General features: G+C 65.8%; 117 protein-coding genes (1 of these 117 cut by a window edge). 55 read left to right on the top strand and 62 right to left on the bottom strand.

What is annotated here, in order from left to right; all coding sequences use genetic code 11:
- On the bottom strand, positions 1-2,117 hold the 5' portion of the coding sequence (locus ACMZPQ_RS01965) for a prolyl oligopeptidase family serine peptidase (RefSeq protein ID WP_197582072.1). 346 nt of this gene lie to the left of the window's left edge; the window shows 2,117 of its 2,463 coding nt (coding positions 1-2,117); its start codon is at positions 2,115-2,117; its stop codon lies beyond the left edge, outside the window.
- Positions 2,118-2,286: 169 nt separating this feature from the next.
- A complete protein-coding gene (locus ACMZPQ_RS01960) occupies positions 2,287-2,616 on the bottom strand; it encodes a hypothetical protein (RefSeq protein ID WP_008264504.1) in 330 nt (109 codons plus the stop codon).
- A 458-nt stretch (positions 2,617-3,074) separates the two neighbouring features.
- Between ACMZPQ_RS01960 and ACMZPQ_RS01955 the strand changes: the two genes are divergently transcribed.
- Both ACMZPQ_RS01955 and ACMZPQ_RS01950 read left to right on the top strand, forming a co-directional pair.
- A complete protein-coding gene (locus ACMZPQ_RS01955; protein ID WP_197582074.1) occupies positions 3,075-3,851 on the top strand; it encodes a HipA family kinase in 777 nt (258 codons plus the stop codon).
- The gene (locus ACMZPQ_RS01950; RefSeq protein ID WP_197582076.1) at positions 3,829-4,221 is read left to right on the top strand and encodes a DUF3037 domain-containing protein; all 393 of its coding nucleotides are present in this window, start codon (positions 3,829-3,831) and stop codon (positions 4,219-4,221) included. The genes ACMZPQ_RS01955 and ACMZPQ_RS01950 overlap by 23 nt, the downstream gene beginning before the upstream one ends.
- A 16-nt stretch (positions 4,222-4,237) precedes the next feature.
- Here ACMZPQ_RS01950 and ACMZPQ_RS01945 read toward each other — a convergent pair whose 3' ends face one another.
- The 3 genes from ACMZPQ_RS01945 to ACMZPQ_RS01935 form a co-directional block, all read right to left on the bottom strand.
- Positions 4,238-5,668: a serine hydrolase domain-containing protein gene (locus tag ACMZPQ_RS01945; protein WP_197582078.1), complete on the bottom strand. Its 1,431-nt coding sequence runs from the start codon at positions 5,666-5,668 to the stop codon at positions 4,238-4,240.
- A gap of 64 nt (positions 5,669-5,732) precedes the next feature.
- Positions 5,733-6,218: a DUF4952 domain-containing protein gene (locus ACMZPQ_RS01940; RefSeq protein WP_197582079.1), complete on the bottom strand. Its 486-nt coding sequence runs from the start codon at positions 6,216-6,218 to the stop codon at positions 5,733-5,735.
- A gap of 51 nt (positions 6,219-6,269) precedes the next feature.
- The gene (locus ACMZPQ_RS01935) at positions 6,270-7,175 is read right to left on the bottom strand and encodes a LysR family transcriptional regulator (protein ID WP_197582081.1); all 906 of its coding nucleotides are present in this window, start codon (positions 7,173-7,175) and stop codon (positions 6,270-6,272) included.
- Positions 7,176-7,294: 119 nt separating this feature from the next.
- On the opposite strand from ACMZPQ_RS01935, the gene ACMZPQ_RS01930 reads away from it, so the two are divergent.
- A complete protein-coding gene (locus ACMZPQ_RS01930; RefSeq protein ID WP_197582083.1) occupies positions 7,295-8,284 on the top strand; it encodes a zinc-binding dehydrogenase in 990 nt (329 codons plus the stop codon).
- A 37-nt stretch (positions 8,285-8,321) separates the two neighbouring features.
- On the opposite strand, the gene ACMZPQ_RS01925 is transcribed toward ACMZPQ_RS01930, so the two are convergent.
- From ACMZPQ_RS01925 to ligA, 7 genes are all read right to left on the bottom strand, one after another.
- Entirely contained in the window at positions 8,322-10,859 is a 2,538-nt protein-coding gene (locus ACMZPQ_RS01925) for a membrane-bound PQQ-dependent dehydrogenase, glucose/quinate/shikimate family (RefSeq protein ID WP_197582085.1), read from the bottom strand.
- 246 nt (positions 10,860-11,105) lie between these two features.
- Positions 11,106-13,820, bottom strand: a complete 2,715-nt coding sequence (gyrA, locus tag ACMZPQ_RS01920; RefSeq protein WP_197583874.1) for a DNA gyrase subunit A — start codon at positions 13,818-13,820, stop codon at positions 11,106-11,108.
- Positions 13,821-14,022: 202 nt separating this feature from the next.
- Entirely contained in the window at positions 14,023-15,087 is a 1,065-nt protein-coding gene (gene mtnA, locus ACMZPQ_RS01915) for an S-methyl-5-thioribose-1-phosphate isomerase (protein ID WP_197583873.1), read from the bottom strand.
- 47 nt (positions 15,088-15,134) lie between these two features.
- Positions 15,135-15,863, bottom strand: coding sequence for a DUF3011 domain-containing protein (locus ACMZPQ_RS01910; RefSeq protein ID WP_197583872.1), 729 nt, complete (start codon positions 15,861-15,863; stop codon positions 15,135-15,137).
- Between the two features lie 138 nt (positions 15,864-16,001).
- The gene (gene epmA / locus ACMZPQ_RS01905; protein ID WP_197583871.1) at positions 16,002-16,958 is read right to left on the bottom strand and encodes an EF-P lysine aminoacylase EpmA; all 957 of its coding nucleotides are present in this window, start codon (positions 16,956-16,958) and stop codon (positions 16,002-16,004) included.
- The gene (locus ACMZPQ_RS01900) at positions 16,955-17,440 is read right to left on the bottom strand and encodes a GNAT family N-acetyltransferase (protein ID WP_106551333.1); all 486 of its coding nucleotides are present in this window, start codon (positions 17,438-17,440) and stop codon (positions 16,955-16,957) included. The genes epmA and ACMZPQ_RS01900 overlap by 4 nt, the downstream gene beginning before the upstream one ends.
- A 50-nt stretch (positions 17,441-17,490) precedes the next feature.
- Complete coding sequence (gene ligA, locus ACMZPQ_RS01895; protein WP_197583875.1) at positions 17,491-19,962, bottom strand: NAD-dependent DNA ligase LigA; 2,472 nt, start codon at positions 19,960-19,962, stop codon at positions 17,491-17,493.
- Positions 19,963-20,156: 194 nt separating this feature from the next.
- Between ligA and ACMZPQ_RS01890 the strand changes: the two genes are divergently transcribed.
- Positions 20,157-21,287 (top strand): pyridoxal phosphate-dependent aminotransferase, encoded by a 1,131-nt coding sequence (locus ACMZPQ_RS01890; RefSeq protein ID WP_197583150.1) that lies wholly within the window; start codon positions 20,157-20,159, stop codon positions 21,285-21,287.
- A gap of 51 nt (positions 21,288-21,338) precedes the next feature.
- Here the strand turns inward: ACMZPQ_RS01890 and zipA are convergent, their stop codons facing one another.
- The 7 genes from zipA to ACMZPQ_RS01855 all read right to left on the bottom strand — a co-directional run bounded on the left by zipA (position 21,339) and on the right by ACMZPQ_RS01855 (position 27,830).
- On the bottom strand, positions 21,339-22,073 hold the full coding sequence (gene zipA / locus ACMZPQ_RS01885; RefSeq protein WP_197583149.1) for a cell division protein ZipA: 735 nt from the start codon (positions 22,071-22,073) through the stop codon (positions 21,339-21,341).
- Between the two features lie 46 nt (positions 22,074-22,119).
- The gene (gene smc, locus ACMZPQ_RS01880) at positions 22,120-25,623 is read right to left on the bottom strand and encodes a chromosome segregation protein SMC (protein ID WP_197583147.1); all 3,504 of its coding nucleotides are present in this window, start codon (positions 25,621-25,623) and stop codon (positions 22,120-22,122) included.
- Between the two features lie 259 nt (positions 25,624-25,882).
- Positions 25,883-26,335 carry a 50S ribosomal protein L9 gene (gene rplI, locus ACMZPQ_RS01875; RefSeq protein ID WP_100442377.1) on the bottom strand — a complete coding sequence of 151 codons (453 nt, stop codon included), beginning with the start codon at positions 26,333-26,335 and terminating at the stop codon, positions 25,883-25,885.
- A gap of 104 nt (positions 26,336-26,439) precedes the next feature.
- The gene (gene rpsR / locus ACMZPQ_RS01870) at positions 26,440-26,670 is read right to left on the bottom strand and encodes a 30S ribosomal protein S18 (protein ID WP_002804494.1); all 231 of its coding nucleotides are present in this window, start codon (positions 26,668-26,670) and stop codon (positions 26,440-26,442) included.
- Positions 26,671-26,681: 11 nt separating this feature from the next.
- Complete coding sequence (rpsF, locus tag ACMZPQ_RS01865; protein ID WP_006376493.1) at positions 26,682-27,119, bottom strand: 30S ribosomal protein S6; 438 nt, start codon at positions 27,117-27,119, stop codon at positions 26,682-26,684.
- Between the two features lie 168 nt (positions 27,120-27,287).
- Complete coding sequence (locus ACMZPQ_RS01860) at positions 27,288-27,416, bottom strand: hypothetical protein (protein ID WP_414486249.1); 129 nt, start codon at positions 27,414-27,416, stop codon at positions 27,288-27,290.
- Between the two features lie 15 nt (positions 27,417-27,431).
- Positions 27,432-27,830 (bottom strand): CbrC family protein, encoded by a 399-nt coding sequence (locus ACMZPQ_RS01855; RefSeq protein WP_414486248.1) that lies wholly within the window; start codon positions 27,828-27,830, stop codon positions 27,432-27,434.
- 31 nt (positions 27,831-27,861) lie between these two features.
- Here ACMZPQ_RS01855 and ACMZPQ_RS01850 point away from each other — a divergent pair, with 31 nt between their 5' ends.
- The gene (locus ACMZPQ_RS01850) at positions 27,862-28,095 is read left to right on the top strand and encodes a hypothetical protein (protein WP_197583144.1); all 234 of its coding nucleotides are present in this window, start codon (positions 27,862-27,864) and stop codon (positions 28,093-28,095) included.
- Between the two features lie 36 nt (positions 28,096-28,131).
- On the opposite strand, the gene ACMZPQ_RS01845 is transcribed toward ACMZPQ_RS01850, so the two are convergent.
- Positions 28,132-28,470, bottom strand: coding sequence for a HesB/IscA family protein (locus tag ACMZPQ_RS01845; RefSeq protein WP_006452998.1), 339 nt, complete (start codon positions 28,468-28,470; stop codon positions 28,132-28,134).
- A gap of 128 nt (positions 28,471-28,598) precedes the next feature.
- Between ACMZPQ_RS01845 and asnS the strand changes: the two genes are divergently transcribed.
- From asnS to ACMZPQ_RS01790, 11 genes are all read left to right on the top strand, one after another.
- Positions 28,599-29,993 (top strand): asparagine--tRNA ligase, encoded by a 1,395-nt coding sequence (asnS, locus tag ACMZPQ_RS01840; protein ID WP_108750010.1) that lies wholly within the window; start codon positions 28,599-28,601, stop codon positions 29,991-29,993.
- Positions 29,994-30,022: 29 nt separating this feature from the next.
- Positions 30,023-30,322 carry a hypothetical protein gene (locus ACMZPQ_RS01835; protein ID WP_005417403.1) on the top strand — a complete coding sequence of 100 codons (300 nt, stop codon included), beginning with the start codon at positions 30,023-30,025 and terminating at the stop codon, positions 30,320-30,322.
- Between the two features lie 5 nt (positions 30,323-30,327).
- The gene (locus ACMZPQ_RS01830) at positions 30,328-30,642 is read left to right on the top strand and encodes a hypothetical protein (RefSeq protein WP_197583143.1); all 315 of its coding nucleotides are present in this window, start codon (positions 30,328-30,330) and stop codon (positions 30,640-30,642) included.
- Positions 30,643-30,649: 7 nt separating this feature from the next.
- Entirely contained in the window at positions 30,650-31,288 is a 639-nt protein-coding gene (locus tag ACMZPQ_RS01825; protein ID WP_197583142.1) for an FMN-binding negative transcriptional regulator, read from the top strand.
- A 72-nt stretch (positions 31,289-31,360) separates the two neighbouring features.
- Entirely contained in the window at positions 31,361-32,023 is a 663-nt protein-coding gene (gene can, locus ACMZPQ_RS01820; protein ID WP_006453004.1) for a carbonate dehydratase, read from the top strand.
- A gap of 19 nt (positions 32,024-32,042) precedes the next feature.
- On the top strand, positions 32,043-32,564 hold the full coding sequence (locus ACMZPQ_RS01815; protein ID WP_197583140.1) for a 3-hydroxyanthranilate 3,4-dioxygenase: 522 nt from the start codon (positions 32,043-32,045) through the stop codon (positions 32,562-32,564).
- A 125-nt stretch (positions 32,565-32,689) separates the two neighbouring features.
- On the top strand, positions 32,690-33,964 hold the full coding sequence (kynU, locus tag ACMZPQ_RS01810) for a kynureninase (protein WP_197583139.1): 1,275 nt from the start codon (positions 32,690-32,692) through the stop codon (positions 33,962-33,964).
- A 32-nt stretch (positions 33,965-33,996) separates the two neighbouring features.
- Positions 33,997-35,364, top strand: coding sequence for an FAD-dependent monooxygenase (locus ACMZPQ_RS01805; RefSeq protein WP_197583138.1), 1,368 nt, complete (start codon positions 33,997-33,999; stop codon positions 35,362-35,364).
- Entirely contained in the window at positions 35,364-36,803 is a 1,440-nt protein-coding gene (gene sbcB, locus ACMZPQ_RS01800; protein ID WP_197583137.1) for an exodeoxyribonuclease I, read from the top strand. Before ACMZPQ_RS01805 ends, sbcB begins: the two co-directional genes overlap by 1 nt.
- Positions 36,800-37,486, top strand: coding sequence for a DUF2461 domain-containing protein (locus ACMZPQ_RS01795; RefSeq protein WP_008265662.1), 687 nt, complete (start codon positions 36,800-36,802; stop codon positions 37,484-37,486). The genes sbcB and ACMZPQ_RS01795 overlap by 4 nt, the downstream gene beginning before the upstream one ends.
- A gap of 54 nt (positions 37,487-37,540) precedes the next feature.
- Entirely contained in the window at positions 37,541-38,092 is a 552-nt protein-coding gene (locus ACMZPQ_RS01790; protein WP_197583136.1) for a DUF2939 domain-containing protein, read from the top strand.
- A 292-nt stretch (positions 38,093-38,384) separates the two neighbouring features.
- On the opposite strand, the gene ACMZPQ_RS01785 is transcribed toward ACMZPQ_RS01790, so the two are convergent.
- The 3 genes from ACMZPQ_RS01785 to ACMZPQ_RS01775 all read right to left on the bottom strand — a co-directional run bounded on the left by ACMZPQ_RS01785 (position 38,385) and on the right by ACMZPQ_RS01775 (position 45,318).
- Positions 38,385-39,329, bottom strand: coding sequence for a 5'-nucleotidase (locus ACMZPQ_RS01785; RefSeq protein ID WP_005410242.1), 945 nt, complete (start codon positions 39,327-39,329; stop codon positions 38,385-38,387).
- Positions 39,330-39,377: 48 nt separating this feature from the next.
- Entirely contained in the window at positions 39,378-40,151 is a 774-nt protein-coding gene (locus ACMZPQ_RS01780; RefSeq protein WP_197582208.1) for an NAD kinase, read from the bottom strand.
- 190 nt (positions 40,152-40,341) lie between these two features.
- On the bottom strand, positions 40,342-45,318 hold the full coding sequence (locus ACMZPQ_RS01775; RefSeq protein ID WP_197582207.1) for an NAD-glutamate dehydrogenase: 4,977 nt from the start codon (positions 45,316-45,318) through the stop codon (positions 40,342-40,344).
- 250 nt (positions 45,319-45,568) lie between these two features.
- On the opposite strand from ACMZPQ_RS01775, the gene ACMZPQ_RS01770 reads away from it, so the two are divergent.
- The 3 genes from ACMZPQ_RS01770 to ACMZPQ_RS01760 are packed head-to-tail and all read left to right on the top strand — an operon-like array spanning position 45,569 to position 50,682.
- The gene (locus tag ACMZPQ_RS01770; RefSeq protein WP_197582213.1) at positions 45,569-46,225 is read left to right on the top strand and encodes a TetR/AcrR family transcriptional regulator C-terminal domain-containing protein; all 657 of its coding nucleotides are present in this window, start codon (positions 45,569-45,571) and stop codon (positions 46,223-46,225) included.
- Positions 46,225-47,493, top strand: coding sequence for an efflux RND transporter periplasmic adaptor subunit (locus tag ACMZPQ_RS01765; RefSeq protein WP_197582206.1), 1,269 nt, complete (start codon positions 46,225-46,227; stop codon positions 47,491-47,493). Before ACMZPQ_RS01770 ends, ACMZPQ_RS01765 begins: the two co-directional genes overlap by 1 nt.
- 15 nt (positions 47,494-47,508) lie before the next feature.
- Positions 47,509-50,682: a multidrug efflux RND transporter permease subunit gene (locus ACMZPQ_RS01760; RefSeq protein ID WP_197582205.1), complete on the top strand. Its 3,174-nt coding sequence runs from the start codon at positions 47,509-47,511 to the stop codon at positions 50,680-50,682.
- 171 nt (positions 50,683-50,853) lie between these two features.
- Here ACMZPQ_RS01760 and ACMZPQ_RS01755 read toward each other — a convergent pair whose 3' ends face one another.
- Positions 50,854-51,141 (bottom strand): hypothetical protein, encoded by a 288-nt coding sequence (locus tag ACMZPQ_RS01755; RefSeq protein ID WP_197582211.1) that lies wholly within the window; start codon positions 51,139-51,141, stop codon positions 50,854-50,856.
- A 265-nt stretch (positions 51,142-51,406) separates the two neighbouring features.
- Between ACMZPQ_RS01755 and ACMZPQ_RS01750 the strand changes: the two genes are divergently transcribed.
- Positions 51,407-52,318, top strand: coding sequence for a hypothetical protein (locus ACMZPQ_RS01750; RefSeq protein WP_414485998.1), 912 nt, complete (start codon positions 51,407-51,409; stop codon positions 52,316-52,318).
- A gap of 92 nt (positions 52,319-52,410) precedes the next feature.
- On the opposite strand, the gene ACMZPQ_RS01745 is transcribed toward ACMZPQ_RS01750, so the two are convergent.
- Positions 52,411-53,559, bottom strand: a complete 1,149-nt coding sequence (locus tag ACMZPQ_RS01745; protein WP_197582204.1) for an acyl-CoA dehydrogenase family protein — start codon at positions 53,557-53,559, stop codon at positions 52,411-52,413.
- Between the two features lie 153 nt (positions 53,560-53,712).
- On the opposite strand from ACMZPQ_RS01745, the gene ACMZPQ_RS01740 reads away from it, so the two are divergent.
- The 4 genes from ACMZPQ_RS01740 (at position 53,713) to ACMZPQ_RS01725 (ending at position 59,710) form a co-directional block, all read left to right on the top strand.
- Positions 53,713-54,642 carry an ArsR/SmtB family transcription factor gene (locus ACMZPQ_RS01740; protein WP_197582203.1) on the top strand — a complete coding sequence of 310 codons (930 nt, stop codon included), beginning with the start codon at positions 53,713-53,715 and terminating at the stop codon, positions 54,640-54,642.
- Positions 54,643-54,661: 19 nt separating this feature from the next.
- Positions 54,662-55,756 carry a homocysteine S-methyltransferase family protein gene (locus tag ACMZPQ_RS01735; RefSeq protein ID WP_197582202.1) on the top strand — a complete coding sequence of 365 codons (1,095 nt, stop codon included), beginning with the start codon at positions 54,662-54,664 and terminating at the stop codon, positions 55,754-55,756.
- On the top strand, positions 55,753-58,437 hold the full coding sequence (gene metH, locus ACMZPQ_RS01730; RefSeq protein ID WP_197582201.1) for a methionine synthase: 2,685 nt from the start codon (positions 55,753-55,755) through the stop codon (positions 58,435-58,437). The genes ACMZPQ_RS01735 and metH overlap by 4 nt, the downstream gene beginning before the upstream one ends.
- Positions 58,438-58,522: 85 nt before the next feature.
- Positions 58,523-59,710, top strand: coding sequence for an MFS transporter (locus ACMZPQ_RS01725; RefSeq protein ID WP_197582200.1), 1,188 nt, complete (start codon positions 58,523-58,525; stop codon positions 59,708-59,710).
- A gap of 48 nt (positions 59,711-59,758) precedes the next feature.
- On the opposite strand, the gene ACMZPQ_RS01720 is transcribed toward ACMZPQ_RS01725, so the two are convergent.
- The 5 genes from ACMZPQ_RS01720 to ACMZPQ_RS01700 all read right to left on the bottom strand — a co-directional run bounded on the left by ACMZPQ_RS01720 (position 59,759) and on the right by ACMZPQ_RS01700 (position 63,713).
- Complete coding sequence (locus ACMZPQ_RS01720; protein ID WP_197582199.1) at positions 59,759-60,436, bottom strand: DUF2058 family protein; 678 nt, start codon at positions 60,434-60,436, stop codon at positions 59,759-59,761.
- A 10-nt stretch (positions 60,437-60,446) separates the two neighbouring features.
- Entirely contained in the window at positions 60,447-60,686 is a 240-nt protein-coding gene (locus ACMZPQ_RS01715; protein ID WP_197582198.1) for a SlyX family protein, read from the bottom strand.
- A complete protein-coding gene (locus tag ACMZPQ_RS01710) occupies positions 60,679-62,028 on the bottom strand; it encodes a UDP-glucose dehydrogenase family protein (protein WP_197582197.1) in 1,350 nt (449 codons plus the stop codon). The genes ACMZPQ_RS01715 and ACMZPQ_RS01710 overlap by 8 nt, the downstream gene beginning before the upstream one ends.
- Positions 62,029-62,051: 23 nt before the next feature.
- A complete protein-coding gene (locus ACMZPQ_RS01705) occupies positions 62,052-63,029 on the bottom strand; it encodes an FKBP-type peptidyl-prolyl cis-trans isomerase N-terminal domain-containing protein (RefSeq protein ID WP_197582196.1) in 978 nt (325 codons plus the stop codon).
- A 96-nt stretch (positions 63,030-63,125) separates the two neighbouring features.
- Entirely contained in the window at positions 63,126-63,713 is a 588-nt protein-coding gene (locus tag ACMZPQ_RS01700; protein WP_312646545.1) for a glutathione peroxidase, read from the bottom strand.
- Positions 63,714-64,079: 366 nt separating this feature from the next.
- Between ACMZPQ_RS01700 and ACMZPQ_RS01695 the strand changes: the two genes are divergently transcribed.
- The 7 genes from ACMZPQ_RS01695 (at position 64,080) to ACMZPQ_RS01665 (ending at position 68,660) form a co-directional block, all read left to right on the top strand.
- Entirely contained in the window at positions 64,080-64,316 is a 237-nt protein-coding gene (locus tag ACMZPQ_RS01695; RefSeq protein WP_197582195.1) for a hypothetical protein, read from the top strand.
- A gap of 2 nt (positions 64,317-64,318) precedes the next feature.
- Positions 64,319-64,678 carry a GntR family transcriptional regulator gene (locus ACMZPQ_RS01690; protein ID WP_005410261.1) on the top strand — a complete coding sequence of 120 codons (360 nt, stop codon included), beginning with the start codon at positions 64,319-64,321 and terminating at the stop codon, positions 64,676-64,678.
- Positions 64,678-65,553: an ABC transporter ATP-binding protein gene (locus tag ACMZPQ_RS01685; RefSeq protein ID WP_197582194.1), complete on the top strand. Its 876-nt coding sequence runs from the start codon at positions 64,678-64,680 to the stop codon at positions 65,551-65,553. Before ACMZPQ_RS01690 ends, ACMZPQ_RS01685 begins: the two co-directional genes overlap by 1 nt.
- Complete coding sequence (locus ACMZPQ_RS01680) at positions 65,550-66,578, top strand: ABC-2 transporter permease (RefSeq protein ID WP_197582193.1); 1,029 nt, start codon at positions 65,550-65,552, stop codon at positions 66,576-66,578. The genes ACMZPQ_RS01685 and ACMZPQ_RS01680 overlap by 4 nt, the downstream gene beginning before the upstream one ends.
- Before the next feature lie 25 nt (positions 66,579-66,603).
- Positions 66,604-67,491 carry a DUF4097 family beta strand repeat-containing protein gene (locus ACMZPQ_RS01675; RefSeq protein ID WP_197582192.1) on the top strand — a complete coding sequence of 296 codons (888 nt, stop codon included), beginning with the start codon at positions 66,604-66,606 and terminating at the stop codon, positions 67,489-67,491.
- A 30-nt stretch (positions 67,492-67,521) separates the two neighbouring features.
- Entirely contained in the window at positions 67,522-68,133 is a 612-nt protein-coding gene (locus tag ACMZPQ_RS01670) for a DUF2884 family protein (RefSeq protein WP_197582191.1), read from the top strand.
- Positions 68,134-68,234: 101 nt separating this feature from the next.
- Complete coding sequence (locus ACMZPQ_RS01665; RefSeq protein ID WP_197582190.1) at positions 68,235-68,660, top strand: hypothetical protein; 426 nt, start codon at positions 68,235-68,237, stop codon at positions 68,658-68,660.
- 71 nt (positions 68,661-68,731) lie between these two features.
- Here ACMZPQ_RS01665 and ACMZPQ_RS01660 read toward each other — a convergent pair whose 3' ends face one another.
- Positions 68,732-70,171, bottom strand: a complete 1,440-nt coding sequence (locus ACMZPQ_RS01660) for a class II fumarate hydratase (RefSeq protein WP_197582189.1) — start codon at positions 70,169-70,171, stop codon at positions 68,732-68,734.
- Positions 70,172-70,464: 293 nt separating this feature from the next.
- On the opposite strand from ACMZPQ_RS01660, the gene purB reads away from it, so the two are divergent.
- Positions 70,465-71,832, top strand: coding sequence for an adenylosuccinate lyase (gene purB / locus ACMZPQ_RS01655; RefSeq protein WP_197582188.1), 1,368 nt, complete (start codon positions 70,465-70,467; stop codon positions 71,830-71,832).
- Positions 71,833-72,132: 300 nt separating this feature from the next.
- Here purB and ACMZPQ_RS01650 read toward each other — a convergent pair whose 3' ends face one another.
- From ACMZPQ_RS01650 to ACMZPQ_RS01500, 31 genes are all read right to left on the bottom strand, one after another.
- Complete coding sequence (locus ACMZPQ_RS01650; protein WP_099470411.1) at positions 72,133-72,894, bottom strand: DNA adenine methylase; 762 nt, start codon at positions 72,892-72,894, stop codon at positions 72,133-72,135.
- A 146-nt stretch (positions 72,895-73,040) separates the two neighbouring features.
- Positions 73,041-73,787 carry a hypothetical protein gene (locus ACMZPQ_RS01645; RefSeq protein ID WP_024957634.1) on the bottom strand — a complete coding sequence of 249 codons (747 nt, stop codon included), beginning with the start codon at positions 73,785-73,787 and terminating at the stop codon, positions 73,041-73,043.
- Positions 73,788-73,792: 5 nt separating this feature from the next.
- The gene (locus ACMZPQ_RS01640; RefSeq protein WP_329752432.1) at positions 73,793-76,057 is read right to left on the bottom strand and encodes a hypothetical protein; all 2,265 of its coding nucleotides are present in this window, start codon (positions 76,055-76,057) and stop codon (positions 73,793-73,795) included.
- A complete protein-coding gene (locus ACMZPQ_RS01635) occupies positions 76,050-76,277 on the bottom strand; it encodes a hypothetical protein (protein ID WP_024957632.1) in 228 nt (75 codons plus the stop codon). Before ACMZPQ_RS01635 ends, ACMZPQ_RS01640 begins: the two co-directional genes overlap by 8 nt.
- The gene (locus ACMZPQ_RS01630; protein ID WP_024957631.1) at positions 76,277-76,507 is read right to left on the bottom strand and encodes a hypothetical protein; all 231 of its coding nucleotides are present in this window, start codon (positions 76,505-76,507) and stop codon (positions 76,277-76,279) included. The genes ACMZPQ_RS01635 and ACMZPQ_RS01630 overlap by 1 nt, the downstream gene beginning before the upstream one ends.
- 10 nt (positions 76,508-76,517) lie before the next feature.
- Positions 76,518-77,300: a phage BR0599 family protein gene (locus ACMZPQ_RS01625; protein ID WP_141097899.1), complete on the bottom strand. Its 783-nt coding sequence runs from the start codon at positions 77,298-77,300 to the stop codon at positions 76,518-76,520.
- Complete coding sequence (locus ACMZPQ_RS01620; RefSeq protein WP_024957629.1) at positions 77,297-78,997, bottom strand: hypothetical protein; 1,701 nt, start codon at positions 78,995-78,997, stop codon at positions 77,297-77,299. Before ACMZPQ_RS01620 ends, ACMZPQ_RS01625 begins: the two co-directional genes overlap by 4 nt.
- Positions 78,997-79,971, bottom strand: coding sequence for a hypothetical protein (locus ACMZPQ_RS01615; protein WP_414485997.1), 975 nt, complete (start codon positions 79,969-79,971; stop codon positions 78,997-78,999). Before ACMZPQ_RS01615 ends, ACMZPQ_RS01620 begins: the two co-directional genes overlap by 1 nt.
- Positions 79,972-79,978: 7 nt before the next feature.
- The gene (locus ACMZPQ_RS01610; RefSeq protein WP_329752436.1) at positions 79,979-80,953 is read right to left on the bottom strand and encodes a hypothetical protein; all 975 of its coding nucleotides are present in this window, start codon (positions 80,951-80,953) and stop codon (positions 79,979-79,981) included.
- A 2-nt stretch (positions 80,954-80,955) separates the two neighbouring features.
- On the bottom strand, positions 80,956-84,477 hold the full coding sequence (locus ACMZPQ_RS01605) for a phage tail length tape measure family protein (protein ID WP_024957626.1): 3,522 nt from the start codon (positions 84,475-84,477) through the stop codon (positions 80,956-80,958).
- Positions 84,478-84,479: 2 nt separating this feature from the next.
- Positions 84,480-84,620 carry a hypothetical protein gene (locus ACMZPQ_RS01600; protein ID WP_153857040.1) on the bottom strand — a complete coding sequence of 47 codons (141 nt, stop codon included), beginning with the start codon at positions 84,618-84,620 and terminating at the stop codon, positions 84,480-84,482.
- A gap of 41 nt (positions 84,621-84,661) precedes the next feature.
- On the bottom strand, positions 84,662-85,171 hold the full coding sequence (locus tag ACMZPQ_RS01595) for a DUF6631 family protein (RefSeq protein ID WP_024957625.1): 510 nt from the start codon (positions 85,169-85,171) through the stop codon (positions 84,662-84,664).
- Positions 85,171-85,926, bottom strand: coding sequence for a phage tail tube protein (locus ACMZPQ_RS01590; RefSeq protein WP_024957624.1), 756 nt, complete (start codon positions 85,924-85,926; stop codon positions 85,171-85,173). The genes ACMZPQ_RS01595 and ACMZPQ_RS01590 overlap by 1 nt, the downstream gene beginning before the upstream one ends.
- A gap of 3 nt (positions 85,927-85,929) precedes the next feature.
- Positions 85,930-86,151 (bottom strand): hypothetical protein, encoded by a 222-nt coding sequence (locus ACMZPQ_RS01585; RefSeq protein WP_024957623.1) that lies wholly within the window; start codon positions 86,149-86,151, stop codon positions 85,930-85,932.
- On the bottom strand, positions 86,148-86,624 hold the full coding sequence (locus tag ACMZPQ_RS01580) for a phage tail terminator protein (protein ID WP_024957622.1): 477 nt from the start codon (positions 86,622-86,624) through the stop codon (positions 86,148-86,150). Before ACMZPQ_RS01580 ends, ACMZPQ_RS01585 begins: the two co-directional genes overlap by 4 nt.
- On the bottom strand, positions 86,621-87,154 hold the full coding sequence (locus ACMZPQ_RS01575; protein ID WP_024957621.1) for a gp436 family protein: 534 nt from the start codon (positions 87,152-87,154) through the stop codon (positions 86,621-86,623). Before ACMZPQ_RS01575 ends, ACMZPQ_RS01580 begins: the two co-directional genes overlap by 4 nt.
- Before the next feature lie 9 nt (positions 87,155-87,163).
- Entirely contained in the window at positions 87,164-87,658 is a 495-nt protein-coding gene (locus ACMZPQ_RS01570) for a hypothetical protein (RefSeq protein WP_024957620.1), read from the bottom strand.
- A gap of 161 nt (positions 87,659-87,819) precedes the next feature.
- On the bottom strand, positions 87,820-88,764 hold the full coding sequence (locus ACMZPQ_RS01565; protein WP_024957619.1) for a major capsid protein: 945 nt from the start codon (positions 88,762-88,764) through the stop codon (positions 87,820-87,822).
- A 25-nt stretch (positions 88,765-88,789) separates the two neighbouring features.
- Entirely contained in the window at positions 88,790-89,131 is a 342-nt protein-coding gene (locus ACMZPQ_RS01560; protein WP_024957618.1) for a capsid cement protein, read from the bottom strand.
- Between the two features lie 22 nt (positions 89,132-89,153).
- Positions 89,154-90,359 carry a hypothetical protein gene (locus ACMZPQ_RS01555; RefSeq protein WP_024957617.1) on the bottom strand — a complete coding sequence of 402 codons (1,206 nt, stop codon included), beginning with the start codon at positions 90,357-90,359 and terminating at the stop codon, positions 89,154-89,156.
- Positions 90,360-90,655: 296 nt separating this feature from the next.
- Entirely contained in the window at positions 90,656-91,225 is a 570-nt protein-coding gene (locus ACMZPQ_RS01550; RefSeq protein WP_024957616.1) for a phage virion morphogenesis protein, read from the bottom strand.
- Positions 91,225-92,502: a phage head morphogenesis protein gene (locus tag ACMZPQ_RS01545; RefSeq protein WP_099470413.1), complete on the bottom strand. Its 1,278-nt coding sequence runs from the start codon at positions 92,500-92,502 to the stop codon at positions 91,225-91,227. The genes ACMZPQ_RS01550 and ACMZPQ_RS01545 overlap by 1 nt, the downstream gene beginning before the upstream one ends.
- A 3-nt stretch (positions 92,503-92,505) precedes the next feature.
- Positions 92,506-94,032: a DUF935 domain-containing protein gene (locus ACMZPQ_RS01540; RefSeq protein ID WP_024957614.1), complete on the bottom strand. Its 1,527-nt coding sequence runs from the start codon at positions 94,030-94,032 to the stop codon at positions 92,506-92,508.
- Positions 94,029-95,765 carry a hypothetical protein gene (locus tag ACMZPQ_RS01535; RefSeq protein WP_024957613.1) on the bottom strand — a complete coding sequence of 579 codons (1,737 nt, stop codon included), beginning with the start codon at positions 95,763-95,765 and terminating at the stop codon, positions 94,029-94,031. The genes ACMZPQ_RS01540 and ACMZPQ_RS01535 overlap by 4 nt, the downstream gene beginning before the upstream one ends.
- Positions 95,766-96,314, bottom strand: a complete 549-nt coding sequence (locus ACMZPQ_RS01530; RefSeq protein ID WP_050426959.1) for a DUF3486 family protein — start codon at positions 96,312-96,314, stop codon at positions 95,766-95,768.
- A gap of 13 nt (positions 96,315-96,327) precedes the next feature.
- Positions 96,328-96,651, bottom strand: a complete 324-nt coding sequence (locus tag ACMZPQ_RS01525) for a hypothetical protein (protein ID WP_024957611.1) — start codon at positions 96,649-96,651, stop codon at positions 96,328-96,330.
- A complete protein-coding gene (locus tag ACMZPQ_RS01520; protein WP_024957610.1) occupies positions 96,648-96,965 on the bottom strand; it encodes a hypothetical protein in 318 nt (105 codons plus the stop codon). The genes ACMZPQ_RS01525 and ACMZPQ_RS01520 overlap by 4 nt, the downstream gene beginning before the upstream one ends.
- Positions 96,962-97,468, bottom strand: coding sequence for a lysis system i-spanin subunit Rz (locus ACMZPQ_RS01515; protein WP_024957609.1), 507 nt, complete (start codon positions 97,466-97,468; stop codon positions 96,962-96,964). The genes ACMZPQ_RS01520 and ACMZPQ_RS01515 overlap by 4 nt, the downstream gene beginning before the upstream one ends.
- Entirely contained in the window at positions 97,468-97,986 is a 519-nt protein-coding gene (locus ACMZPQ_RS01510; RefSeq protein ID WP_024957608.1) for a lysozyme, read from the bottom strand. Before ACMZPQ_RS01510 ends, ACMZPQ_RS01515 begins: the two co-directional genes overlap by 1 nt.
- A gap of 218 nt (positions 97,987-98,204) precedes the next feature.
- Positions 98,205-98,624: a hypothetical protein gene (locus tag ACMZPQ_RS01505; RefSeq protein WP_024957607.1), complete on the bottom strand. Its 420-nt coding sequence runs from the start codon at positions 98,622-98,624 to the stop codon at positions 98,205-98,207.
- A gap of 78 nt (positions 98,625-98,702) precedes the next feature.
- Positions 98,703-99,074, bottom strand: a complete 372-nt coding sequence (locus tag ACMZPQ_RS01500; RefSeq protein WP_024957606.1) for a helix-turn-helix domain-containing protein — start codon at positions 99,072-99,074, stop codon at positions 98,703-98,705.
- A gap of 113 nt (positions 99,075-99,187) precedes the next feature.
- Here ACMZPQ_RS01500 and ACMZPQ_RS01495 point away from each other — a divergent pair, with 113 nt between their 5' ends.
- From ACMZPQ_RS01495 to ACMZPQ_RS01385, 23 genes are read left to right on the top strand one after another with little or no spacing between them, the layout of a single operon-like run.
- Entirely contained in the window at positions 99,188-99,397 is a 210-nt protein-coding gene (locus ACMZPQ_RS01495) for a hypothetical protein (RefSeq protein ID WP_024957605.1), read from the top strand.
- Positions 99,394-99,627 carry a hypothetical protein gene (locus tag ACMZPQ_RS01490; protein ID WP_024957604.1) on the top strand — a complete coding sequence of 78 codons (234 nt, stop codon included), beginning with the start codon at positions 99,394-99,396 and terminating at the stop codon, positions 99,625-99,627. Before ACMZPQ_RS01495 ends, ACMZPQ_RS01490 begins: the two co-directional genes overlap by 4 nt.
- Positions 99,624-99,917, top strand: a complete 294-nt coding sequence (locus tag ACMZPQ_RS01485) for a helix-turn-helix domain-containing protein (RefSeq protein ID WP_008267142.1) — start codon at positions 99,624-99,626, stop codon at positions 99,915-99,917. The genes ACMZPQ_RS01490 and ACMZPQ_RS01485 overlap by 4 nt, the downstream gene beginning before the upstream one ends.
- 14 nt (positions 99,918-99,931) lie before the next feature.
- Positions 99,932-100,849, top strand: coding sequence for a hypothetical protein (locus tag ACMZPQ_RS01480; RefSeq protein WP_051924748.1), 918 nt, complete (start codon positions 99,932-99,934; stop codon positions 100,847-100,849).
- A 1-nt stretch (position 100,850) separates the two neighbouring features.
- Positions 100,851-102,653, top strand: a complete 1,803-nt coding sequence (locus ACMZPQ_RS01475) for a DDE-type integrase/transposase/recombinase (RefSeq protein ID WP_158230266.1) — start codon at positions 100,851-100,853, stop codon at positions 102,651-102,653.
- Positions 102,650-103,825, top strand: a complete 1,176-nt coding sequence (locus tag ACMZPQ_RS01470; protein WP_024957601.1) for an ExeA family protein — start codon at positions 102,650-102,652, stop codon at positions 103,823-103,825. The genes ACMZPQ_RS01475 and ACMZPQ_RS01470 overlap by 4 nt, the downstream gene beginning before the upstream one ends.
- Position 103,826: 1 nt before the next feature.
- A complete protein-coding gene (locus tag ACMZPQ_RS01465) occupies positions 103,827-104,225 on the top strand; it encodes a hypothetical protein (protein WP_024957600.1) in 399 nt (132 codons plus the stop codon).
- A gap of 1 nt (position 104,226) precedes the next feature.
- A complete protein-coding gene (locus ACMZPQ_RS01460; protein WP_024957599.1) occupies positions 104,227-104,463 on the top strand; it encodes a hypothetical protein in 237 nt (78 codons plus the stop codon).
- Entirely contained in the window at positions 104,456-104,695 is a 240-nt protein-coding gene (locus tag ACMZPQ_RS01455; protein WP_024957598.1) for a hypothetical protein, read from the top strand. The genes ACMZPQ_RS01460 and ACMZPQ_RS01455 overlap by 8 nt, the downstream gene beginning before the upstream one ends.
- On the top strand, positions 104,695-105,003 hold the full coding sequence (locus ACMZPQ_RS01450) for a hypothetical protein (RefSeq protein ID WP_024957597.1): 309 nt from the start codon (positions 104,695-104,697) through the stop codon (positions 105,001-105,003). The genes ACMZPQ_RS01455 and ACMZPQ_RS01450 overlap by 1 nt, the downstream gene beginning before the upstream one ends.
- Before the next feature lie 55 nt (positions 105,004-105,058).
- Positions 105,059-105,394: a hypothetical protein gene (locus ACMZPQ_RS01445; RefSeq protein WP_197622420.1), complete on the top strand. Its 336-nt coding sequence runs from the start codon at positions 105,059-105,061 to the stop codon at positions 105,392-105,394.
- On the top strand, positions 105,384-105,659 hold the full coding sequence (locus ACMZPQ_RS01440) for a Kil protein family (protein WP_024957595.1): 276 nt from the start codon (positions 105,384-105,386) through the stop codon (positions 105,657-105,659). Before ACMZPQ_RS01445 ends, ACMZPQ_RS01440 begins: the two co-directional genes overlap by 11 nt.
- Entirely contained in the window at positions 105,652-105,879 is a 228-nt protein-coding gene (locus tag ACMZPQ_RS01435; protein WP_024957594.1) for a hypothetical protein, read from the top strand. Before ACMZPQ_RS01440 ends, ACMZPQ_RS01435 begins: the two co-directional genes overlap by 8 nt.
- The gene (locus ACMZPQ_RS01430; protein WP_329752452.1) at positions 105,876-106,355 is read left to right on the top strand and encodes a hypothetical protein; all 480 of its coding nucleotides are present in this window, start codon (positions 105,876-105,878) and stop codon (positions 106,353-106,355) included. Before ACMZPQ_RS01435 ends, ACMZPQ_RS01430 begins: the two co-directional genes overlap by 4 nt.
- Positions 106,355-106,609 carry a hypothetical protein gene (locus ACMZPQ_RS01425; protein ID WP_024957592.1) on the top strand — a complete coding sequence of 85 codons (255 nt, stop codon included), beginning with the start codon at positions 106,355-106,357 and terminating at the stop codon, positions 106,607-106,609. The genes ACMZPQ_RS01430 and ACMZPQ_RS01425 overlap by 1 nt, the downstream gene beginning before the upstream one ends.
- Complete coding sequence (locus tag ACMZPQ_RS01420) at positions 106,606-107,217, top strand: DUF3164 family protein (protein ID WP_024957591.1); 612 nt, start codon at positions 106,606-106,608, stop codon at positions 107,215-107,217. The genes ACMZPQ_RS01425 and ACMZPQ_RS01420 overlap by 4 nt, the downstream gene beginning before the upstream one ends.
- 1 nt (position 107,218) lies before the next feature.
- Positions 107,219-107,911: a hypothetical protein gene (locus ACMZPQ_RS01415; RefSeq protein WP_024957590.1), complete on the top strand. Its 693-nt coding sequence runs from the start codon at positions 107,219-107,221 to the stop codon at positions 107,909-107,911.
- The gene (locus ACMZPQ_RS01410; protein WP_024957589.1) at positions 107,898-108,803 is read left to right on the top strand and encodes a recombination-associated protein RdgC; all 906 of its coding nucleotides are present in this window, start codon (positions 107,898-107,900) and stop codon (positions 108,801-108,803) included. Before ACMZPQ_RS01415 ends, ACMZPQ_RS01410 begins: the two co-directional genes overlap by 14 nt.
- Before the next feature lie 8 nt (positions 108,804-108,811).
- Positions 108,812-109,180, top strand: coding sequence for a DUF2528 family protein (locus tag ACMZPQ_RS01405; protein ID WP_024957588.1), 369 nt, complete (start codon positions 108,812-108,814; stop codon positions 109,178-109,180).
- Positions 109,173-109,379 carry a hypothetical protein gene (locus ACMZPQ_RS01400; RefSeq protein WP_099470417.1) on the top strand — a complete coding sequence of 69 codons (207 nt, stop codon included), beginning with the start codon at positions 109,173-109,175 and terminating at the stop codon, positions 109,377-109,379. Before ACMZPQ_RS01405 ends, ACMZPQ_RS01400 begins: the two co-directional genes overlap by 8 nt.
- Positions 109,379-109,555 carry a hypothetical protein gene (locus tag ACMZPQ_RS01395; protein WP_154699832.1) on the top strand — a complete coding sequence of 59 codons (177 nt, stop codon included), beginning with the start codon at positions 109,379-109,381 and terminating at the stop codon, positions 109,553-109,555. Before ACMZPQ_RS01400 ends, ACMZPQ_RS01395 begins: the two co-directional genes overlap by 1 nt.
- A complete protein-coding gene (locus ACMZPQ_RS01390) occupies positions 109,552-110,016 on the top strand; it encodes a regulatory protein GemA (RefSeq protein WP_024957586.1) in 465 nt (154 codons plus the stop codon). Before ACMZPQ_RS01395 ends, ACMZPQ_RS01390 begins: the two co-directional genes overlap by 4 nt.
- Positions 110,013-110,369 (top strand): Mor transcription activator family protein, encoded by a 357-nt coding sequence (locus ACMZPQ_RS01385; RefSeq protein ID WP_152907779.1) that lies wholly within the window; start codon positions 110,013-110,015, stop codon positions 110,367-110,369. The genes ACMZPQ_RS01390 and ACMZPQ_RS01385 overlap by 4 nt, the downstream gene beginning before the upstream one ends.
- Positions 110,370-110,851: the final 482 nt, after the last annotated feature.

The raw sequence follows: 110,851 nt of genomic DNA, 5'->3' as shown, positions 1-110,851 counted from the left end.
ACGCCGGCCTTGAACAGGTTGGTGTGGGCAATCAGGTTGGCGGTCATCAGGCCACCATGGCTGTGACCGGTCACGCCGATGCGGTTACGGTCGACCACACCCATGTCCACCGCCTTGTCCACCGCCGCCTTGGCGTCGGCTTCCAGCTGCTCCAGGTAGGTGTCATAGGCGTTCTTCGGGTCGCCCACGATCGGGAACGAGGCGTTGTCGATGATCGCGTAGCCGGCCAGCAGCATCAGGCGATACGGCTGCAGGCGGGTGAAGGTCTGCTGCGAACCAGACACCTGACCGGCCTGCGCGGCGTTGGCGAAGTCGGCCGGGTAGGCGTACAGGATCGCCGGCACGCGCTGTCCTTCCTTGTAACCGGGCGGCGTGTACAGGGTGAACGACAGGTCCACGCCATCGGCACGCTTGTAGGTCACCAGCTGCTTCTTGATCTGGCGCACTTCCGGGGTCGGGTCGACCAGTTGGGTCAGCGCGGTGGCGCTGGAGGCGAACTGCGCCTCGCCGGCCTTCGCATCGGCCACCGCCTCACCCTGCTGGCGGATGAAGGCATTCGGTGGATCGATCACCGACTGGTGCCAGGTCAGGTAGCGGCCGGGCGTGTTGCTGAAACCGAGGAACTGCTCGTAGGCATCGGCGCTGCTGCGGAACAGGCGCTCGCTCTTCAGGGTGTCCAGGTCCAGGCGGTCGAGGAACGGACGATCACCCTGCGGCGAGGCGCCACGGCCGCTGAGGAATACATGGTTGCCCTCCTGGCGCACGACCTGCGCGCCGTTCGGCAGGCGGGTGTAGACCAGGGTGCCCGGGTTGCCGTACAGCTCATCGCTGGACATGTCCCACAGCAGGCGCCCTTCCTTCTTCGACTGGTCCACATCGACGATGCGGGTCTGCATCCAGTGGCGGTTCTCGTCGTTCTCGTACTGGAAGGCCACGGCCGGATCAGCGGTCCACGCGTAGCCTTCGAAACGCTGCGCGGTGCGGGTGACTTCGGTCGGCTTGCCGTTGAACGGGGCCTTCAGCATCAGCACGCGATCACGATGCGGCACGCTCACCTTCCAGTCGCCCTTGTCCAGCGCTTCGGCATAGACGAGGGTGGCCGGGTCGGTGGCACGCCAGTCGAAACCGCGTGGGCCTTCCGGCACGCCGTGAACCGGCACACGGTCGGCCAGCGGCAGGCTGGCGATCGGGGTGGTCTTGCCGCTGGTGATGTCCAGCACCGCCACGTCGTTGGCGAAGCGCTGGTAGGTCACCGCGTGCGAATACGGGGCCTTGATCGACTCGGTCAGCACATGCACGCCATCGGGCGCGGCGCCGACATCGTTGAACAGCGCCGGCTGCCCGACCGGGCGCACGCTGCCGGCGGCGGTGTCGACCACGGCCAGCTGCGAGGCGCCGTAGTAGGCGAACAGCTTCTCGTCATGCACGCTGGTCAGCGTGTCGCGTGCTTCGTAGGTGCTGCTTTCGCCGCTGCTGCCCAGCGACTCCTGCGCATCCGGGCCGGTCGGCACGCCACCGTCGGACGGTGCCGGGCCCTGGTTGGCAGGCACCAGCTTCACCAGCAGCTTCTGGCTGCCGCCCAGCCACTGCACGGTGTTGCCGAAGATCGGGTTCAACTGCACGTTCGGGATCTGCTTCACCTGCCCGGTTGCGGCGTCGCCCACCCACAGCTGCACGCTGGTATCGACCGCATTCTGGAAGGCGAAGTGGCTGCCATCGGCCGACCACAGCGCGCCGGTGGCGCAGCCCTGCGGCAGGTTGACCTTGGTTTCCTTGCCGCTGCCGATCTCGACCAGGGTGAAGTCGGCCACGCAGGTCGGGATGCCGTAGCCGCCGGGGGTGTCATGGCGGCTGCGGTTCTTCGGCTCCAGGCGCACGCCGGCCAGCTTCAGATAGGGCTGGGCCATGCGGCTGATCGACGGATAGGTCTGCGCGGTGGTCAGCAACAGGCGCTGTCCACCCGGTGCCACGTTGGGCGCCGGCGGCGGCGGTGCCTTCAGCACCTTGAGCAGGTGTTCCGGCGGCTTCGCGTAATCGGCAAGCGCCGGGCCAGCGGCCAACAGGCCGACGGTGGCAACGGCAATGGCCGCCGCCAGAGAGGTTCGACGGATGAGCATCCTTATCCCCTGGGGTGTGAATGGGAGCCCGAGTATGGGCAAGAGCCCGAATCTAGCACCGCAGGAGGCAGGGGGAATGGGCCGGAAGGACTAGTGGCCGGATGGCGCAAAGTGGGACGCGCCCGGAGATGCCGGCAGCGCGCCGGCATCTACCAGGCGTGGCCTGTCATCACTGCTGGGCGTGCAGGTCCCAGGCGGTCAGGTAATCGGGGTCGACCACGATCATGCCGCTGTTCCGCATCCGGTACTCACCGGGCTCGGCCCGCTGGTACTGGTCGAGCATCGGTGGCAGGTAGCGCTCATGGCCATCATCTTCATCGGCCAGCACCACGCCTTCGTCGGCACTGATGCGCAGCACGGTGCCCGCGTACTGCTCCAGCCCCTGCACCTGGCCGTCGCCGCCATAGCGGGTGACACCGACCAGCACGACCTTGCCGATCATTTCCTCGGCCTTGGCATCGTCCAGGGGCGGCAGCATGGGATTGAATTCGTCGCTCATCGGTGCACCTCCAAAGCCTGTGGGGACATCGTGGACTCGGCGGCCGCCCACGTTGCCACTGCCGACGGCAACGCAGGGATTCATCGCGGGGCGCAACTCACTGGATCGCAGGGCCCACCGTGCAACGCCGGGGGCGCGATATGTAAACGGTGTCTGCAACTGCGGGGGCGGCCATCCGTGCCGATGGCGTGACCGTGTCAGGCCAAGGTCAACACCACGCGTTGCGTTGCATGCAGGGTGAAGCGTGACAGCTGCGCTGTAGCGGCATGACGGCCTCCTGTTGAAGGTCACACGCGGGCGTGTTGCTCCGTTGCAACGAATGCTGCCACTGCGCGCGGAAGGACGAAGTGAAGATTGCCGCCGGCCCGCACGAGGCGATGCGCGCGGTGCCCGTTCATCAAGCTGGCGCCCCGTTCCGCTGCGGGGCGTCTCCCGCAGCGCCACGCTAGAATGCACGCATGCGCACCGTCCATGCCCTCCGCTACATCACCCCGCTACGGGAAGGTGGCTCCCTGCCCGCCGTGGTTGAGACCGACGACGACGGCATGGCCGTGCTGAAATTCCGTGGTGCCGGCCAGGGACCGAAGGCGCTGATCGCCGAGCTGATCGCTGGCGAGATGGCGCGCACGCTGGGGCTGCCGATTCCGGAGATCCTGTTCGTCGAACTGGACCGCGAATTCGCCCGCACCGAGCCGGACCCGGAAATCCAGGAACTGATCCGGGCCAGCGAGGGCCTGAACCTGGGCCTGGACTACCTGCCCGGCGCGATCAACTACGATCCGGCGGCAATGCCGGTGGATGCCGACCTGGCCTCGCGCATTGTCTGGTTCGATGCGTTCACCAGCAATGTCGATCGCACCACGCGCAATCCCAACCTGATGGTGTGGCATCGCAAGCTGTACCTGATCGACCACGGTGCGGCGATGTACTTCCATCACGATTGGGCCAACGCCGGCGATGCCTGCGAGAAACCGTTCGTGCTGATCCGCGACCACGTGCTGCTGTCGTTCGCCAGCCGCATCGCCGAAGTGGATGCTGAGCTGGGGGCGCGCCTGACCGATGCCGAGATCGAGCGCATCGTCGGCCTGGTGCCGGACAGCTGGCTGGTGGACGAGCCGGCGTTCAACAGCCCGCAGGCCTATCGCCAGGGCTACATCGACTATCTCAAGCACCGCCTGAAGGTGCGTGCGGTGTTCGTGCAGGAGGCCATCCGTGCCCACGCTGCACACGTATGACTATGCGGTCATCCGCGTGGTACCGCGGGTGGAACGCGAAGAGTTCATCAACGTCGGAGTGATCGTCTCCTGCCCCGGCGCACGTCATCTGGAAGCGGCCATCGAGATCGATCCGGCACGCCTGCACGCGTTCGCGCCGGCACTGGACCAGGATGCGCTGCAGCCGTGGCTGGATGCGATCGTGGCGATCTGCCGCGGCGACGCCACGGCCGGGCCGATCGCGCAGCTTCCCGCACGCGCACGGTTCCACTTCCTCACCGCCAAGCGCAGCTCGATCGTACAGATGTCGAGCACGCATGTGGGCCGCACCGCCGATCCGGCGGGTGTGGTCGAGCACCTGATGACGAAGATGGTGCGCGTGCCGGAATGACCGGCACGCGTCGCGATCAAAGTGGCACGCGACGCGCGATATAGTTGACCACATTGCCGATCGCATCCGGATCGACATTGGCCAGGCCGACGATCACATAGCCCTGCGCGGGCATCACCACGATGGCACTGTTCGACCCAGGCGCACCGCCTTCGTGGCCGTACTGGTGCTCCCTGCCCTCGCCCTGCACCACGAAGCCAAAGCCATACCAGCGCTTGTGGTTCTGCGCCGTGGTGGCCTGCTGCAGCAGTGCCGGCGAGACCAGTCTCCCGCCGCGCAGCGCCTCGGCGAATTTCAGCATGTCGGTGGCTGTGCTGTAGCCACCGCCAGCGGACATGCCGCGCCAGGGCAGCGACTTCGTTTCACGTACCCATTGCCCATCCTTCTTCGTATAGGCGACGGCACGCTGCTGCACCTTCACTGTTTCCGGTTCGAAGCCGGTGCCGGTCATGCCAGACGGACGCAGGATGTGGTCTTCCACATAGGCGTAGTACGACTGCCCGGACACGGCTTCGATGAGGCGTCCAAGCACGATGAAGCCGTAGTTGGAGTAGCTGTCCTGGCTACCGGGCGTGAACTGCGGTGCATCCTTGGCGAAGCGCTGCACGTAGTCATCCAGCGTCTTCAGCGAGGCCGAATACTGATCGAAATCATCGCCGAAAAAATCGCCGAGGCCGCTGGTGTGGGTCAACAACTGGCGGACGGTCACCTCAGTGGCGACGGCCTTGTTCGGGTAGTCGGGCAGGTGCTTGCCGATCGTATCGTCCAGCCCCAGCTTGCCGGCCTGCACCAGCTGCAGGATGGCCACCGAGGTGAACATCTTGTTGGACGACGCCAGCCGGAAGCGCGTATCCGCCCGCACCGGAATACCGCTTTCGCGATCCGCCTGGCCACCCCGCCAATCCAGCAGCACCTCGCCGTTGCGCGCCACCAGCAGCGCTCCCGACAGCGCGTCCTGTGCACGCAGCGCGTCCAGCTTCGTCCTGGCGTCAGCCATCAGGGCCGGCAACGCAATACGCTCCGGCTTGTATTTTTCCGGTACTTCGGTGCCTTCGATCTGGAACAGCTTCAGGTGTGCTGGATGGTCCGGGTCCATCTCTGCCGTCACCCACATCGCACGCTCGTTCAGCTGGCCCATCACCAGCAGCTTCGCGTGACCAGGCGTGTCCTCGCGCGTTTCCAACACGCGCAGCGGGCCGGTACTTTCGCGGAACTCGAGATAGTCCTTGGGAGCGCTGCCTTCCTTCTTCGCATACTTGTCGGCGAAAGCCTGCAACGCATCGAGGCTGCCTGCATTGAAGGCCGCAAGCCAGTCATCGATGGCGTCCTGCGCATGCGGACGTGCAGGCTCGGAAACGGTTGCGCCAACCGCGGGAAAAGCCAGTACAGCCGTCAGAAACGGACAAGCCAGCGCAGCGCACAGCAGCAGACGTCCAACCGCCTTCATCGCAGTTCCTTTGCAGGGATCCCTGCACGCATCCTAGAGCAAGCATCCGCCTGCCGCATCCACTCTACGGGCTCTGTCGCGCCACCTCCACGGTGACGTTGAATGCTTCAATGCGGCGCCACTCGCTGCGCTGATGCGGCAGCGATTCCACGCCCATCCCGATCTGGTACCTCACCGTGTCCGGACCTTCGCGCCAGCTGTAGGGCCCGCCATTGCTCCAGCCACAGCAGGTGTAACGCAGCATCGGCATTCCGAATGTCGCGTGCAGATACGCTTCGACCTGCTCGGCGCGTGCGCCGGCGACGCGGTAGTGGGCTTGCATGGGCTTGATGTAAGACGCGTCGTCCTGGCTGCAGCCCACGTATTCCAGCCCTGCGGGCTTCCGCCCCATTGCCTGCAGGAAATCCTGGCAGGGGGTATCCGGTCGCGCCAGTCCATCGGCACGTCCCTGCTGCTCCCACTCGGCCAGCGCCTGTGCAGGCGCGTCGCCGCCGGGCAATCCCGCCAGCAGCAGGAAGCCAACGGTCAGCTCGTGCAGCAGGAGAGACATCACAGGGCGATCCTTCGCAGGTGGTTGCAGAAATGCTAACCGATGGCCGCGCTACCGCCGCGCCATGCTCTGCTCGCTGAACCGCGCCACGCAGAAATCCACGAAGCTGCGCAGCTTGGGCGTGACCTGGCGATCGCGCGGGTACAGCAGATGGATCCAGGTCGACACCGGCTCGAACGTCGGCAGCACTTCCACCAGATCACCCCGCGCGAGCGCCGCCGAGAGCATTTCGTAGGGCTGCAGGATCAGCCCCAATCCACCGACGGCCGCAGTCAGCAGCGGCTCGGCCTGATTGACCATGAAGCGGCTGGACACCGGCACGGTCAGCACGCTGCCGTCGGCATCGCGGAAACTCCATCGCGTGCGGATGATCGAATGCGCGAAGCCTAGGCACTCGTGCCGGCTCAGGTCACTCGGGTGGGTAATCGGCGGTCGCGACGCCAGGTAGGCCGGCGATGCGCACAGCACCAGCGGATACGGCCCCAACCGCCGCGCCACCAGTCCGCTGTCGGCCAGGTCACCGGTGCGGAACACCAGGTCGTAGCCGTCTTCGACGATGTTGACCAGGCTGTTGGACAGATTCAGTTCGACCTGCACGTCCGGATATGCCTGCATGTAGACCACTACCGCCGGGCCCAGCGCATGCACGCCGAAGGTGACCGGTGCGCTGATGCGCAGGCGCCCCATCGGCCGTCCGCGTGCCACCTCGGCCAGCTGCTCGGCGCCCTCCACCTCTTCCAGGATCACCCGCGCCCGCGCCAGGAAGGCCTGGCCGAAGTCGGTCAGACTCTGCTTGCGCGTGGTGCGGTTGAGCAGGCGCACGCCCAGGTGCTGCTCCAGCGCCTGGATGTGCTTGCCAACCAGCTGCGGCGACAGGTCCAACACGTCGGCAGCGGCGGCGAAGGAGCCGACTTCGGCCACCTTGGCGAAGGTGCGGAGGGGAGCAATCAGGTCCATTGCAAACGTATTTTTTCCAATGAAACGCCAGATTACCCATTATTCTTGATGCAGACCACGTGCATAGTGGCCGCCACGTCCCCGCCGGCCCGAGCGCCGGTCCCTCCTTGGAGCCCCCCATGAGTCAGGTTGTCCGCATCCACGAATATGGCAATGCCGATGTACTGCGCATCGACGACATCGACGTTCCCGCCCCCGCCGCCGACGAAATCCAGGTCCGGGTCAAGGCCATCGGCCTGAATCGCGCCGAGGTGATGTTCCGCAATGGCGCTTACCTGCAGGAAGCGCAGTTCCCCAGTCGCCTCGGTTACGAAGCGGCCGGTGTGGTCGAAGCCATCGGCAGTGCCGTGGCCGGATTCACCGCAGGCGATGCGGTCAGCGTGGTGCCCCCCCTGGATATCGCGCGCTGGGGCACCTATGGCGAGCTGGCCAACGTGCCGGCGCGACTGGTGGTCAAACACCCGGCGTCGCTGGGCTTCGAGCAGGCCGCGGCGGTGTGGATGCAGTACGTCACCGCCTGGGGCGCGCTGCTGGAACAAGCGAAGCTGGGGGCCGGCGAGTTCGTCATCATCACCGCCGCCAGCAGCAGCGTCGGCCTCGCCGCCATCCAGATCGCCAATGCCGTAGGTGCCACGCCCATCGCGGTAACGCGTGGCCCGGGCAAGCGCCAGGCCCTGCTCGACGCCGGCGCCGCCCATGTCATCGCCACGCAGGACCAGGATCTGGCTGCTGAAGTGGCACGCATCACCGACGGCGCCGGCGCCCGCGTAGTGTTCGATCCGATCGGCGGCCCACAGTTCGTGCCGCTGGCCGAGGCCATGGCGCGCGGCGGCATCCTGCTGGAGTACGGCGCGCTGAGCAGCGAACCCACGCCGTTCCCGTTGTTCAACGTGCTGGGCAAGTCGCTGACGCTGAAGGGCTACCTGTACTCGGAAATCGTGTCTGACGATGCCGCGTTGGCCCGTGCCAAAGCCTTCATCGTCGACGGCCTGGACAAGGGCACGCTGGCGCCGATGATCGCCAAGGTGTTCCCGTTCACGCAGATCCAGGACGCACACCGTTACCTGGAATCGAACGAGCAGATCGGCAAGGTGGTGGTGACGGTGTAATCGGACGTGATGCAATGGGGGCGGCCGATGGCCGCCTCTATTTCTGCCCCGCCGGCAACGCGTACGCCATCACGTAATCGCCCTTCGGCGTCTCCATGAAATGGTGGCCGCCGGCCATGATCACCACGTACTGGCGCCCGCCTTGCTCGTACACCATCGGGTTGGCCTGTCCACCCGCCGGCAGTTTGGTGTGCCACAGCTCCTTGCCGGTCTTCAGATCGATGGCACGCAACAGATCATCGGTGGCCGCCGCAATGAAGATCAGGCCGCTGGCGGTGATGACCGAACCGCCGTTGTTCGGCGTACCGATTTCGATCGGCAGGCCGGAGCGGATGCCGAAGGGCCCATTGCCGCGTGCACTGCCGAACGGGCGATCCCACAGCAGTTTGCCGGTGCGCAGGTCGATGGCGCGGATGCCGCCGTAGGGCGGTTGCTTGCACAGCAGGCCGGTGAACGGCAGCCGCCAGCCGGCATTGACCTGAATGCCATACGGCGTGCCGACCTGTGGATCGCCGGCACCTTCGCCAGCGCCCCGGTCGGCCCGGATCTTCTCGCGCGGCAGCCAGCCCAGCCGGTCGGCTTCGGCACGCGGCACCAGCCGGTTGTAGTTGGGCATGTCGTTGTAGTTGGCCACGATCACCCCACGCCGCGTGTCGATGGCTACGCTGCCCCAGTCCGAACCGCCGTTGTAACCGGGGTACTCAATGGAGTGGCGGTCACTGCTCGGCGGTGTGTAGAAGCCTTCGTAATAGGCCTTTCGGAACTGGATGCGGCAGACCAATTGGTCGATCGGGGTCAGCCCCCACATGTCGCGCTCGGTCAAGACATGCTCGCGGCGCAGCGTGTGGTACAGCGAAAACAACTGGGTGGGTGAACGCTGCTCGGGTTCGACGCCACCGACCGGCACCTTGCGCTCTTCGGCCGCACTCAGCAGCTGGCCATTGCGGCGGTCAAGGATGTACAGGTCGCCCTGCTTGGTCGGCAGCAGCAGCGCCGGCACCTTGCCGGCCGCCGTCGGGTAATCAATCAGGCTGGCCTGCGAACCCAGGTCGTAGTCCCACACATCCTTGCGTACCGCCTGGAAATGCCAGGCCGGCTTGCCGGTGGCCACATCGATGGCCACCAGCGAGGTCGCGTAGCGGTTCTGGTTTTCCGTGCGCGAGCCACTCCAGTAGTCGCCGGCCGAATTGCCCAGCGGCAGGTAGACCAGGCCCAGCGCTTCATCGCCGGTGGCGGTGGTCCACATGTCCGGCGTGCCGCGCGTATAGGTCTGTTCGCGTGGCGGCAGGCCATTGCGATCGGGCTGCTCCATATCCCACGCCCAGCGCAGCTTGCCGGTGATCGCGTCATAGGCCTGGATCACCCCCGACGGCGCATCGCGGCGCTGCCCGTCCAGCACCTGGTGGCCGGTGACGATCACCCCGCGCACAATCGCTGGCGGCGAGGTGATCGACACGTACCCCGGCGGCACCTCGCCCATGCCCAGGGTGATGTCGACCTGGCCGTTGTTGCCGAAGTTGGCGCAGGGCCGGCCGCTGTCTGCATCCACCGCGATGACGCGGCCGTCCAGCGTGCCTTCAATGATGCGCGCCCAGCAGGCCGGCCTGCTGCCCGGCGCCGCACTGCGGGTCAGCGTGGGCGGTGGCTCGGGCAGCGCCAGATCAGCGGCGACGTCGGCCAGCGCCGCATCGGCAACCGTCGGAACGCTCGGCTGCTCGTAGTAGCTCACGCCTCGACAGGCGGCGGTGTACGGAATCGAGGCATCCTTGACCTTCGGATCGAACCGCCAGAGTTCCTTGCCACTGGCGGCGTCCAGCGCGATCAGGCGGTTGCGCGCGGTGCACAGGTACACGCGGTCGCCGATCTTCAGCGGCGTGGTTTCCGCACCCCAGCGCCTGTGCGGCAGGTCGCCGGTACGGAACTGCCAGGCCAGCTGCAGCGTACCGACGTTGGCCGGGGTAATCTGCTGCAACGGCGAGTAGCGGGTGCCGGCGTTGCTGCGGCCCCAGGCCGGCCAGTCACCGTCGGCCGGTTGATCGGCCGGCTGCAGGCCGGTGGTATCGCGGGTCGGTTCCAGCCCGGCACTGACTGCACCTTCCGGGAAGGGATGGTGCCCGTCCACTTCGCCATGCGGCGCGAAGGCCAGACCGAACGCGGCGACGAACACCAGCATCAGCACGCCGGCAACCGTCCGCGACAAGCGTTTGGACACCGGCGCATCCAGGGTGGGCGCCAGCAATGCCAGCACGATGCCCAGCGCGGTTACCAGGCCCAGCCGCGGCACCCAGCGCCAGTAGTCGCTGCCCGACTCCCACCAGGTCCACAGCAATGTGCCGACGAACACCAGCGCGTACAGCACCGCACCGCTGCGACGGTTGCCGAACAGCAGGACGCCGCTGGCCAGCAGTCCGAATCCGGCGATGGCGTAGTACGCCGAACCGCCGAGGCTGAGCAGCCACGCGCCGAGACCGCCGATGACCAGTCCCAGCGCCACCAGCAGCAACGACAGCACGGTGACCAGCGGATGGCGTGGCATGCGGACGGGAGCAGGAGCGGACTGCGGCGTGGCGGACATCGACGATCTCCGGGGGCAGCATGCGCCCTTATCCCACCGCAGATGTGAAGCGCGCGCGTATTTCTGACCAGCCCCGACGGGGTAATCGCCGGCTGGGTAGAGTCGACTGTCGCGCGCAGCGCGGGCCATCGTCGTGTGCAGAGCAGTCGACCAGCCGTCGACTCTAGCGCGGCGATCGGATGATCCGCAGAAACGACGACGCCGGCACGGGGCCGGCGTCGTCGATACCTCACGCTGGCGGCAGGATCACTCCTGCGCGGCGTCCTCGCTGCCGGCCGCTGCCGGTGCGCCTTCGGCCGCGGCCGGGGCGGCGGCGGCCACCTCGTCCTCGTCCTCTTCGATGGAGGCATCCATGCGCTCCACCGCCTGCAGCTTCTCGTCCTTGGACAGGCGGATCAGGGTGACACCCTGGGTGTTGCGGCCGACGCGGCTGATTTCCGAGCCACGCGTACGCACCAGGGTGCCGCCGTCGGAGATCAGCAGCACTTCGTCATCCGTACCCATCAGCACCGCGGCGACCAGCTTGCCGTTGCGCTCGGTGGTCTGGATGCCGATCACGCCCTGCGTACCACGGCCCTTGCGCGGGTAGTCCGGCAGCGGGGTGCGCTTGCCGTAGCCGTTCTCGGTCGCGGTCAGGATGTACTGCACGCTGGCGTCGTCGGCGCCGTCGATCACCGCATCGCCATTGGCGACGGCTTCCTCGACACCGTTGTCGTCCTCGTTCTCGTCTTCGATGCCACCGGCACTTTCGGCCACGATCAGGCTGACCACTTCCTCGCCGGCCGGCATCTTGATGCCACGCACGCCGGTCGCGGTACGGCCCATCGAGCGGACCTTGTCCTCGCCGAAGCGCACGGTCTTGCCGTTGGAGGCGAACAGCAGGATGTCGCGCTCACCGTCGGTCAGGCCGACGCCGACCAGCGCATCGCCCTCGTCCAGGTTGATCGCGATCTTGCCGCGGGCCAGGCGGAAGGCGAATTCGCCCAGCGGGGTCTTCTTGACCGTACCGTTCTTCGTGGCGAAGAACACGAACTGGCCATCGGCGTATTCGCGCACCGGCAACACGGCCTGCACGCGCTCGCCCGGCTCCAGCGGGATCCAGTTGATGATCGGACGGCCGCGGGCGTTGGAACCGGCTTCGGGCAGCTGGTACACCGGCAGCCAGAACACCTTGCCCGAGCTGGTGAAGGTCAGCAGCGTGTCGTGCGTGTTGACCAGCCACAGCTGCTCGATGAAATCCTCTTCCTTGGTCGCCGCCGCACTGCGGCCACGGCCACCGCGGCGCTGCGCGCGATACACGCTCACCGGCTGGCGCTTCACGTAACCGGCATGCGACACGGTGACCACCACGTCTTCCGGCGCGATCAGGTCGAGGATGTCCAGGTCTTCTTCGCTGTGGCGGATCTCGGTACGACGCTCGTCGCCGAATTCGGCCTTGACGCTGACCAGCTCTTCGCGGATCACCTGCAGCAGGCGGTCGGGATCTTCCAGGATGTGGATCAGCCCGGCGATCACTTCCAGCAGCTGCTTGTACTCGTCGGTCAGGCGGTCCTGCTCCAGCCCGGTCAGGCGGTGCAGGCGCATTTCCAGGATCTGGGTGGCCTGGATCTCGGTCAGCTGGTAGCCGCCCTCGATCAGGCCCACGCCCTTGGGCAGGTCGTCCGGACGCGAAGCTTCGGCACCGGCGGCGCCCAGCATCGCACCGACCAGGCCCGGCTCCCACACGCGTGCCAGCATGCGCTCGCGTGCTTCGTTCGGGTTCGGCGAAGTCTTGATCAGTTCGATCATCTCGTCGATGTTGGCCAGCGCGACGGTCAGGCCTTCCAGCACGTGGGCACGGGCGCGCGCCTTGCGCAGCTCGAACACGGTGCGGCGGGTGACCACTTCGCGACGGTGGCGGACGAACGCCTCCAGCATCTGCTTGAGGTTCATCAACTGCGGGCGGCCGTCGACCAGCGCCACCATGTTGATGCCGAACACCGATTCCATCTGCGTCTGCTGGTACAGGTTGTTCAGCACAACCTCGGCAGATTCACCGCGCTTGATCTCGATGTAGATGCGCATGCCGTCCTTGTCGGACTCATCGCGCAGCTCGCTGATGCCTTCGATCTTCTTTTCCTTGACCAGCTCGGCGATCTTCTCGATCAGACGCGCCTTGTTCACCTGGTAAGGAATTTCAGTGACGATGATCGATTCGCGGCCGTTGTCGGCTACTTCGATATCGGCCTTGGCGCGGATGCGCACGCGGCCACGGCCGGTGCGGTAGCCGGCGACGATGCCGGCGGTGCCATTGATGATGCCGGCAGTCGGGAAATCCGGGCCCGGGATGTACTCCATCAGGCCGTCGACATCGATTTCCGGGTTGTCGATCAGCGCGATGCAGGCGTTGATCGATTCACTCAGGTTGTGCGGCGGGATGTTGGTCGCCATGCCCACCGCGATACCGGCCGAACCATTGACCAGCAGGTTCGGGAACCGGGTCGGCATGACCGTCGGCTCCAGTTCCTTCTCGTCGTAGTTGGGCTGGAAATCGACGGTTTCCTTGTCGATGTCAGCCATCAGCTCATGCGCGAGGCGCGACATGCGCGCTTCGGTGTATCGCATCGCCGCGGCCGAGTCGCCATCGATCGAGCCGAAGTTACCCTGGCCATCGACCAGCATGTAGCGCAGCGAGAACGGCTGTGCCAGGCGCACCAGCGTGTCGTACACCGACTGATCGCCATGCGGGTGGTACTTACCGATGACGTCACCGACGATACGCGCCGACTTGAAGTAGGGCTTGTTGCTGTGCGCGTTGAGTTCATTCATCGCGAACAGCACGCGGCGATGCACCGGCTTGAGGCCGTCGCGCGCATCCGGGAGCGCGCGGCCCACGATCACGCTCATGGCGTAATCGAGGTAGCTCTTGCGCATCTCGTCTTCCAGGTTGACCTGGATGATTTCCTTGGCGGTTTCTGCCATTCGGGTTCCGTTGTCTGGTAGCGGTCCAGTCCGGCGCAGCCCTCTGCGGGAGGGGGTCGTGCCGGAACCTCGATTCAACCTCTGGATACTACCACAACAGGCCGTTTTCCGCCTCCCTTTACGGGGATTTTACCGGCACAAATCAGGAACTTAGGGGATGCCGGCCAGCGGCCGGCACTACCAGGGGCCGGGTCCGCGGGCGTCAACCGCCGAAGGCGGCGCGCATGTTCTCCACGGTCGGGTTCAGGATCACGCCGCGCTCGGTCACGATGGCGTCGATCAGCTCGCCGGGGGTCACGTCGAACACCGGATTCCAGGCGGCGATGCCCTCGGCTACGGTGCGGGTGCCGCCCACGCCATAGAGCTCGCCTGGATCACGCTGCTCGATCTCGATCTGGCTGCCGTCGACGGTGTCCATGTCCACCGTCGAGGACGGAGCCACGACCATGAACTTCACGCCGTGGTGGCGGGCAGCGATGGCCAGCTGGTAGGTGCCGATCTTGTTGGCGGTGTCGCCGTTGGCGCAGATGCGGTCCGCGCCGACAATCACCCACTGCACGGCACCGGTCTTCATCAGGTGCGAGGCGGCCGAGTCGGCAATCAGGGTCGCGTCGATGCCGTCCTGCTGCAGCTCCCACACGGTCAGGCGCGCGCCCTGCAGCCACGGCCGGGTCTCGCCGGCAAACACGCGCGCGATGCGGTGCTGGGCCATGCCGGCCCGGATCACGCCCAGCGCGGTACCGAAGCCAGCCGTGGCCAGCGAGCCGGTGTTGCAGTGGGTCAGCACGCCACTGCCGGCGTCGATCAGGCCAGCACCCAGCGCGCCCATGTGGCGGTTGGCGGCCAGGTCTTCTTCGGCGATGGCCTGTGCCTCCGCTTCCAGCGCCGCCTTCCAGTCGGCGCCAGCGGCATTCAGGCAACGGCGCATGCGCGCCAGCGCCCAGGCCAGGTTCACCGCCGTCGGGCGCGAGGCGTTCAGGCGCTGCAGCGCCGGCTCAAGCTGCTGCAGTGCATGCACACCATCGGCGGCCTGCACCTCGCGCGCAGCCAGCACCACGCCCCAGGCCGCGGCGATGCCGATCGCCGGCGCACCGCGCACGGTCAGTGCGTGGATGGCCGAGGCGACCTCGTCACTGTCATGGCAGACCAAATGCTCGACCACGAACGGCAGCTTGCGCTGGTCCAGCAGTTGCAGGGCATCGCCGGTCCACAGGATCGGACGGATATGGTCGTAGCGGGCGTAGTCGATATCGGAGGCAGTGTTCATGCCCCCATTGTAGGGCCACGCCCCGCGTGGTTGGGACCCGACGGGGCTCAATTCACCGAGAATTCGGCGCGGCAGCCACCGTCCACCCAGATCCCGTTGCGGCTCCAGCCCCAGGTACTGCCCTCTTCGCACGGCGTGCTGGACAGCTGCTCGAAGACGGCCGCGCCGACCGAGATGCTGGCGCCACAGAAGCGGCGCTTCTTCGACTTGGATTCGCAGGTCAGGCGACGCGGCACATCAACGAAACGGCCCTCGTCGTCGGCCACTTCGAAATCGCCCTGGCAGCCACGGCTGGTCCAGACTTCGTTGCGCTTGTAGCCCCAGCCCTGCCCTTCGCGGCACGGCAGCGCCGACAGCTGCCGCAGCAGGCGCACCGGGGAACCGTCCAGCCGCACCGGGCAGCTCTGCGGACGACCATTGGACTCGCAGCGCACTACGCGGCGGACCAGGCGCTTGCCTTCCTTCGCTGCCGGAGTGGCGCCCGCAGCGCGGCGCGCGCGGAACTCGGCGCGGCACCCCAGCGTGACCCAGACACCACTGCGGTCGGTGCCCCATTCGCTGCCGCGGATACAGCTGCTGTTGGACAGCTGGCGGACCAGATCAATCCCGTTGCTGACATCGATATCGCAATGCACCCAGCCCATGTCGCGCGATTCGCAGGTCACCACTTCACCGTCATAGCCGGCCTGCTGGGCAGACGCCGACGACGGCAGCCAGGCACCCCAGAGCGCGATGGAGTACACCGGTGCAGCAACAACCGCAAACCACTTGACCAAAGCCTTCCCCAGCAGGAATGGATGAACTGCGTGCCAGTGTCCGGCATCTGCTGTGATAAGAGCATCATCCTGCTTACCGAAGCAAGCGCGGAAACGCGGCGATCCGTTCAGCCTTCAATGTTCAGGAAGCTTCCACCATCAGGCATGGGCGAAGTCGTAGGCCAGCACATCGGCAATGCGTGGCGTGCGGTTCATCGCCATCAGCAGGCGATCCACGCCCACGGCAACGCCGGCACAGGCTGGCATCGACGGCAATGCGGCCAGCAACGCTTCGTCCAGTGCGGGCTGTACCTGGCCGCGCTCGTGACGGCGCTGCAGGTCACGCTGGAAACGCGCGCGCTGTTCGCCTGCGTCGTTCAGTTCGTGATAGCCATTGGCCAGTTCCACCGCCCCCAGGTACAGCTCGAAACGCTCGGCCAGCGGCGGCGTGCCGGGGCGGATGCGCGCCAGTGCGGCCTGGCTGGCCGGCCAGTCATGCACCACGGTCATCACCGCGTCATCGAAATGCGGCTGGATATGGTGGGTCATCAACAGATCCAGCCAGTCGTCGCGGGTCAGGCCGACTGGATCGATATGCACGTCACCCAGTGCAGCACGCAATGCGGCCTCATCGGCGTCGAACGGGTCCACGCCCACGGCATCCTGGAACAGTTCGCGGTAGCTCAGCACGCGCAGCGTGGCATGGCGCCCGACCAGGGCCAGCGCCTGGCCGACCAGCTCGGCGGTTTCCTGCACCAGGCGGTGGTGGTCCCAGCCCACCCGGTACCACTCCAGCATGGTGAACTCCGGGTTGTGGCGGCCACCGGCCTCGCCGTTGCGGAACACCCGGCCCAGCTCATAGCAGTCGCCCACGCCCGCCGCCAGCAGCCGCTTGAGCGGATACTCCGGCGAGGTACGCAGCCAACGGCGACGGCCGCCGGCATCGACATGCCCGGTGAAATCGGTGTGGAAGCTGTCGATGTTCGGCTCGGTGTTGCCGGCCACCGAGAGGATCGGCGTTTCGACTTCCAGCACATCGCGCTCGGCGAAGAAGCGGCGCACCAGCGCATTGAGCGCGGCGCGCTGCTGCAGCGCGCGCAGCAGGGCCTCGCTCACAGGATGCCCTCCGGGCGCGGATGGTCCAGCGGCAGGGTCAGCAGGTCGCGGGTGTCGTCGATGTAGCCGCTGGCCAGGTACAGGCGTCGGGCCAGTTCGTTGTGGTGGTTCACCTCCAGGCGCAGGCGGCTGACACCACGCCCGCGGGCACGCTGTTCGCAGATCGCCAGCGCCTGCTTGCCGCGGCCACGACCACGTGCACGGTGAGCCAGGTACAGTTCGTCCAGCAGCATGAAGTGGCCGCCCTGCTCCAGGCTGAAGCCCATTGCGATCACCGCATAGCCCACCACTTCAGCCGCTTCGTCCAACCACAGCAGCACTTCGCCATTGCGTGGGTCGGCCAGCAATGCATCCACGCCGCGGCGCACGCGTGCGTCATCGAAGTCGATCCTGTCTTCGGCGTAGAACTCGCGCATCAACGCGATCAACAGCTCCTCGTCGGCGCGGGTGGCCAAGCGGAAATCCAGCGGGGCAGTCTGCATCGGTGTTCCTTTGTGTTTCATGCCGGGCGCGGGCGCACCCGGCGGGATCGTCATTCGTGATCGGCGAGATAGGCCAACAGCCGGTCCTCGTCCCAGACCGGTACGCCCAGCGACTGCGCCTTGTCCAGCTTGGAACCGGCCTCGGTACCGGCCACCACGAAGCTGGTCTTCTTCGAGACGCTGCCGGATACCTTGGCGCCGAGTGCCTCCAGGCGCTCCTTGGCCGCATCACGGGTGAGCTGGGCCAGGGTGCCAGTCAGCACCACGGTCTGCCCATCCAGCGGGCCGGCCACGATCTCGGCCAGCGCGGGCGCCTTGGCCAGGAGCTGTTGCATCGCCTTCTCGGCGGCCAACAGCATCGCACCATGACCTTCGGCGTCCAGCCACTCGGCCAGACCGCGCGCGGTGTCGTCCGGCAGGCCCGCGTTGACGAACTGGCCATGTTCGGCATCCAGTACCGCCTGCGCACCCGGCAACGCCGCCACCAGCTTCTCCGCACGCAGGCGGGTGATGCCGGGAATCTCGGATTCAACCAGCAGCTGTGCCAGATCCAGGCCCTCGCGCAGCTTGGCGCTGGGTGCGTGCACATCACTGATGCGTACCTGCCCTACCTGCAGCAGGTCATCGATGGCCTGCTGGTTGCCCTGCTGCTCGAAGAAGTGACCGAGCGAACGCGCCACTTCGCCGCCGATGTCCGGTACGCGCTTGAACAGTGGCCACGGCAGGTGGCGGATCAGCTCCAGATCACCGAACCACTGCGCCAGCGCCTTGGCCGTGCTCTCGCCCACGTGCTCGATGCCCAGCGCAAACAGCAGGCGCTCCAGCGTGGCGGCACGACTGGCGTCGATCGCCGCGATCAGGTTGTCGGCCCACTTGGTGGCGATCTTCTTCGTGTTCCATTCGAAGCTGGCCGGTTGCGCCAGCGCCTCCGCGCGCCAGCCCGGATCAGTGCCATCCAGCTTCAGCACCGCATTGAGCACCGCGCCACTGCCCTCGGCAGGCAAATGCAGCTTCAGCGCCGCAGCCAATGCCGACGGGGCTTCGGCATCCAGCACCAGCTTCAGGTGCAGCAGCTGGTCGCGGTTGAGCCGGTACAGATCGGCCACGCTCTTGACGATGCCCGCGTCGACCAGGGTTTCAATGTACTTGTCACCCAAACCATCGATGTCCATCGCGCGGCGCGAGGCGAAATGGGCAATGGCTTCCTTGCGTTGCGCCGGGCAGGACAGCTCGCCGGAGCAGCGCCACGCTGCAGCGCCTTCCTCGCGCACGATCTCCGAGCCGCACACCGGGCAGCGCGTCGGCATCTGCCACGGCGTGGTGCCCTGCGGGCGGCGGTCGAGGATGACGCTGACCACTTCCGGAATCACGTCACCGGCACGACGCACGATCACGCTGTCGCCCACGCGCACATCCAGGCGTGCGATCTGGTCGGCGTTGTGCAGCGTGGCGTTGGAAACAATCACGCCGGCCACGGCTACCGGCGCCAGCCGTGCGACCGGCGTGGCGGCACCGGTGCGGCCGATCTGGATCTCGATCGCTTCCACCGTGGTGCTCTGTTCCTGCGCCGGGAACTTGTGCGCGATGGCCCAGCGCGGCGCACGCGAGACGAAGCCCATCGCCTGCTGGCCGGCACGATCATCCAGCTTGTAGACCACACCATCGATGTCGAATGGCAGGCCATCGCGGCGCTCGCCGATATCGCGGTAGTAGCCGAGCAGGCCGTCGGTGCCTTCCACCACCTTGCACAACGCGCTGACCGGGAAGCCCCAGGCACCGAGCTGCGCCAGCGTGCCCGAATGGGTGTCGGGCAGTTCGCCCCCCTGCACGTCGCCGGTGCCGTAGGCGAAGAAACTCAGCCTGCGCTGTGCGCTGATCTTCGGGTCAAGCTGGCGCAACGAACCGGCGGCGGCATTGCGCGGGTTGGCCAATACCTTGCCACCCTGCTGGCGCGCACGTTCGTTGTAGGCCTCGAAGTCGGCGCGGGCCATGTAGACTTCGCCGCGCACCTCCAGCACATCCGGCCAGTCCTTGCCATGCAGGCGCTTGGGAATGTCGCCGATCTCACGCAGGTTGGCGGTCACGTCCTCGCCGGTACTGCCATCGCCACGGGTAGCGCCCAGCACGAAGTGACCGTCTTCGTAACGCAGGCTGATCGCCAGGCCGTCCATCTTCGGCTCGGCCGAGAACTGCAGGCTGCGACGGCCCAGGCGCTCGTCGATGCGGCGCACGAAGTCAGCCACCTCCTCGTCACTGAAGGCGTTGGACAGCGACAGCATCGGCACCGCGTGGCGCACTTCCGGGAAGCGGCCGGAGGGACGCGCACCGACCTGCTGGGTCGGGCTGTCGGCACGGGCCAGTTCCGGATGCTCGCGCTCCAGTGCTTCCAGCTCGCGCACCATTCGGTCGTAGTCGATGTCGGGGATCTCCGGCGCATCCAGCTCGTGGTAGGCGCGGTTGGCCTGGGCGATCTGCCGGCGGAGGTCTTCGGCGCGTTCGGCGGGGCTGGGGCTCATCGGGATCCGGTGGTTCTGGGATGGCCGGGAATTCTACCGCGCCCAGCCGCCAGGCCCTGTAACGCCCGCGCCTTCGTAGAGTCGAGCTTGCTCGACTGCTCTACCGGCCCAGTCGAGCAAGCTCGACTCTACAAAAAGCGGGCTTGCCGCCCACCGCCAGCGGCGCTAGCGTGCGTCGGTTGCCCTCTGGAACCCTGCCCGTGACCCTGCCCGCCTCCCGCCGCCACTTCCTGCAACTGGCCGGTGCCGGCCTCGCCCTGGCCGGCAGCGGCCTGCCCCGCCTCGCCCAGGCACAACCGGCCACGGCAACGGCCGCAGCACCTGCACCTGGCGAAGGCGCCGTGCTGCTGAATTTCAACGAATGCCCCTACGGCCCCTCCGCCGCTGCACAGCAAGCGGCGCGCGACAGCATCGCCGGTTGCGGCCGCTATCGTTTCGAGCTGGCTGGCCAGGTGCGCGATGCGTTCATTGAGCAAGCGCGAGTCCCGGCAGACCATGTCCGGCTGTACCCCGGCTCCAGCGAACCATTGAACCGCGCCGCCACTGTGTGGACTGGCCCGCAGGCCGGCCTGGTGGTGGCCGACCCGACGTTCGAGACGCTGGGCGAGGTCGCCGCCGCGCATGGCGCGCACGTGCAGAAGGTGCCGTTGCGCGGGGACGGCGCGCACGACCTGCGCGCGATGGTCGCCGCCGCCCACGCGCGCCCGACCGGGCTGCTGTATGTGTGCAACCCGAACAATCCAACCGGCTCGATCAGCCCACCGGATGAGCTCGCTTGGCTGCTGGCCCACAAGCCGGCGTCGACCCGCGTTCTGGTCGACGAGGCGTACCTGCAGTACAGCGAGCAGCCGAGCCTGATCACACAGGTTGTACAGCGCGATGACCTGATCGTGCTGCGCACGTTTTCCAAGCTGTACGGCATGGCCGGCCTGCGCATGGGCGTAGCGGCGGCACATCCCGACCGCCTGCGTGAACTGGCCAGCCTGGGTGACAACCCGCTGCCGGTGCCCGCGCTGGCGGCGGCACTGGCCAGCCTTCGCGACCCGCAGTTGATTCCGCAGCGTCGGCTGCAGAATGCGAAGGCGCGACAGGCCACCATTGCATGGCTGGGCAAGCGCGGCTTCAGCTGCCTGCCCTCGGAGGCGAACTGCTTCGTGGTCGATGTCCAACGCGACGGTGCTGCATTCGCCAAGTCGATGGCAGAGAACGGCGTGGTGATCGGCCGAAGCTGGCCGATCTGGCCGCAGCGCGTGCGCGTGACCGTGGGTACCGAAGCGGAGATGGCAGCGTTCCGCCAAGCGTTCGCGAAGGTGGCCGGCGTACCGGTGTAACCCCGCCGGGCGCGTGCCGACCGTTGGCCGGCACATCACCCATAAAGGCGCTTACCAGCGCGGGGTCTTGGTCAGCGGCGGCGCCTGATGCTGGCGATCGTAGGCACGCAGTTCGTCGCGAATGTGCGCGATGCGCTGGCGACCCAGGGGATTGCGGCTGTCATCCAGCACCAGGCCGTCCAGCAGCTCGGCCATGCGCTGCACCGTCGGCAGCATCTTTTCCCAGGCGTCCAGCGCGGTCAGCGGCGCTGGCAACGTCAGGAAGAAGGCGATGGCCGGGGTTTCCATGGCGCGGATGTTGGCCATGTCGAAGCTGCCCGGCTTCATGATGCTGGCCATCGAAAAGATCGGGCCGCGCTCGGGATGGCCCTCGACCAGGCGGTGGAACACGTTCATGTGGCCGAACACCAGCCCGGTCTTCTCCGCAGCCACCACAATGTCTTCGCCGCGCAGCTGCTCGCCGGCGCGGGCGGCCACGAACAGCGAGACAATCTTGTCGAAGTCCTGGCTGACGCGCTTGCCGAGATCGCTGGCCGCATCGGTGTCGGCAAGGCCGAGTTCGGCCTGCTCGCGTTCGCCGGCCATGCCCGGCTCGACACGGCCATCGGCCACGGCGACGCCGTCATCGCCCAGCACCGGCTCGCGGCGTTCGCCACTGGCCGGCTCCGCGCTTTCCACGCGGCGCCCCTGGGGCTTCTTCTTCGGACGGCCAAACAGGAAGATCGCGGCGATCAACAGCAGGCCGGCGGCCAGGATGCCGATGCGCAACAGTGCCGTGTCGGACATTCGATAGGTTCTCCGGCTAGTTCATTCAGGTAATTAGGATGGCACGTCAGGCCGCGCCCGCCAATCGTGCCGCTTCTTCCAGGTCCACGCTGACCAACCGGCTGACGCCCGGCTCGCGCATGGTCACGCCCGAAAGCTGATGCGCGGCCTCCATCGTCGCCTTGTTGTGGCTCACGAACAGGAACTGCACCTTCTCGCTCATTTCCTTGACCATGTTGGCCAGGCGGCCGACGTTGGCTTCGTCCAGCGGCGCGTCCACTTCGTCCAGCAGGCAGAACGGCGCCGGGTTGAGCTGGAAGATGGCGAACACCAGCGCCACCGCGGTCATCGCCTTCTCGCCGCCGGACAGCAGCGAGATGCTGGAGACGCGCTTGCCCGGCGGGCGCGCCATGATGGTCACGCCGGTGTCGAGCAGGTCTTCGCCGGTCAGTTCCAGATAGGCATGGCCGCCACCGAACAGCCGCGGGTACAGCGCCTGCACGCCGGCGTTGACCCGGTCGAAGGTGTCCTTGAAGCGCCCGCGGGTTTCGCGGTCGATCTTGCGGATGGCGTCTTCCAGGGTCTCCAGCGCCGTGGTCAGGTCGGTGTGCTGTGCATCCAGGTACTCCGAACGCTGCGACGCCTCGCCGTACTCATGGATGGCGGCCAGGTTGACCGGTTCCAGGCGGCGCATGCGGCCATCGATCTGATGCACCGCCTGCTCCCAGTCGCCCAGGCGGGCCTCCTCGGGCAGTGTGTTGAGCACGTCCTGGATGATGAAACCGGCCTTCTCCACTGCACCCTGCAAGGTCTCCGCGCTGAGCACGAGGGCCTGCTGGTCCAGCTTGCGCTGGGAAATGCGTTCGCGCTGCGCCAACGCCTGTTCGTCGCGCTGGTGGCGGGTCTGTTCGTAGTTGCGCAGCTCGGCGTCGATGCCATCGAGCAGGGTGCGCGCTTCGGTCAGCACGCGGTCGGCGCGCACGCGCTCTTCCAGTGCGTTCTGGTGTTCTGCCTGCAGCGATTCGACCGGCGAATCACCCTCATCCAGCTGCGAATGCAGTTCGCCGAGGCGCGAATCGAGCTGGCCACGCTGGGTTCCCATGCGCTCCAGCGCCTGGCCCAGTGATGACAGCTGCGCGCGCTGCGATTCCAGTGTCAGCGCCAGCGAATGCGAGCGTTCGCGCACCGCGCGTGCGGCATCGCGGGCCAGGTCACGCGCCTCGGCCAGCTGGCGCCGCTCGCCCTCCAATCGCTGCCGGGTCGATTCCAGATCCCCCATGCTGCTGACCGCATTCTCCAACCGCGAGCGCGCTTCACGCGCCTGCGCATTGTTCGCTTCCAGCGTTTCCTGCAGCTGCTTCAGTTCACCTTCGATGCGGTCGATGCGGGTACGTGCAGCTTCCACCTTGCCCTGCTGGCCCTGCAGCTGGCCAGCAAGCTCGGAGACCGCACGATGGGCCTGGTACAGCGTGCGCTGCGCGTCCTCGCGTTGCTGCTCGACGGCCTGCAACTGCTCGCGGAAGCCTGCCAGCTGTTCCTCCAGCTCGGCCTCGCGATCCTGCAGCTGCTCGATCTGCTCGCGCAGTTCGTTGATCTCGCGTTCGCGCAACAGTGCGCCCTGCTGGGCAGCCCCCGAACGCGAAACGCGCAGCCAGCCCTGGCCCAGGCGCTCGCCGCCCTGGGTGATGACCGAATCACCGTCAGGCAGGCTGGCCTGGAGCGTTCTGGCCTCGGACAGGTCCTTGGCACCATGCAGGTGGGCCAGCAGGCGACGGATTGCCGCGGGGCCCCGCACGCGTGCCGCCAGCGAGGTCGGTGCGACCTTCAGCTCCGCGCCATCGTTGGCGACCAGCGCGATGTGGCCTTCGCCCAACTCACCCAACGCGCCGACCAGACTGGCCGGATCATCGACCAGCACGCCTTCGATCAGCTCGCCGAGCGCGCTTTCCACAGCATTTTCCCAGCCGGCATCGACATCCAGGCGCTCGCCGACGCGCGCCGCCGAATCGAGCCCTCGGGCCTTCAGCCAGGCCACGGCCGCGCCCTGCTCCTGGCCGAGCGCGGCCTGCTGCAGGGTTTCCAACGATGCCAGGCGGCCACGCAGTCCATTGGCCTGCTTGCGCAGTTCGGCCAGCTCGTTCTGGCCGCTGCGCTGCTGCTCCTGCACGGCTGCCACGCCCTGCTTGCGGTGTTCAACCTCTTCGCCCAGTTCGTCCAGCGCGGTCTTCTGCGTGTCGTGCTGCAGGTGCAACTGCTCGAAGGCTTCTTCCAGCGCATCCACGTCCAGCCCGGCGCGCTCGGCAGCCAGTGCCTCGCGGCGACGGTCGGCGTCAAGGATCTGCTTGTCCAGGTAGTCCACGCGGGTGCGCTCGACATCGCCGGCGCGCGAGGCTTCCGAACTCTGCGAGGTGTGCTGCTCCCAGCGCTGCTGCCAGCTGGCCAGCCGGTCTTCGGCCTCGCGCAGGCTTTCCTGCTTGATCTCGTTTTCTTCCTGCAGCGCTTCCAGCTGCGGGGTGGCAGCCTCCACCGCCTCGCGCAGCACCGTCAGCTTGGCCTCGTCGCCGCTGATGTGCTGGCCCAGTTCAGCCAGCGCCTGGCGGGTTTCATCGCGCGCCTTGTGCAGGCGCTGCGACAGCTCGCGCTGGTGCTGGATCTGCTGTTCCAGGCGCGCCAGCGTACTGCCCACCTGATAGACCGCAGCCTGCGCAGTGTTGAGCGCATCGGCCGCCTCTTCGCGACGCACGCGCGAGGTCTCGATGCGCGCTTCGGCGTCCCGCTGGTCGGCGATCAGCTGCTGCAGCTTGGTCTCTTCCTGCGACAGCCCTTCGCGCAGCTTGGACAGGCGACCATCCAGCCCACGGAATTCCAGTGCCTTCCACTCCGCATCCTTGACCCGACGCTCCTCCTGCAATGCCTGGTACTGCTCGGCCTGCTTGGCCTGGCGCTTGAGGTGCTCCAGCTGCTTGCTGATCTCGTCGCGCAGGTCACCCAGCCGGTCCAGGTTCTCGCGGGTATGGCGGATGCGGGTCTCGGTTTCCTTGCGGCGCTCCTTGTACTTGGAGATGCCGGCGGCCTCTTCCAGGTACACGCGCAGGTCTTCCGGGCGCGCCTCGATGATCTGGCTGATCATGCCCTGCTCGATGATCGAGTAGCTGCGCGGGCCCAGGCCGGTGCCAAGGAACAGATCGGTGATATCGCGGCGGCGGCACTTGGTGCCGTTGAGGTAGTAGTTGCTGGTGCCGTCGCGGCTGACCGTGCGCTTGACCGAGATTTCGTTGAACGAGGCGTACTCGCCGGAAATCGTGTGGTCCGAATTATCGAAGATCAGCTCGACGGTAGCCTGCGAGACCGGCTTGCGGGCGTTGGAACCGGAGAAGATCACGTCGGTCAGCGAATCGCCACGCAGGCGGCTGGCCGAACTCTCACCCATGACCCAGCGCACGGCGTCGATGATGTTCGACTTGCCGCAGCCATTGGGTCCCACCACGCCGGTCATGTTGGTCGGCAGGTGCAGGGTGGTCGGATCGACGAACGACTTGAAGCCGGACAGCTTGATCGTGGAAAGACGCATAGGGGTTCCGGACTGGGGCCGGCAAGCGGCCTGCGTTTACCCTCCAAGTCATTGATCCTGTTGGGATCGCTGGCCGTGGAACGGGTGTGACGCCCTGAGTATACCGATGTGGCCGTGTTCTACGAATGGGCGTGGAACATTGTCCGGCCCCGCCCCGCCGGCCAGACATGGCGCAACGCTACGAAAGCGGGCCATAAAACAAAACGGGCACCCTTGCGGGCGCCCGTTCTGCGGTGATTCCAGGCCTTTCGGCGTGGGATCAGGCCTTTTCGGCTTCAACCACAACCTTGACGGTGGTTTCGACGTCGGCGTGCAGGTGCACCAGGACGTCGTACTCACCGATGTTGCGGAAGGCGCCTTCGCCCAGGATGACTTCGCTCTTGCTGACCGGCAGGCCGGCAGCGGTGAAGGCATCGGCGATTTCACGGGCGCCGACCGAGCCGTACAGCTTGCCTTCGGTCGAAGCGTTGGCAGCGATGGTCACGCTCGCGCCTTCCAGCTTGGCCTTGCGGGCGTCAGCGTCGGCGTGGATGGCCTGGGCCTTGGCTTCGTATTCGGCGCGCTTGGCTTCGAACTCGGCCTTGTTGCTCTCGGTGGCCGGAACGGCCTTGCCCTGCGGCACGAGGAAGTTACGGCCGTAGCCCGGCTTCACGTCGACCAGGTCGCCCAGGTTGCCGAGGTTGGTGACTTTCTGCAGGAGGATCAGCTGCATGGTATTGCTCCAGATAAGTTATTCGTTAGCGAGGCGATGCCCCGCAACAAAGGCTGTCCGAATAGCTGGCACAGCGGGGGCGGCACCGGGCCGCCCCGCCGGCATCAGACGTCGTGGTTGTCGGTGTACGGGATCAGGGCCAGGAAGCGAGCACGCTTGACGGCGGTCGCCAGCTGGCGCTGGTACTTCGACTTGGTACCGGTGACGCGGCTCGGCACGATCTTGCCGTTCTCGGTCAGGTACTGGCGCAGGGTGTTGAGATCCTTGTAGTCGATCTCCTTGACACCTTCGGCGGTGAACTTGCAGAACTTGCGGCGACGGAAGAACTTGGACATGTCAGTGCTCCTTAGGCGGCCGAAGCGGCGTCGTCGCCGGCATCGTTGTCAGCGGCGGGGGTGGTTTCGCCTTCTTCGTCATCACGACGACGACGCTCACCACGCTCGGGCTTGTCGCCCTTCTCGTCCTTGCTCTTCATGATCAGCGACTGCTCGGTGTCAGCCTCGTCACGCTTGATGACCAGGTTGCGCAGCACGGCGTCGTTGAAGCGGAAGCTTTCGGTCAGCTCGTTCAGCACGGCCTGGTCGGCTTCGATGTTCAGCAGCACGTAGTGCGCCTTCACCAGGTTCTGGATCGGGTACGCCAGCTGGCGGCGGCCCCAGTCTTCCAGACGGTGGATGGTGCCGTTGCCGTTCTCGACCAGCGACTTGTAGCGCTCGATCATGGCCGGGACCTGCTCGCTCTGGTCCGGGTGGACCATGAACACGATTTCGTAATGACGACTCATGTTTTTTCTACCTTTCGGATGTGGCCTTGCGGCCGGACAGCCCCCCGCCGTTGATACCGCGGTGGGGCAAGGGTTCCCGCCAGGAAGGCAGGAAGCCGCGCATTATGGCGCAGATGGGGGTGGCGGGCAACCGGGCGGCCACGGGGCAAACTGAACCCACCAGCGTATTCAGCCCAGATCGACGTGAAGGCGGTGCAGGCCGCACTGCAGGCACTGGAACAGGCAACCGACCATCTCTCCATCACGGGTCAGGTGTTCCAGCACCCAGTCGGCGTCGCGCGGGTTGACCGCCGCCACGTCCGGCCGGACCTGTTACAGGATCGGCAGCAGGTCCTCGCCGCCGGCGAACCCGAGGAACGCGCAGGGCCGTTCACAATGGCTCAGCCAGACCGACTGCTGCCAGGACCGGTAACCCGGTGTGCGCTCGCAGATCTCCAACAGATGCTCGCGGGGGGTGCTCGGCGGCGGATCAGCCGGGTCCGGCGACACCCCTTCAATGTCGGTCCAGCTGGTGAATTCGCCCTCGAAGCATGCAGACGCACTGCCATCGGCAATGCACCACGGGCACAGGTAATCGGGCTTCAGGGTGGTGTAGAACGGCCCGCGGGAGCGCAGCGCGCGCGACTGGCCGCAGCCGTCACAGACCCCATCGACCGCTTCAAACGCGATCGCGTAGGCGTTGGGGTGGTAGGTGAAAACCGGGCGTTCCATCCGTGGTTCCTTTCTGCGCTACATTCCGCCCATGAACCGCCTCGGCCGCCTCCGGCGATGGATCAACCGCGACGATGGGTACCTGATCCGGGTGGGCAACGCCCCGCTCGGTGCAGTTGCCATCGCGGGCTATCTGAGCCTGCTCGCTGGGCTGCTGATGCATCTGCTGCGCGAGCCCGCCGGCCTGCCGGGCCACTGGGCCGCGGCGAGCGCGATGCTGGGAATAGCGCTACTGGGGTGGAGCGCCTGGCGCGAGCGGCGGTAGCGCCGGATCATGCCCGGCGCGTGCCACAACCATGCTTCAGGCCTTGTCGGCGTCGGTGGTGAAGCTCTCGCCGCAGCCACACTCGGCGGTGGCATTGGGGTTGCTGAACGTGAAGGTCTCGCTCAGGCCGTGCTTGCCGAAGTCGATCACGGTGCCGTCCACCAGGGCCAGGCTCTTGGCATCAACGTAGATCTTCACGCCATCCTGGTCGAACACGGTATCGCCCTCGCGCTCGTCACGGGCCAGGTCGGTCACGTGGCCCCAGCCGGAGCAGCCGGTCTTGGTCACGCCGAAGCGCAGGCCCAGGGCGCCGGGCGTCTGGGCGACGAAGCGCTGCACGCGCTCGAAGGCAATGGGGGTCAGGCTGACGGCCATGGGGCTACTCCAAGGATACGGGGACATTATAAGGAGCCGGAGGCCGCAAAAATGCCTCGCAAGCAGAACGCTGCAACCGGTAAACTCCCGTGTTCACAGATCGAGTCGATCAGCAGAGGATTCAAGTCATGACGGTGGTCAGCGTTGAACATGCGCTTGCCGGGAAGATCCCGGAAGGTGGCGAAGTCACGGTACGCGGATGGGTGCGCACGGTGCGCGGTTCAGCGAATCTGGCCTTCGTCAATGTGAGCGACGGTTCCTGCTTCGCGCCGATCCAGGTCGTGGCCAACGACACCCTGGGCAATTTCGATGAGATCAAGCGCCTGACCAGCGGCTGCTCGGTCATCGCCACCGGCACCCTGGTGAAGTCGCAGGGCAAGGGCCAGTCGTTCGAGATCCAGGCCAGCGCACTGGAAGTGGTCGGCTGGGTCGAAGACCCGCTCACCTACCCGATCCAGCCCAAGCCGATGTCGCCGGAGTTCCTGCGCGAAGTCGCGCACCTGCGTCCACGCACCAACCTGTTCGGCGCGGTCACCCGCATCCGCAACTGCCTGGCCCAGGCCGTGCACCGTTTCTTCCACGAGAACGGCTTCAACTGGATCAGCACCCCGATCATCACCACCTCCGACGCCGAAGGCGCCGGCCAGATGTTCCGCGTGTCCACCCTGGACATGGTGAACCTGCCGCGCGACGAGAAGGGCGCGATCGATTTCAGCCGCGACTTCTTCGGCAAGGAAACCTTCCTGACCGTGTCCGGCCAGCTGAACGTCGAGGCCTACTGCCTGGCGCTGAGCAAGGTCTACACCTTCGGCCCGACCTTCCGCGCCGAGAACAGCCACACCACCCGCCACCTGGCGGAGTTCTGGATGATCGAGCCGGAAATCGCCTTCGCCGACCTGGCCGAAGATGCGCGCCTGGCCGAAGAATTCCTGAAGTACCTGTTCCGCGCGGTGCTGAACGAACGCGGTGACGACCTGGCCTTCATCGCCGAGCGCGTGGACAAGAACGCGATCACCAAGCTGGAAGACTTCATCAACGCACCGTTCGAACGCATCGACTACACCGATGCGGTCAGCCTGCTGCAGAAGTCCGGCAAGAAGTTCGACTTCCCGGTCGAATGGGGCCTGGACCTGCAGACCGAGCACGAGCGCTGGCTGACCGAGGAGCACGTCGGCCGCCCGGTGGTGGTGACCAACTATCCGGAGCACATCAAGGCCTTCTACATGCGCCTGAACGACGACGGCAAGACCGTCGCCGCGATGGACGTGCTGGCCCCGGGCATCGGCGAGATCATCGGCGGCAGCCAGCGCGAAGAGCGCCTGGACGTGCTGGACGCGCGCATGGCCCAGTTCGGCCTGGATCGCGAACACTACAGCTGGTACCGCGATTTCCGCCGCTACGGCTCGGTGCCGCACGCCGGCTTCGGCCTGGGCTTCGAGCGCTTGGTGGTGTACGTCTGCGGCCTGTCCAACATCCGCGATGCGATCCCCTACCCGCGCGCCCCGGGCAGCGCGGACTTCTAAGCTCCACCGACCACGGAGGTACTGCCCCCATGACCCTGTTTTTCGCCCTCTGTTTCGTCGGCGTCGCAGTGGCCGGGTTCAGTGCCTTCGTGATCTTCTGGCCGCTGACCCTGGTGCACGTGCGCGATCGCCATCCGGCGCTCGCCGAGCGCTTCGGCAGCGGCGCCTTCCTCAAGCCCGATGCCCTGGCCTGGCTGCTGCGCCGCGACTATCGCCAACAGCCTGACCGTTCGCTGTCCGGGCTGGCGACGCCGGCCTGGGTGTCGCTGCTGACCCTGCTGGCCGGACTGGGCATGGCTGCCCTGCTCTGGCTGGCCTCGCTTTGGTGACATCCATGAATGACATTACCGCCTCGCGCGACAGCTGGTGGCTGGCCAGCCTCGGCAACACCCTGATCTGGGCGCGCCTGCGCGTGCGCCCGGCCGGCACCGCCGAGGTGCTCGACAGCGATGGCAACACGCTGAGCTATGACAGCGAGGACACCGCGCGTTCGCAGCTGTTCGACGCCGAATTCGTCGAGTACGACGGCCTGGACGAGGAAGACGCGCTGGTGCGTGGCTTCAGCCTGCATGAAGTGCAGCCGCCGCAGGCCGACAGCGATGAGGCCCTGCGCGGCCGCATGATCCAGTCGCTGGGCGGGCGCGCCTGAGCTGCCCATGTTCACCCCGCGCGCCTTCGCCGAGACCGACCTGCTCTGGCTGGATCGCCTGCTGGCGCGTGACCCGTTCGTCACCGTGCTCACCACCGGCAGCGACGGCCTGCCCGAGCTGACCCGGATACCGGTGCTGTACCGGCGTGACGGCGAGCACATCGAACTGCGCGGCCACTGGGCCCGCGCCAATCCGCAGTCACGCCATACCGGCGCGGCCAAGGTGCTGGTCGATGGCCCGCACGGCTATGTCTCGGCCAGTTGGTACCCGGACAAGGAACCCGCCGCACGGGTGCCGACCTGGAACTACGCTGCGGCGGAACTACGCGGCCAGCTGCACACCTTCGACGATACCGACGCAATGGCGGGGCTGGTCGGCGCGATCAGCGACCGCTTCGAAGCCAGCGTCGGCCAGGCCTGGCAGTTCGATGCCAACCGCGCCGAACATGGCCCGGAACTGCGCGCCATCGTCGGCTTCCGTTTCCAGGTCGAGCACGTGCAGCTGAAGCTCAAGCTGAGCCAGAACCATCCCGACGCCAACCAGCAGGCAGTGATCGACGCGCTGGACACGCTGGCCACCCCCGCTTCCCAGGAACTGGCGCAGTGGATGCGCTGGCACCGCGAACAGGTCGCCCACAGCGACTGAACGCCCCCGATTCCCGCGATGCCGCAGCCGGTTGGTTGCGGCGAGCCCTCACCCGACGCCAGGGACCCGAACATGAAAGACATCCACAAGCTGCTGCAGAACAACCGCGACTGGGCCGACCGCATCGAAAAGGAAGACCCCGAGTTCTTCCACCAGCTGGCCAAGCAGCAGCACCCGGAATACCTGTGGATCGGCTGCTCCGATTCACGCGTCCCGGCCAACCAGATCATCGGCATGGCCCCCGGTGAAGTGTTCGTGCACCGCAATGTCGCCAACGTGGTCGCCCACACCGACCTGAACTGCCTGAGCGTGGTGCAGTACGCGGTGGACCAGCTGAAGGTGAAGCACATCCTGATCGTCGGCCATTACGGCTGCGGCGGCGTGCATGCCTGCCTGCACAACACCCGTGTCGGCCTGGCCGACAACTGGCTGCGCCACGTGGGCGATGTGATGCAGAAGCACACCGCGATCATCGATGCGATCGAGACCGACGAGCTCAAGCACGCCCGCCTGTGCGAACTGAACGTGATCGAGCAGGTCGCCAACCTGTGCCGCTCGACCATCGTGCAGGATGCCTGGGCGCGCGGCCAGAAACTGATGGTGCACGGCTGGGTCTACAGCCTGAAGGACGGCCGCGTGCGCGAGATGGGCATCGACGTCGGCGCGCCGGAAGAGCTGCAGCCGGCCTACGAAAAGGCGCTGTCCTATGTACCGCGCAAGGGCAAGCGCGACTGACTTCCCGGGGAAACCGATCATGCTCGCATCGCCGATCAACCTGCACGCCTGGATTGAAGAACACCGCCACCTGCTGAAGCCGCCGGTGGGCAACAAGATGATCGACAACGGCGATTTCATCGTGATGGTGGTCGGCGGGCCGAACTCGCGCACCGATTACCACTACGACGAAGGCCCGGAGTGGTTCTACCAGCTTGAAGGCGAGATGGTGCTGAAGGTGCAGGAGGATGGCGCGGTGCGTGACATTCCGATCCGCGCCGGCGAGATCTTCCTGTTGCCGGGGAAAGTACCGCATTCGCCGCGCCGACCGCCCGGCGGGATCGGCCTGGTGGTCGAGCGCAAGCGCCTGCCGCACGAGATGGACGGCGTGATCTGGCACTGCGAGCGCTGCAACCACAAGCTGCACGAAGAGTATTTCCCGCTGCAGAACATCGAGACCGACCTGCCCAAGGTCTTCGCGCGCTACCACGCCAGCCTGGAGCTGCGTACCTGCAGGGAATGTGGGCATGTGGATCCGCTGCCGGCGCCGGCAGCGGGCTGAACGTTCGCCGGGCCATGCCCGGCGGCCGGGCTGCAAAGCCGAGCATGGGCTTGGCTCTATCGCAAGCGCGGCATGCAGGCCCCAAGCGCTACACTGGCAGCCCCGTTGCAGCCTGTTGCCCGACCATGTCCGACCTGCTCAGCCGCACCCACGCCATCGCCCTGGACGCCGCCGACCCGCTGCGCCCGCTGCGCAATGAATTCCTGATTCCGCGCCATGGCGGCGGCGAACAGACCTACTTCGTCGGCAACTCGCTGGGCCTGCAGCCGCGCGGTGCACAGGCGGCCGTGCAGGAGGTGATGAAGCAGTGGGGCGAGCTGGCCGTGGAAGGCCATTTCACCGGGCCGACGCAGTGGCTGTCCTACCACCGTTTGGTGAGCGCACAGCTGGCGCGCGTGGTCGGCGCCCTGCCCAGCGAAGTGGTGGCGATGAACACGCTGAGCGTGAACCTGCACCTGATGATGGTCAGTTTCTACCGGCCTACCGCACAGCGGCCGGTGATCCTGATGGAGGCCGGCGCGTTCCCCACCGATCGCCACGCGGTGGAAGCGCAGATCCGCTTCCATGGTTTCGACCCGGCGGAGTGCCTGGTGGAAGTGCAGCCGGACGAAGCCAACGGCACGATCTCGATGACCGCGATCGAACGCGCCATCGCCGAGCACGGTCCGCGCCTGGCGCTGGTGCTGTGGCCCGGCGTGCAGTACCGCACCGGCCAGGCCTTCGACCTCGATGCGATCACCCGCGCCGCACGCCTGCAGGGCGCACGCATCGGCTTCGATCTGGCGCACTCGGTGGGCAACCTGCCGCTGCGCCTGCATGACGTGGCGCCCGATTTTGCCGTGTGGTGCCATTACAAGTACCTCAACAGCGGCCCGGGCGCAGTGGCTGGCGCCTTCGTGCACGAGCGCCACCACCGCGATACCACCCTGCCGCGCTTTGCTGGCTGGTGGGGCCATGAGGAAGCCACCCGCTTCCAGATGGCGCCGCAGTTCACACCCGCCATCGGCGCCGAAGGTTGGCAGTTGAGCAATCCGCCGATCCTCGGCCTGGCACCGCTGCGCGCCTCGCTGGACCTGTTCGAGCGTGCTGGCATGGAGGCGCTGCGCAGCAAATCGCTGGCACTGACCGGCATGCTCGAAGCACTGGTGCGCGCGCGCCTGCCGCAGGTGCTGGACATCATCACCCCGGCCGATCCGCAGCGCCGTGGCTGCCAGTTGTCGCTGCGCGTGATCGGTGGCCGCGAGCGTGGCCGTGCACTGTTCGAGCACCTGCGCGGCATCGGCGTGCTCGGCGACTGGCGCGAGCCCGACGTGATCCGCATCTCGCCCACCCCGCTCTACAACCGCTACCTGGACGTGCACCACTTCGTCGAGGAAGTGGAAGCCTGGGCCGGCCTTTAAGCCGGACCCTCCCCCTACTGCTGGACAGTTCGTTGATCGCACACGCCTCCCGCTCGTTGAGCATTATCGGTGCCGGCCTCGCCGGGTCCCTGCTGGCCATCCTGCTGTCACGGCAGGGCTGGCGCATCACCCTGTACGAACGCCGCGGCGACCCGCGCATCGCCGACTACGAGAGCGGGCGTTCGATCAACCTGGCGCTGGCCGAACGCGGGCGCAACGCACTGCGCCAGGCAGGCGTGGAGGACGAAGTGATGGCCCGCGCGGTGATGATGCGCGGGCGCATGGTGCACCCGCGCGAAGGCGAACCGCAGCTGCAGCGCTATGGCCGCGATGACAGCGAAGTGATCTGGTCGATCCATCGCAGCGACCTCAACACCACGTTGCTGGAGCTGGCCGAGCAGGCCGGCGCGACCGTGCATTTCCACCGCCGCCTGCACACCGTCGATTTCGATGCCGGCTACGCACGCTTCATCGACGATCGCGACGACAGTCCGCACGATATCCACTTCGACTGCCTGATCGGTGCCGACGGTGCGGGCTCGGCGCTGCGCGCGGCGATGAACCGGCGTGCGCCGCTGGGCGAGGACATCGCCTTCCTCGACCACTCCTACAAGGAGCTGGAGATTCCGCCGACCGCGGAGGGCGGCTTCCGCATCGAACGCAATGCGCTGCACATCTGGCCGCGCGGCCACTACATGTGCATCGCGCTGCCCAACCACGAAGGCACCTTCACCGTCACCCTGTTCCTGCCCAACCAGGGCGATCCCAGCTTTGCCACCGTCAACACCGGCGCGCAGGCAGAGGCGCTGTTCGCGCGCGAGTTCGCCGACACCCTGCCGTTGATCCCGAACCTGCGTGCGGACTGGGAACAGCACCCGCCGGGCCTGCTCGGCACACTCACCCTGGAGCGTTGGCACCAGGGCGGCCGCGCCGTGCTGATCGGCGACGCCGCCCATGCGATGGTGCCGTTCCACGGCCAGGGCATGAACTGCGCGTTCGAGGATTGCGTTGCGCTGGCCCGCCATCTGCACGACGCCGACGACCTGCAAGGTGCGTTCGCAGCGTTCGAGGCCGAGCGCAAGCCGAACGCGCGCGCCATCCAACAGATGGCGCTGGAAAACTACCTGGAAATGCGTGACCGCGTGGCCGATCCCGCGTTCCTGCTGCAGCGTGAGCTGGAACAGGAGCTGCAGCGACGCTGGCCGACCCGCTTCGTGCCGCACTACACGATGGTCACCTTCCTGCACACGCCGTATGCCGAGGCGCTGCACCGTACCGAGCTGCAGCGCGACATGCTGGTGGCGGCAACCGCCGGCCACACCACGCTGGACAACATCGACTGGGCCGCACTGGAAGCGCAGATCCATGCACAGCTGCCGGTCCTGGAGGGTGCGCACTGATGGCTGACAGCTTCCTGTTCTACGACCTGGAGACCTTCGGCCAGGACCCGCGGCGCACACGCATCTCGCAGTACGCCGCCATCCGCACCGACGCCGACCTCAACGAAATCGACACGCCGGTCAGCTTCTTCGTGCGCCCGGCCGACGACCTGCTGCCTTCACCGATGGCCACGCTGGTCACCGGCATCACGCCACAGCAGGCGCTGGCCGAAGGCATCAGCGAGGCCGAGGCCTTCGACCGCATCAACGAACAGCTGTCACGCCCCGGCACCTGCGCGCTGGGTTACAACACGCTGCGCTTCGACGACGAGTTCGTCCGCTACGGCCTGTTCCGCAACTTCCACGATCCCTACGAACGCGAATGGCGAAACGGCAATTCGCGCTGGGACCTGCTGGACATGCTGCGGCTGATGCGCGCGATGCGCCCGGACGGCATCCAATGGCCGCTGCGCGAAGACGGCGCCACCTCGTTCAAGCTTGAACACCTGGCCGAAGCCAACAACGTGCGCGAAGGCGATGCGCACGAAGCACTCTCGGACGTGCGTGCCACGATCGGCATGGCACGCCTGTTCAAGCAGTCGCAGCCGCGCCTGTGGGACTACGCGTTGAAACTGCGCGACAAGCGTTTCGTCGGCAGCCTGCTGGACATCGCTGCGTTGAAGCCGGTGCTGCACATCTCGATGCGCTATCCGGCCAGCCGCCTGTGCGCCGCGCCCGTGCTGCCGCTCGCGGTGCACCCGACCATCAACAACCGGGTGATCGTGTTCGACCTCGATGGCGACATCGACGACCTGCTGGAGCTGCCGGCCGAGGTGATCGCGCAGCGCCTGTACATGCGCGCCAGCGAACTGCCCGAAGGCGTGGCGCGGGTCCCGCTGAAGGAGGTGCACCTGAACAAGGTGCCGGCACTGATCGCCTGGAACCACCTGCGCGCCGACGACCATGAGCGCCTGGGCTTGGACGTGGCGGCCATCGAGGCCAAGGTCGAACGGCTGCGTCCTTTCGCCGCGCAGCTGGCCGAGAAGGCACGCCAGGTCTACAACCAGCCCCGCGCCGCCACCGTGGCCGACGTCGACGCCTCGCTGTACGACGGCTTCCTCGGCAACGGCGACAAGCCATTGCTTGCCCTGGCGCGCACCACCGCACCGGAACAGCTGGCCGAGCTGGAGGGTCGTTTCCGTGACCCGCGCCTGCCCGAGCTGCTGTTCCGCTACCGTGCGCGCAATCATCCCGGCAGCCTCGCACCGGCTGAACGCCAGCGCTGGCAGGATTACCGCCGCCAGCGCCTGCTTGGAGACGGCGGCCTGGGCGAACTCAACCTGCCCCAGTACCAGCAGCAGCTTGATGCGCTGGCCGCCGAAGCGCCCGACGACGCCCGGCGCCAGGCCCTGCTGCAGTCGCTGCGCGACTGGGGCCAGCACCTGCAGGGGACGTTGTGAGTACCTATTTCTCGGACGCCAGCTTCAAGTTTCTGCGCAGCCTGGCGCGGCATAACGAAAAGGCGTGGTTCAACGACCATCGCCAGCAGTACGAAGACCACGTGCGGCAACCGTTCCTGCGCCTGCTCGGCGACCTGCAGCCGGCGTTGGCCGAGGTCAGCGACCATTTCCGCGCCGATACCCGCGGCGTCGGTGGCTCGCTGTTCCGCATCCATCGCGACGCGCGTTTTTCCAACGACAAATCGCCCTACAAGACCTGGCAGGGCGCTCGCCTGTTCCATGAGCGCCGCCGCGAAGTCGCCGCGCCCTCGTTCTACGTGCACCTGCAGCCGGGCGAGAGCTTCGTCGGTGCCGGACTGTGGCATCCCGAGCCGGAGACGCAGCGCCGCGTGCGTCACTTCATTCTCGATAACCCGGGCAGCTGGAAGGCCGCCGCGCACGCCCCCGCGCTGCGCAAGCGCTTCGACTTCGAGGAGAGCGAGAAGCTGGTGCGGCCACCGCGTGGCTTCCCGGCCGATTTCGAATTCATCGACGATCTCAAGCACCGCAACTGGGTGATGTGGCGCTCGCTGGACGATGCCACCATGACCGGCCCACGCCTGCTGTCCACGCTGGGCAAGGACCTGGCCGCACTCGGCCCGTTCGTCGACTACCTGTGCGCGGCACTGGACCTGGAGTTCTGAACCCCATCACCCGGCGTTCACCCCCGGCCCGCGTACTTGCGGCAGTCTGGCGGCATGAAGAAGCTCATTGCAGTGCTGGTGCTGGTGGTTCTCGCGCTGTCCGCGTGGTGGTTCGGCGGCCCCTATGTAACCGTGCATGGCCTGTCCAGGGCCATCGAACAGCGTGACACCGCCGGGCTGGAACGCTACGTCGATTTCCCGCGCGTGCGCAGCAGCCTGCGCGCGCAGCTCAACGACTACCTGGTGCGCCAGGCCGGCCCGGACGTGGCGGCCAGCCCGTTCGGCGCCCTGCTCTACGGCCTGGGCGACCAGCTCGGTGGTGCCGCCGTGGACACCATGGTGACTCCGACCGGGATCGGCGCAATGCTGCAGGGCCACGTGCTGTGGAAGCGCGGCCGCAATGAACTGCAGGGCGGCGATGCGTTCGGCCCGACCGAACCGGCGCGGCCGCTGAAGCATGCCGAGCATCATTTCGAAGCGCTGGACCGCTTCGTGATCGACGTCGACCGCGGTCCCGGCCAGCCGCCGCTGAAGGTGGTGCTGGAACCGCAGGGCCTGCGCTGGAAGGTGGTCGACCTGCAGCTGGGGATGTCGGCCACCCCGTGACCCACCTTGGTGGGCATGGATGCGATGGGTGACCCGCCTTCGGTGGATGCCCACCTCGGTGGGCATGGGTGCGATGCCGTGCCAACCAAGCCAACCAAGGTTGGCACCTACCGGGGCGATGGGTGACCCGCCTTCGGTGGATGCCCACCTTGGTGGGCATTGATGCGCCTCCGTGCCAACCAAGGTTGGCACCTACCGGGGCGATGGGTGACCCGCCTTCGGTGGATGCCCACCTTGGTGGGCATTGATGCGCCTCCGTGCCAACCAAGGTTGGCACCCACCCATCATCGCCTCAACCCTCGTTGGCGACGCCGTGCGGCACATGGCCGGCAGCCACGTGTTCGCGCGCACTGTCGATGTTGTGCTGCGAATCATCGAAGAAGATGTCGGCGCCGAACGCCTGCAGGAACGGCCCCTTGTGGCGGCCGCCGAGGAACAGCGCCTCGTCCAGGCGCACGCCCCACTCCCGCAGGGTACGGATGACCCGCTCGTGCGCCGGTGCAGAGCGTGCGGTGACCAGTGCGGTACGAATCGGCGCACTCTCCCCTGCCGGGAACACTTCCTGCAGCGTATGCAGGGCCGACAGGAAGCCGCGGAACGGGCCACCACTGAGCGGTTCGCGGGCACGTTCGCGCTCGTGCCGGCCAAACGCTTCCACGCCCTGCTCTCGCGAGATGCGCTCGCTCTCGTCCCCGAAGATCACCGCGTCACCATCGAAGGCGATGCGCAGTTGACCCGCCGGGCGACCGGTATCGATCTGGTCGGCCGCTGCCGCCGCGGTCTCGCCCGGCGGCTTGGGCAGGATGGTCGCTGCGGCGATGCCGTGGCGCAGCGCGCTGCGCACCGATTCCGGATTGGCCGACAGGAACAGGTCGGTCCCGAACGGCTTCACGTAGGGCCAGGTCGGCTCGCCGGCGGTGAACGTCGCACGGATGATGCCCAGGCCGTAATGCTGGATCGAATTGAAGATGCGCAGGCCGGTATCGGCCGAATTGCGCGACAGCAGGATCACCTCGACGCGCGGATTCTCCGGGCTGGCGCCCTGGTTCAGCGCCAGCAGCTTGCGCACCACCGGGAAGGCCACGCCGGGCCCGAGGATGTCGTCCTCATGCTGGCGCTGGAATTCGGCGTAGGCGGCCACGCCATCGCTTTCGAACAGCGCATGGCTTTCCTCGAGGTCGAACAGGGCGCGCGAGGTCACCGCGACGGTCAGCAAACGGGGGGAGTTGTCGCCCATCGGTGGGGGGTCCTTCAAGCGATCGGCACGGCCGGCCGCCCATTGTCCTCAAAAAACGAACTGTTCGCTCAGGATCCGGTCTTCCAGGTTGTGCTCCGGGTCGAACAGCAGGGTCACGCGGCGGTCCTTCGACTCGCGGATAGTCACCTCGACCACGTCGCGGGTCTCGTGCGAATCGGCGGTCACGCTGACCGGGCGCTTGTACGGATCGAGCACGCGGAAGCGCACTTCGGTATCGGCCTTGAGGATGGCGCCGCGCCAGCGCCGTGGCCGATACGGGGCCAACGGTGTCAGCGCGATGGTGTGCGAACCCAGCGGCAGCACCGGTCCATGCGCGGAATAGTTGTAGGCGGTGCTGCCGGCCGGGGTGGCCACCAGCACGCCGTCGCCGATCAGCTCGGCCACGCGCTCCTGGCCGTTCAGGTCGATACCGATATGCGCGGCCTGGCGGGTCTGGCGCAGCAGCGAGACATCGTTGTAGGCCAGCGAACCGGTACTGGTACCGGACTCGGTCATCGCCACCATTTCCAGCGGGCGCAGGTGGGCCGGCTCGGCGCGGGCGATGCGGGCATGCACGTCATCATCGCCGCGGTACTGGTTCATCAGGAAACCGACCGTGCCCAGCTTCATGCCGAACACCGGCTTGCCCAGGTGCCCATGCCGGTGCAGGGTCTGCAGCATGAAGCCATCACCGCCCAGCGGGCACAACACATCGGCCTGCTCGGGCGCGTAGTCGCCATAGCGCGAGACCATCGCCGCGCGGGCCATCTGCGCCGGTTCGGTGGTGCTGGCCAGGAAAGCGATGCGGGGGGAGTCGCTCATCGGTGGATCCGGGTGGGTGTGCCAACAAGAGCATACCCGGTCGTGCCGGCTGCTGGCCGGCCGCTGCATCCGGCTGCGGTTGATGCGGTTGCCGGCCAGCGACCGGCGCTACCAGGCAATGCAGAACGGCCCCGCTTTCGCGGGGCCGTTCCGGTTTACACATGCCGGGCAGCGCCCGGCGCTACATCACTTACGCGCCGTGTGCCGCCAGCTGGCCCAGGCGCTGCACCGCGACCGAGACGGTCGGATAGTCCAGGGTCTTCTGCTCGGCCAGTTCGGCCAGCATCGCCAGGGTGAAGCGCAGGCTGTTGTCGTCACGGCCCATCCAGGCCGCGACCTTGGCCTCCGCACTGCTGCCCTTGGTGCCCAGCACCTGGCCGGCCAGGTTGCGGTGGTTGGCCGCCAGTTCGTCACGCAGCACGCCACGTGCCACGGCATGCCAACGGCCGTTGACCTCCAGCGCGTCGACCTGCTCGAACAGCCACGGCAGCTGCAGGGCGTCGCCCAGGCGGAAGTGGACCTTGGACACGTCCACCGGCTTCAGCTTGCGGGTGCGGGCCAGTTCGATGATGTCGAACGCCGGCTCCAGGAAGTGCAGTTCGGCCAGCTGCTGCGCCAGCGCGGACGGCAGGCCCTTTTCCTTCCACTCGGCCACCAGGGCTTCGTAGGTCGGACGCTGTGAATCCGGCAGCACGCCCGAAGCGACGCGGATGTCGTTGAACGGACCCTGGTAGCGGTTGACCGCTTCGGTGATGCCCGGCATCGCGCCCGGGCGCGACAGCAGCCAGCGCACGAACGAACGCTGCAGCTTCCAGATCACTTCCAGTGCGTCGATCTGCACCGACTCCGGCACCTTGCCGTCGAGGGCATCGATCTGCGCCCACAGCGCGCGGGCATCCAGCGTCTCGCGGCTGATGGTGTAGGCCTTGGCGACCTCGGCGATGGAACGGCCGGTGTCTTCCTGCATGCGCATCAGGAACGTGGCGCCCATGCGGTTGATGGTCTGGTTGGTCACGGCCGTGGCGATGATTTCGCGCTTCAGGCGGTGACGCTCCATCGCGTCGGCGTACTTCTTCTGCAGCGGGGTCGGGAAGTAGCGCTGCAGTTCCTTGGACAGGTACGGATCTTCCGGGATGTCCGAATCCAGCAGCTGGGCGAATGCCACCAGCTTGGAATAGGACAGCAGCACCGACAGTTCCGGACGGGTCAGGCCCTGGCCACGCGCCTTGCGCTGCGACAGCTCGGCATCGGACGGCAGGAACTCGATCTGGCGATCGAGCAGGCCCTGCTGTTCCAGGGTGCGGATGAAGTGCTGCTTGGAACCCAGGCGCTTGACCGCCATCCGCTCCATCAGGCTCAGGGCCTGGTTCTGGCGGTAGTTGTCGTTGAGCACCAGCTCGGCGACTTCGTCGGTCATCGAGGCCAGCAGCTTGTTGCGCTGCTCGACGGTCAGCTTCTTGGCCCGCACCACATCGTTGAGCAGGATCTTGATGTTGACTTCGTGGTCGGAGGTGTCGACACCGGCCGAGTTGTCGATGAAGTCGGTGTTGAGCAGCACGCCGGCCTCGGCGGCTTCGATGCGGCCCAGCTGGGTCATGCCCAGGTTGCCGCCCTCGCCCACCACCTTGCAGCGCAGCTCACCACCGTTCACGCGCAGGGCGTTGTTGGCGCGGTCGCCGACATCGCTGTGCTGCTCGCTGGCGGCCTTGACGTAGGTGCCGATGCCGCCGTTCCACAGCAGGTCGACCGGTGCCTTCAGGATCGCGCTCATCAGATCGTTCGGCGACAGCGCCTTGACGTTGTCGTCCAGGCCCAGCGCTTCACGCACCTGCGGGGTGATCTCGATCGACTTCAGGCTGCGCGGATAGATGCCGCCGCCCTTGCTGATCAGCTTGGCATCGTAGTCCGCCCAGCTCGAACGCGGCACGGTGAACAGGCGCTCACGTTCGACGAACGTGGTGGCCGCATCCGGGTTCGGGTCCAGGAAGATGTGGCGGTGATCGAACGCAGCGACCAGGCGGATGTGGCGCGACAGCAGCATGCCGTTGCCGAACACGTCGCCGGACATGTCGCCGACGCCGACCGCGGTGAAGTCCTGGGTCTGGCTGTCACGGCCCAGCGCACGGAAGTGGCGCTTGACCGACTCCCACGCACCGCGTGCGGTGATGCCCATGCCCTTGTGGTCGTACCCCACCGAACCACCGGAGGCGAACGCATCGCCCATCCAGAAGCCGTGCGCGATGGCCAGGCCGTTGGCGATGTCGGAGAAGGTCGCGGTGCCCTTGTCGGCGGCCACCACCAGGTACGGATCGTCCATGTCGTGGCGCACGACATCCACCGGCGGCACGATCTTGTTGTTGACGATGTTGTCGGTGATGTCCAGCAGGCCCTGGATGAACAGCTTGTAGCAGGCCACGCCATTGGCGAAGACCGCGTCGCGATCACCATTGACCGGCGGCATCTTGGCGAAGAAGCCACCCTTCGCGCCGACCGGCACGATCACGGTGTTCTTGACCATCTGCGCCTTGACCAGGCCCAGCACTTCGGTACGGAAGTCTTCGCGACGGTCCGACCAGCGCAGGCCACCACGGGCGACCGCGCCGAAGCGCAGGTGGGTGCCTTCCACGCGCGGGCCGTAGACGAAGATTTCGCGGTACGGGCGCGGCTTCGGCAGGTCCGGCACCAGCGCCGAATCGAACTTGAAGCTGATGACGTGGCCGTGCTGGCCGTTGGCATCGGTCTGGTAGTAGCTGGTGCGCAGGGTCGCGTCGATCACGCCCATGAACGAACGCAGGATGCGGTCCTCGTCCAGGCTGGACACGCGGTCCATCAGCTTCAGCAGCGCATCGCGCGCGGCCTGCATCTGCGCGTCGCGGTCACCCTTGCGGGCGTCGACCACGGTCTTGAGCACCTTCAGGGTGGCCTCGTCGCCGGCGGCCAGCACATCGAGGTGGGCCTTCAGCTGCGCCTGGCCAGCCGCGATGTCGTCCTTGCTCTCGTGGCCGGTGGCCGGATCGAAGCGGGCTTCGAACAGTTCCACCAGCAGGCGGGCCAGCAGCGGGTAACGGGCGAAGGTGCCTTCCACATACGCCTGCGAGAACGGCACGCCGGTCTGCAGCAGGTACTTGCAGTAGCCACGCAGCATGGCGACCTGGCGCCAGTGCAGGCCGGCGGCCAGCACCAGGCGGTTGAAGCCATCGTTCTCGGCATCGCCGTGCCAGACGCGGGCGAAGGTCTCGCCGAAGGCTTCATCGACGCTGGCGGCATCGATCGCGCCGGCGGTCGACTCGACCTCGAAGTCCTGCACGTACACCGGGGCGTTGTCGACCGACAGGCGGTACGGACGCTCGGCGATCACGCGCAGGCCCATGTTTTCCATCATCGGCAGCGCGTCCGACAGCGGGATGTCGTCCAGCTGGCGGTACAGCTTCAGGCGCAGCCCATCGCCGCTTTCGCGCGGCACCGCCTGCAGGCTCAGGCGCAGGTCGTCCGGGCCGGTCAGGGCGTCGAGCTGGCTGACATCGTTGGCGGCAACGGCGGTGCTGTTGTCTTCGATGTAACCGGCCGGCAGCGCCTTGCCGATGCGGGCGGCGATGCGCAGGCCTTCGGTTTCGCCGTGGCGGGTCACCAGCGCTTCGCGCAGGTCGTCCTGCCAGTTGCGCAGCACCTGGGCCAGCTTCTGCTCCAGTTCGGCGGTATCGACGTCGAGCATTTCACCCGGCTTCGGACGCACGATCAGGTGCACCTGGGCCAGCGGCGATTCGCCCAGCACCACCGAGCTGTCGACGTACTCGCCGTGCAGCGCTTCCTTCAGCATCGCTTCGATGCGCAGGCGCACGTCGGTGTTGAAGCGCTCGCGCGGCAGGTAGACCAGTGCGGAAATGAAACGGCTGTACTTGTCACGGCGCAGGAACAGGCGGCTGCGCACGCGCTCCTGCAGGCCCAGCACGCCCATCGCGGTGCGGAACAGTTCGTCCTCGCTGGACTGGAACAGCTCTTCGCGCGGCAGGGTTTCCAGGATGTGGCGCAGCGCCTTGCCGCTGTGGCTGGACGGGGCCAGGCCCGACTGCTTCATCACGTGCTCGTGGCGCTGGCGCACCAGCGGGATTTCCCACGGGCGGCGGTTGTAGGCGCTGGAGGTGAACAGGCCAAGGAAGCGCTGCTCGCCGATGATCTTGCCCTTGGCGTCGAATTCCAGCACGCCGATGTAGTCCATGTAGCCGGCGCGGTGCACGCGCGAACGGGCGTTGGTCTTGGTCAGGATCAGCGCGTCCTTCAGGCCGGACGTGGCGTTCAGGCCCTGCGCGGCCAGGGTCTTGACCGGACGGGCAGCGGACTTGTCCTTGCCGCGCATCAGGCCCAGGCCGGTGTCGTTCAGCGGGGCCAGCACGTCTTCCTTGCCCTGCTTCTCGACGCGGTACTCGCGGTAGCCGAAGAAGGTGAAGTGGTTGTCGGCGGCCCAGCGCAGGAATTCCTGTGCTTCCTTGCGCGAGGCATCGTCGACCGGCAGCTGGCGCTTGCCCAGGTCGTCGGCCAGCGCCAGCGCCTTGTCCTTCATCGGCTGCCAGTCGCGCACGATCGCACGCACTTCATCCAGCGCCTTGTTGATGGCCTGCTCGATGGCGGCCATGGCTTCGGCCGGCTGGCGATCGATCTCCAGCAGCATCACCGATTCGGCATCACCCTCGCCGACCTTGACCAGCTTGCCGGCCTTGTCGCGGGTGAAGTGCAGCACCGGGTGGCCCAGCACGTGGACGCCCACGCCCTGCTCGGCCAGCGACATGGTGACGGTATCGACGAGGAACGGCATGTCGTCATTGACGATCTGCAGCACCGTGTGCGGCGATTCCCAACCATTGGCCTTGGCGGTCGGATTGAACACGCGGACGTTGGCCTTGCCGGCCTTGCGGGCACGGGCGAATTCCAGCGTCTCAGCCGCGAGAGCGGCCCACTCTTCAGCGCTGTGGTGCGGGAACTCGTCCGACTCCATGCGCTTGTAGAAGCTAGTGGCGAAGGCCACCGCTTCGGCCTGTGCGGCCGCGGGGTAGCGCTTGCGCAAGGCCGTGTATACCGGCTCCAGGGAGAAACCAGCGGTCACTGCGACCTCCGACTCTGCTGGTTTGGTCTTGTTTTTCACGGTCTTGGCTGCGGTTTTTTGCGGTTTCATGGCAGAGCGATGCGCTTGCTCAGTTGGGAAAATGAAATTGTAGCCCTACCGCACGAAAAGGCCTTGCTGCAGGACGGAATAAGCAGATTCGGGTTTGCTGCGGTTTAGACGCCTATTCAGTTCGCACCGGTATGGTGCTGGCGCTCATTTCAGCACTGCCGACAGGATCGGCAAAACGTGTTACCGGAAGACACACGCGGCGACGCCAATGCGATTCCACAATCCTGAACTGGACGGTATAGTCCACCGCGTGAACCCGGCCTACCTTCCCGTTGCCCTCGACGCACGCGATGAGCGCGTGTTCGACGCCGTGCGCGAGCTGCTGGCGCAGCAAGGCATGCAGATGAGCATGGACGCGGTGGCCCAGCACGCCGGCTGCTCCAAGCAGACCCTGTATTCACGCTACGGCAGCAAGCAGGACCTGCTGCGCCGGGTGATGCAGCGCCATGTCGGCCACGCCACCGGCGCCATGGTCCGTGCACTCCGCACTGACGACCTGCGTGCCAGCCTGCTCCAGTTCGCCACCGATTTCCTGGAGCATTTCAACCAACCGCACGTAGGCCAGGCCTGCCGGCTGATCGCTGCCGACGCGGCCCAGTTTCCCGAAGAGGCGCGTACGCTGTACCGGCATGGCGCCGGCGCGCTGACGCTTCATCTTGCTGAATGGATTGAAACCGTTTGCAGGAACGGCCAGCTGCGGCATGACGACCCGCACTTCATGGCCGAGCTGCTGCTGAGCATGATCGCCGGTCAGGATTTCGACAAACAGCGCTTCCATACGCCCCATCGTGATGACGCGCAGCTGCGTCGGCGCTGGGCAGAGTTCTCCGTCGACAGCTTCCTGCGCGCCTTCGCGCCACAGCCGTCGGCGGCCCCGTCTACAAACCAACCCCGGAGTTCCTCCTGATGACCGCCCCACTCCGCACCCTTGCCTTGACGTGCGCCGTTGCTGTCGCTCTGGCCGCCTGCAAGAAGCCGGAACAGCAGACGCCCCCGCCGCCGGAGGTGGGCGTGATCGACGCCAAGCCGCAGACCCTGCCGCTGCAGCGCGAGCTGGTCGGCCGCCTGTCGCCGTTCCGCAGCGCCGACGTGCGTGCGCGCGTGCCGGGCGTGCTGCTCAAGCGCGTCTACCAGGAAGGCTCGCAGGTCAAGCAGGGCCAGACCCTGTTCCTGATCGACCCGGCCCCGCTGCGTGCCTCGCTCAACGCCTCCGAGGCGCAGCTGGCCTCGGCCCGCGCCACCTACGCCAACGCCAAGGTCGCGGCCGACCGCGCCCGTTCGCTGGCGCCGCAGCAGTTTGTCTCCAAGGCCGACCTGGACAATGCCGAATCGGCCGAGCGCACCGCGCTGGCCGCGGTCAAGCAGGCCGAAGCGGCGGTCACCTCCTCCCGCATCAGCCTGGGCTACACCGAAGTGACCGCGCCGATCAGCGGCGTGGCCAACAAGCAGCAGGTCACCGAAGGTGCGCTGGTCGGCCAGGGCGATGTGACCCTGCTGACCACCGTCGACCAGCTCGACCCGTTGTACGTGAACTTCTCGCTGAGCGTCGATGAGCTGACCCAGCTGCGCGCGCAGCAGGCCAAGGGCGCACTGGCCCTGTCCGGCGATGGCAAGGCCACGGTCAGCGTCAAGCTGGCCGACGGCACCACCTACAGCGAGCCGGGCACGCTGGACTTCTCCTCGACCACGGTCGACCCGGCCACCGGCGCGGTCTCGCTGCGTGCGCTGCTGCCGAATCCGCAGCAGATCCTGCTGCCGGGCGCCTTCGTCAGCTTCCAGGCCAACCTGGGCGAGCGCAACAACGCCTACCTGGTGCCGCAGCAGGCACTGCTGCGCGATACCACCGGCGGCTACGTGATGGTGGTCGGCGCCGACGGCAAGGTCGCGCGCAAGAACGTGAAGACCGACGGCGCGCAGAACGGCAACTGGCTGGTCAGCGACGGCCTGGCGGCCGGTGACAAGGTGATCGTGGCCGGCGTGCAGAAGGTCAAGGAAGGCGCGCCGGCGGTGGCCAAGCCGTGGACCCCGGGGCAGGACGCCAACGGCAAGCCTGCCGCAGGCGGCGCTGCTCCGGCAGGCACAGCACCGGCCGCGGGCAAGGCACCGGCCGACGCCGCCAAGCCCGAGCAGGCCGATGCGGCCAAGCCGGCCGCCACCGATTCGAACAAGCAGTAACGGGAACCTTCCGTCATGCCTAAATTTTTCATCGAACATCCAGTCTTCGCCTGGGTGGTTGCGATCCTGATCTCGCTCAGCGGCGTGATCGCGATCCTCAACCTGGGCGTGGAGTCCTATCCCAACATCGCCCCGCCGCAGGTGACCGTCTCGGCCACCTACCCGGGTGCCAGCGCGGACACCACCGAAAAATCGGTCACCCAGGTGATCGAGCAGCAGCTGACCGGTATCGATCACCTGCTGTACTTCAGCTCTTCCTCGTCCTCCAACGGCCGGGCGCAGATCACCCTGACCTTCGAGACCGGTACCGATCCGGACATCGCCCAGGTGCAGGTGCAGAACAAGGTGTCGCTGGCCACGCCCCGACTGCCTTCGGAAGTGACCCAGCAGGGCGTGGTGGTGGCCAAGGCCAACGCCGGCTTCCTGATGGTGGTGGCACTGCAGTCCGATACACCGACCATCAACCGTGATGCGCTGAACGACATCGTCGGTTCGCGCGTGCTCGACCAGGTCTCGCGTATCCCCGGCGTCGGCAGCACCCAGCAGTTCGGTTCCGAGTACGCCATGAACATCTGGCTGAACCCGGAAAAGATGCAGGGCTATGGCCTGTCGGCCAGCCAGGTGCTGGCGGCCGTGCGTGCGCAGAACGTGCAGTTTGCTGCCGGTGCATTGGGCTCGGACCCGTCGCCGGAGGGCCAGCACTTCACCGCCACGGTCTCGGCCGAAGGCCGCTTCAGCTCGCCGCAGGAGTTCGAGAACATCATCCTGCGCGCCAACGCTGACGGCTCGCGCGTGCTGTTGAAGGACATCGCCCGCGTTGCCTTCGGTGCCAACAACTACGGCTTTGACACCCAGTACAACGGCAAGCCGACCGGCGCCTTCGCCATCCAGCTGCTGCCGGGCGCCAACGCCCTGAACGTGGCCGATGCGGTGCGCGGCAAGATGGACGAGCTGCAGCCCAGCTTCCCGGCCGGCGTCACCTGGTTCTCGCCGTACGACAGCACCACCTTCGTCAAGATCTCGATCCAGGAAGTGGTCAAGACCCTGTTCGAAGCCGTGTTCCTCGTGTTCCTGGTGATGCTGATCTTCCTGCAGAACTTCCGGGCCACGTTGATCCCGACCCTGGTCATCCCGGTGGCCCTGCTCGGCACCTTCCTGGGCATGTGGATGATCGGCTTCACGATCAACCAGCTGACCCTGTTTGCGATGGTGCTGGCGATCGGCATCGTGGTCGACGACGCGATCGTGGTGATCGAGAACGTCGAACGCATCATGACCGAGGAAGGCCTGGCGCCGAAGCCGGCCACGCAGAAGGCGATGACCCAGATCACCGGCGCGGTGGTCGCGATCACCGTCGTGCTGGCCGCGGTGTTCATCCCCTCCGCCCTGCAGGGTGGTGCGGCCGGTGAGATCTACAAGCAGTTCGCGCTGACCATCGCCATCTCGATGGCGTTCTCGGCGTTCCTGGCCCTGGGCTTCACCCCGGCGCTGTGCGCGACCTTCCTCAAGCCGACGCACAACGACAACCCGAACATCGTCTACCGCACCTTCAACAAGTACTACGACAAGATCAGCCACACCTATGTGGGCCACATCACCTCGGCGGTGCGCCATGCGCCGCGCTGGATGATCCTGTTCGTGGTGCTCACCGCACTGTGCGGCTTCCTGTTCACCCGCATGCCGGGCAGCTTCCTGCCGGAAGAAGACCAGGGCTACGCGCTGGCGATCGTGCAGCTGCCGCCGGGCTCGACCAAGGGCCAGACCAACGACGTGTTCGCGCAGATGCGTGGCGTCCTGGAAAAGCAGGATGGCTATGAAGGCATGCTGCAGGTGGCCGGCTTCAGCTTCGTCGGTTCCGGCGAGAACGTGGGCATGGGCTTCATCCGCCTGAAGCCGTGGGAAGAGCGCAAGTTCACGGCTCCGGAGTTCATCCAGAACATGAACGGCGCGTTCTACGGCATCAAGGAAGCGCAGATCTTCGTGGTCAACCTGCCGACCGTGCAGGGCCTCGGCCAATTCGGTGGCTTCGACATGTGGCTGCAGGACCGTAGCGGTGCCGGCTACGAGCAGCTGACCCAGGCCCGCAACATCCTGCTCGGCCAGGCCGCGCAGAAACCGGACCACCTGGTCGGCGTACGCCCGAACGGCCTGGAAAACGCGCCGCAGCTGCAGCTGCACGTGGACCGCGTGCAGGCGCAGTCGATGGGCATGTCGGTGTCGGACGTGTACAGCACCATCCAGCTGATGCTGGCCCCGGTGTACGTCAACGACTTCTTCTACGAAGGCCGCATCAAGCGCGTGACCATGCAGGCCGATGGCCCGTACCGCACCGGCCAGGAGTCGCTGAAGAGCTTCTACAGCCCGTCCAGCCTGACCACCAATGCCGACGGCACCAACGCGATGATCCCGCTCAACACGGTGGTCAAGTCCGAATGGGTGTCGGCACCGCCGTCGTTGAGCCGCTACAACGGCTACTCGGCGATCAACATCGTCGGTTCGCAGGCACCGGGCACCAGCTCGGGTGAGGCGATGCAGACCATGGAAGCGATCGTCAACGACGACCTGCCGGCCGGCTTCGGCTACGACTGGTCCGGCATGTCCTACCAGGAAATCCTGGCCGGCAACGCGGCGACCCTGCTGCTGGTGCTGTCCATCGTGGTGGTGTTCCTGTGCCTGGCTGCGCTGTACGAAAGCTGGTCGATTCCGGTGGCGGTGCTGCTGGTGGTGCCGCTGGGCGTGCTCGGTGCACTGGCCCTGTCGATGATGCGCGGCCTGCCCAACGACCTGTTCTTCAAGATCGGCCTGATCACCGTGATCGGCCTGGCGGCGAAGAACGCGATCCTGATCGTGGAGTTCGCGGTGGAGCAGCGCGCCGCCGGCAAGAACCTGCGCGATGCCACCATCGAAGCGGCCCGCCTGCGCTTCCGCCCGATCCTGATGACGTCGTTCGCGTTCATCATGGGCGTGATCCCGATGGCGATCTCCACCGGCGCCGGCGCCAACTCCCGCCACGCCATCGGTACCGGCGTGATCGGCGGCATGCTGTTCGCCACCCTGCTCGGCCTGCTGATGATCCCGGTGTTCTTCGTGGTCGTGCGCCGCATGCTGGGCGACAAGCTGGATGAACCCTCCAAGGAGTTCATGGAACGCCAGCGCGACGCCGAAAGCGCCCACCGCCCGGATCGTTGATCGATGATCGGTAGGTGGCCACCGTTGGTGGTCACCCTTCAAAGGCCCCGGAGCGATCCGGGGCCTTTTTTGTTGCCGCTTCTGAATCCAATCCAACGTCGGTTGGTGTCAATCAGAGCAACGGCATGGCCGCCAGCCGCCAACCTGGGTTGGCGCTGTTCGGGCAACGATTCAGCGCAGCAGCGCAACCACCGCGCATACCGCCACGATCACCAATGCCACCCATTGCATCGGCACGAAGAAGAAATGATGGGGCGCGGCTTCGCCCTGCTGCCGGGGCACGCGATTGAGCCAGAGGCCCAGCAGCACGTTCGCGGCGGCGCCGATTCCTGCACCCAGCAGCACCTGTTGCAGCGGGATGTTGCCCTTGGGCCCGTCATGCGGGAAGAAGTACGCCAGCAGCAGGATGCCTGCGATCGGCGTTACCAGCGTCATGAAACCCCAACCGCGATAGATCATCCAGCATGTCCTGAAGAATTGCCCATCGCATTGGAACATAGGGGCAAAGGCCTCGTCGCGTTCGCCTTGCGCTGCAGGCCATTGCAGATGATGAGCGTCGGCTTGAACGCGTCCGCGCGGCGCCTTGCAGCCCAAGAGTGCTTTCGTTGCGACAGGAAGCTGCGCATCAGAACAGAGACATCCGCTATGGGATCTACATCGCTGTTCCCTTGAGCCCAGACCGGTATCCAGTGCATTCCTTCAACGGATTGATCGAGGCGTTCCCATGTTGCACCTTTTGAATGCGCGTCTACTCGCCACCTGCATGTCCCTGTCACTCGGCCTTGGCCTGCACGCAACCGCGCATGCCGGCGGCGTTGTACCCTGCAACAACTGCGCCAGTCCACGCTCGGCAGCGCTCCAGTCAGGGACGGGATTGACCGTGGTGGTCGACCTGGAGCAAAAGCGGCTCAATGGTTTTGAAGTGGAGTACGACCGCGAACTGCGGAAATACCGCGCAGTCCCCGTAGCCGTCCCGACCGAAGTGACCGCGATGTTCCATCGCATCCTCGCAGTCCCGCAGGCCGGCATCGGGCCAGGAACGCAGTTCGTGCCACAGTCCTTCGGCCGCGGGACCGTTGTTCCGGTCCATCCTGATGACCCGCAGATGGCCAATGGCATCACCTTCCCGGCAGAACTGAAGGGGCTCAATGCCTACGATGTGGTGCAGTCGGCCACCTATCGAACCCAACTGGAACTCGGCATAGGGCGCGCCTTCAGTGGCGCCAACACGTCGCAGCCGGCGTGGAACTCCCTGGCCACGACGATCTCCTCTGTTGTGCTGAGCTGGGTGAGCAAACTGTTTGGCGTGGACACCGTAACCTATGTGATTACCTGGCGCGATGGCTCGCGAACCAGGCTGGTGATCTCTCCAGATTCGGTCGACAGGGCAAGGTATGTTGCCGGCGAAAGCGTCGACGCGGCGGGAAACCGGATACCGGACGGCGCAGCCTCAAACAGCGATACGGGCCAAGGCTACTCGGGCACGTATCAATTCAGTAGCGACGGGGACTATCAGAGCTGGGTGGATACCGCACATCTGTACGGCGTGAGGATCGAGATCAATCCCGGATCGGCCCCGACCGGCCCCATCTGCAGGTGGGACGGCCGACAACTACATTGCCAGGTGCCCCGCTAACGCATTCCCAGGGAGGTCAGCGCAGCGCCACCCACAGATGGCGACGTCCCAGCACTGCCGCGCCGCCGGACCGGCGACGCGGCCACTACCACTCAGCGCAGCCCGGTCTCGTTGCGGGCGATCACCAGGCGCTGGATCTCCGAAGTGCCTTCATAGATCTCGGTGATCTTGGCATCACGGAAGTAACGCTCCAGCGGCATTTCCTTCGAATAGCCCATGCCGCCATGGATCTGCACCGCCTGGTGGGTGATCCACATCGCCGCTTCCGAAGCGGTCAGCTTGGCCACTGCCGCTTCGGTGCTGAAGCGCTTGCCCTGCCCCTTCACCCATGCAGCGCGCAGGGTCAGCAGCAGCGCTGCGTCCAGCTTGCACTTCATGTCGGCGATCTTGGCCTGGGTCATCTGGAAGGTGCCGATGGCCGCGCCGAAGGCCTTGCGCTCCTTCACGTATTCCAGGGTCGCTTCATACGCGGCCCGGGCGATGCCGATGGCCTGCGAGGCAATGCCGATGCGGCCAGCGTCGAGCACGCTCATGGCGATCTTGAAGCCTTCGCCTTCCTGGCCCAGCACGTCTTCGGCCTGGGCCACGTAGTCGTTGAATTCGATTTCGCAGGTGGCCGACGCACGGATGCCCAGCTTCGGTTCGGTCTTGCCACGACCGAAGCCGGCCTTGTCGGTATCGATGATGAAGGCGGTGATGCCGCGCGCGCCCTTGTCCGGATCGCTCATCGCGAACAGCACGATGTACTTGGCCACCGGGCCGGAGGTGATCCAGCTCTTCTTGCCATTGATGACGAAGGTGCCGTCGGCCTGCTTGACCGCGCGGCAGCGCATGGCGGTGGCATCGGAGCCGGACTGCGGCTCGGTCAGCGCGAACGCGCCGATGGCCGTGCCTTCGGCGATGGCACGCACGTAGGTCTGCTGCTGCTGCTCGGTACCATGGGTGAGGATGCCGTTGCAGAACAGCGAATTGTTCACCGACATGATGGTCGAGTGGGCTGCGTCGGCGGCGGCGACCTCCACCATCGCCAGCACGTACGCGATCGGGTCCATGCCCGCACCGCCGTATTCGGTCGGCACTTCGATGCCCATCAGGCCGTTCTCGCCCAGCAAGCGGATGTTGTCCAGCGGAAACTCACCGGTGCGGTCGTGGTGCTCCGCGCTGGGGGCAATCTTCTCCTGCGCGATGCGCCGCGCCACGTCCTGCAGCATCAACTGCTCTTCAGTAAAGCTGAAATCCACAACACCCTCCCAGGTACATGATGAAGTGGGCCACGCAAGGCGTGCCCGGATGGCCTGATTGTACCGGGGCGCGGCGGCTTCCGTACGCCAGCGACTTGACCGTTGCAGGCAACCTCGGCGAATATATCTCTATATCGCGATAGGTAGATATTTATGGATCTGGAAGACTGGTCGACCCGACTGAAGGTGTTCGCCGATGCGACCCGCGTGCGCCTGCTGGCGCTGCTGGAGCAGGAGGAGCTGACCGTGGCCGAACTGTCGGCGATCACCCGGCTGGCACAGCCGCGCGTGTCCACGCATCTGGCGCGCCTGAAGGAAGCCGGCCTGGTGCGCGACCGCCGCGCTGGCGTGTCGGCCTACTACCGCTTCGACGAGGCCCAGCTGGACCCGGCGCAGCGCGCATTGTGGCATGCCTTGAGCAACGGAAGCGACGATCCGCTGCTGCGCCAGGATGCGGAACGGGTCGCCGCCGTGCTCGCCCACCGGGCCGCCGACCAGAACTGGGCCGACAGCGTGGCCGGCGACATGGAACGCCACTACTCGCCCGGCCGCACCTGGGAGGCGCTGGCACGCACCGCGCTGCCGCTGCTGGAAACCGGCGACGTGCTCGACATCGCCTCCGGCGACGGCGTGCTGGCCGAGCTGGTTGCCCCGCATGCCAAGCGCTACATCTGCATCGACACCAGCGCGCGGGTGGTCGCCGCCGCCAGCGAGCGCCTGCGCCGCCTGCCCAACGTGGAGGTGCGCGAGGGTGATATGCATGCCCTGCCATTCAAGGACGGCAGCTTCGACCTGGTGGTGCTGATGCACGCGCTGACCTATGCCAGCAAGCCGGCGCAGGCGGTGACCGAAGCGGCCCGCGTGCTGCGTCCCGGTGGCCGCCTGCTGCTGTGCAGCCTGGCCCGCCATGAGCACAAGGCGGCCGTGGAGGCCTATGGCCACGTCAACCTCGGCTTCAGCGACAAGGAGCTGCGCAAGTTCGTCGACAAGGCCGGCCTGCAGGTCTCCAGCCTGGAAACGGTCACGCGCGAAAAGCGCCCACCCCATTTCGAAGTGATTTCGCTGATCGCCAACAAGCCCTGAGCCCCAACCCGAGCCCGCCATGTCCACCTTGCCCTGGCTGCATCCCGATCGTGCCAACGCCCTGCTCGACGCTCTGCGCGAGCGGATCCTGATCATCGACGGCGCCATGGGCACGATGATCCAGCGCCATGGACTGCAGGAGGACGACTACCGCGGTGAGCGCTTCGCTGGCGGCTACGACCATGCGCACGGCCCGGGCTGCGACCACGCTGCGCCGGAAGGCCATGACCTGAAGGGCAACAACGACCTGCTGCTGCTGACCCGGCCGCAGATCATCGCCGACATCCACACCGCTTACCTGGACGCCGGCGCGGATCTGGTGGAGACCAACACGTTCAACGCGACCTCGGTCAGCCAGGCCGATTACCACCTGGAACACCTGGTGTATGAGTTGAACAAGGCGGGGGCCGCCGTGGCACGCGCCTGCTGCGATGCGGTGGCGGCGACCACGCCAGGCAAGCCGCGCTTCGTGATCGGGGTAGTCGGCCCGACCAGCCGCACCGCCTCGATCAGCCCCGACGTCAACGATCCGGGCTTCCGCAACACCAGCTTCGACGAGCTGCGCGACACCTATCGCGAAGCCATCGAGGGCCTGATCGACGGCGGCGCCGACACGCTCATGGTCGAGACCATCTTCGACACGCTCAATGCCAAGGCCGCGCTGTATGCACTGGAAGAGGCCTTCGACGCGCGTGGCGCACGCTTGCCGGTGATGATCTCCGGCACCATCACCGATGCCTCCGGGCGCACGTTGTCCGGACAGACCGCCGAGGCCTTCCATGCCTCGCTGGCGCATGCGCGCCCGCTGTCGATCGGGCTGAACTGTGCGCTGGGCGCCGACGCGATGCGCCCGCACGTGGAAACCCTCTCGCAGGTCGCAGGCTGTTACGTCAGCGCACATCCCAACGCCGGGCTGCCCAATGCCTTCGGCGAGTACGACGAGACGCCCGAGGACATGGCCAGCACCCTGCGGGGTTTCGCCGAGGATGGCCTGTTGAACCTGGTCGGCGGTTGCTGTGGCTCCACTCCCGACCACATCCGCGCGATCGCACAGGCCGTGGCCGGGCTGCCGCCGCGCCGCCTGCCGGGCAACCAGGAGCAACAAGCCGCATGAGCACCCCGGCGTACACCCGACTGTCCGGCCTGGAACCGCTGGTCATCACCCCGGACCTGCTGTTCATCAACGTCGGCGAACGCACCAACGTCACCGGCAGTGCGCAGTTCCGCAAGCTCATCAAGGAAGGCCGCTACGAGGAAGCCGTCGATGTGGCCCGCCAACAGGTGGCCAGCGGTGCACAGATCCTCGACGTCAACATGGACGAGGGCCTGATCGATTCGGAAGCGGCGATGACCCGCTACCTCAACCTGATCATGTCCGAGCCGGACATCGCGCGCATTCCGTTGATGGTCGATTCGTCCAAGTGGAGCGTGATCGAGGCCGGGCTGAAGTGCCTGCAGGGCAAGAGCGTGGTCAATTCGATCTCGCTGAAGGAAGGCGAGGCGCAGTTCCGCGAGCATGCACGCAAGGTGCTGCGCTATGGCGCCGCCGCGGTGGTGATGGCCTTCGATGAAGCCGGCCAGGCCGATACCTGCGCGCGCAAGGTGGAGATCTGCACCCGCGCCTACCGCATCCTGGTCGATGACATCGGCTTCCCGCCGCAGGACATCATCTTCGACCCGAACATCTTCGCGGTCGCCACCGGCATCGAAGAGCACGACAACTATGCTGTCGACTTCATCGAGGCGACCCGCATCATCAAGCAGACGCTGCCGCACTGCCATGTATCCGGCGGCGTCTCCAACGTGTCCTTCTCGTTCCGCGGCAACGAGACGGTCCGCCAGGCCATCCATTCGGTGTTCCTGTACCACGCGATCGCCGCCGGCATGGACATGGGCATCGTCAACGCCGGTGCCATGCCGATCTACGATGAGCTGGAGCCGGAGCTGCGCGAGCGCGTCGAGGACGTGATCCTCAACCGCCGCAGCGACGCCACCGAGCGCCTGCTGGAGATCGCCGAGCGCTACAAGGGCAAGAAGGGCGCGGCGAAAACCGAAGACCTGGCCTGGCGCGAGAAGCCGGTGGCGCAGCGCCTCGCGCATGCACTGGTGCACGGCCTCGATGCGTATGTCGAAGAAGACACCGAGCTGGCGCGGCAAGCTTCAAGCCGCCCGCTGGACGTGATCGAAGGGCCGTTGATGGACGGCATGAACATCGTCGGCGACCTGTTCGGCGCCGGCAAGATGTTCCTGCCGCAGGTGGTGAAATCCGCACGCGTGATGAAGAAGGCGGTGGCTTACCTGCTGCCTTACATCGAGGCAGAAAAGGCACGCACCGGTGATTCGGCCAAGAGCAATGGCCGCATCATCATGGCCACGGTGAAGGGCGATGTGCACGACATCGGCAAGAACATCGTCGGCGTGGTCCTGGCCTGCAACAATTTCGAGGTGATCGACCTGGGCGTGATGGTACCGGCACAGAAGATCCTCGATGCCGCGCGCGAGCATCATGCCGACATCATCGGCCTGTCCGGGCTGATCACCCCGTCGCTGGAGGAAATGAGCCACGTTGCGCGCGAGATGCAACGGCAGGGCTTCGACCTGCCGCTGCTGATCGGCGGCGCTACCACCTCGCGCGCGCATACCGCGCTGAAGATCGATCCGCACTACCAGGCTCCCACGATCTGGGTGAAGGACGCCTCGCGCGCGGTTGGTGTTGCGCAGTCGCTGATCTCGCGCGACCTGCGCGAAGCCTTCGTCGCCGCCAACGAGGCCGACTACGCCGAGATCCGCGCGCGCCACCGCAATCGCGGTGATGCCAAGCGCCTGGTCACGCTGGAGCACGCGCGTGGGCAGAAATTCCAGGGCGGCTGGGACAGCTACACGCCGCCCGCGCCGAACCAGCCCGGCCTGCATGTATTCGACGACTATCCGCTCGCGGAGCTGGTCGACTACATCGACTGGACGCCGTTCTTCCAGGCCTGGGAACTGGCCGGCAAGTTCCCGGCCATCCTCACCGACGAGATCGTGGGCACCCAGGCCAGCGAGCTGTACCAGGATGCGCGGGCGATGCTCGATCGCATCGTCGGTGAAAAGTGGCTGACCGCCAGGGCGGTGTTCGGGCTGTGGCCGGCCAACAGCATCGGCGACGACGTGCGCGTGCAGCACCCGCAGGGCGAAACCACCCTGCACTTCCTGCGCCAACAGGTCGACAAGCCGGCCGAGCGCCCGGACTTCTGCCTGGCCGATTTCATCGCCCCGGCCGACAGTGGCAAGCAGGACTGGATCGGCGCCTTCGCGGTCACCGCCGGCATCGGCATCGACGCACACGTGGCGCGTTTCGAAGCCGAGCATGACGACTACAACGCGATCCTGCTGAAGGCGCTGGCCGACCGCTTTGCCGAAGCGCTGGCCGAACGCCTGCACCAGCGCGTGCGCACCGAGTTCTGGGGGTACGAGCAAGCCGAGACGCTGGACAACGAGGCACTGATCGATGAGCAGTACCGCGGCATCCGCCCCGCCCCCGGCTACCCGGCCTGCCCAGAGCACAGTGAGAAACGCCGCTTGTTCGACCTGTTGCAGGCCGAGGCCAATGCCGGCATGGAACTGACCGAGAGCTTCGCGATGCTGCCGACCGCCGCCGTATCGGGCTACTACTTCAGCCACCCGCAGAGCCAGTACTTCGTGGTCGGACGGCTCAGCCGCGAGCAGGTCGGCGACTACGCCCGGCGCAAGGGCGTGGATCGCACCCAGGCCGAACGCTGGCTGGCCTCCAACCTCGACTACGACCCCGAATGACGCAAACGGGGACGGAGGGGATCAAGTCGTTTGTGGCACACGCGACGTGATCCCCTCCGTCCCCTTTTTGCTTCATCATGCCGCGATGACCGTGCCCGTTGCCCGCCTCTCCAGCTTCTACCTGTTCTACTACGCGGCGCTCGGCGCGTTCACCCCGTACTGGAGCCTGTTCCTGACCGAGCGCGGGATGAGCGTCACCGCAATCAGCGTGATGATGGGACTGTGGTACGCGACCCGCGTGGTCGCGCCCAGCACCTGGACCTCGCTGGCAGCGGCTTCGCCCCGACCGATCCGCCTGCTGCGCGTCGGCTGTGTACTGACCCTGGTCAGCTTTGCCGCCTTCCTGCTGCCCTTGCCACAGCCGTGGATGTACCCGGCGATGGTGGTGTTCTGCTTCTTCTACAACGCGGTGATGCCGCAGTTCGAATCGATCACCCTCACCCACCTGGGCAACGACAGCCATCGTTACGGGCTGATCCGGGTCTGGGGATCGCTCGGCTTCATCGCCGTCGTCACCCTGTTCGGCTGGCTGATCGAAGGCGATGGCACCTCCAGCCGCGCAGGCCTGCTGCCGTGGATGATGCTGCCGCTGTTCGTCCTGATCGTGGTCTCGGCCTTCGGCAACCAGTACGCCCGCGATATCGGCAAGGCCGGCGGTGATGCCAGCGGCTTCTGGCAGATCGTCCGGCGGCCGCCGGTGCTGGCGTTCTTCCTGGCCGCCTTCATGGAGCAGCTTTCATTCGGCCCGTACTACACGTTCTTCTCGGTCTACATGGACCATCACGGCTACCGCACGTCCACGCTCGGCCTGCTGTGGACCATTGGCGTGGTGTTCGAAGTGGGCGTGTTCTTCACCATTGGCCGCTTCTTCCGTCGCTACGACGCCAGCTGGATGCTGCTGATTGCACTGGTCAGCTCCTGCCTGCGCTGGGCGGTCACCGCGCTGTTCCCGGAAAACCTGCCGGTGATGCTGCTGGCGCAGACCGCGCACGCGCTGGGCTTTGCTGCCTTCTTCGCGGCCGCGATGCAGATGCTGGCAACCTACTTCCCCGGCCGCCTCAACGGTCATGGCCAGGGCCTGCTGTATGGGTTCTCCTCCGGTGTCGGTGGCGTGCTGGGTGCGCTCATCGCCGGCCAGCTGTGGAAGATCGACGAGGGTCGCACCGCGTTCCTGGCAGGCAGTGGCTTCGCTCTGGTCGGTGCACTGCTGTGCTTCTTCGCGCTGAGCCTGCCGCTGATCCGCGCGCGCCGCAGCGCCGCGTACACCCCATAACGAAAACGCCGGGCACTGCCCGGCGTCTTCCTCATCCTGCAGCTCCGTTTACCAGACCAGGTCGTCCGGCACCTGGTACTGCGGATCGGCGTAAGGATCGTCCTCGGCCGGTGCATTCGGATCGACCTTCAGCGCCACCGACGCGGCAAACACCGCTTCGGACTGTGCCAGCACCTCGGCGGTCACCAGCAGGTAACGACCATTGAGCTGCACCACGCCCAGTTCACCGGCATTGAGCGCGGTCAGCTGTTCGGCCGTCACGTAGATGCGCTTGATCTTGCCGCCATACGGGAAGTGGCGGGCGATGTCTGCCTCTTCGGCATTCAGGCCCTTGTCCTTCAGCAGTTCTTCCAGCTTGGCCTTGGCCTCGCGGCGCACGCGTGCCTCTTCCTGCTTCAGGCGCTCGGTTTCGATGCGCTCTTCCTTTTCGCGTTGCGCACGGATGGCGTAGGCCTTGGCCAGGTCCATCTCTTCGGCGCTGCGCGGCTTGCGAGGGCCCTGCGGGCCTTGGCCACGCGCCGGGCCACCCGGCCTGCCCGGGCCATGCCCACGGCGTTCGCCAGGCTTGTGTTCGCCCTTGCCTGCGCCCTGCGGCTTTGCATGGCTGTTGTTGCCACCCTTGCCCTGCGGGCGGCCGTCACGGCGGGGGCCATCATTCTTGCGCTCGGGCTTGGGCGCGGGCTTGAAGCCCAGGCCCATCAGCTGGTCGCGGAGGGTATCGCTCATAGGGATCGGATCAGTAGTGCGGCGGCGGCGGTTCGCTCGCCGGATCGGAAGAATTCAGTGCGTTGCGGACCTTGCCGAGATCTTCCAGCAGCACGCGCAGCACATCGGCATTGCGCATGCCCTGCATGCGGGCGTCGGCCAGCGCATCGCTCAGTTCGGCCAGCGCATGTTCCTGGAAGGACACGCGCATTTCCAGTTCGACCAGGCGCGCTTCCAGCGCCTGCTCACGCTCGGTCGGCAGCTCAGACATGCAGCGAACGTCCCCGGCCGATGCCGTAGTACGCCAGGCCTGCAGCTTCCACTTCAGCCGGCTCGTACAGGTTGCGGCCGTCGAACACCGCGGCGTCCTTCAGCTGCTCGCGCAGCTTCTGGAAATCGGGGCTGCGGAACTGCTTCCACTCGGTGACCACCACCAGCGCATCGGCACCCTGCAGCGCTTCGTCGGCACTGTTGCAGAACACCAGATCATCGCGCTCGCCAAAGATGCGCTGCGATTCATGCATGGCCTCCGGGTCGTAGGCACGCACCGTAGCACCGCCCTCCCACAGCTGCGCCAGCAGGCGGCGGCTGGAGGCTTCGCGCATGTCGTCGGTGTTCGGCTTGAACGCCAGGCCCCACACGGCGAAGGTCTTGCCGCGCACGCCTTCGTCCTCACCCTTGTCGTAGTGACGCTGGATGAGGGCGAACAGGTGGCCCTTCTGCGATTCGTTGACCGCTTCCACCGCGTTCAACAGCATCGGCTCAAGGCCATGCTGCTGCGCCGTGCGGGCCAGCGCCTGCACATCCTTGGGGAAACACGAGCCACCGTAGCCGGCACCCGGGTAGATGAAGTGCCAGCCGATGCGCGGGTCCGAACCGATGCCCTGACGGACCTGCTCGACGTCGGCACCGACGCGTTCGGCGATGTTGGCGATTTCGTTCATGAACGAAATCTTGGTCGCCAGCATCGCGTTGGCCGCGTACTTGGTCAGTTCGGCCGAACGCACGTCCATTTCCACCACGCGGTCGTGGTTGCGGTTGAACGGCGCGTACAGGCGGCGCATCACCGCCACCGACTCGTCGCTGGTCGCACCGATGATGATGCGGTCCGGGCGCATGCAGTCGGCGACCGCGTCGCCTTCCTTCAGGAATTCCGGATTGGACACCACGTCGAAGGCGATGTCCGCACCGCGTGCCGCCAGCTCTTCGGCAATGGCGGCACGCACCTTGTCGGCGGTACCGACCGGCACCGTCGACTTGTTGACCACCACGGTCGGCACGCTCATGTGCCGGCCGATGGTGCGGGCCACGGCCAGCACGTACTGCAGGTCGGCGCTGCCATCCTCGTCCGGCGGCGTGCCCACGGCGATGAACACCACCTGGCCATGCGCGATCGCAGCCGCGGCATCGGTGGTGAATGCCAGCCGCGATGCGGCATGGTTGGCCTTCACCATCGGCTCCAGGCCGGGCTCGTAGATCGGGATGATGCCCCGGTTGAGGCCATCGACCTTGGCCTGGTCGATATCGACGCAGACCACCTGGTGGCCGACATCAGCCAGGCAGGTACCGGTCACCAGCCCTACGTAACCCGTACCGAAAATCGCAACGCGCATGTCCGTATTCGCTCCTCGATGACTTACGGCAGAACGCCGAGCAGTTCGACATCGAACGTCAGGGTTGCGTTCGGACCGATCGGGCCACCCGGGGTGCCGTTTTCGCCATAGGCCAGGTTGCCCGGGATCCAGAAGCGGTACTTCGAGCCGACCGGCATCAGCGCCACGCCTTCGGTCCAGCCCTTGATCACCTGGTCCAGGCCGAACTCGGCCGGCTGGCGGCCGTAGGAGCTGTCGAACACGGTGCCGTTGAGCAGCTTGCCTTCGTAGTTCACGCGCACCTTGCTGCTCGGCAGCGGACGCTCGCCGCTGCCCGGGCGGATGATCTGGTACTGCAGGCCCGAGGCGGTGGTCACCACGCCCGGCTGGGTCTTGTTCTTGGACAGGAAGGCATTGCCTTCTTCGCGGTTGGTCTGCGCGGCGGCGGCGGCCTTGGCCTGCATTTCAGCTTGCTTGCTGCCCATGAAGGCCTGGATGGTGGCGGTCGCGTCAGCTTCCGTCATCTTCGGCTGGCCCTTGCTCAGGCCCGTGCTGATTGCGTCAAACAGCGAGGCAACGTCGATGTCGTCCTTCAGCTGCGCCAGCGACGGACCGACCGAGTACGAACCGATCATCTGCGACACCTTGACGCGATCGACCTTGGGAGGCTGCGAGCCCGGTGCCACACCCGGCACCTGCTGGCCGCTGCGGGCCATCACGACCTGGCGCAGTGCCGCGTCGGTGGCCTTGGCCTGTTCCTGGGTGATCTGCGGCTGCAGGCCTTCGAAGGAGCGCTCCACGGCGGTGCGCAGCGCGGCCACGTCGATCTCATCGGCAATCGGGGTGAACGACTTGGCCACGTCCAGGCCAATGGCGTAGCCCAGCTTCTGCTTGGGGGAATTCAAGGTTGCGGTCTCCTTGGCGGCTGCGGGGGCAGCCGGTTGTTGCGACAGAGCGACACCCGAAGTGCCCATCGCCAGAATCAGAACCGACGCCGCGGCGCCGCGCATTCCCATCTTCATTCGCTGCATTCCTGAAAGTGTCCGGGCGCCGACGTCGGCGCGAAAAAAAGCATTGTCGCACGCATGCCCTCGATGTCGAAGCATCCGTGCTGCATCTCAATGTGTGGCGGATGCGGCCAGCGCCTTGTCGATGGCGGCGGTCAGCTGCGGATCGTCCGGCGTCACCTTGCTGGCGAACTGCGCGATGACCTTGCCATCGCGGCCGACCAGGTACTTGTGGAAATTCCAGCCAGGCGCGACGCCGGTCGCTGCGGTCAGGCGCTGGTACAGCGGCGTTGCTTCGGCGCCCACCACATGCACTTTCTGGAACATCGGGAACTTGACGCCGTAGGTCAGCGTGCAGAAATCCTGGATCTGCTTCTCATCACCCGGCTCCTGGCCCTTGAAATCGTTGGACGGGAAACCGAGCACGGCAAAACCGCGGCCGGCATAGCGCTTCTGCAGCGCCTCCAGGCCTTCGTACTGAGGCGTATAGCCACACTTGCTGGCGGTGTTGACTACCAGCAGGACCTGCCCGTGGTAGCGCTGCTGCAGGTTGACCTGCTGCTTGCCGGCCAGCGGGCGATAGTCCAGGTCGAGAAGGTCGGCCGCCAGCACATGGGCGGAACCGGCCAGGCCGGCCACCAGCAGGGTCAGCAGGGACAAGCCGCGCAGGCGGCGCGGGATAACGGTCGGCAGGGGCATCGAGAGCAGTCCACGGTAGCCATTCACAGGGCCGGCCGGTAGCGGCCGGGAATCGGCCGAACTATAGCACCGGGCCCTGTTCCGCCTTGTTGCGGCAGGCGCGGCCGGCTTTGCGCGGCGTGGCGTTTGCCTGTGCGCCCCACCGACGATAGCGTGGTGATGACATAGCATGGACAACACTGAATGGAAGGAGCGACGGAAGCGACCCGCGCGACAGATTTATTTCCCTTTTAAATCAACTAAATAGGGGAATATTTCAGCCTTTTGACCACCCCTGCCATCAGTTGGGGACGGCAAGGGGTTGCACCCAGGCGTGCCGGTGTTATAGTTGCATACAACACCAGTCACCTGAGACAGGGGGAAGCCATGAACGTCCAGATCCGTCGCAAGCTCACCGCACCCGCGGCCGCTGCTGTTTCGACCCTGATCGTGCTGGCCTGGCTGGCCGCGCCAACCTCCCCCGCCTCTCCCGACAGTGCGCAGGACGCGACCGTTTCATCGGCCGGAAACTCCGACTCCTCCCCCCCTCCCCCGCGTCGGCTGCACAGCTCCCTGTCCATGCCGTATTTCTCGTTCGCCCAGCCGCTGACCCCACGGAGCTGACCATGAGCGACATCCAGTGGAGCGACGGCGCTCCCATCTACCGTCAGTTGAAGGAGCGCGTGATCGCCATGATGCTCGACGGAATCCTCAAGCCGGGCGATGCCCTGCCTTCGGTGCGCCAGGTGGCCGCCGACTACCAGCTCAACCCCATCACCGTTTCGCGCGCTTATCAGGAACTGGCCGACGAAGGCCTGGTCGAGAAGCGCCGCGGCCTGGGCATGTTCATGACCGAGCAGGCCGCCACGCAGCTGCGCAGCAGCGAGCGCGAGCGCTTCCTCAACGAAGAGTGGCCGGCCGTGCTGGAGCGCATCCAGCGCCTGGGCCTGAGCCTCGACGAATTGTTGCCCCAGGGGAAAGTCTGATGAATAGCACCGCAAGCGAACCGGTCATCACCGCCCGCGGCCTGCGCAAGGCCTACAAGACCACGGTCGCCCTCGACAATGCCAGCTTCAGCATTCCGAGTGGACGCATCGTCGGCCTGATCGGCCCCAACGGCGCCGGCAAGACCACCGCACTGAAGGCCCTGCTCGGGCTGACCTCGGTAGAGGGCGAACTGAGCGTGCTCGGCCGCGACCCGCGGCTGCACCGCGACGAGCTGATGAACGACATCTGCTTCATCGCCGACGTTGCGGTGCTGCCGCGCTGGCTGAAGGTGCGCGAGGCGATCGACTTTGTCGCCGGCGTGCATCCACGCTTCGACCGCGCCCGCTGCGAGCGTTTCCTGGCCAATACCAAGCTGCAGCCGAAGCAGCGCGTGCGCGAACTGTCCAAGGGCATGATCGTGCAGCTGCACCTGGCGCTGGTGATGGCCATCGATGCCCGCATCCTGGTGCTGGACGAGCCCACACTGGGCCTGGACATCCTGTACCGCAAGGAGTTCTACCAGCGCCTGCTGGAAGACTATTTCGACGAACAGAAGACCATCATCGTCACCACCCACCAGGTGGAAGAGATCGAGCACATCCTCAGCGACGTGATGTTCATCCGCGACGGCCGCATCGTGCTCGACGCCGAAATGGACGACGTCAGCCAGCGCTACACCGAGCTGCTGGTCAACGCCGACCAGCTCGATACCGCGCGTGCACTGAAGCCGATCGACGAGCGCAGCCTGGCGTTCGGCAAGACCGTGATGCTGTTCGATGGCGTACCGCGCGACCAGCTTTCGACCCTTGGCGAGACCCGCATCCCGGGCCTGGCCGACCTGTTCGTCGCCATCATGAAGGGGACCTACGCATGAATGCCGTCAACCACCCCGTCAGCCCCCTCGGCACCCTGCGCTGGCTGCTCAAGCGCGAGTACTGGGAAAACCGCGGCGGCTTCCTGTATGCCCCGTTGATCGCCGGCCTGATCTCGCTGGTGATGAGCACGGTCGGCATCGCCTTCGGCCTGTTCGCACTGAACCGCGCTGCACGCAACGGTGCGCTGCATGTCGATGGCGAAAGCGTGAACGTCAACGGCCTGGACCTGGCACTGCTCACCCGCAACATCGACAGCAAGGACCTCACCGACCTCGGCAACGGCCTCGACCTGACCCTGGTGCTCAGCTCGGCCTGGCCCTTCCTGGTGCTGGCCTTCGTTGTGTTCTTCTACTGCCTGGGCGCCCTGTACGACGACCGCCGCGACCGCAGCATCCTGTTCTGGAAGTCATTGCCGCTGTCGGACACCCAGACCGTGCTGTCCAAGGTGATCAGTGCACTGATCGTGGCACCGCTGATTGCCGTGGTCGCCGGCATCATCACCATGTTCGGCTTCATGCTGATCATCAGCATCGTCGCGCTGATGCACGGCGGCAGCCCGATGGCGCTGATCTGGGGCCCGGCCAGCCCGTTGACCCTGGCCGCCGGGCACCTGAGCTGGATTCCGGTGTACGCGCTGTGGGCGCTGCCCACCGCAGGCTGGCTGCTGCTGTGCTCGGCCTGGGCCAAGAGCAAGCCATTCCTGTGGGCGGTGATGCTGCCGCTGTTTGCCGGCGTCATCGTCAGCACCACCAAGATCATGCCGCTGTTCGGGATGACCACGGGCTGGTTCTGGCAGAACATCGTCGGCCGCCTGCTGCTGGGCGGCGTGCCGGGCATGGACCTGCTGTACCGCCTCAGCGCCGGTGAAGGTTCGCGCCGCGACCTGGATTCGGTGGTCAGCCTGATGTCCCCGGCCTCGCAGCTGAAGTCGCTGGCGATGCCGGAACTGTGGATCGGCGCGGCCGTCGGTGCAGTGTTCATCTTCCTCGCCATCCGCCTGCGCAAGCGCGCCGGCGAGATCTGATTCCATCCACCCGGAGGCACCACCCATGCGTTCCCTGCTCGCCTGTTCCGCGTTGTTGCTGTTGCCGCTGTCGGCACTCGCTGCCGATGCCCCGAACTGCAAGTTCACTGCTGCGCGCACGTTGAAGCTGGACGTGGCCGGTGCCAAGGCGGTGGTGATCGAGGTCAACCAGCACGACCTGAAGGTGGTTGCCAGCGCCGGTGGCGGCCAGCTGGACGGCCGCGCCTGTGCCTCCAGCCAGGAATGGCTGGACCAGCTGGTGCTGGACCAGCGCCGCGAGGGCGACAAACTCGTGGTGAGCCTGCGCCGCGACGGCCGCCACAGCGGCATCAGCCTCGGCAACAGCTACGCCTGGCTGGACATCCGCGGCAGCGTGCCGGACAACCTGCCGCTGCAGCTGAAGGTCGGCTCGGGCGACGCCAGCGTGGAAAACGCGCAGTCGCTCAGCGTGGATGTCGGCTCAGGCGATGCGGTCGCCCGAGGTACCCGCGGCAGCATCCATGCGGCAGTAGGCTCGGGCGACCTCAACATCGATGGCGGCAGCTCGCTGAACCTGCTGTCGCTGGGTTCGGGCGACGTCAACGCCCGCAACATCGGTGGTGACGCCATCACCGGCACGGTCGGTTCGGGCGACCTGAAGATCACCGATGTGCGTGGCAACGCGCGGCTGGATACGGTCGGATCGGGCGACATCGAGTTCAAGCGCGTGCAGGGCGGCGTCGAGGTCGGCGTGGTCGGCTCCGGCACCGTCGAACTGGCCGACATCGGCGGCAACGTGCATGTACGCAGCCACGGCTCGGGTGACGTCCAGGTCGACGGCGTGCGCGGCAGCCTGACCGTCGATCACAGCGGTAGTGGTGATGTCGAACATCGCAACGTCAGCGGCCGGGTCACCCTGCCGCGCGGCAAGTAATCCTCTTCCAGACACGTCCAGGGGAACACCATGAATCTGTTGCGCCTGCTGCCCGCCACCTTGCTGTGCCTGCCGCTGATGGCCTGCGGCGGCACCTCATCCGCCCCCGACAAGACCGTTGGCAAGAGCATCGCCGAAGCCACCAGTGGCGTTGGCCAGACCGTCAAGGAGGCCATGGAAGATGCCCGCAAGGAGATCACCGAGGGCAACATCAAGATCTCTTCGGCCAACCAGCCACGGGCCGAGATCACGCCCGACGGCCATCTGCTGATCGGTGGCAAGGATGTCCCGGTCGATGCCAACCAGCGCCGCCATCTGCAGGCCTACCGCAGCCAGGTAGTGGCCGTGGCCACTGAAGGCATGGCGATCGGCGTGGCCGGTGCCAAACTCGGCACCGATGCCGCCGGGGACGCACTGAAGGGCATCTTCAGTGGCGATACCGACGGCTTGGAGAAGCGCGTCAACGCCCAGGCCGCAAAGATCGAGGCCCAGGCCAAGCGCATCTGCGAACGGCTGCCGGCGATGCTGGCCAGCCAGCAGGCACTGGCGCGCGAACTGCCGGAGTTCAAGCCGTACGCAACCATGGACCAGAGCGACGTGGACGACTGCGGCAAAAACAACGCGGTCACGTTCTCCAACTGAGACAAATAGACGCACCCGACCGGTAGCGGCCCGCCGTTACCGGTCCTGCGGCGTTGGCGGGCTTACAATGGTGGCCCCCGGATGCCCCCGAACCGAACGCCATGAAGAAGCTGTTCCTGCTGCTGGCCGCCCTGCTCTGCCTGGGCCTGGCCGGCTGTGACAAGGATTACCGCAACCACCGCGCCGAGCGCGGCAAGCCGAAGATTTCCGTCAGCGAAGGCATGGTCACCGTGCGTCGCCCGCCGGCACCGAACATCATCATCCTCGGCGATGGCACGATGAAGGTGGACGAGATCCAGATTCCGCTGGACGACGCGCAGAAACAGATGCTGCAGACCATGTTCGGCAAGCTGCAGGTGCTGCGCCAGAACACCCTGGTCGCCGCCCCGGCCGACCCGAACATGCAGCCGGTGAAGATCCAGCCGCCGGAGGGCATGGAGGTGATTCCGGCAGACCTGGTCCAGCGCATCCCCGAATTCAAGGACTACACCGATACCTTCGGCAACATCGTCGCCGACCGCCGCTGAAGCAGAAACGCCGCCCCAGGGCGGCGTTTCTGCGTGTGGTGGGTGCGGACCTTGATCCGCACGCCGTTCGATCAACCGCCGGCGCCACCGCCTCCGGCCTGGATGCCACCGGCAGTCAGCGCGGTCGGGTCCAGCAGGCGGCGCAGCTCAGCCTCTTCCAGGCCACTGTCCTCCAGCGCCACATCCAGCACCGGGCGCTGTTCCTTGTAGGCACGCTTGGCAATCGCCGCCGCCTTTTCGTAGCCGATGATCGGGTTCAGCGCAGTGACCAGGATCGGGTTGCGTGCCAACGCCTCAGCCACGCGGTCCTCGCGCACCTTCAGGCCGGCGATGGCGCTGTCGGCCAGCAACGTGGACACATTGGCCAGCAGGCCGATGCCATCGAGCAGGTTGACCGCGATCAACGGCAGGGTGACGTTGAGCTGGAAGTTGCCGGTCTGACCGGCCACGGTGATCGCGGTGTGGTGGCCGATCACCTGTGCGCAGGCCATCACCGTCGCTTCTGGAATCACCGGGTTGACCTTGCCCGGCATGATCGAGCTGCCCGGCTGCAGCGCCGGCAGTTCGATCTCGCCCAGGCCGGCCAGCGGACCGGCGTTCATCCAGCGCAGGTCATTGGCGATCTTGATCAGCGCCACCGCCAGCGCATTGAGCTGGCCGGACAGTTCAACCGCATCGTCCTGCGCGGCCAGGCCTTCGAACTTGTTCTCGGCGCTGTCGAACTTGACCGACGTCTGCTGCTTCAGTGCCTTGGCCACCTGCGCGCCGAAGCGCGGGTCGGCATTGATGCCGGTGCCGATCGCGGTCCCGCCCAGCGGCAGGCGGCGAACGCGCTTGAGGCTGTCCTCGATGCGTTCCTGCGCGGAGGCGAGCTGGGCCGACCACGCGCCGAACTCCTGCTCGAAGGTCAGCGGCATCGCATCCATCAGGTGGGTGCGGCCGGTCTTGACCACCTTGCGCAGGCTGCGGCCCTTCTTGTCCAGGGTCTTGCGCAGGTGCACCAGTGCCGGCAGCAGCTGTTCGTGCGTTGCCAGCACCGCCGACACGCGCAGCGCGGTCGGGATCACGTCGTTGGAGCTCTGCCCCTGGTTGACGTGGTCGTTGGGGTGCACCACGGTCTTGCCGGCCTTGCCCGCGCGGTTGGCGAGGGTGGCGATGACCTCGTTGGCATTCATGTTCGACGACGTGCCCGAACCGGTCTGGTAGACGTCGATCGGGAAGTGCGCGTCCCAGTCACCGGCAGCCACTTCCGCGGCAGCCGTCTGGATGGCCTTGGCCACGGTCTTGGGCAGGTGGCCCAGCTCGGCGTTGACGCCGGCGGCAGCGCCCTTGACCAGGCCCAGCGCGCGGATGAAACCACGCGGCATGCGCTGTCCCGAGACCGGGAAATTCTGCACGGCACGCTGGGTCTGCGCGCCCCACAGGGCATCGGCAGGCACCTGCAGCTCGCCCATGCTGTCATGTTCGATCCGGAACCCTGCGGTTCCACCCTTGCTTGCAGCTTTGCTCATTGCATCGACTCCGCACTACTTCAGTTGGGGAAAGGGAAGCGGCGGCTGGCAGGGTGTCGCTTCCCGGGCTGGCGGCTGTGACAACGATACTCCCTTGCCTGCGGCGTGGGATGACGAGGGCGGGCCAGATCGTTCCGCCTGCACGGCCGTTCCGCGCGCGCAAGGGTAGTGCCGGCCGCTGGCCGGCAGCGCATGGAATCGCTCGCCGGGCGTGGTCGCCGGCCAGCGCCCGGCACTACCTGACCGGCACGTCGTAGAATATGGCCCCCGCCGCTCGTCCCCGCCCTGCCGACATGTCCGATTCCGCTCTGCTCGCCCTGTCCCCGCTCGATGGCCGCTACGCCGGCAAGGTCGACGCCCTGCGCCCGATCTTCTCCGAATACGGCCTGATCAAGGCCCGCATCGTGGTCGAAGTGGAATGGCTGCTGGCCCTGGCCGCCGAACCGGGCATCGTCGAACTGGCGCCGTTCTCCGACGCCGCCGTCGCCCGCCTGCGCGACCTGGCCGCCCGCTTCAGCCCGGCCCAGGCCGCGCGCGTGAAGGAGATCGAGCGCACCACCAACCACGACGTCAAGGCGGTGGAGTACTTCATCAAGGAACAGCTGAAGGACGACGCCGAGCTGGCCCCGGCGCTGGAATTCGTGCATTTCGCCTGCACCAGCGAAGACATCAACAACCTCAGCTACGGCCTGATGCTGGAACAGGCCCGCCGCGAAGTGCTGCTGCCGACCCTGGACGGCATCGCCGCCACCCTGCGCACCCTGGCCCACGCGCAGGCCGGCCAGCCGATGCTGTCGCGCACCCACGGCCAGACCGCCTCGCCAACCACCCTGGGCAAGGAACTGGCCAACGTGGTCGCGCGCCTGGAGCGCCAGCGCAGGCAGATCGCCGCGGTCGAGCTGACCGGCAAGATCAATGGTGCGGTGGGCAACTACAACGCGCACGTGGCCAGCTACCCGGACGTGGACTGGCCGGCCTTCGCCGAGCGCTTCGTGACCAGCCTGGGCCTGGTGTTCAACCCGTACACGACGCAGATCGAGCCGCACGACAACGTCGCCGAAATCGGCGATGCGGCACGCCGCGCCAACATCATCCTGATCGACCTGGCCCGCGATGTCTGGGGCTACATTTCGCTGGGCTATTTCAAGCAGCGCCTGAAGGAAGGCGAAGTCGGCTCGTCGACGATGCCGCACAAGGTCAATCCGATCGATTTCGAGAACGCCGAAGGCAACTTCGGCATCGCCAACGCGCTGTTCGAGCACTTCAGCGCGAAGCTGCCGATCAGCCGCTGGCAGCGTGACCTGACCGATTCCACCGTGCTGCGTGCACTGGGCACCGCGTTCGGCCACAGCCAGGTGGCACTGGATTCGCTGGCCAAGGGCCTGGGCAAGCTGGAAGTGAACCCGCAGCGCCTGGATGCCGATCTGGACGCAGCGTGGGAAGTGCTGGCCGAAGCGGTGCAGACGGTGATGCGCCGCCACGGCCTGCCGAACCCGTACGAGCAGCTGAAGGCGCTGACCCGTGGCCAGGGCATCACCGCCGAGTCGATGCGGGCGTTCGTGCAGGGGCTGGAGCTGCCGGCGGATGCGAAGCAGCGCCTGCTGGAGATGACCCCGGGCAGCTACACCGGCCTGGCGGAGTCGCTGGCGAAGAAGATCTAAGGGGTTTCCCTTTGCGGCGGCGGCCGCGGGCGCTGCCTGCGGCAGGCTTTTACTGCCACGGCAACAGCAACAGCAACATCAACAGCGGCTCTGGATTATTGCCCGGCTTGGCGGGGCGGGTTGGATTCGCGGGGGACGCCGTGAACCCGTCCCTGGGGGCTTGGCCGCGGCATCCATGCCGCGGATGTAACGGCGCGCGATAAATCGCCCGCCACAGGTGAGATAAACGGTGGGGCGTCAATGTTGCGCCCTGCGGAATGAAATTGCACGGGGCGGAAACCGCCCCGTGGCCCGGCCGGACTACCAGGTCGTGTAGATCAACTCCCGCCGCTGCACTGCCTGCCGGCCGATCGTGTAGCGAATCGGCACCACTCGGCACCCGAACTGGCTGAACACCTCCCGCATGGTCGGGTGGTCGTTGATCGTCAGGATGGCCGCGCCCCGCAGCCCAACCATCTGCCGGGCCAGCTCCTGATACTGCTCCATCCCAAAGGGAGTGCCATACCCCTCAGTCTCCCAGTACGGCGGGTCGAGGAAGAACAGGGTATCGGTGGCATCGTACTTGGCCATGCACTGCTGCCAGGCCAGGTGCTCGACGGTGACCTTGTGAAGCCGGAGGTGTGCGGCGCTCAGATCCTCCTCAATACGCAATAGATTGAGGCCCTTGCCGCCCCGTCCGAAACCTGGGGTCTGGCCGGTCGCCTTGCCCCCCCAAGCCAGTCGCTGAAGGTAGTAGAAGCGTGCAGCTCGCTGGATATCGGTGAGGGTGTCCGGATGCTGGAGCTGGCACCAACGGAACATTTCCCGGCTCGTCAGGGCCCATTTGAACTGCCGGACGAACTCTTCAAGGTGGTTGGCCACCACTCGGTACAGGCGTACCAGCTCGCCGTGGCAGTCATTCAGCACTTCTGCCTTGGCCGGCTCTCTCGCGAACAGGAGAGCAGCTCCGCCGGCAAAGGCCTCGACGTAGGTTCGGTGGGGGGCATCGGCCACCAGGGGCAGCAGGTGGGGCAGCAGGCGGGTCTTCCCGCCCGGCCAGGGGAACAGCGTGGTCGTCTTCATTCTCAGCCTCTGCGATGGGTCTGGGCGAGGCTTGTCTCCCCCGCGCGGGGAGCAGGGCCTCGGCCAATAGCACGCGGGCTGTACGCGTGTGTTGCGGCGCCAGGTTGACAGTTCCAGCTGCCAGCCTGGCGCCCTGTTCTAGTCAACTAACGAGCGATACGGAAAGCACGGACGTCGATGTAGAGCCCATTGGAATCAGCGCTACTGATTCGGTAGTCCATTGTCTGGCTGGGCGACAGCACAAGGTCGAAGAACTGACCTACACCGCCTGCGGTCGGCACGCCGAAAAGCTCGGCTGCTACGCCTGGCACGGAGAGGAGACCGAAGCCGCTCGACATCGTATTGGTGAGGATCAGGCTGGCAGCAGTGGCCGTGGGAGGCACTGCGGCTGCCAGAGACACCGTGGTTCGGGTGGTGGCGGTGCCGTTGCTCAGGCAGCGCAGGGGCTGCGTGTTCGCGGGAATTCGATACTCAAAAGAGTCGTTCGTACCGACCTGGAACTGGATGATGTTGGAGGACGCGTCGGTTTTGAAGCTGCCAAGGTAGCGGCGTGAGGAGGCGCCGGTCTTGGCGCGGGCGGTCCCGCTGTAAGGAGCAGCCGGGGCGTCAGTAACAGCCTCGATCGCCGGCGTCGTGCCATTGAGGAACAGATAGACGTGGTACCACGTGTTGGCCGCAAGCGTCAGGCCGCTGAGGGTCAGCGCAGTCGGAACCTCGATAGCCTGCTGCAGCGAGGGAATCCAGGCGCTGCCGCTGGAAACTCGGAACGACTTCGGACCGACGTACTCCATGTTGAGGCCAAGGATGTGGCCCGCCATCGTCCATAGGGCGGCCCCGGCCGCGACCGAGGCCGCACTGGCGGCGGCGAGCTGGGAGAGTTTGACGTCAGGCATTGGGGTTACTCCAGGATGATCGGGTCGCCGGCTTCCGTGACGATGCGGTCGCCCGCCTCGGTCACAAGCTGTGCGCGGTATAGGAAGGTGTGTTGCAGGCGCTGCCAGCTGGTGAAACCGGCTCGGACCGCCTCGATTTCCACGCGCAGCGTCTTGCCGCCGCTGCCGACCGGCGGCAGATAGCTGTCGGTCGTGGTCGTGATGCCAGCCTGCTCACGCACCAGGGTGTTCTGCAGGTACCAGCGGGCGGTGTATGTAGTGCCTGGCTCTGGGCCGATGCTGGACTGTTCGGAGTCGACCAGCTGGTCGGCCTGCAGGAGGCGATCGCGGTGTGCCCAGGTGGCCACCACGGTACCGCCAGTGCCCCAGGCCTCGGCCGGGTACGCGTCGCCATTGATGCGCAAACGGCCCGGCGGGTACGGGCGGACGTGGCGCCGGCGCATCGTCAATGCGATCGCCGTGGCCAGGTCCGGGTTCAGTTCACCCTGGCTGGTGCGGGTGATCAGCTTGGCCTCGGGCGCCTCGTTGGCCAGGTACTCGCGACCATCGAAACCGACGTATTCATCGGTGAACAACACCCGCGAGCCCACCGCATGCTGCACTGGCACGGTGTCGACGCACCCACGGGCCACGGTCAGCGTCGCGGCCACCGGATCTATCGACACCACCCGGACCAGCTCGTCATCGATCAACGCTTCGCTGCCGACCTCAACGGCGTCCAGGCTGACTCCAGCGGCCAGCGAGATCGCAGTCGGCTCGCTCTTGGCAGGCATTGCGGTCGTGAGCAGGCCGGTGGGGGCGAAGTCGGCCGTACCGGCTTCGGCGAATGCAGCGTTGCCCAGGCGGGTCTGCAGGGTGTAGCCGAACGCCACCGAGGACGGCCGCACGCCGATCGAGGTCAGGTAGCCGACGTCTGGCGACAAGGCAGCAAGATCCGGCGCACCGAGCGTGGTGGCCAGGTCACGATAGCTCGCCTCCTGCAGGCGTTGCACCGTGACCGGTTTGGGTTTGGTATCCGGCTCGACCCAGGCGCTATCAGAGGGCTGGATGTAACTGGCAGCCGCCATGCCGGCAACGTCCTGGCCAACGGTCAGCACCACGGCCGTTTCGGTCTGCGTGCCTTCGTCGACGTCCAGAATGCGCACTGGCATGCGGGCCACGCCACGCCGTGGCCACGACAGCGCACGCACCTGACCACGTTCGAAGGGGCCAGCATCGCGCCGCACCCGGATCTTCACCCTGCAGGGCAGGCTGCTTACCGCCGCCACCTCGCGCGCCGCGACGCGGGCGGCGAGCGTGGCGTTCCACAGGCCCGGATAGTTCTTTCGGCTGCTGACCACCCGGCCCTGGGCCTGCACGCTGGCGAGATTCTGATAGGTGACCGCAGCATCCTTGTTGGTGGCGATATCGCGATAGACCACCGTGATCTCGTTGACGCTGTTCTCCAGCATCGGCTGCTGCCACTCCATCATCTCGATGATCTGGCCAGGACCGATCTCTGCCAGAGTGGCCGGGTCATAGTCCGGCCGCACCAGCACCAGCTTGGTCAGACCTGTCACCGGATCTTCAATGCGCATGCCGCCGATGTGGTCGCATACCATGTCCATGAACTCACCGGCGGGCACCGACCTGGACCACTTCAGGCACAAGCCAAGACCTTCATCCTTGAGCACCTGCGCGGCGGCAAGGAAGCTGGCTTCGTCAATCACCTCGATCGGGTGCCCCATACCCTCAGTGCGGACCTGGTAGATGATGTGGGCCGGGTTCATGCCTTCATCGATCTGCACCAGGCCACCCTGCCATAGGCCCTTCTTCCAGCCAGCGCGCCAGCGCGAAACCTTCTTGGTCCAGTTCTTGATGTAGGGGTTCATGGCCGACACCTGGCCGTTGAACACACTTGTGAACAGCCCCCGAGCCGCCGGCCACGGCCCAGGCACCAGCGACTGCAGGTAGGCGCTGGGCATCTGTGTAGGTTCGCCCATGCGCACCTCCAGCTTGCCGACGATCCCGCCTTCACCCTTGTCGCCGCCAAACACTTCGGGAGCAAGAATCGTGATGGTTCGCGAGGAGGTAATCGGCCCCGTGGCCGGCACCGTGAGCGGCACGTTGATGCCGAAAATTTTGGTCCAGGCGGTCTGCACGTTGCCGTCCCACACCATCCGATCGCCGACGCGGATCTCCCGCAAGGCGTCGACCGGCCCAAGGCACTCGCCAAAGTAGATGCCCATGTAGTAGCGGTAGCCGACGGTCTGCTTCTTGCCACTACCCACGGCTGGCCTCCTCGCGTGCTATCAGAGCCAGCCGCTGGGCGAAGGCATCGTCCAGGGCCTCGAACTGCTCGGCCGGCAGGCCTTCGTCCAGGAATTGGCGGAGATCCAGTCCATGCCGGTCCATCCAGGTACGGATGCCTGCAGCGCACAGCACGCCGTTACCCTCGCCAAGCTTTGCGGCGCGAGCATGGTCAACGGTGACCAGGACAGGGCGATTCATCACTTCTTGCCACCCTTGACCTTGATCGGCGTGGTGCGCAGATCCCCGTAGAACAGCACGTTCGGGTCATCGATCCAGTTCGTGCCGAAAACCATTGCGCACTCGCGACCGTCCTCTGCCGTGGGTACGTTGAAATCCTCCAGCGATGCCGGCTTCGGGACTGTAGGTTTTGGGCGCATCACGTAGCTGACGATCAGCGCCACGATCATTACGATGATTTGGACCCACATGGGAGGCTCCTCAGAAGATGGGGTCAGGGCCGAAGGGGTTTTTCTTCGGGATCGTGTGTTGGCCGCCGAAGTTGAGCGAGTTGTTGAACTTTTCGTGGCACACCGATAGCGCGTGGCCGCAACCGGGATAGGCCGAAACAAGTTCACCGGCAGCAAGCGGCGCAGCGGTCAGCAGGGTCAGTACCGGACCTACATGACCGACGACAAAGCGGTACTCAGTGGCGGTGCCCCTTTTCCACTTGATGAAGCCGCCCACGAACCAGCCATCCGGCTTGGTAGCAAAGGCATTGGAAGTGACCGTCTGCGTGGATGCGGCCGACAACACGCCATCGATCCGGAAAGCCTCTGCATTGAGTCCGCAGTCTTCGTCGAACAGCGCAAAGGGGCACGGGCCTTGCCAGCAGCGGCGCAGGCCATTGGTGGCAGCTGCGCCGATGTTGCTCTGGCAGGTCAGCACAAGGTCGTTCTGACGTTCGTTGAAGTCGCTCAACACGCCATTCCACGTGTCGCGGATGACGCCATCGCTCTTGCGCACCCTGCGCCAACGCACCGTGATCCGTTCAGTCGGTGCGAACGGGCGAAGCACCGATGCCAGGGGCAGCGACAGCGGTACCGTCAACTCCAGATTCGACCGGGCCTCCTGCGCCGACTGCCCCAGGCGGCCGCGCTTGATGGCCACGGGGCTGAACTGCTGCGAGTCGTAGAATTCTGCGCTATCGCTGGAGGTGTAGCGCCAGCGCTGAGATCCGCGGCCGAACTCGTACAGCTCCACATGGCGGGAAAACAGGCTCACGATTCACCTTCCTCGGCACCGATGCCGGCAAAGGACACCTTGCAGCGAGCCAGCCCTTCGCCGTCGGTTTCATGGGACAGCTCGACGGTGTCGGAGCTGAGGCGGGCCAGCATCATCCAACTGATCAGGCGAATGGCTGCAGGCTGCAGGGCGATACCGTGGGGCACGTCCAACTGCAGAAACTCGCGCTGCGGATCAAGTTCGGTGGCCTGGACCAGCTGGCGGTAGAGAACCTGGCCATTGAACAGCTCGATGCGCAGATGGCGGCGGCCGGGCTGAGCGCGCCCGAAGCGCGACACGCCTGCCCAAGCCACCACGATGCCACCGGAGGTGGCCAAGGCGGGCTCGATCAGCTCCAGATCATCGGCCCAGGACGGTACCCACAGTGCGGCCGCGCGCCCCTGCAGCCAGTACAGCAGGCTGCGCAGGTTGACCTGCTCGGCGCGGCCCCACGTCTGCCAAGCATGGGTCTGCACCGGCCAGGCCTTGCCCGTGAAGTCATCGATCGCGATCGGACCGATGTCCCCATCAATCACGACCAACTGCCGGCCGAATTCAGCGGTCGGCGATTGGTCCAGGTCAGGCCGTTGCTCAAGTACCGGTCGACCGCGATAGGTGACCGCCGGCGCGACAGAAGGCCAGTCGCAAGTTTCTACGGCCGTCAGGCGAACGGTGGAGCGCACAGCCTGGTCGGTCAGGCGCTCCAGGCTGGGTGTTTCTGCAAGGCGCGCTGTCCTGCAGGGCAACACCCGCGTGCCTGGCGCCCAGGCGTTGGCAGTAGGTCGAGCCAGCTGCAGGGCGTTGCTGGCAATGCCAGCGACCTCGACCAGTTCATAGGTGGTGACGTCCCGCCAGAGCATCGCCAGGCCGCCCTGCCGATAGTCTCGCTGGGTGGCGGCCGGTACCGGAATGGACTGCACGCCCAGTGCCAGGCGCGACTGCAGCCAGGACACGTCATTCCAGATGGGCAGCGCCCAGGTACGTGCCGACCAGTCGAACAACGCGTGCTCCAGCACTTGACGCTCGCGGCGATCGGCCAGGACGCTGAATTCCCAGGAGCGTCGCGGGGAGCCGCGAAGGGGGAAGCGCGCCTCGCCACCGCTGGCGGCCTGCTGAACGTCGGTTGCCCACGCCAGAGTCTCCGACACCGGCCGGGACCAATCTGGCGGCAACATCCACGCCGACATGCGATTGCCGGTGATTGTGACTGTGCGGCTGCCCAGGGCCACGAAGTCGTAGGACAGCGTGGCCGCGATGACGGGCGGCCCCTCGGTAGTGATCGACAGCTGCCACCTGCGCAGCTGCAGCGGCGCGAACGTCAGCGGCGGCGTGCCTGGCCCCACCAGTTCGACACCCTCGCCATTCTCCAGCACCACCGAGGCCAAGGTCTGAGGCTGCAGATAGGCGTTCCAGACCTGCACAAATCGCACCTGGTTGGTCACCAGATTACCGAGGTCAATGCGCAGCGGCAGGATGTGGATTCGGTGGTACCAGTCATCGAAGGAGGTGCGCAGCGCGGGACCGGCCGAGCGCTGTTCGGGTTCGACAATGGTGGCCTCACGTGCCGGGCCCGCCAGCACGCGAGCGCTGGCAAGCGCGCCACGAAATGGCACTGGAATCCGCGTGCGTGCGATGTCCAGGTTCCGGCTTCGCCAGTTCGGCCCCGCGCTGATCGAGGTGGAAAGGAGAAGCGCCATCAGGACTTCCGGACTGCCCAGCCATAGGCGTTGCTTGCCGGAGGCTGGTTCGAACCGCTGGCCATCGTTAGCTTGCGTACCCACGGGAACACAACCCAAGTCTCAGCACCGATCGCGATCTCCTGCTCGGGTTCCAATTTTTCCAGGTAGCAGGCCCGCAGCCCGATCACCTCGCCGATCGGCGACAGGTTGGGGGTGGTTCCAGCTCGCCTGACCCACAACTGGATCGGGTGAAAGATGCTGCGACCGGAAAAGGTGTTCTCATCGGCGTTGCCTAACGCTCGGCCTAGCCAGAGGTGATCAATCGTTATGTCGTTGTATGACCCCTGGTAGCTCGGGCCAACGCCACTGCCAGCCTGACCCTCCGTGCCAAGTGACCCAGCATAGTTGTTGCAGATCATGTGGTAGCTATTGCTACGCCCGTCCTCGATAGAGTCGGCCCGCACCTGTCCGCAACCCAACCCGGTGGTGTATCCAAACAGCACCACCGTTGGGGCGTTGGTACCGATCACACCACTGGAGCTGGTGTTCAGTGGCCAGTATGTGCCATCGACATAGGTACCACCTTCGTAGGCTCCAGCCTTGGCAAGAACCCCAAATGCATGATGCCGATACTCGCCGGCGGTGGCCTGGGCGATGGCGACGTGGATCGCGGTGCCATTGGCGAACAGCTTCACACGCGGGAACGGACCGACCAGGTCGCGGGTCGACACAGCACGGGGAGACTGCAGCGGCTGCGACGCAGGATCGAGCGCGCCGTTGTACCCGACGGACAGGCGCGACTGCAGGCTGAGCTGATCGGTGTTGAACAGGTGAACGTAGTCGGACACGCCAGGGATGCGAACGGTGGCAGTACGATTTGCCCCGGTCACATTGTTGCGTTCAACGGTCCAGCCATTGGCCTGCGCAAATTGCACTACAAGGTCGATCAGGGTCTGCACATTGGGGACGTTGCTGAATTCGGCGTAGGCCATCTCTACATCACTCCAAGGAAAACGCGGCGAACTCGCCAGAGCCGGTGCGGTACACGTTAGGCACCACCAGGTGGTCAACACCGCCCACCGCTGCCACCTGCTCCGCCGTTGCACCGAAGGACGGGGTGTAGAAGACGCCGTCGAAGCTGCCATAGAACTGTCCCTTCTCAGGCATTTGGCTGTCGGGAGAAGATCTGTCGGTGAGGCTGCCGCCCCACGCAAAGCCCGCCAACTGACCGCGCTGTACCCAGCGCTGCCCGTCCAGGCAGTTGCGCACGTTCTGGTTGCAGATTGTCTTTGCCCACGGCAGGCTCATACGCCCGGTAGTGAGAGATCCGTTCAGAGCGAGGTTGCGGATCGGAACCCAAGCCTGCATTGGCGAGAACAGATACGCTTGGCTGCGATTGGTGTTGTTCGTACCGTCTGCGTTGGGGCTCCAGAAATTGGAATGCTCGTAGCCATCCGACGAGGCCAGGTAGTTCCGCTCCAGGCACGATCCCCCGATGAAAAGCGGGTAGCTCCAGTCGGCTGGCAGATGGTCGGTCAAGATGAAGCCGGCGTAGACGGCGTCGTAGCGGCCGTTGATTCGCGTGATGACCTTGAAGCAACGGCCATTGGCAACGAACCAGTACTTGATCGGCGAGTTGACGCCCAGCAGCGCTACCGGATTTGAATTGGAGCCAGGAGGATCCACGCGCGGCTGCGCCGGGTTGTAGCCGGTATGACCGAAGATCGCCATGTTGTAGTAAGCGCTGGCGGGCACCACCCACGCCTGCAGAGACACGTAGATCTCATCCTCGCCCGCCAGACCTCGGCCCTTCAGTGACACAAAATCGTTGGCCGCGATCGGACCGCTGGCCACGCCACCCACCACCTGCCATTGCTGGTTCGCCGCCACCAGGGCGGCATTGGTGGTCAGGAAGTCCCGCAGGCGGGCCATGAGGTCGGTGATGTTGGCGGCGGTGTCCGTTGCCCAGGCCATGCTCAGAGTCCCAATACTTGGCGGATCGCCGCAGAGTTGCGGCTGATCTTGTTGATGACGGTGGTGTCGCTGCCGGGGTCGTCCAGGTACTGGTCGAGCAGGTCCGGCGAAACCTGGTTGATCACGCGCAGGCCCAACTGCGCAGCAGTGCTCGGCGGCGCCGAAGCTGCGCTGGTGAACACGGGGGACCGCTGCAGCGTGGGCATCGCTGCCACATGCCCTCCGTCGGCATAGCCACGCCAACGCTCAAGCGCGGCCATACCCACCCTATTGAAGTCGTAGAGGAATGCCAGGGCGCCAGGCTGGCGTACTACTTCCTGACGATGGACGAATTCACCCGCGTGGACCGTGCCGGCCTCCTGATACTTGCTGCCAGGGCCGGTGTAACCGCCTACCGCATAGCTGGCGGCCGCTCTCACGGCCGACGCAGCGGCCATCGCCTGTGCCGCAGCCTGCATCTGGATGGCGGCAGCCGTCACCGCAGATGCCCCAGTGATTAAGCCCGCGCCCGAGGTGCTTAGCGCGGTTGCGCTGGTGGCCACTGCCGTGGCGCCGGCGGTGACGCCGGCAGCGGCAGTCGACAGAGCTGCTGCTGAAGCCTGAGTCGCGGCAGCGGCGGCCGCGTCAGTTCCGGCATCCACCCCCTTGTCGAACACCATCGACGTGATTCGATTGGCCAACGCCTGCGACCACTGATCGGCCACGAACTCGGCCAAGCCGCTGGAAACGGACAAGAAGAATCCGCGCACTGCGTCAGTTAACGAGGCGCTTCCATTTGCCAGCGACATAAAGGCTTCTTTGAAGCCGTTCTGAAGCGTCGTCCTAACGGTTTGCTGAAGCAGGTTCGTGGTCTGAACCATTTCCTTGAGCTTCAGGTCGATCTGATCGACCGCGGCGATTGCTTCCGGCGTTCCCAGTGCCATTGCCGCTGCTCGCATCTGCGGAACAAGATCCCGCAAGGCCGAGCTCTGCTTCTGATACAGGTCAACCACGCGTTGCTGTGCGTCGGCTTGCGTGATCAAGCCTGCTTCCAGCTCCACTTGGATTCTTTGCTGGCCCAGTGCGATGCCGGCCATGACCTGGTTGTAGGTGTCCTGAAGGTTCTTCAGATCCGTGCTGGCCTTGCTCAGATTGAGGAGCTTGGCAACATCTGCAGCGTCAGCAGACCGTCCGGCGGCTTCCAGCTCTTCCTTCAGCTTCGTCAGTTCACGCGTGGTCTTGGCCAACTCCGCATCCGGCCCTCGGCCCTGCAGAGCTGCAATGCGATCGCGGATCTCCAGCATCTTGCGGTCGGCCTCGACCCGCAGGTTGGCCAGATCCAGCTTCTTGGCTTCGTCCAGCAACTCCTGCTTGGTCTTCGCCGAAGCATTCTGGAAGTTGCCCTCAGCAATAGCTGCCTGGATGCGGGCAGTCTCGGTCGCTTTCTTGCGAGTCTCATCCAGGGTTCCGACCAGATCGATCTGTTGCTTGAGTCGCTCCAGCTCTCGCTGTGCTGCGGCCTCATCCTTCTGACCTTCCGTCTTCGGCGCTTTCCGGGTGCGCTCTTTGAACTTCTCCTGCAGCTGGGCAACCCGCTTGTCGTAGGCACCGCCGCTGACGCTGCCATCGTCGCCGAAGCTGACACCCTTGAGGAGGTCGCTTCCTGGATTAGCCTTGCGCAGCTCGCGGAACTGCTTGGCAACCTCTTCGGTCGCCTTCTTCAGCTTCTCCGCTTTGCTGGCACCTTCCTCCAGACCCGATGCGATCGCCTTGGCGGCTTCGACGCCGGCATCCTGGATGCGCTGGGCTTGGCCGGCGCTCTCGGCAGCATTGACGTCACGATCGTAGGCGGCCCGAGCCTTGCGGAGCCGGTCCATCTGCTTGATCTGCAGGTCGTAGTAGTAGCTGATGGCTGGCGTGTTGCCGTTCTTCAGCGCCTGCTGCAGCTGCTCGGTCGTACCACGCATCGCCGCAGTTTCCGCGCGGAGCATCGCCTCGGAGTCGGTGCGGCCAATGTCCTTCAGCCCTTGCCAAACCCTCTTGAGCGTACGGGCCACTGCATCCCATGCCTGCTCCAGATAGCCCGCCCGTGATTCCATTTCTTTGACGCGCTGGTCACTGACATTGGCAATCGCCTCCAGCGCGGCCTTGGCGGCATCGGTCGCCTTGCCCTGGTCCTCCAGGGCTCGAACCTGTTCGTACACCGCTGCGGTGAGGAAGTGGTACTGCTCGTTGAGCTTGGCCAGCGTAGCCGAAGGCGCCTTGGAGACCTCGATCACCTTGGCGGTGGTGCCGTCGATCGACTCGCCCGTCAGCTTGGCCAGGTTGACCGCGACACTGATTGCAGTGGATAGCGTGTTGGCCGTCAGCTTCCCACTGGAAGCAAGCTGCTGCGCGGCCGCCGTAGCATCGGAGTACTCGCCGGTGACCGCACCGACGGCATTCGCCTGGGCATAGAGCTGACCGCTGGACACGCCAAGTGAATGGCCGGTCGAGATCACAGCGGCGTCAAAGGCTCGCAGCTGCTTGTAGCCCTGCAGCGCTGCAAAGCCAACAACACCCAGCCCGGCAGCCACACCGCCCAGGACGACCACCGCGGGGTTGAGCGCACTGGTAAGTGCGCGGGCGGCGGGGACGACACCGCCGAAGGAATCCTTCAGCTGGCCGCCCTGCTGGATGGCCACCATCCAGATTGGCATGCCGCTGACGATGCTGGTGGTGATATCGGTGATCTGCGCCGGCAGCTGGCGCATGGCCATCTGGTACTGGCCGGCCGAGATCGCCCCGGCGCCCAGGCTGCGGCTGGTCGCTTCGGCAACCTTGACCGCGTTGCGCTGGACGTTGATGCCCGCCAGGGCGCGGTTGTACTGTTCGCGACTGATGCGGCCGGCATCTACCGCCGCCTTGAGTTCCTGCTCGTCCCGCTCGAGCTTCTGCAGCTTTACTGATGCACTGTCATAGCGCCCCAGGGCGCCCTCAACAGCACGCTGACGCTGTTGCTCCGACCGAGCCAGGCCCGCTTCCTGCTTGTCCAGCGCCTTGAGCGCGCTGTTGTAATCCTCGGTGGTGATCAGGCCGCGCGCCATCACCCGATCAAGCATCGCCTCGGTGTCGGCCAGATCGGACATGCTCGCCGCGCCGCGCTCCAGACGTGCATCGAGCTCGGAGATCAGGCGAATCTCATCGGCCACTGTGTTCTGTACCGCTACGCCGGACATTCGGACGCGATCTGCGGCGGTGGCCACATCCGCCGACATGGCCTTAGCTGATTCTCCTGCCGTGGCCATGCCCGCCGCGCCGGCGGCCGCCTTCTGGCCAGCATCCTCCATTTGGCTGCCCGAGGCGGCACTGCTGCGCGCGGCCCTGTCCAAGGCATCAGCGGCCTTCTTCGCCTCTTTCGTGACGTCGCCCAGGCCGGCGCCGGCATCCTGGCCGGCACCCTTGACCGAGGCGAGCCCCTTCTGGACCACTGGCAGCGCCTGGCGCACCTGCTCGATGTCCAGGGCGATGCGCATCGCCAGTTCGAGGTTGCGCGAGGAGGCCATTGTTATTTCAGATCCTTCAGCAAGGTGGTCATCGAATTACCGCCGGCGTACGCAGCGTTGGCATCGGTAATGCGCTCCCGCCGTGCCCGCCGCTGCTGAGCCTGGACGTGCTCCCAGGCGAGGGATATCTGGCGCTTGGTCATGCGACCGATATCGCCAAAGCTGCGGCCGTAGCCAGCGTTGATCAGGTCGGTGAAGACGCGTCCGTAACCGACGGGAGTGCCTTTTGACTGACGGCGTTTCGGAGCAGGCGGCGGAGAAAAAAACTGCTATTGGCCTGCCACCACAACAGCAGCATGTGCTCGCCATCGGTTTCGTTGAGCGTCTCCAGCCACGCTTCCTGCTCCCGCACCTCGGCTGCGTGATCCTTGGCATCAGCCGGCGGCGCCGCGATCGAGCATGCCAGTAGATGCCGGATCAGATCCGGGTGGGACATCAGTGCATCCATGACTTGCAGCATGGAAGGCGGATCGGCGCCCTCGAACAGCGGCTGCAGGTCCGTAACCAGCGGTGCGGCGGTCTGCAGGATGCGGGCGGCCTCAAAGAAGCCGTACTCGCGCACCGTGATGGTCTTTCCGCCGAGCTGCCCCTGCTGCTGGCCGGCCAACACGTCCAGCTCACCGGCTATGGCCCCCGGATCCGTAGTGCCGGATCCGGGGGACCGCTGACCGACATTGCCGATCACCTTGGCCATCAGGCTGCATCCACCAGCAGGGCACGGGCGTACAGGCCGAAGCGCGGATCGGCCTGCCGCACCGGGTCAATCTTGGCCTCGCCGGTGAGCGCAATCTCGCCGAAGGAGTCGTTGATCAGCGACAGCGTCTCCGAGGCCGGGAAGGTGACGCGGTGAACCTCGCCGCGGAAGCGCATGGTGGTGCCATCAACACTGTTGACGCCGTCGAAGAGTACGTAGTACTCGGACTTGGTGCTTTCGAAGACCTTCACCAGGCTGTGCGCAGCGTACTGATAGGTCTTGGCCACCACCGCCGTCTTAGCGGTGAGGAAGGTGACGATGCCGGTGGTCAGGTTGACGGTGTAGTCGGTGTCCAGCACCAACGGCGCGGCTGGGGTGCCGCCCTCCAGAACCAGTGCACTGATCGCCGCATACTCCAGCGCGACCACATCACCCGGCTTGACCGTACCAATGGCCTCGTTGGCTGCTGAGCCGGCAGCCAGCTCCATGCGGGTGCCGTCCGTGGCCAGCGCCAGGTGATCGGTGTTGAGCTGGCCCAGGGTCAGATTGACGCCGAGGTTGCGCTCGGTGGTCATGGTAGCGCCGACACCGCGCACACCGGACCAGCTTTCCTTCTTGGTTTCACGAGTGCTGGACATGGTCAGCTCGAGGACGCTGGCGTCATACGCCCAACGCGCCGGTGCGCGGCTGCCGTCGGCATTGCGCAGGCCCAGGTACACGCGACCCTGCAGGGAGAAATACTCGGTATCGGACATGGCTTACTTCGCCTCCTGGGCGATGGCAGCAGTCGCCTGGCCGTTGGCCTTGCGCGACGGATTGGGGGAAGAATCGGCGTCGGGAGCGTCAATGAAGCCGCGCTCAACCGCCCAGGGCACCAGGTCGGCAGGAAGCTCCACCGTTTCGCCTTCCGCAATGGGCTTGCTCGCAAGCGTCAGGCCCGCCTTCTTGATCGTGTGCTTCTGAGTGGTCTGGGTAGTCATCGCGGAATCTCGGGTTGAAGAACGGCTTGGGTCTTCCATACGTCGACCCACAGGGCGGTGGCAGCGTCGTAGTCCTCGAGGTTGCCCTCGATGAGCTGGCAGGCACGGCCACCAGGAATGGGCGGTGTCCAGCCCAGCAGCGGCTGACGAACCTTGCCCAGCAGCAGGCGCAGCTCATCGATCACCTGCGCCCCACGCTGCTCGCGGTAGTTGCGGCAGACGGTCACCACCGCGAAGTTCACTTCGACCAACTGCGCCAGGCGCGACTGCTGGCCGGGGATCGAAACGCCGGTTTTGGTCTCCAGCGGCATCTCCCGGGCCAGCAGCACGTAGCAGCACGGCGCGGGGAAGTCGCGCAGCGCTGTAACAGCAGCGTAGTCGGCGCTGCCCTGCACCTGGCGCAGCTCCTTCTCGCTGACGCCCTGGCGGATGCGATCGCGCACTAGCCCGATGTCGAAGGGCTGCGTGCTCACCGGCCGTAGTCCTGCAGGGTGCGGTGGCTAAACTCCCGCGGCGGCGCGCAAACCTCTGGCGCACCGCTGCTCGGCGCCGGCAGCGGATCATCCTCACCAAGGCTGAACTCGCCCTTGCGCACCTTCTCCAGAAAGGCAAGCGCCTCCTTGTAGTCGCGCACCACCGGATCGGTGCGTTCCTCGGTGTTGACTCGATCCTTGTGCAGCAGGTAGCGCGCAATCCACCGTGCCCAGGTGGACACGATGCCCGGTACCGGCGCTGGCAGCGGTACCGGATAGGGCTTTGGCTTGCGCATGACCAGGTAGCCGTTGATCACGCCATCGGCATCGTCCAGAGCGCGCTGCACGTGCGCGGCCGCCTCATCGGCGATCGCCACGTCGGCCGGGTCGAATGCGCTGCGATCACTGCCGAGCAGCGTGGCATCCATCAGCGCATCGTCCACAATCGGATAGCGCTCCGGCGTGGCCACCTGCGCCAGCTCCTGGGCGAGCTTGGCCGCCGACAGCAGTGCGAGCGTGCAGTAGGACATGACGGCCGGTTACTCCAGCTCTTCCGGGGCGACCGGGTCGTCACCGAGGACACCGGCATCCTGGTAGGCCTGCGCCTCTTCCCACGTCATCTCGATCCACGCCGGCGGCTTGACGACGACGTCGTTGTGCTTGAACGGGCTGAGTACTTCAAAGCACATAGGCAGCCAGAGACCATCAGAAACCAGTGCATTGGGCGAATCGGCTCCACCGGCGGCAACCTCAATGGTGATGTCGGCTTCCGGCGACGGAGCACCCGCGTCGATGGCGGCGTCCTGGTCCGCTGCCGGATGGTCAGACTGCAGCGGGTCGACGGCAGCACCATCGCCTGCGGAGGCCGCCGACGTGGCGGTCTCCAGCTCACTGTGGCCTTGCTCCGGCACCAAGCCGTCCGTCGCCGGCGGTGCGTCGGCAGTCTTGTCTTCCGTGACGACTGGCACGTCGGCCGGCTGGTCGTCCTGGACGGTCTTGGGTGCGCTGGGCGGCGCAGTGCGGGGCTTGGCCACGACGAGTTCTCCGAATAGGTGTGGTGCCGTGCTCTCCGGCTGTCACGCATGGTTCTGCTGTGCTCCGCACGGCCAGGCCCGCGTTTGCCTGGTGCTGCCGCTCGCTGGGTTGTACGGGTAAGGCGGCAACTGCGCCGACTATCCTTCGCCGGCGCCGGTCATCAGTTGCCTGCGCCGCTGATCAGATAGCCGGCGGCCATGCCTGCCAGGACCGGGGTGGCATCGTTGCTGACCCCGTAGATCCAGCTCTTGGCGCTGTTGTCCCAGTAGGGAACTTCGACCAGGGGCATGCCTTCGATGCGATAGCCATAGCCGTAGCTGGGCTCCTCGACGTTGGCGTTCACGTCAGCGCCAGGGCTGACGTAGGCCAGAACAGCCGAAGTACCCCAGACATCACCGAATGCGCCATTGTCATCGGCCACCACACCGCCGCCGACGACGATGTTGTCGATCTCGAAAACCTGCTTGAGCAGATCCAAGGTGACCTTGCGAATGCCGGTGCTGGCCGAGCGGTCAATCAGCTTTGGATGCTGCTTGAGCTGCTTGAACGCCTTGGCAGACAACAGCATGGTGTTGGGATACAGACCGATGCTGTCACGCACAGCTTCCTTGCCGGTTTCGACGTCCTGCGCGGGGTTCGAAGCAGCGTTGGACCACACGTTGTTGCCAGCCAGCGCGACTTTGTGGTCGTTGTCGTAGTTGGCTGCATTGGTGGCGATCTTGGCGCTGTCCACCTCGTATTCCAGCAGCAGCGAGCGCAGCACGATGTTCACGGCCCGGGTGCTCAGGTTGATCCCCGGCACCTGGCTTGCATCTCGCATATGTTCACGCGGCACCGGCGCTTCCAGTGCGCTCGGGACGATGGCGTACGGCTTGCCCTCGTAGCCGAAGCGGATGCGCTTGGTATTGGCACCGGGGGCGCGCTTGGCGTTGTAGATCTTGAAGGACTCCTTGCCGAACTCGATCACCTGGCCGCCATAGGCGGCGACGTCGGCGAAGGGGAACAGCGCGGTGGCCACGAGCTGCGCCTGGCGGTAGCCACGGGCGTGTTCGGAAAGGATCGGGTCAACGACGCGAACCTGGCCGGGGGTCATTTGTCCAGACATGTAAATCTCCTACGGCACTAGCCGGTCAGTTCGGGATGAGGATCACTTCGAGGACATCGCCATCGGCGGTGGCCGTGGCGCCAGGCGCCGCACGGGCAACGACCTTGCCGGCGTCGGCGGTGATGGCCTTGCCATCGGCACCCACCTGGAGGGCGGCGCCGGCAGCGATTGCGCCACCTGCGGTCACTTGCGTGGTGCCCAAGACGTCGACCGGCGCCAACTGCCCGACGGCGGCATCCGAGCGCGCAACCCCGCAGGCGTTGCCGCCGGCAGCGGCGACTTCACCGGTCGGCGAGACGAAGCGGTTGTGGGTGAGGGCTGCCGCGGCCAGCACGGACAGCGTGAGCAGAGCGATGTTCTGGGACATGGTGGGCTCCTGGATGGGAAGGTCAGCCGCCGACCGCGGCGACTGCAGCCGCCCAGGACGTGCCGGGGTGCTGCTGCTGGTAGGCCTTGGCCTGGTTGAACAGATCCGCGCGGCCGGCATCGACATGCGTGCCCGGGGGCGCGGCGAAGTTCGCCGCTGCGTTGGGTGCGTCGCCACCGGACTTCTCGCCGAAGTCCACTGCCTTGGGCAGGCTGGTCAGCAGCTCGCGCAGGACCGACTCAGCTGGCTTGGACACCGTCGTTTCGCCCTCGGCGAAGTTCAGCGGTTCCTTGCCATTCGGCTGGGCCAGCAGCAGCTCCACCACGGCCGGCTGCTGACGGGGCAGCAACTTGCCTTCCTTCACCAGGCCTTCGGCGAACGCCACCGCATCTTCGCGTCGGGCGGACTGCTCACGGGCGGCGAGGGCCTTCTCGCGAGCGTCCAGGGTGGAAGCCTGCTGGTCGAGCTGCTGCTGACGCTGGGCGTGCTCCGGGGTGTTCTGCTGGGACATGGGGTCGATCTCCGATTTGACCTGTTCACGAGTGGGAGGTGTTGCCGGGATGGGCGCTGGCGCGCCGATGGCGCTGCGCGGGAACTGGGTGAGCAATGGCGACGCAAAGAGGGCTGAGTTGCGCGCTTCGTCGTCATCGCGTGTGCTGCTCTCGATCCCACGGATCTGCCAGTCGGGAATGACCTGGTCGGCCGTCTCAAGGCCCTGGGTGTCGATCAGCCAGTCGCGGAAGCGGCGGAACAGGTCCGTCAGCGTCCAGCCCAGCGGGGCCAGCGACATGGCAAAGCAGGCGGCATCGTCGCCCTCAGCGAACGAGGCCGACTTGAGCCCTTTCACTGCCGGCGGCTGCGCGCCCAGGAAGCCGATGTGGCGCAGGTAGTACTTTCCCGGCGTCGGATTTCCCGGCGAATCGGGCATGAAGATCGAAGCGCTGATCTTCTTGAAGCGCCCGTTGTTGACCAGCTCTGCAAAGGCAGGATCAACATTGTGCGGCTCGGCGACGAGGAGGCCGTCCTTGGCCTGAAGAGTTTTGCCCCAGCCATAGGCCGGATCGTCAGTCTTGGGATGGCCCACCACGATGGGTGCCTCATGCAGTGCCGGATCGTAGCTATCGGCGATCTGCTGCACATCCGCTTCGCTGAAAGTCAGCGTGCGGCCGTCTTCGGCAACGTGCGTGCCGGCTTTGAAGATCTGCAGGGTGGCGGCGGGCTGGTTCATGCCGCCAGTTTTCCCGCGTCAGAACACGCTGTCTTTGAAACTGGTTTCCAACTTTCCCGGGCAGCGACAGATTGGTTCATGTCGCCAGTTTTCCCGCAGTGCCGTCTCACGCATTGGGACCGCATTCTGCAAGAAACGTCTAACAGAGATGGACGATCCGCGTGCAGTGATCTTGTTGCGCGGATGCAGGCACCGACGCGGCCTTCAGAGGTGTGTCAGACACCAAGCAGCCACCGATGACGTCCGAGTGTGGCGGCCCCAGCATGGAGGCGTACACAGCGCCTCCTACGCAATGATCACTCGAAGGCGCCGCTCACGTGATCCTGGGCGATATCCAGCAGCTCCTTCTCATCCTCGCGACTGACACCGAGCCACGGGCGAGCGGCGATGGTGTTCGTGTACGCGGGCATTGTGACCGAGCGCTTGTAGCGCGCGTTCCTACGACTGGCTTTGACGAACCGGCTGCCGCCCTTACCCGTCTTCAGGTGGATGTTGGCCGGACGCGCGGCGCGTTGGATGGTGCCGCCGAATTGGTGGATGGCGCCATAGGGTGCATTGGTACCGACCAGGACGGCATCGTTCCCGTCCGTTTGCCATGAAGCCATGTCACCGAGCATGTGGAAATCGAACTTCAGAATCGGCACGCCAGGGCGCTTCTTCTGTTTCCAGCGCTTGTAGCTTGGCTCAAGCGCGCGCCATCGATGTCCAGTCGGGTCACGCTCCTTTGCGGCCCGCTCGCGCGTGGACCTCAGCAGGTACTCGCCCCAGTCCTTCAGGATCAGCTGGCGCGCCTCGCCTTCCAGCTGCCGCAGCGCTTCGGCCAGACCGGGTGTCGCCGAATCAAGGGTGACTTCGAGCTGCGCCATCAGATATCTCCCTGCAGCAGCTGCAGCGTGCCATCGGCAACGCCGCGCTGGAGCTCGGCGGGCATCAGCATCTGCAGCTGGGACTGCACCGTGCTGACGCCCGTTTCCGAGATGGCCACATCGACCACCATGAAGGCAGGACGTCCCACCGCCAGCACATAGCGCAAGCGGCCTGCGGCAGCGTCCAGCAGGATGGCCACCGCATCGAGAAGGCGAATCGGCAGCTCGGCTGCGGCGATGGCCACCGCGCCAGGCCGAGTGATGGGGAGCTGCTCGGCCAACACGGCAAAGGCCGCCGTCGCTGGGCGAACGGTGGCACGCTGCAGCTGCGATACCAGTCCAGGCGACAGTGCCCCGGCCAGGTAGCGGGCAGCGTGGGCAGCATCGGCATCAATGCTGGCCAGCCAGCTGGCATAGCCGGCCTGCAGAGCATCCCTGGCGCGCGGCCGCGCCAAGGCCTGGGCAGCGCTGGCCGCCGCTGGCGCCGCCGGCAACCGCGCTCCCGCCTCCAGGGCGTTCTGCAGAGCGGAGGTCAGCTGCCCGGTCAACGATGGTGGGGTGACCGGACCACCGCGGCCACTGGGCCAGTGGTCGGCCGTTGCACCCGGCGCGTAGCCGAACCCTGGATCGACGCCTGCCGGCGTCAGCACGGTGCGCGCCCCACCGGGACTGCGCTGGCCGACGATCACCGGCTGCATCACGATCTCGGGAGCCTTGTCGGGACCATCCTTGCCCAACCGGCGCAGGTCGCGCTCGTTGAGCGCATCGACGTAGCACTGGCAGCCCCAGCCGTTGGCTGGATAGTGGTAGCGCCACCACGGATCGTCGTGGCGCAACACCATGCCGTTCCAGGATACGTGCAGCGGCCGCGGATGTTCGACGGCGTCGTTGTGGTTGTAGCGCCAGAACGGCCGAACCTTGATCAGCTGCTGCAGCTGGGCCCAGCGGCCGGCGTTGTAACTCTGGCGCAGGTTGGTCTCGTAGATCACCCGCGAGCGCCAGTTCCGGCCGCCGTTGTAGTCCCAGCCATGCGTGGCCACGATCCGGTCGAAGTCCTCCCGGAACTGTTCCAGTGTGCGGCCTTCGGCGATCACCCGGTCAATGGACTGCCGGAAATCGGCCAGTAGCGCGTCACGGTTGGCGCCGGCCACCATGAAGCTGGTGTCGTGCTCGGATTCCCAAACGTCGAGGTAGCTCTCGGTCAGCACGTTCTTCTTGCGACGGAAGAACTCGATCTGCTCCTTGAAGGGCAATTGAGCGTAGGCAACCGCAGCCATTGATCAGTCCCCCGCGCCCTGGATGTCGGTACGGCCGGCCAGCGTCGCTGCCGTCATCGCATCGGCCATCACCGAGGCGTAGTCGTCCAGGGTCATGTTCGGGTGCAGCTCAAACAGCCGGTCGCGCAATTGCTCCAGCGAGTCGACCTCATCAACCAGCTGGCGGATCTGCTCGACCCATCCAGCACCAATGGGCGACAGCCGGCGATCGAGCTGCTGGCCCAGCTCGACAGCGGGATCGGGCGTCTTCGGGGTGGCGTCGGCAAAGGCGGCGGGATAGTGCCTGCGCAGCAAGCTGACCACCGCACCGCTGGCGTCGGCGAACTGGGCGCCATCGATCGCCGTCGGTACCGCAGGCGGATCCTGCGGCGCCTGGACAGGCTCGTAGTTGTCGCCATAGGTCTGATCCATGTAGACCTGCTTGGGCTTGTAGCCGAGGTCGAGGATCTTCTTGTCGCGGCTGGCGGTAGCGTCCAGATCCTCCGGCTCTTCCGTGACGCGATAGACCCGAGGAATGGCTGCGCCGGGGAAGTTCCATTCGGTGAGCCAGCGCGCTGGCCCCTTGTTGAAGGACTCGCACACCAGGTCGGCATCGGAGGTAATGATGTCGCGGCGCACCTCGCGCTGCAGCTGGTCGTTGCCCAGCTTGCCGGGCGTGCCCTGGGTGCTGGCGGTCTGGCCCAGCACCACCTTCTGGATGGTGGCATCCATGTAGTCCTGCAGGGCCTTGTAGTCGGCCGTGCCACTACGTCCGGCCTCCAGCAACGCCAGCTCCATTCCCTTAGGCATGATGATGCCGCTGTCGGTCTGGATCGCGCGGGTGGCCTGCAGCAGCTTGGCCTTCTCCGGATCGGTTGCGTTGGTGTCGTACTTGCCCACCGCGGTGGGCATGCCGAACTTCTCAAGGAAGATCAGCCAGAACTTGAGCCCGTTGCGCTTGAACAGCACCGGCCAGTACAGCCAGTGCGCCAAGCCGAGGCCGTACGGCTCATCGTCGTGGTCGGCACCGGAGCAGAAGTTCCAGAAATAGGGCGCGTGCGCCGGCACGCCCTCGGTCATCTGGGTCTGGGTGAGCAGGCGCAGATCACCTTCCTTGCCGTAACGGAAGCGCCGACGGTTACGGACCTTGATGTCCTTCAGGCCGATGCGAGTACCGTCGACCTTGTACAGGATCTCCGCCACGCCATAGCCGTAGAACACGCCGAAGAGCATCTTGCGGGTGACGTTGTCCCAGCCGATGCCATGCAGCTGCTCCTGCAGATACTCTGCCGCCTGGCGGTCGATGCGCTTCTCGCCGCCGGGCTCCACCTGCCATTCGCAGGCCACCACCGAATCCTGGCGAGAGCCGAAGGTGGTCTTCACCTCCGGGTCGGACAGCACCTGTTCGTAGATCTGAAGGTCGTAGCCGCCGCGGTTGCGCAGGACACTGTCAAAGGGCAGCAGCAGTGGCCCGGTGTAGCCACGGGTGATGTCGATGCCATCGGCAGTGGTGGCAATCTCGCGGCCGATCTCTGGGCGGGCGGTGGTCATGCAAATCCTCCAAAATCATTGCCGCCGCTGACCGTGCCGAAGGCATCATCGGTCACGACGGTGGCCACGCCGTCGGCTCGGCCGTCGCCGATGTAGGCGCGCGCACCGGCCGCCTGGAACTCGATGGGCACCGAGGTGACGTGGTTGAGTGCGGCAAACTGCATCAGCACGCCGGCGATCGCGCCGTCGCCGTGGCGCACCAGCTCCGGATCCTGCAGGTCCTTTCGCTCCAAACGCGGCACCATCGGGATGCCGTCGACGTACTCCACTGCGCGGTGGTCGTCTTCCAGGGACGCGTCCCTGGGTAGGCTGAGGAAGCCGTCTTCGAACAGCGCGATGTACTTGGGCATCCATTCGCCGTACCAGGGGCGCGACAGGGTGACCTCGTGGATTGGGCCACCGATGTAGCGGCCCGTCTCGGTATCGAGCTCAGCCCGGCCGTAGCGGTCGCCGGTGTACTCCATCAAGGTCTGGCCGGGACCAGTGGCATCGCCGGCAAATGACCAGCGACCAGGGAATCCTTCCTTCAGCGCGTCCAGCAGCGCCCACAGGATCTGCTCCTGCTGGCGGGTGGGCGCGTTGGCCATCTCGATCAGGAACGGCACGTCGCGGCGCAGATCCTGCCCGACCTTGGCAGGCTTGATGACCGAGAAGTGACGGTGGCGCGCGAAGTCCATGCCGATCGCCCAGCGCCCGGTGAACCCGGCCACCGCAGCACGGAGCACTGGCAGCAACGTGGTAGCAATCCAGACCGAGCACCAGATCTCGCGCTCCTTCTCAGAGCGCTTGGGGAAGTCATCATCGAAGACCAGGCGCAGCACGGGCCGGACCTCGGGCATGGCCCGATCGATCCAGACCGAAGGGATGGCTGAGCCATCGCCATCGCGCGGGATGACGTCCAGCTCCTCGCGCATGGCGGCCTTGCGCGGGCCGTAGGCCGAGCGGATGGCGGTGTACCACTCCTTCTTGCCCTCGGCGGTGGCATCCTTGCCACGCATGGCGCAGACCCGCTCGTACAGGCCATTGGACACCGCATCATCGAAACTGATGCGGATGACCCCGGCCTTCTTGCCGTAGCGGCCGGCCTGGACGTCCTGCACCAGCTGATTGAACGGGTTCTTCTTGCCACGGTGGGTGGACCACACGCGGATGCGGCCACCCCAGATCAGCAGCGCGGTGGCCGACTCGAGCACCTTGGCCACGTCCTTGTGCAGCGCCGCTTCGTCCAGGTCGACCACGCCCTGCAGGCCGTGGATGTTCTCCGGGCGCGAGGACAGTGCCGTGATACGGAAACCACTGGCGAAGCGAACCCGGAATGCCTGGATCTGCCGACTGGTGCCGTCGGGCTGCTGGTCCTGGAAGATGTGCTGCTCGATCCGCGAGGCCTGGCCTCGAGCGATGATCGGCGCGAACTTGGCCACGTAGCCAATGAACTCCAGGCCCTTTTCCTTGGTGTCGGCCATATACCACACGTTGTCACCGCCGGCGTCCTTAGCGGAAGCCGCAGTGATGGTGTCGGCCAAGGCCTGGGCAAAGGTGATGCCGGTACGGCGCCCCTTCTCGCAGACCGCGATATCCAGCCCTTCCTGCATCCGGATCCATTCGGACTGATGGGCCATCAGTACGCCAGCCTTACTGATGTCGAAGTTGGCCGAAATGGCGCGCACGCTCTCGGGCAACTCATCCCAGTCCAGGATGCGCTCGGTATCGGGCAGGGAACCGAGTGCGCTCACTTAGCCGACCCCATGCAGTACTTGGTTCTTCCAGAAGTCCACCCCGGCAGCGTCCAGGCCCTGTGCGCGTGCCGCTTCCTCAACCCGGCTGGCAGCGTCGATCAGCGCCTTCTGGCGGATCTCGCCGGCCCATTTCTCGCGCACGATGGAAGAGCGGGTCAGTTCAGCAATGGCCTTAGCCGCCTTGCTGTACAGCGCAATGCGATCGGCTGGGGAAATGTTCTCATCGTCCTGGTCGGCCGCTTCCTGGAACTGCAGCAGCGCTTCGAACAGGTCGGTCTGCAGCAGGCCCAGCAGTGCACTACCGCGCTCGGCGGCATTATCCGGCGCCTGCTCGGCCACCAGCTTCATGGCCTCGGTGCTGGCACTGATCGAGGCCAAGCGGCGCTTGAGCCGCTTGGCCCGCTCGTTGACGGTGGTCTTGCTGATCTCATAGCCCTGCTCGCCGAGCCATTCAGACAGCGAAATGCTGCCGCCGAAGGCATTGGCGACCAGGCGCCGATCCAGCTCGTCGCGCACCTCGGCCGGCAATAGGTCGATCTTGCTCACGGGAGGCATGGGATCACCAATACTTCGGTGGGCGCGCGATGCCCGGCCCGCAGTCGATGCTGTACTCGACAATATCCACACCGTGGCGCGTCAGCTCAGCCGACCACGGCCCCGAAGGGGATTTGGTGATGTCGATCAGGCGACGGGTGTCCAGGTAATCCAGCTCCCTGCGCACTTCCAAGGCGGTGGCATCCGGATACATGTCCTGGGCGGCGCCAGCCAGGACGGCTTCGCCGATCGGATAGGGGCGAGAGCGATCCAGCACCAGCAGCATCAGCCAGCGCAGCTGCTCCCGGCGCAACTTGCCCAGATCGGGCCCCTGATTTCCGTGACTCACGACTTGCTCCCCTTGTTCTGCATGTTCTTGATTTCCGACGCCACGGCATCGAGCTTGGCCTCGATGACACTCTGCCCACGGGCGTAGTCCTCGCGGCGCACGTAGTCCTTGGCCACTTCGAGCCGGAAGTTGGTGAGCTCGCCCTCAACTTCGCGCCAGCGCTTGCTGTCGTTGATCAGGATGGCCAACTGCTGATCAGTGCGTTGCTGCAGTTGGTTGACCAGCCAGCGGCCGCCGGCGATCAGGCCGCCGAGCAGCGTGATGCCGATGCCGGCGAACCACACCAGGTAGAGCGGTTGCACTTCAACGATCATGGACTGGTCTCGACGGAGAGGCGCTGTCCAGTGAGGGCGCTGATGGAGCGCTGACAGGCCCGGACGTGTTTGTCGGCGTCGCGCCCGACTCGAACAAAATCGCCCGCAACCTCTGCTCGTAGTTGGGCGCTCGCATCACGTTCGACGGCGCCAGAGACGGCTTCGGACAAGCGGGCGGTGTGGCAGGTGGCAAGGTCGTTGCGCAGCCTGAGATTGCCAGAATGCACGTCAGCCACAACAGCAGCTGGGATGGACGCGGACGCCTCCCGATCATGTTCATGTTCGTCTCCGATCTGGGCCATCACCGTGGCCTGGGTGTGCTCGGTGTCGCGAGCGCTGCGCTCGTCTTCCAGCTGCGATTGAAGGGTGGTCAGGCGCTGCTGGGACGTGGCGTCGCGAGCCTGGGCATCCAAGGCATTGCCGCGGTAGAGAAGGGCCGCGGCAATGGCCACCAGCAGGAGCACCAGCAGCAGGGCGATCGTTACGATCAGTGCGCGAATCATCAGTACCGGCCCTCGCACATCGCGCGCTCAGCCGTGCGGCGGCGTTCAAGTCCTTTGTATGGCCGGCCGCCGGCGTTGGCCCAGTTGCTCAGCTGGGCGCATGCAAGATCCCATCGGCCTTGGTTGGCGTAGACACGGATCCGCGGCTGCTGGCCGTTGCGCAGGGTGCACAGGCCGTCCTTCACCCCGGCGCCGCCAGGGCCCACGTTGAAGGCGAACGACGTCAGGGCGGCTGCCTGGTAGTCGGTCATCGGCACCTTGATGCAGCTTTGCACGGTGTTCCAGGCGACACCAAGGTCCGACTGGAGCAGGCGCTCGCACTCTGCGCGGGTGTAGGTGCGCTGTTCGACGTTTGCCGTATGGCCGTAGCAAACCGTCAGTTTGCCCACTACATCGCGGTAGGGCTGGGCCGAGTAGCCCTCGAAGGGCTGCACCAGCCCGAGCAGCAACGCCAGCATGGTCGCCAGCATTCCGCCCGCGATGGGCACTGCCTTGCTGCCGGGTTGCTCTGCTGCCATGCGCCATCTCCAGGGAAAGATGGCCGACGGGCAGACGAGGATGCCCGCCGGCCAGGTGCGCCATGCGCACACCAAACCGATGGGCAGAGTTTCAGGATTTGAAGGTGCGCCGTCTTTGAAACTGGTTTCGAGGAACCTCGCGCGCGCGCGTGAGAGTGTGGCCTTTCATTGCGATCAACATCACAACGGGTGGACCGTCAGATCTCGATCGCCCCGAGTCAGTCTGGAACAGCTCGTGAATTCACTTGGTTCTGTTGCCTGTGCGCGTGCTCGGCAGCAGGCTGACTGAAAAGCCTCTCGAGATCCTCAGGCGGGAGCTGGATGCCATCCATTTGGAAAATTCTCTGGAATGTTCCATCCGTATTGAAGACCAGGATGACCTGCTTACTGGAGCTGCGCACATTGCCAGTCCAAAGACTGACTTTCGACTGGATGTATTGCCAGGTGTAGCCAGTAGCGCCGCTTGCCCCAACCGATGATCGCAGTGGCGGCGCTTCCAAGAGGGCGGCCGCCTCGCTCAGCGTTGTTTTTCCGATGACTAGATGCTTGAGATTCTGGTCTTTGAAGTCCTGGCCAATTACCGCCTTTGCACCGAGCAAGACCAACAGAACCGCGAGCGAAAAAACCAGCTTCTTCATGACGCCTCCTTGTCCGATTTGAATTCTGCGCATTGAAAAATGCGACCTTTAAAGCTCAACAGCAGGTCATCTACGGACTCAGGTCTTTGGCTTACGCAGTCCCCGAGAAGACCCTTCTTGGGTTTCCTTTGCCAGCAGTGCAGTCAGCATGTTCAAGGCCATTACGCGACCGGGATCGGACAGCGCCCAGAACGTATCCACCACGTCATTGAACTGCTCTATCTCAGTGTCCGTCATGCCAGGGCGCGCGATGCTGCGTTGCCCCGTCAGCACGTAAAGCGGATCCACTCCCGCATCAGCAAGCGCAGCCAGCTTGGCGGCAGGAGGGCTGGATGCATCTCTTTGCCAATCAATCACGGTGTTCTTCTTCGCGCCAGCGAGTTCTGCGAACTCAGGCAGCGTGAGGCCCAAGCGTTCCCGCTCGCTCTTCAGACGGGTTCCGATCGTCATACGAAATTCCATGCCATATGTGTTGACAGGCACGGAAATCCGTACCATGATTACTTCCACTGGCAGCGCCCAAAGCAGCCAACCAATGGAACAAGGATCAAAGGATACACGCGATGAGCGAACCCGCCCCCAGCCTGGATCTTCACCTCAAGGTCCGCACCGCCTTCGTTGGCAAGGGCACCAGTCTCCGCGGCTGGTGCATGGAGAACGGCGTCCCGCCGCAGAACGCCCGAGACGTCCTCATCGGACGCTGGAATGGCCCGAAGGGTCAGGCCCTGCGGCGCCGGCTGCTGAAGGCCGCAGGCCTGAGCGCCTCAGCATGAGCACCGCCGGCCGCCCCCTGGACGAAGTCCCGACCCGCGAACTGGAGCTGCTGCTTGCCTCGGCCCGTGACCAGTACGCCACCGCTGTGAACAACTGGCAGTGCGCCGTCGAATCGGACGAGCCGCTGGCCCACACCCTGCCGCTGGCTGGTGCCGTGGACGCGGCCGATCGCCGCGCCGTTCGCATCCTGAAGGAGCTGGCCCGCCGCCAGCAGGGAGCTGCGGCATGAGTGAGCAAAGCATCTTCGCCCGCCTGCTGTTCGCCTTGGCCGGTCACAGCCGCACCGGCCTCCGCCTGAAGCCCATTGCCGACGGCATCGGCGAATCCCCCAGCACAACGCTGCGCAACCTGCAGCGATTGGCCGAGGACGGCCTGGTCGAGCGCTCCCCCTTCGACCAGGACAACTGGCGCCTGTCCCCCCGAATTGTCCAGATCGCCCTGGCCCATCAGGCCGAGGTGGCCCGCGAAGAACGGCAGCTGGACGACTTCAAGAACCGCTACAGCCGTAGCCCCAACTGATGACGAGGATCGAAATGGCAGAGAAGCAATCCACCAAGCGCGGCGCCAAGCCGCTCGCCCAGGCCGAGCCGGTAGGCACGGAACTGGACACGGGCAAGCTGGTCGAGCGCAGCCAGGAACTGCAGGTGATGGCGCAGGCCGAGGCGCAGGTGAAGAGCCTGGCCACCACACTGGGCTACGCAGGTGCCTTGGACACCGAATCGCTCTGGAGCATGGTCGAGTACCGCCAACGCCGCTCCGTCGAGGACATCCTCGAAATGGGCCGGGGCCTGCTGCTCATCAAAGAGCAGACCGCGCATGGTGAGTTCCAAGAACAGATTGCGACGCGAGGGTTCAACTACCGGACGGCGGCACGCCTGATGACCGTCGCCCTGAAGTTCTCCAAAAGTGACACGGTGTCACTTTTGAAGGCCGCCGGCACCCAGGCCAAGGTCCTGGAACTGGCGGTTCTGGACGATGAAGACCTGCAGGCGCTGGAGTCCGGCGACTCGGTTGCAGGCATCACCGTGGACGATGTGGAGCGCATGAGCGCCAGCCAGTTGCGCGCCGCCTTGCGCGAAGCCAGGGCAGATGCCGACGCAAAAGATCAGCGCATCAACAAGTTGAGCGAGGATCTGAACAAGGAGTCTGAGAAGACCCTCAAGGCACAACGTCGCTGGAAGTCCGCCACTCCTGACGAGCAGCTGGTCACCCTCAAACAGTCGGTCACCGAGGCAGAGCAGAACGTGTTGGCCGCCATCGGCAGCCCGAACAGCGGCCTGCGTGCCTCGTTCCAAGCACTGGCCGACTTTGCCCGCGACAATCACCTCGAGGAAGATGCAGCGCTGTTCCTGAGCGACGTGATCGGCCGCGTCCTCACTTCGGTGCGCATCGCCCGCGACGATGAGGAACTGGCCATCGCGATCCCTGTCACCAACGACGCGGGGATCTGACGTGTCCGAGGTCCTCATCCAGGCTGCGGCCAGCCAGTTGCTGGCGGCGCCGCACGGCAGCAAGGGGCGCATCGCCTCCGCGCTGGCCGAGCAGCTGGGATGCTCGGTCCAGACGGCCTACCGTCACCTGTCGAAGGTGACGGCAGCCCTCAAACCCCGCAAACGCAGGTCCGATGCGGGCGAACTGTCACTTACCCGTGACGAAGCGGCCTCGATCGCGGCCATCGTGGAGGAAACCCGTCGCCTCACCGGTACCGGCGCGCTGCCGGTCGAGGAGGCCGTGGATGCCTTGCGTGCCAACGGCAGGATCGAGGCAATGCGCGTGGACAAGGCGACGGGCGAGATTGTCCCGCTGAGCACCTCGGCGATCTGTCGCGCCATCCGCCATTACGGCTTCCACCGTGACCAGCTGGCAGCGGCCACACCGGCTGCACGGCTGTCCTCCCCGCATCCCAACCACCTGTGGCAGATCGACGCCTCGGTCAGCCGCCAGTTCTACCTGGCTGATGACGGCACGCGGGTGATGGACAAGCGCGAGTTCTATCGCGGCAAGCCCGGCAACTTCACCAAGATCGCAGAACGCCGCCTGTGGCGCTATGCCATCACCGACCACGCCAGCGGTGCGATCGAGCTGTTCTACGTGCTGGGTGCCGAGAGCAGCGCCAACCTGCTGTCGGCCCTGATCCACGCAATGACACGGCGCGAAATCGGCACGATGCATGGCGTTCCCAAGCTGCTGATGATGGATCCCGGCAGTGCCATGACGGCCACCAGCACCAGCAGCTTCCTGGCGGCCTGCGGTATCGAAACGATCATCAACGAAGTCGGCAATGCACGCGCCAAGGGGCAGGTCGAGAACGCGAATTACCTGATCGAAACCCACTTCGAGGCCCTGCTCAAGCTACGTTCACCGGTCACCAGTCTGGAGGAAATCAATACCCTGGCCCAGCAGTGGGCACAGGCCTACAACGCCACCCGCATCCACAGCCGCACCGGTTACACGCGCCGTGATGGGTGGCTGCGCATCACCCAGGACCAGCTGCGCCTGGCACCGGCCGTGGAGGTGCTGCGACAGCTGGCCACCAGCGCGCCCAAGGCCTGCACCGTACGCGATTGCATGATCCGCTTCCGGGCACAGCAGTACGACGTGCGCGGTGTGCCCGGCCTTATCAACGGGCAGCGCGTGGACGTGGTGGTCAATGCTCTGGATCCGGAGGGCAGCGTACGCGTGCTGATGCCAGGCACGGAGGACTGCGCGCCTGTGCACTACATCGCACCGCGCATCGGACGCGACGACTGGGGCTTCCTGGACAGCGCTGCCCAGGTTGGCACGGAGTACCGGACGGCTCCGGAGACGCCGGCCGACGCAGCTCGCAAGGAACTGGATCGGCTGGCCATGCAGGTTCACACCGATGCTGAGGCCGCTGTGGCACGCAAGGCCAAGCGCGTGGCCTTCGGGGGCCAGGTGGATCCGATGAAGCACCTGCGCGAAGCCAATGTGACGCCGAGCCTGCCGCGCTCGGGCCGCATCGCCCAGGTCGATGCACCGCAGGTGCTGGCGGCCCAGCGTATCGAGCCTGCGCCGATCCGCGCCGAGCTGCCGCCACTGAACCATGTGGAAGCGGCCATGCGCCTGAAACCGCTGGTGGAGGCCGCCGGTTCGGCCTGGTCGCCTGAGCACTACGCCCGTACCGCCCAGCGCTGGCCTGAAGGCCTGCCGGTCGATCAGGTCGAATCCTGGGCACACACCCTGGCAGCACCGGATCGCGGTGGCCTGCGCCTGGTTGAAGGGGGTGTGGCATGACGCTGCGCCTGAAGCGCCTGCTCACCGACGCAGGCATCAAGCAGGGCGTGCTGGCCACAGCTGCCGGCCTGAGCCGACCGGCCCTCAATGCCCTGATCAATCACGGCCAGCTGCCCACCAGCTGCGATCCGGCAGTGGTGCGCGCTGCCATCAGTTCCTGCCTGACCCAGCACGGCGTGACCGACTCCCACTGGCATGAAAAGGAGGGGCCGACGTGCTCCAACACGCCGGCCCCAGTTTCCCCACCGCAAGACACCGATAACGACAACGACATTCACGACGAGGAAGATCCCATGCTACTGCGTTTTCAGGCATTGACCCCACAGGCCAAGCGCCACTTCGGCCTGACCACCAATCCCTTCGCCGATCCGGCCAGCGCCGACGAGGTGTTCCTCTCCCCGGATATCCGCTATGTCCGCGAGAGCATGTACCAGGTGGCCCGTCACGGCGGCTTCGCCGCGGTGATCGGCGAGAGCGGTGCCGGCAAGAGCACGCTGCGCGAAGACCTGGTCGATCGCATCCAGCGCGAGGAGCAGGCCGTCATCGTGATCCAGCCCTACGTGCTGGCCAGCGAAGGCAGCGATGCGGTGGGCAAGACCCTGCGCAGCCACCACATCGCCGAGGCGATCATGGCCGCCGTCGCACCGCTGGCCAAGCCGAAGAGCAGCCCCGAAGCCCGCTTCCGCCAGCTGCACGAGTCGTTGCGTGACAGCGCCCGCGCCGGTCACAGCCACGTGCTGGTGATCGAAGAGGCCCACAGCCTGCCGCTGCCGACCCTGAAGCACCTCAAGCGCTTCCGCGAGCTGAAGGACGGGCTTCGCCCGCTGCTGTCGGTGATCCTGATCGGTCAGCCCGAGCTGGGCGTGAAGCTCTCCGAGCACAACCCGGAGGTACGCGAAGTCGTACAGCGCATTGAGATCATCACGCTGCCGCCGCTGGACAACGAGCTGGGTGCCTATCTGGCGCACCGCTTCAAGCGCGCCCAGGTGCCGCTGGACAAGGTGGTGGAACAGAGTGCCATCGACGCGCTGCGGGCCAAGCTGGTTCCTTCGCGTGGCGCAGGCTCGCTGCTTTATCCGCTGGCTGTCCAGAACGCGCTCACCGCCGCGATGAACCGCGCCGCTGACCTGGGCGTGCCGACCGTCACCGCTGACGTCGTGCGGGGGGTGTGAGATGCGCTCGGATCTGACCATTTCGCTCAAAACCGCCCTTGACCTTGTCGCTGATGAACGTCACCGGCAGGTCAATGAGAAGGGCTATTCCGCCGAGCACGACGACGAGCACGCGCAGGAGGAACTTGCAGCAGCTGCGGCCTTCTATCTGCTCCCGTCGTGGATGAACCAGGACGTTGTCAGTGTCGATGCGAACGGTGCGATGGAAATCGCCCCACTTCAGCAGTTGGTTGCCGGCAGCGCATTCAACCCCAGCGCCTGGGAGGGCCTCAGTCGACTGGAGGACGATCCAGAAGGCGACGTTGATATCCGTATCCAGAACGTCGTTCGTGGCTTGGCCCTTGGCACGGCTGAGCTGGAGCGACTGCTGCGCCTTCGCGACGAACAGGAGGGCTGCTGATATGGCGATCCGAACTGAAGGCTGGCCGGCCGCAGAGGGCATGGTGAGGGTACCGGAGAGCGAAGCGTGGGCGTTCGCAAATCAGGTCATCCTGATTCCCTTCGAAATTCAGGATAAGCCCGAGCCGATCAACGTGGACATCCTGCAGGTAGTGATCGTGCCGCGCGCCAACTGGGAGCGCATCACTGCCCATGTTCCGGCCGATGTGCTGCGGCGTGAAGGGGTGGCTCATGGCTGATTTCAACACTTCTGGGTCGCAGTACCTGCGCAGCTTCGCTTTCTACTTGATGCGCGATGCCGAGCTGCCCGACCGGCAGGTAACGGTGATGCACCGCGATCTGTTCCGCCGTGCCGGCATCGAGTGGCGCGACGGCCAGAGCATGGCCTCGCTGCTGGACAACCTCAACCTGCAGCAGCTGCGAGCGCTGGTCGACCAGCTGCGCGACGGCGATGACGACGAGGAGGAGTGATGGCCGTTCCGACCCTCCAGCGTTGCCTTGGCCAGGTGCGCAACCGCAACGGACACAGCGCCCAGCACCCACAGCGGAAGAAGTCCATCGGGGTGCTGGTGCAGGACTGCCACATGTTCCCCACAGCGTCGCGAGTGGGGGCTATCCAGGTACAGGACCCTGACTCCAGGCGTGAGTACCTGGTCGAGGTATGGATCCACAGCGGCGTGCTGGTGATCTCGCAGAGCACCGACAAGCGCTGGCTACTGGAACTGGACGAGATTCTGGACCTGGCGATTGCCGCCGGCATTGATCGGGGGGCCATCTGACATGCAGCTAGCCCTGCTACCGCAAGAGCTGTCCCCACAGACGGTGCTTTTGCAGTTGCAGGGCCGTCGCGGCGCCGTCAACGGCATCACCGCCCGCGACCTGGTGCAGCAGATCACCTCACGTACCAGCACCGCCGACGAGCGCCGCCTGCGCCAGATCATCGAGCAGCTGCGGCGCGAGGGGCACCCGATCTGCGCCCACCCGGCTCACGGCTACCACCTTGCCGCCAGTGCGGCCGAACTGGACCGCGCCTGCACCTTCCTGGTCGGGCGCGCCATGACCTCCCTGGAGCAGGTCAGCGCGATGAAGCGCGTTGCGCTCCCGGATCTGTACGGACAACTCGGGCTGGACAAGCCCGCTACCGACGAGGAATCCAACCATGAACCATGAACGTAACTCCGATGTGCTGTATGCCGCCGCGAACACTGCCCGCGAGCTGGAGAACAGCGGCATCGAGATCTTGGGCCTGCACAGCAATGGCCGTCGCGCGGTGCTGATTCTGGACCGCCCTCCCACGATGGTGGGTGGCCACCTCAAGCGCCGCCAGCCCAACGGCAGCGGCGGCCAGGACCGCGTGATGGCCGCCGAGTACCAGGGCGTGCAGCTGGAGTGGACCCAGCGTCCTCCGGTGCTGCGGGAGGTGGCTCATGGCTGAGCGCGGCCAGTTCCTGGTGGTCCCTGCTGAGTGGGTGGGTGGCGACACCTTCACCGACTCGGACAGGGCGATCGAAGACGCCCAGGCCCGCAGCAAGGTCGACGGCAAGCATCGCGCGGTGGTTTGCGTGGTCGCTCGCACCACGCCCAGCCCTGCACCGGTCATCGTGCTGACGCGTACGGAAGCCGGCATCACTCAACCGCAGGTCGTTCAGCCATGAGCGCCATCCCCAGCGTCGCAATGCAGCACGCCATCGCCCTGTCACTGGGCACCAGCGTGGTCCGTTCTGCGGATCTGATCGACCGGGTGATGGAGCACGGCTTCCGATCCCGCTGGCATGTGTCCAACGCAGTCTCCGCGGCCTTGGGATGCGGGATGATCCTGCGCGTTGGCGAGGGGCTGACCCGCGACTATCGCCTCAACCCCGACTGGAAGATCGACCAGGCGGCGTTGGCGGCCGCGCAGGCACAGCGTGTGCGCGGTACCCGGCCGGGTATGACAGGGGCGCAGAAGGCCCGATCTGCTGCTGGCGGTTACGAAGGTCCCGCCTTCGACAACGGCCCGCTGACGCCCTCCATCGGCACCGTGTGTCAGTCCCAGGAGGATCTGGAAGGCGAGCTGCCGCCTTACCTCGGTGGTCGCCTGGTCGATTCGCTGCATAACCACTTCGATCGCATCTTCGGTGGGGTGGAGTGATGGCACGCACCGGCCGCCAGCGCTACGACCACCTGCGCGCGATGCGCTTTGCGCTGTGGGCCCGTACGCAGAATCCGCGCCACCTCACTCCGCAGCGCATTTCCGGCCTGCTGGGCATCTCGCTGGATGCGGCCCGCCGCTGGCGCGCCGACTGGTTCACCGCCACCAGCCCTATCCATGTCGAAGGCGTCCCCGATGTCCTTCGGCCCACTCAACCGTTTGTCACCCCCGCCGCCCAAGGAGGCGCCCAATGACCCCATCCATTCCCGAAGGCTACCGCGAGGACCGTAACGGTCGGCTGGTGCCCGAGGCACAGATCAAGCCGATCGATCTGGCGCGTGACCAACTGGTGCAGGAGAAGATCCAGCGCGCCCTGGAACTGCGCGAAGCACTGCGCACCTTCAAGGCGGACACGTTCGCCGATATCGGCGCGTTCGTGCAGCTCAGCGGCGAGCAGTACGGCGCCAAGATCGGCGGCGACAAGGGCAACGTCAGCCTGTATTCCTACGATGGCCGCTTCAAGATCCTGCGCGCCTGCCAGGACACCATCCAGTTCGATGAGCGCCTGCAGGCCGCCAAGGCACTGATCGATGAGTGCCTCAACGACTGGACCGAAGGCTCGCGCGCCGAGCTGCGCACCCTGGTCAACAGCGCCTTCAAGGTGGGCCAGGACGGCAGCATCAAGACTGCAGAGGTGCTGTCACTTCGCCGGCTGCAGTTCGATGACCCCCGCTGGCAGCGGGCAATGACCGCGATCAGTGATGCGGTGACGGTGGTGGGCAGCAAGACCTACGTGCGGTTCTACGAGCGCGACGCACGTGGCCAGTACCAGCCGATTTCCCTCGACGTGGCCGGAGTCTGACATGCCGAAGATCCGAGACACCTGCACCTTCCGCTTCGACGGCGTTCGCGGTGCACTGAATGCCAGCACCCTGGCCCTGGCCGTGGAGATCGCCGACCGGGCAGCACGGGCCGACGTGGAGATCCACGCGCCCGCCGTGAAGCTGGACGGGCTGCGCTTCTTCGATGTCACCTGCGGCAACATCCAGGGCGAAGACGCGACCGCCGCCCGCTATGCCATCCGTCAGGCAGTGCGGTACATCGAGGCGCGCGGAGACGCACTGCCCTGGCGCCTGAAGCGCCACATCTCCCAGCCGGCGCTGCTGCACTTCGAAGAACGCACCGACCCCGAGGTGGCCACCACCGGGCCGCGTCATGCCTGCGTCAACTGCGACATGCCCACCGGTGCGCCCGAGTCGCCCATGTGTGGTCCCTGCGCTCAGCAGGCGATGGGCGCGATGGCTGCGACCACGGCCGAGGCGATCCGGCGAATGGACGGACTCGACTTCATCTGTGGCCTGCGCGACCCGCAGACAAAGCAGAACGTAGCCGCGGCCATCGCTCGCCAGGTGGGGCATGGCATGGCCGAGAAGTGTGAAGCACAGGCGGAAGCGGCCCTCGACGTCATTCTCAAGCTATTGCTCCATCCGCCGGTGGTGGTGTGGCAGGGCCGTTACTCCATCAATCCCTCGGAGAATGACCATGTTCGTACGTAACCTGGTGCTGTTCCGCTTTCCGACCAGCACCGACTTCTCCGAGGTCGAATCCTTGCTGCCGTACGGCGTTCTGAAGCCGGTTGGACCGCTCGAAATGAACTCGCGCGGCTTCATTTCCCCCTTCGGCCGCGAGGAGCAGGAGCGCCTGTCGTGCCGACAGGGCGACTTCCTCTGGCTGACGGTGGGTGGCGAGGACAAGATTCTGCCCAGCGCGGTGGTCAACCGTGCGCTGGAGAGTCGTCTTCAGGTCATGGAACAGGAACAGGGGCGTCGACCGGGTGGCCGTGAGCGCAAACGCATGAAGGACGACATCTTGCACGAGCTGCTGCCCAAGGCCTTCGTCAAGAACACTCGCCACGACGCGATCCTGGACCTGACCCACGGCTATGTGGCCGTGGATACCTCCAGCCGCAAGGTGGGCGAGGCCTTCGTGTCCGATATCCGTGGCCTGCTGGGCAGCTTCCCGGCAATACCGCTGAATGCTCAGGTGGCACCGCGCTCGATCCTGACCGGCTGGATCGCAGGCGAGCCGCTGCCGGATGGCCTGTCCCTCGGTGAATCGGCGGAACTCCGCGATCCGGTCGAGGGTGGCGCCAAGGTGCGCTGCAGCGACCAGGAACTGCGCAGCGACGAAATCGACAAGCACCTGGATGCCGGCAAGCAGGTCACCAAGCTGGCCCTGGTGCTGGAGGACGCGCTGTCCTTCGAGCTGGGCGATGACCTGGTGGTGCGCAAGCTGAAGTTCCTGGACGGCGCGCTCTCCCAGCTCGAGCAGGCCGACGCCGATAGCCATCGCGCCGAGTTCGACGCCCGCTTTGCCCTGCAGAGCGGCGAGATTCGCCGCCTATTCCTGGTGCTGGAACAAGCCTTCCACCTTTCAACGAACCCGTGAGGCCCGGCATGACCATCAAGCGCTACAAGATTGAACGTGACTGGGGCGAAGGCCAGGTACAGCTTGAGATCGACCACAACATCTTGACGCCGAAGCTGGCGACGGAAATCAACAAGTTCTGGACCGGTGCCGATGAGCGCCTTGGAGAAGCCGACGGCGACGCGGTACTGGCCGTCATCAAGATGGCGGGTGCCGAGTTCATGGGGTGGGTGCTGGACGTGAACTCCAGCTACTCGACCGAGGGTATGCAGCGTGAGTTCGATCAGCTGGAGGGCTGGCCGTCGCCCCACGGCATCCGCTTGGTCGATTGGGACGACCGGCCCGATCTCGATTCCTGCCTCATGCAGGTCGAGGAAGTGGAGGTGTCTCATGGATGAGACCGTGTACGACGACGCAGGGCGTGCCTATAAGCAACTGCATCTCGGCGGCGTCGATGACGACGACCAGCGCTGCCTGCGTTGCGGATCGCCCGGCCTGGACACGGGCTGGGAGTGCAACGACTGCGGCTACGACAACATGCCGCACTACGTTGAGCCAAAGAAGGACCTGAACGACAGCCAAGAAAGGGGCCGCTGATGCGCCGTGATCCGCTGACGAAGAAGTCCCAGGTAGCCGCCGTCCTGAAGGACGGTGGCCGTATCGTGCCTGGCGTGCGCGAAGGGCTGCTGCGGTTGCTGGACCATGCGGGTCAGGAAGTGCCGGCATGGCAGACCGCCCTCCGGGCCGGTCAGGGCGCAAGGAGCAAGGCATGACGCGCGCTCGCAAGGCCGGCGACGGCCGTAACCGGGTGCTGGCCGCGATCCACGCCGGCGCCAAGAAACTCGGCCTCTCCGAGGACGTCTACCGTGACCTGGTTGAGCGCGTCTCCAAGGAGCACGGACCCGCCCAGCGAAGCGCCGGCAAGTGCGATCGCCGGCAGCTCGATGCGATCGCCAACGAACTGCGCCGCCTGGGTGGCATCCCCGCCAAGGCAGCGTATGCGGCCAAGCGCTGGGCCGGCCGGCCCAAGGGCGACCTGTCCCCGCAGCTGTCCAAGATCGAAGCCCTGCTGGCTGATTCTGGGCGTGAGTGGGAATATGCCCATTCGGTGGCCCGCCACATGTTCAAGGTAGGACGCCTGGAATGGTGCAACCCGGATCAGTTGTCCAAAGTGATTGCCGCTCTTCAGATCGATGCCAATCGCCGCGCCCGGCGGGAGGCCCCTTCGGCATGAAGTCGATGGAGGCCCGCCGCAACGAGCTCTTGGCCAATGCCGCTTCGGCGGCGGCTACGGCTGCGCGTGCGCTCGGCCTCGGCGACGACTTCGCAGAGCAGATCGGCGCGGCGGTGGCGGACACCTTGGCCGAAGACTGGGGCGGCCAGACCATCTACTTTCCCCAGGACGCCTCATTCAAGCTCAGCCCACGCGAGCGTGAGATACTGGACGCCCACCGCAATGGGGCTACAGTTCCGGGCTTGGCGAAGCGATACAGAATGTCTGAGCAAGGGATCCGCAAGCTGCTCGCCAGGGCGAACTTCCGGGATCGTAACCTCAATCAGATGAGTCTGTTCCGCACAGCGCCCTGATTGCACCAGGCGCAATGGCTTTCCATCTCGATCCGCCATTGCCAGCTTTCTTCCGGGGTCTTCCGGCTAGATATCTCGCAGCCCCCCCTGATATATCTCACCCCTGAACACGCGGACACCCCCGCGAACCCAACCCGCCCCACCTCTGACAAATTCCCGGTGACGGATCGAAGAGCGTTGGGGTGTCGGGACGGAATTTGAAAGAGGGACGCGGCTTCGCCGCGTCCCTCTTTTGTTTGAGGGGCGTGCAAATTCCCGGTCACGGATGCTCATGTAGATCCACGCCATGCGTGGATGAGCTTGCTCGGAAAGCTCATCCACGCATGGCGTGGATCTACGGGCTTTTGATTTTCTTCTTCCATTCCGTGGCTGGCCGCGCAGGAAACCGTCAGGGGCCGGGCCGGGTGGGTTCGCGGGACCGTTGGCGCCATGGATGGCGCCATCGAGCCCCCATGGATGGGTTTACGGCGTGTCCCGCGAAC

Source organism: Stenotrophomonas maltophilia (assembly GCF_047497515.2).
Lineage (GTDB): Bacteria > Pseudomonadota > Gammaproteobacteria > Xanthomonadales > Xanthomonadaceae > Stenotrophomonas.
This window is presented reverse-complemented; position numbering and strand designations above follow the sequence as displayed.

Coding starts and splice junctions, on each gene's coding strand:
- ACMZPQ_RS01565 (WP_024957619.1), bottom strand. CDS start 88,764: ATGTCTGGACAAATGACCCCCGGCCAGGTTCGCGTCGTTGACCCGATC.
- ACMZPQ_RS01555 (WP_024957617.1), bottom strand. CDS start 90,359: ATGAACCAGCCCGCCGCCACCCTGCAGATCTTCAAAGCCGGCACGCAC.
- ACMZPQ_RS01575 (WP_024957621.1), bottom strand. CDS start 87,154: ATGTCCTACTGCACGCTCGCACTGCTGTCGGCGGCCAAGCTCGCCCAG.
- ACMZPQ_RS01495 (WP_024957605.1), top strand. CDS start 99,188: ATGAGCGAACCCGCCCCCAGCCTGGATCTTCACCTCAAGGTCCGCACC.
- ACMZPQ_RS01945 (WP_197582078.1), bottom strand. CDS start 5,668: ATGAAGGCGGTTGGACGTCTGCTGCTGTGCGCTGCGCTGGCTTGTCCG.
- ACMZPQ_RS01560 (WP_024957618.1), bottom strand. CDS start 89,131: ATGTCCCAGAACATCGCTCTGCTCACGCTGTCCGTGCTGGCCGCGGCA.
- ACMZPQ_RS01480 (WP_051924748.1), top strand. CDS start 99,932: ATGGCAGAGAAGCAATCCACCAAGCGCGGCGCCAAGCCGCTCGCCCAG.
- can (WP_006453004.1), top strand. CDS start 31,361: ATGAAAGACATCCACAAGCTGCTGCAGAACAACCGCGACTGGGCCGAC.
- ACMZPQ_RS01430 (WP_329752452.1), top strand. CDS start 105,876: ATGAGCGCCATCCCCAGCGTCGCAATGCAGCACGCCATCGCCCTGTCA.
- ACMZPQ_RS01700 (WP_312646545.1), bottom strand. CDS start 63,713: ATGCCCCTGCCGACCGTTATCCCGCGCCGCCTGCGCGGCTTGTCCCTG.
- ACMZPQ_RS01510 (WP_024957608.1), bottom strand. CDS start 97,986: ATGGCAGCAGAGCAACCCGGCAGCAAGGCAGTGCCCATCGCGGGCGGA.
- ACMZPQ_RS01790 (WP_197583136.1), top strand. CDS start 37,541: ATGAAGAAGCTCATTGCAGTGCTGGTGCTGGTGGTTCTCGCGCTGTCC.
- ACMZPQ_RS01465 (WP_024957600.1), top strand. CDS start 103,827: ATGCGCTCGGATCTGACCATTTCGCTCAAAACCGCCCTTGACCTTGTC.
- ACMZPQ_RS01595 (WP_024957625.1), bottom strand. CDS start 85,171: ATGGCCAAGGTGATCGGCAATGTCGGTCAGCGGTCCCCCGGATCCGGC.
- ACMZPQ_RS01785 (WP_005410242.1), bottom strand. CDS start 39,329: ATGGGCGACAACTCCCCCCGTTTGCTGACCGTCGCGGTGACCTCGCGC.
- ACMZPQ_RS01550 (WP_024957616.1), bottom strand. CDS start 91,225: ATGGCGCAGCTCGAAGTCACCCTTGATTCGGCGACACCCGGTCTGGCC.
- ACMZPQ_RS01500 (WP_024957606.1), bottom strand. CDS start 99,074: ATGACGATCGGAACCCGTCTGAAGAGCGAGCGGGAACGCTTGGGCCTC.
- ACMZPQ_RS01900 (WP_106551333.1), bottom strand. CDS start 17,440: ATGCAGACTGCCCCGCTGGATTTCCGCTTGGCCACCCGCGCCGACGAG.
- ACMZPQ_RS01400 (WP_099470417.1), top strand. CDS start 109,173: ATGGATGAGACCGTGTACGACGACGCAGGGCGTGCCTATAAGCAACTG.
- ACMZPQ_RS01455 (WP_024957598.1), top strand. CDS start 104,456: ATGGCTGATTTCAACACTTCTGGGTCGCAGTACCTGCGCAGCTTCGCT.
- ACMZPQ_RS01940 (WP_197582079.1), bottom strand. CDS start 6,218: ATGTCTCTCCTGCTGCACGAGCTGACCGTTGGCTTCCTGCTGCTGGCG.
- ACMZPQ_RS01425 (WP_024957592.1), top strand. CDS start 106,355: ATGGCACGCACCGGCCGCCAGCGCTACGACCACCTGCGCGCGATGCGC.
- ACMZPQ_RS01415 (WP_024957590.1), top strand. CDS start 107,219: ATGCCGAAGATCCGAGACACCTGCACCTTCCGCTTCGACGGCGTTCGC.
- ACMZPQ_RS01505 (WP_024957607.1), bottom strand. CDS start 98,624: ATGAAGAAGCTGGTTTTTTCGCTCGCGGTTCTGTTGGTCTTGCTCGGT.
- ACMZPQ_RS01675 (WP_197582192.1), top strand. CDS start 66,604: ATGCGTTCCCTGCTCGCCTGTTCCGCGTTGTTGCTGTTGCCGCTGTCG.
- rplI (WP_100442377.1), bottom strand. CDS start 26,335: ATGCAGCTGATCCTCCTGCAGAAAGTCACCAACCTCGGCAACCTGGGC.
- metH (WP_197582201.1), top strand. CDS start 55,753: ATGAGCACCCCGGCGTACACCCGACTGTCCGGCCTGGAACCGCTGGTC.
- ACMZPQ_RS01720 (WP_197582199.1), bottom strand. CDS start 60,436: ATGAGCGATACCCTCCGCGACCAGCTGATGGGCCTGGGCTTCAAGCCC.
- ACMZPQ_RS01600 (WP_153857040.1), bottom strand. CDS start 84,620: ATGACCAAGCGCCAGATATCCCTCGCCTGGGAGCACGTCCAGGCTCAG.
- ACMZPQ_RS01740 (WP_197582203.1), top strand. CDS start 53,713: ATGGATCTGGAAGACTGGTCGACCCGACTGAAGGTGTTCGCCGATGCG.
- ACMZPQ_RS01845 (WP_006452998.1), bottom strand. CDS start 28,470: ATGGCCGTCAGCCTGACCCCCATTGCCTTCGAGCGCGTGCAGCGCTTC.
- ACMZPQ_RS01935 (WP_197582081.1), bottom strand. CDS start 7,175: ATGGACCTGATTGCTCCCCTCCGCACCTTCGCCAAGGTGGCCGAAGTC.
- ACMZPQ_RS01660 (WP_197582189.1), bottom strand. CDS start 70,171: ATGAGCAAAGCTGCAAGCAAGGGTGGAACCGCAGGGTTCCGGATCGAA.
- ACMZPQ_RS01760 (WP_197582205.1), top strand. CDS start 47,509: ATGCCTAAATTTTTCATCGAACATCCAGTCTTCGCCTGGGTGGTTGCG.
- ACMZPQ_RS01610 (WP_329752436.1), bottom strand. CDS start 80,953: ATGGCCTGGGCAACGGACACCGCCGCCAACATCACCGACCTCATGGCC.
- ACMZPQ_RS01765 (WP_197582206.1), top strand. CDS start 46,225: ATGACCGCCCCACTCCGCACCCTTGCCTTGACGTGCGCCGTTGCTGTC.
- ACMZPQ_RS01670 (WP_197582191.1), top strand. CDS start 67,522: ATGAATCTGTTGCGCCTGCTGCCCGCCACCTTGCTGTGCCTGCCGCTG.
- ACMZPQ_RS01585 (WP_024957623.1), bottom strand. CDS start 86,151: ATGACTACCCAGACCACTCAGAAGCACACGATCAAGAAGGCGGGCCTG.
- ACMZPQ_RS01690 (WP_005410261.1), top strand. CDS start 64,319: ATGAGCGACATCCAGTGGAGCGACGGCGCTCCCATCTACCGTCAGTTG.
- ACMZPQ_RS01925 (WP_197582085.1), bottom strand. CDS start 10,859: ATGTCCGCCACGCCGCAGTCCGCTCCTGCTCCCGTCCGCATGCCACGC.
- ACMZPQ_RS01540 (WP_024957614.1), bottom strand. CDS start 94,032: ATGACCACCGCCCGCCCAGAGATCGGCCGCGAGATTGCCACCACTGCC.
- ACMZPQ_RS01590 (WP_024957624.1), bottom strand. CDS start 85,926: ATGTCCGATACCGAGTATTTCTCCCTGCAGGGTCGCGTGTACCTGGGC.
- ACMZPQ_RS01755 (WP_197582211.1), bottom strand. CDS start 51,141: ATGATCTATCGCGGTTGGGGTTTCATGACGCTGGTAACGCCGATCGCA.
- ACMZPQ_RS01850 (WP_197583144.1), top strand. CDS start 27,862: ATGAACCGCCTCGGCCGCCTCCGGCGATGGATCAACCGCGACGATGGG.
- ACMZPQ_RS01665 (WP_197582190.1), top strand. CDS start 68,235: ATGAAGAAGCTGTTCCTGCTGCTGGCCGCCCTGCTCTGCCTGGGCCTG.
- ACMZPQ_RS01695 (WP_197582195.1), top strand. CDS start 64,080: ATGAACGTCCAGATCCGTCGCAAGCTCACCGCACCCGCGGCCGCTGCT.
- ACMZPQ_RS01615 (WP_414485997.1), bottom strand. CDS start 79,971: ATGGCCTACGCCGAATTCAGCAACGTCCCCAATGTGCAGACCCTGATC.
- ACMZPQ_RS01490 (WP_024957604.1), top strand. CDS start 99,394: ATGAGCACCGCCGGCCGCCCCCTGGACGAAGTCCCGACCCGCGAACTG.
- zipA (WP_197583149.1), bottom strand. CDS start 22,073: ATGTCCGACACGGCACTGTTGCGCATCGGCATCCTGGCCGCCGGCCTG.
- ACMZPQ_RS01645 (WP_024957634.1), bottom strand. CDS start 73,787: ATGCCTGACGTCAAACTCTCCCAGCTCGCCGCCGCCAGTGCGGCCTCG.
- smc (WP_197583147.1), bottom strand. CDS start 25,623: ATGCGTCTTTCCACGATCAAGCTGTCCGGCTTCAAGTCGTTCGTCGAT.
- ACMZPQ_RS01930 (WP_197582083.1), top strand. CDS start 7,295: ATGAGTCAGGTTGTCCGCATCCACGAATATGGCAATGCCGATGTACTG.
- ACMZPQ_RS01520 (WP_024957610.1), bottom strand. CDS start 96,965: ATGATCGTTGAAGTGCAACCGCTCTACCTGGTGTGGTTCGCCGGCATC.
- ACMZPQ_RS01620 (WP_024957629.1), bottom strand. CDS start 78,997: ATGGCGCTTCTCCTTTCCACCTCGATCAGCGCGGGGCCGAACTGGCGA.
- purB (WP_197582188.1), top strand. CDS start 70,465: ATGTCCGATTCCGCTCTGCTCGCCCTGTCCCCGCTCGATGGCCGCTAC.
- ACMZPQ_RS01705 (WP_197582196.1), bottom strand. CDS start 63,029: ATGAAGATGGGAATGCGCGGCGCCGCGGCGTCGGTTCTGATTCTGGCG.
- ACMZPQ_RS01955 (WP_197582074.1), top strand. CDS start 3,075: ATGCGCACCGTCCATGCCCTCCGCTACATCACCCCGCTACGGGAAGGT.
- ACMZPQ_RS01605 (WP_024957626.1), bottom strand. CDS start 84,477: ATGGCCTCCTCGCGCAACCTCGAACTGGCGATGCGCATCGCCCTGGAC.
- ACMZPQ_RS01420 (WP_024957591.1), top strand. CDS start 106,606: ATGACCCCATCCATTCCCGAAGGCTACCGCGAGGACCGTAACGGTCGG.
- ACMZPQ_RS01515 (WP_024957609.1), bottom strand. CDS start 97,468: ATGATTCGCGCACTGATCGTAACGATCGCCCTGCTGCTGGTGCTCCTG.
- ACMZPQ_RS01710 (WP_197582197.1), bottom strand. CDS start 62,028: ATGCGCGTTGCGATTTTCGGTACGGGTTACGTAGGGCTGGTGACCGGT.
- ACMZPQ_RS01830 (WP_197583143.1), top strand. CDS start 30,328: ATGAATGACATTACCGCCTCGCGCGACAGCTGGTGGCTGGCCAGCCTC.
- ACMZPQ_RS01815 (WP_197583140.1), top strand. CDS start 32,043: ATGCTCGCATCGCCGATCAACCTGCACGCCTGGATTGAAGAACACCGC.
- ACMZPQ_RS01460 (WP_024957599.1), top strand. CDS start 104,227: ATGGCGATCCGAACTGAAGGCTGGCCGGCCGCAGAGGGCATGGTGAGG.
- ACMZPQ_RS01440 (WP_024957595.1), top strand. CDS start 105,384: ATGAACCATGAACGTAACTCCGATGTGCTGTATGCCGCCGCGAACACT.
- ACMZPQ_RS01735 (WP_197582202.1), top strand. CDS start 54,662: ATGTCCACCTTGCCCTGGCTGCATCCCGATCGTGCCAACGCCCTGCTC.
- ACMZPQ_RS01435 (WP_024957594.1), top strand. CDS start 105,652: ATGGCTGAGCGCGGCCAGTTCCTGGTGGTCCCTGCTGAGTGGGTGGGT.
- ACMZPQ_RS01685 (WP_197582194.1), top strand. CDS start 64,678: ATGAATAGCACCGCAAGCGAACCGGTCATCACCGCCCGCGGCCTGCGC.
- ACMZPQ_RS01395 (WP_154699832.1), top strand. CDS start 109,379: ATGCGCCGTGATCCGCTGACGAAGAAGTCCCAGGTAGCCGCCGTCCTG.
- ACMZPQ_RS01450 (WP_024957597.1), top strand. CDS start 104,695: ATGGCCGTTCCGACCCTCCAGCGTTGCCTTGGCCAGGTGCGCAACCGC.
- mtnA (WP_197583873.1), bottom strand. CDS start 15,087: ATGAACACTGCCTCCGATATCGACTACGCCCGCTACGACCATATCCGT.
- ACMZPQ_RS01680 (WP_197582193.1), top strand. CDS start 65,550: ATGAATGCCGTCAACCACCCCGTCAGCCCCCTCGGCACCCTGCGCTGG.
- ACMZPQ_RS01825 (WP_197583142.1), top strand. CDS start 30,650: ATGTTCACCCCGCGCGCCTTCGCCGAGACCGACCTGCTCTGGCTGGAT.
- ACMZPQ_RS01650 (WP_099470411.1), bottom strand. CDS start 72,894: ATGAAGACGACCACGCTGTTCCCCTGGCCGGGCGGGAAGACCCGCCTG.
- ACMZPQ_RS01725 (WP_197582200.1), top strand. CDS start 58,523: ATGACCGTGCCCGTTGCCCGCCTCTCCAGCTTCTACCTGTTCTACTAC.
- ACMZPQ_RS01715 (WP_197582198.1), bottom strand. CDS start 60,686: ATGTCTGAGCTGCCGACCGAGCGTGAGCAGGCGCTGGAAGCGCGCCTG.
- kynU (WP_197583139.1), top strand. CDS start 32,690: ATGTCCGACCTGCTCAGCCGCACCCACGCCATCGCCCTGGACGCCGCC.
- ACMZPQ_RS01410 (WP_024957589.1), top strand. CDS start 107,898: ATGTTCGTACGTAACCTGGTGCTGTTCCGCTTTCCGACCAGCACCGAC.
- ACMZPQ_RS01780 (WP_197582208.1), bottom strand. CDS start 40,151: ATGAGCGACTCCCCCCGCATCGCTTTCCTGGCCAGCACCACCGAACCG.
- rpsR (WP_002804494.1), bottom strand. CDS start 26,670: ATGTCCAAGTTCTTCCGTCGCCGCAAGTTCTGCAAGTTCACCGCCGAA.
- ACMZPQ_RS01470 (WP_024957601.1), top strand. CDS start 102,650: ATGACGCTGCGCCTGAAGCGCCTGCTCACCGACGCAGGCATCAAGCAG.
- asnS (WP_108750010.1), top strand. CDS start 28,599: ATGACGGTGGTCAGCGTTGAACATGCGCTTGCCGGGAAGATCCCGGAA.
- ACMZPQ_RS01485 (WP_008267142.1), top strand. CDS start 99,624: ATGAGTGAGCAAAGCATCTTCGCCCGCCTGCTGTTCGCCTTGGCCGGT.
- ACMZPQ_RS01630 (WP_024957631.1), bottom strand. CDS start 76,507: ATGTGGGTCCAAATCATCGTAATGATCGTGGCGCTGATCGTCAGCTAC.
- ACMZPQ_RS01390 (WP_024957586.1), top strand. CDS start 109,552: ATGACGCGCGCTCGCAAGGCCGGCGACGGCCGTAACCGGGTGCTGGCC.
- rpsF (WP_006376493.1), bottom strand. CDS start 27,119: ATGAGTCGTCATTACGAAATCGTGTTCATGGTCCACCCGGACCAGAGC.
- ACMZPQ_RS01385 (WP_152907779.1), top strand. CDS start 110,013: ATGAAGTCGATGGAGGCCCGCCGCAACGAGCTCTTGGCCAATGCCGCT.
- ACMZPQ_RS01775 (WP_197582207.1), bottom strand. CDS start 45,318: ATGAAACCGCAAAAAACCGCAGCCAAGACCGTGAAAAACAAGACCAAA.
- ACMZPQ_RS01635 (WP_024957632.1), bottom strand. CDS start 76,277: ATGAATCGCCCTGTCCTGGTCACCGTTGACCATGCTCGCGCCGCAAAG.
- sbcB (WP_197583137.1), top strand. CDS start 35,364: ATGGCTGACAGCTTCCTGTTCTACGACCTGGAGACCTTCGGCCAGGAC.
- ACMZPQ_RS01835 (WP_005417403.1), top strand. CDS start 30,023: ATGACCCTGTTTTTCGCCCTCTGTTTCGTCGGCGTCGCAGTGGCCGGG.
- ACMZPQ_RS01960 (WP_008264504.1), bottom strand. CDS start 2,616: ATGAGCGACGAATTCAATCCCATGCTGCCGCCCCTGGACGATGCCAAG.
- ACMZPQ_RS01855 (WP_414486248.1), bottom strand. CDS start 27,830: ATGGAACGCCCGGTTTTCACCTACCACCCCAACGCCTACGCGATCGCG.
- ACMZPQ_RS01545 (WP_099470413.1), bottom strand. CDS start 92,502: ATGGCTGCGGTTGCCTACGCTCAATTGCCCTTCAAGGAGCAGATCGAG.
- gyrA (WP_197583874.1), bottom strand. CDS start 13,820: ATGGCAGAAACCGCCAAGGAAATCATCCAGGTCAACCTGGAAGACGAG.
- ACMZPQ_RS01405 (WP_024957588.1), top strand. CDS start 108,812: ATGACCATCAAGCGCTACAAGATTGAACGTGACTGGGGCGAAGGCCAG.
- ACMZPQ_RS01750 (WP_414485998.1), top strand. CDS start 51,407: ATGTTGCACCTTTTGAATGCGCGTCTACTCGCCACCTGCATGTCCCTG.